Below are 112173 nucleotides of genomic sequence, written 5' to 3' on the forward strand. Positions count from 1 at the left end.
TTTCCCTTTCCGGCGGTTCCGACTCTACCAGATCCTTTCGGGCCTGATTCCCAGTCAGCGGGGCTTGTCTTCCCGGCTGTTGGGCCGTTCCGACGAGTGAGACTTTAGCGGAATCCTGGCTCCCGACCTAATCGGGGGCGCCCTTTCGAACGCGGATTCCTCATTTCGCAAAAGCGCATGAAAACGAGCAGACGACGGGACATCGAAGATGGCACGGCATCGATCGTTTGAATGGTTCTGCGGAATGGTGCCCGGGGACCGACCAGGGGTCGGCGCTCACGCCGGACAACTCGGAGAACACTACGTACGCGGTCAGGGCGTGTCAACCCTGGTCCACGGTGGCCCGCGAGGGCTAACGTAAGAGGCGTGACTACGCATGCGCACACCCAGCTGTGGTGGGCCGCCTGACGGCGGCCGTACATACGCATGTACTCAACGGCTGCCGACTTGGCGGCCGTTTCTTGTTTCTCCCCCTGGAGGACCCGGAGCCCGGTCGTCGGGCCGGCGGTCCTGACCAAGAGGCGGAGAGATGACGAGGATCTTCAGCGGGATCAAGCCGACGGGGCACCTGACCCTGGGGAACTACCTGGGCGCCGTGCGCCAGTGGGCAGAGGTTGATCAGCACCGCGCCGAGTCGCTGTTCAGCGTCGTGGACCTGCACGCCCTGACCGTGGATCACGATCCCGGGCGGGTGCGCAGGCTCAGTCGGCAGGCGGCGACGCTGTTGCTCGCGTCGGGGATCGATCCCGAGCGGGCCACCGTGTTCGTACAGAGTCATGTGGACGAGCACGCCAGGCTCTCGTATCTGCTCGAGTGCGTCGCGACGGACGGCGAGATGCGGCGGATGATCCAGTACAAGGAGAAATCCGCGCTGGAGCGGGCACGCGGCGGGAGTGTGCGGCTGTCGCTTCTCACCTATCCCGTGCTGATGGCGGCGGACATCCTGGCGTACGGGGCGGACGAGGTGCCGGTCGGGGACGACCAGGTGCAGCATGTCGAGCTCACCCGGGATCTGGCGGTGCGGTTCAACCAGCGGTACGGACACACGTTCGTGGTGCCGCGGGCGACGTATCCCAAGGTGGCGGCCAGGGTCATGGATCTGCAGGACCCGAGTTCGAAGATGGGGAAGTCCGGCGATGCCGGGGCCGGGATCATCTATCTGCTGGACGAGCCGGACGTCGTGCGGAAGAAGATCATGCGCGCTGTCACGGACAGCGGGAGCGAGGTCGAGTACGACCGCGAGGCCAGGCCCGGGATCTCGAACCTGCTGGAGATCCTGGCGTCCTGTGAGGGTGGGAACCCCGAGGGCTTGAGCGGTGTATATGAGACGTACGGGGCTTTGAAGAAGGACACCGCCGAGGCCGTGGTGGAGGTGCTGAGGCCCGTGCAGGAGAAGCACAAGGAGCTGGTTGCTGATCCCGCGTATGTGGAGGAGGTGTTGCGGCGGGGGGCTGAGCGGGCGAGGGAGATGTCCAGGCCGACGGTGGACACCGCCTATCGCGCGATCGGCTTGCTGCCGCCGGTGAACGAGGCTCGGTAGGCGCGAGGGCTGGTGGTGAGGCGCGATGCGAAGTGCTGGCGCATCGTGACCTCGCTTCCGAAGCCCGCGCGGCGTGCCACTTCGGGCATGGGCAGGTCGGTGCGTTCGAGGAGCTTCTGCGCGGCCGCGAGGCGCTGGTCCAGGAGCCAGCGCAATGGAGTGGTGCCGGTGGCCGCGGTGAAGTGACGGGCGAAGGTGCGCGCCGACATGCCTGCCCGGGTGGCGAGGTCGGTGACGGTGAGCGGTTCGTGGAGGTGACGGAGGGCGTATTCGCGTACGGAGGCGAGGGCATCGGCGTCGCGGTCGGCGCGCGGGGTGGGGTGCTCGATGAACTGGGCCTGGGTGCCGGTTCTGAAGGGGGCGGTGACCATCGAGCGGGCGGTGGTGGCGGCCGCTTCGGGTTCGACCTTGAGGGGCCGTTCGGCTGGCGGCGCGGTGCGGAGGAGCTGGCGCGGGCCTCGGCGGTTTCGCTGCATGGCGGGCGTTTCGCGGAGGTGGTGACCACGGAGGCGGTCGTCGCCGCTGCGGGGCGGTGACTCCTGCGGGGTGAGAGGGCGCGGGTGCGGTGTGCGGGCCGGGCCCCCTCGCGGTCGGTCAGGTGTTGTTGCCGGAGGCCAGTTCGCGGCTGCGGTCGCGGGCGGCTTCGAGGGCGGCGATGAGGGCTGCTCGTACGCCGTGGTTCTCGAGTTCGCGGATGGCGTTGATGGTGGTGCCGGCCGGGGAGGTGACGTTCTCTCGGAGCTTGACCGGGTGTTCGCCGCTGTCGCGGAGCATCACTGCGGCGCCGATCGCGGCCTGGACGATGAGGTCGTGGGCCTTGTCGCGGGGCAGGCCGAGGAGGATGCCGGCGTCGGTCATGGCCTCGACCAGGTAGTAGAAGTACGCCGGTCCTGAGCCGGAGAGGGCCGTGCAGGCGTCCTGCTGGGTCTCGGGGACGCGGAGGGTCTTGCCGACGGCGCCGAAGATGGCCTCGGCGTGGGCGAGGTGGGCGGCGGTGGCGTGGCTGCCCGCGGAGATGACGGACATGCCTTCGTCCACGAGGACGGGGGTGTTGGGCATGACGCGGACGACTGGGGTGCTGTCGGCGAGGCGCTCCTCGATGAAGGAGGTGGTGATGCCGGCGGCGGCGCTGATGACCAGGCGGTCGGGGGCGACGTGGGGGGCGAGTTCGTCGAGGAGGCGGCCCATGTCCTGCGGCTTGACGGCGAGGATGAGGGTGTCGGCCTGCTTGGCGGCCTCGGCGTTGCTGACGGGGTCGACTCCGTAGCGGGTGCGGAGTTCCGCGGCGCGTTCGGAGCGGCGGGTGGTGACCAGGAGGTCGGCGGGGGCCCAGCCGGCCCGGATCATTCCGCTGAGGAGGGCTTCGCCGATCTTGCCGGTGCCGAGGACTGCGACGGGCTGGGGCATGTGTGGGTCACCCTCCAGGTGCGGGTCAGCGGTTCAGCGTGGTGAGGTCATCCTCGCATTGGTGGGTCAGGCCGTGCGGCGGCGGAGGGTGGCGGCGCCCAGGGCGAGGACGAGTACGGCGCAGCCCGCGACGACGACGGCGTCGCGTACGAAGTCGCCGGTGACGGAGGGGTGGCGGAGGACTTCGTTCATGCCGTCCACGGCGTACGACATGGGGAGGACGTTGGAGATCGCTTCGAGGGCCGGCTGCATCTTGTCGCGCGGGGTGAACAGGCCGCAGAGGAGGAGCTGGGGGAAGATCACGGCCGGCATGAACTGGACGGCCTGGAACTCGGATGCCGCGAAGGCGGAGACGAAGAGCCCCAGTGCCGTGCCGAGCAGGGCGTCTAGGAGCGCGACCAGGAGCAGCAGCCAGGCGGAGCCGGTGACGTCGAGGCCGAGGGCCCACAGGGCGAGGCCGGTGGCGAGGAGGGACTGGATGACGGCGAGGAAGCCGAAGGCGAGGGCGTAGCCCGCGATGAGGTCGCCCTTGGCCAGGGGCATCGCGAGGAGGCGTTCGAGGGTGCCGGATGTGCGTTCGCGGAGGGTGGCGATGGAGGTCACCAGGAACATCGTGATGAGGGGGAAGATGCCGAGGAGTGAGGCGCCGATGGAGTCGAAGGTCTGCGGGCTGCCGTCGAACACGTAGCGCAGGAGCAGGAGCATCACGCAGGGGACGAACAGCATCAGCGCGATGGAGCGGGGGTCGTGGTGGAGCTGGCGCAGGACACGGGCCGCGGTGGCGAGGGTGCGGTGGGTGTTCATCGGGGGCTCCTGGTGGGGGTGCGGGCGGCGTTGGCTTCGTCGACCAGGTGGAGGAAGGCCGCTTCGACGGTTTCGGTGGCGGTGCGGGTGCGGAGGGCTTCCGGGGTGTCGTCGGCGAGGAGTTCGCCTTCGCGCATGAGGAGGAGGCGGTGGCAGCGTTCGGCCTCGTCCATGACGTGCGAGGAGACGAGGATCGTGGTGCCTCGGTCGGCGGCGATGGCGTGGAAGAGGTTCCACAGGTCGCGGCGGAGTACGGGGTCGAGGCCGACGGTGGGTTCGTCGAGCACGAGGAGTTCCGGGGTGCCGAGGAGGGCGACCGCGAGGGAGACGCGGCTGCGCTGGCCTCCGGAGAGGTTGCCCGCGAGGGCGTCGGCGTGGGTCGTCAGGTCGACGTCGTCGATGGCGCGGGTGACGTGTTCGTGGCGGCGGTGGGTGGCGGGGCCGCGGCCGGGGTCAAGGACGGCGGCGAAGTAGTCCAGGTTCTGGCGGACGGTGAGGTCGTCGTAGACGGAGGGGTCCTGGGTGACGTAGCCGATGCGGGAGCGGAGGGCGGGGGCGCCGGCCGGCTGGTCGAGGACCTTCAGGGTGCCGGTGACTTTGGCCTGGGTGCCGACTGTGGCGCGCATGAGGGTGGATTTGCCGCAGCCGGAGGGGCCCAGGAGGCCGGTGATCTGGCCCTTTGGGACGGCGAAGTTCAGGCTGCGGAGGACTGTGCGGGGGCCTCGGACGACGGTCAGGTCCCTCGCCTCGATGGCGGGTGGTTCCTCGATATTCATCATGTGATGATTATGGCGCCTCCGAGACCCGAGGCGTCAAGGTCGAGGGCCGACCGCGCTTCCCCGGCCGGGGCCGCCGCTACCGAGAGGGCTGAGATTGCGTACGACCGTGAGGTCCACGGCGTACGCCTCCTCGACCGTTCCGTCCGGGAAGAGGCGGAGCAGATGCGCGCGCTCGGCCGCGAGGATCGGCGCGGTCTCGTCCGGGCCGAGCACCGCGAAGTAGGAACGGCTGCCGAGGTGCGCGAGATGTACGTCGAGGGGGACGCGGCGGGTCCAGTGCAGGCGGCGTTGGACCGGGCGGAGGTCCGGGAACAGGCCGACGGTGATCTCGGCGGCGCGGACGCTGATGCCGGGACGGTGGTAGCCGGGGAGGCGGGACTTGAGGCGTTCCTCCTGGGCGGTGGTCCAGGCGGTGTCCGGGTCGGGCATGTTCCACCAGAGGGCGAGCGCGCCGCCGGGGCGCAGGACGCGCAGTGCCTCCGGCAGGGAGTCGGCCGGGTCGGTCCAGTGCCAGGACTGGGCGTAGGTGATGAGGTCGGCCGCGTCGTCCGCGAGGGGGAGGGCGTCGCCGACGGCACGCAGGAGGGGGACGCCCGGCAGAGCCACGCGGAGTTGGGCCCTCATGGCCGGGCCTGGTTCCACGGCCACGACCCGCGCGCCTCGGTCGAGGAGGAGGCGGGTTGCTGTGCCGGTGCCGGCGCCCACGTCGACGGCGCGGGCTCCGCGCAGGGGCTGTTCGGCGAGTTCCTCGACGGTGGTGAAGAGGTGGGGTGGGTAGCCGGGGCGGGAGGCCGCCGGGGAGGGGAGGCCGCGGGGCGGGAGTGGGCGGGGCCTGCGCGAAGCCGCGCGTACGCGGTCGGGGTTAGGGATCCGGGCGTACGCGGCCGGGCCTCAGGGTCGTCTTCTCCGCGGCCGGGCCTCAGGGATCCGCGCGTGGCGGTTCGGGGCTCCCAGAGGTCCGCGTCATGTGCGGCCGGGGTCCAGGGGATCCTCGGCTGTGTGGGGCGGGGGTTAGGGGTTTTTCTTTTTTTGGGAGGGGTTGCCCGTGCGGCGGGTTGTGCGCTTTGTGTACTGGGCGCGGGCCGTCTCGTACTCCTTGCGGTGGAGTTGTTCGCCGGGGGCCTCGGTGAGGCTGCGGAAGAAGTAGGCCAGGAGGACGCCTACGAAGCCGATCGTCAGGAGGCCGCGCATCGATGACTGGGACGCCGGGTCGTGGCGGCGGGTGAAGCCCTCCCAGGTGCGGCGGAAGGCGACCGCGCTGCAGATCGAGAACGTGATGAGGACCAGGAAGTTCACGAACGTCCCCACGTCCGCGACCGCCATGCCCTCGTAAGCGAAACGCAGCACGAAGCAGCCGGCCGCGGCCGCGAGCAGCGATCCCGCCGCGACGCCCGCGCGGCGCGCTCCGTAGCCGTTGTCGTGGCCGACCCACGTCGTGCCGAAGAAGCGGATGGGCTCCGGCTGTGGGCCGGGGGCCGTCGCGGCTGTCGTGGCCGCGCGGTCGGAGGGGCTGGAATTTGCGCTCACCCCTTGAGTATCGCCCGGCGTGGCCGCCTCGCCGTGGCGCAGGGCAGGCGCGCCCTATTCGTCCCCCGCCTTGCCCTCCCGTACCACTCGGCGGCTAGTTTGTGGGGCAGTACGACAGATGAACGATGAACGGGCTCATGCGTACACCGGTGCACGCGGGACGGGAGGTCAAAGAGTGTCGCTCCGCGGAGGTGACCCAGCCGAGATCGGCGGCTACCCGCTCGAGGCACGGCTCGGCTCGGGCGGCATGGGCACGGTCTATCTGGCGCGTACGGCCTCGGGGCGACCCGTGGCGATCAAGCTGATCCACCAGCAGTTCGCGGGCGACGAGGAATTCCGCATCCGCTTCCGCCAGGAGGTGGCGGCGGCGCGGCGGGTGAGCGGCGCGTTCACCGCCGCCGTGGTCGACGCCGACCCGGAGGCCGAGTACCCGTGGATGGCGACGGCCTATATAGAGGGGCACACACTCGCCCAGCAGATCGCCAAGAAGGGCCCGCTGACCGGCGCGGACCTGCGCACGCTCGCCATCGGTCTGACGGAGGCGCTGCGTGACATCCACCGCGTGGGCGTCGTGCACCGCGACCTGAAGCCCTCGAACGTCGTGCTCTCGCCCGAAGGGCCGCGCGTCATCGACTTCGGCATCTCGCGCGCCGCGGACCAGCAGACGCTGACGATGACGGGGCGTGTCATCGGTACGCCGCCCTTCATGTCGCCGGAGCAGTTGCAGGCGCCGCGCGGGGTCGGGCCTCGGTCCGATGTCTTCTCGCTGGGCACCTTGCTGGTGTATGCGGCAACGGGGCAGGGGCCGTTCGATGCGGACAGCCCGTACATGACCGCGTATCAAGTGGTCCATGAAGCACCGGAGTTGGCTGCCGTGCCGGCCGCCCTGCGTGCGGTGGTCGAGCCGTGCCTCGACAAGGACCCGGACGCGCGCCCTTCGGCGGACCAGCTTCTTGAGCGGTTGCGGGACCTGCCGGTCGAGATGGGGGACGCGGCGGGGGCGGCGCGGGGCAGTCGTACGCGGGACACGGACACTCAGCATCATCGGTCCTCCTTGGGCGACGGGGCCCAGAGTGCCCCCAACAGCCCTCGTCCCCGCCGCCGTTGGCGCGCCGTGATCGCCGCCGCCGTCGCCGTGGCCGCGCTCGGCGGTGGGATCGCGGCGCTCCAGCTCGGCTCCTCCGAAGCTCCCGCCGCGGACGGCGACGACCCCAAGGACCGCACGGTCGCCGCCGCCGAGGCGGCGCCCCTGCCCGACGGCTTCCGGCCGTGGCGCACGACCGTGCCCAACGACAAGGGCATCCCGGACGAGGTGCGCTGCGTACCGCGCGGGGACGCGTTGTTCTGCGGGGGCGGCGGAGTCGTCGCGACCCGGCTGCGGATCTCCGACGGCAAGGAGATCTGGAAGGTGAAGAGCCCCGGCGTGCCCATGCAGGGCATGCACATCGTGGGCGCCACGAACGACACCGTCCTCGGCTACCGCATGCCTGATGACGCGGCGTCGTCCGGAAAGCCCGTCCAGTTGGTGGCGTTGGACGCCCGGACCAGCAAGGAACTGTGGTCACGCCCGATCAGCGGCCAGTCCCAGATCTACACCGGGCGCTCGCAGGACGCGGTCCTCTCCGGTTCTACGGTCCTGTCGGTCGAGCCGGGCCGTCAGCGGGTCGAGGCCAGGGACGCGCACAGCGGGCGCCTGCTCTGGTCGACGCCGGTTCCCGCGGGCTCGGAGTGCACGCCGGTACCGGCAGGGCAGCGGATGTACGCGATGTGCGCGCCGTCCGCCCAGGTCGCAAACGTCGAGGTGCGCAATCCCGTCATCCACACCCTCGATCTCAGGTCGGGGACGTTCGGCAAGGGCGTCGCGGTCGAGGGGCCCGTGCACCCGGTGGGTGGCGACAAGGGCGGGCTCGTACTCCTTCACCAGCGGTTGAAGGGGCCCGAGTTCCTCGGGTACGACAAGGTGCTGCGGGTCGATCCGGGCAGCGGTCGCGTCTCGACCCGGCCGCTGAAGAAGACGTACGGCGCTACGACCGGCGTCGCTGACGGCACGGTCTACTTCGCCGAGCCGACCGGGCGGATCAGTGCGGTGGATCCCGTGACCGGGCGGCAGAAGTGGTCCCGGCAGACGGGTGTGGAGGGGGCTTCCGGGCCCGGGCCTACGGCGAGCGGCGGTGTCCTGTACTTCAGCTCGCCCAGCGGGCGCGTGGTCGCTGTCTCACCGCGGGGCAAGGTCCTGTGGAGCACCGGTCCTCGGGCCGAGGGGCTTGGCGGTGAGGTGAACGCGAGTCCGCGGGTTGCGGTTTCGGGGCGGGTTGTTTTTGTGGCGGCTGCGAAGAACACCGTGTTCTCGTTCGATGTTACGAAGCCGCCGGCGTCTGGGTGACGTTCGGCGGCTTCTGTTGCCTCTGGCGTGCGGTGGATCAGCAGCGTGGGGCCACGTAGCCGTCGCTGCCTGTGCGTACGTACGTGTCGGAGACGTAGCGGCCGCTGCCGATGCGGTCCCAGAGCTTTGATGTGCCGGTCGGGCCCGTGACCTTCTCGCCCGGCTTCTGGCAGTGGATCGTCACTCGGGTTCCTGCCGCGAGGCGGCCGACCTTGCCGTACGACGTGCCTGGGCCTGAGCGGACGTTGACGTCTGCCGCGATGGGGTACGTCTTTGCCGCCGCGGCTTCGATTGCCTCTGCGGATTCCGGTGCTATTACGTTCTCGCTCATGCTTCTCTCCCCCGTTTGGCGGCGGCTTGGGCTGCCTGCCCGCGTTTGCTTACAGGGGTGGACGCGTGGGGGTGGCGGGGCGGTTGCGGGGTGTGGGGGTTGAGGATTTTTCCTTCCCCAACCCCGCCCCTTCCCGAAAACCCGCTCGGCGCGGGGGCCTTGCGTGCCGTCATCACCGGCTCCGCCGAGTTCGTCCTCAAACGCCGGACGGGCTGAGATGTCCCGCCACCCAAGCCCGCTAGCCCAGCTTCGACACGTCTCGTACCGCGCCGCGGTCCGCGCTTGTGGCCATCGCCGCGTATGCACGCAGGGCCGCCGAGACCTTGCGGTCCCTCGCCTTGGGGGCGTAGACGCCGCCGAGTGCCTCGCGGCGGGCGGTCAGCTCCGCCTCCGGGACCAGGAGTTCGATGCCGCGGTTCGGGATGTCGATGCGGATGCGGTCGCCGTCCTCGACCAGGGCGATCGTGCCGCCGGACGCCGCCTCGGGCGACGCGTGGCCGATCGAGAGGCCCGACGTGCCGCCGGAGAAGCGGCCGTCCGTGACCAGGGCGCAGGCCTTGCCGAGGCCGCGGCCCTTCAGGAAGGAGGTGGGGTAGAGCATCTCCTGCATGCCGGGGCCGCCCTTGGGACCCTCGTAGCGGATGACGACCACGTCGCCTTCCTTCACCTGCTTCTTGAGGATCTTGTCGACCGCCTCGTCCTGCGACTCGCAGACCACGGCCGGGCCCTCGAACGTCCAGATCGACTCGTCGACGCCCGCCGTCTTCACGACGCAGCCGTCCACGGCGAGGTTGCCCTTGAGGACCGCGAGGCCGCCGTCCTTCGAGTACGCGTGGGCCGCGTCCCTGATGCAGCCGCCCGCGGCGTCCGTGTCCAGGGTGTCCCAGCGCTTCGACTGGGAGAAGGCCGTGGCCGAGCGCTCGCAGCCCGGGGCCGCGTACCAGAGGTCGACCGCCTCGTCCGACGGCGAACCGCCGCGCACGTCCCACGTCTCGAGCCATTCCTTGATGGACGCGGAGTGGACCGAGTGCACGTCCTCGTTCAGGAGGCCCGCGCGGTACAGCTCGCCGAGGATCGCGGGGATGCCGCCGGCGCGGTGCACGTCCTCCATGTAGTACGTGCCGCCGGGCGCCACGTTCGGGGCGACCTTGGCCAGGCAGGGGACGCGGCGCGAGACCTCGTCCATGTCGGCGAGGTCGTAGTCGAGCTCGGCCTCCTGCGCGGCGGCGAGCAGGTGCAGGATCGTGTTCGTGGAGCCGCCCATGGCGATGTCGAGCGCCATGGCGTTGCCGAACGCGGCGCGCGTGGCGATGTTGCGCGGCAGGACCGACTCGTCGTCGCCGTCGTAGTACCGCTTGGCGATCTCGACGACCGTCGCGCCCGCCTTCTCGTACAGCGCCTTGCGGCCGGTGTGCGTGGCGAGCATCGAGCCGTTGCCCGGCAGGGAGAGGCCGATGGCCTCGGTCAGGCAGTTCATGGAGTTGGCGGTGAACATGCCGGAACAGCTGCCGCAGGTCGGGCAGGCGTTCTCCTCGATGCGGAGGATGTCCTCGTCCGAGACCTTCTCGTTGACCGCGTCGCTCATCGCGTCGACCAGGTCGAGTTTTCGGACCGTGCCGTCGACCAGCGTGGCCTTGCCGGCCTCCATCGGGCCGCCGGAGACGAAGACCGTCGGGATGTTGAGGCGCAGGGCCGCGTTCAGCATGCCGGGGGTGATCTTGTCGCAGTTGGAGATGCAGATCAGGGCGTCGGCGCAGTGCGCCTCCACCATGTACTCCACCGAGTCCGCGATCAGGTCGCGGGAGGGCAGGGAGTACAGCATTCCGCCGTGGCCCATCGCGATGCCGTCGTCGACCGCAATGGTGTTGAACTCGCGCGGGATGGCGCCCGCGGCGACGATCGCCTCGGAGACGATCCGGCCGACCGGCTGGAGGTGGGTGTGGCCCGGCACGAACTCGGTGAAGGAGTTGGCGACGGCGATGATCGGCTTCCGCCCGATGTCCGCGCCGGGTACACCGGAGGCACGCATAAGGGCGCGTGCGCCCGCCATGTTGCGGCCGTGGGTGACTGTGCGGGACCTGAGCTCGGGCATCGTCGCTCGCTCCTTCAGGGAATCGGATTCAGGGAATCAGCGGATTCAGAGACATAAGACTCGACTGTTTCGAGCGTACGCCGACGCTCCACGATCTGGACAGGCTGTCCGGATGGCGGGACGGCCGTCTCGGTGAGCGGTTTACCGGAGGGCCCTCACGACCCGGTCAGATGACCCTGCACCACCGGCGCGATCCGCGCGATGATCGCCTCCGGGTCCGCCGACGCCAGCGGCTCCACCTGGATCACGTACCGCAGCATCGCCGTGCCCACCAGCTGCGCGGCCGCCAGTTCCGCCCGCAGCTCCGCGTCCGGCTGGTCGAGCTGCCGTGCCACTCTGCCGAGCAGCTGCGTCGCGATGAGGCGGCGGAAGACGGCAGCCGCCGTGTCGTTGTTCACCGCGGAGCGCACGATCGCGAGGAGCGGTACGCGGGTCGCGGGGTTCTCCCAGACGCCGAAGACGAAGCGGGTCAGGCGCTCTCCGACGCCGTCGAGCGGGCCGTCCTCGATCGCCGCGGGCGCTTCGAGCGCGGGTGCGAAGGCCTCCTCGATCGCCGAGGCGAAGACCTGCTCCTTCGTACCGAAGTAGTGGTGCACGAGCGCCGAGTCCACCCCGGCGGCCTTGGCGATCCCGCGTACGGACGTCTTCTCGTACCCGCGTGCGGAGAACTCGGTGCGGGCCGCCTCCAGGATGCGGTCACGCATCGCCGGGCCCTCGGCGGACTGCGTACGAGAAGGACGTCCCCTGCGGCGCGGAGCCGCTCCGCCCGCTGCCGGAGCCGTCACGAGCGGGGCACCTTCACCGCGGACGCCAGATGCAGCCGGGTGTAGGCGAGGGCCTCGGCGAGGTCGGCCTCGCGTTCGGCGCTGGACATCGCGCGGCGCGTGTTGACCTCGATGACGACGTGCCCGTCGAAGCCGCTCGTCGCGAGGCGCTCCAGGAGTTCGGCGCACGGCTGCGTGCCGCGGCCGGGCACCAGGTGCTCGTCCTTGGCCGAGCCCCTGCCGTCGGCGAGGTGGACGTGTCCGAGGCGGTCGCCCATGCGGTCGATCATCTGCATCGCGTCCGTGCGGGCGGTCGCGGTGTGGCTGAGGTCGACCGTGAAGTGGCGGTAGTCGTCCTTGGTGACGTCCCAGTCGGGGGCGTAGGCGAGCATCTCGCGGTCGCGGTAGCGCCACGGGTACATGTTCTCGACGGCGAACCGGACGTCCGTCTCGTTCGCCATCCGCCAGATTCCGTCGACGAAGGCGTTCGCGTACCCGCGCTGCCAGCGGAAGGGCGGGTGCACGACGACCGTCGACGCGCCCAGCTTCTCGGCGGCGGCCTGCGCGCGCTGGAGCTTCACCCAGGGGTCCGTGGACCACACGCGCTGCGTGATCAGGAGACATGGCGCGTGCACGGCGAGGATCGGGATCTGGTGGTAGTCGCTGAGTCTGCGCAGGGCTTCGATGTCCTGGCTGACGGGATCCGTCCAGACCATGACCTCGACGCCGTCGTAGCCGAGGCGCGCGGCGATCTCGAAGGCCGTCGCCGTCGACTCCGGATAGACCGAGGCCGTCGACAGGGCGACCTTCGCATCCGGGATGCGCACCACTGGTTCTGCCACGAGGGACAGCGTACGGGCCGCGCCTGGGCGCGGGGGAGGTGGTCCGGGTGGTCTCCCGCACACCCGGGTCGTGTGTGACGTACGTCTACGCACTGTCGTCGGTGGCGGTGACCTGGGTCGCCGGAAGGTGGTCGAGCCGGCGCAGGATCACGCCCTCGCGCAGCGCCCACGGGCAGATCTCCAGCGTCTCGACCCCGAAGAGGTCCATCGCGCCCTCGGCGACGAGCGCCCCCGCGAGCAGCTGTCCGGCCCGCCCCTCGGAGACTCCGGGCAGCTCGGAGCGCTCGGCCGTCGTCATCGCGGCCAGCTGCGGGACCCAGTCCTCCAGGGACTTCCGCTTCAGCTCACGCTGGACGTAGAGGCCCTCGGCGGAGCGTGCGGCGCCCGCGAGCCTGGCCAGCTGCTTGAACGTCTTCGACGTCGCCACGACGTGATCGGGGGCGCCGAAGCGGGCGAACTCCCCCACCGTGCGCGCGATCTGGGCACGCGCGTGCCGCCGCAGCGCCTTCACGTCGGCGGGGTCCGGCGGGTCCTGGCGGAACCACGCGGACGTCAGGCGGCCGGCGCCGAGCGGCAGGCTGACCGCGGCGTCCGGTTCCTCGTCGATTCCGTACGCGATCTCAAGGGAGCCCCCGCCGATGTCGATGACCAGGAGCTTTCCCGCCGACCAGCCGAACCAGCGGCGGGCCGCGAGGAAGGTGAGGCGGGCCTCCTCGGCACCGGTGAGGACCTGGAGGTCGACGCCGGTCTCCTCCCTGACGCGGGCGAGGACCTGATCGGCGTTGCTGGCCTCGCGTACGGCGGAGGTCGCGAACGGCAGCAGATCCTCCACGCCCTTGTCCTCGGCGGCCTCCATCGCGTCACGGACGGTACCGACCAGGCGGTCGACGCCTTCGGGGCCGATCGCCCCGGCCTCGTCGAGGAGTTGGGCGAGGCGCAGGTCCGCCTTGTGCGAATACGCGGGCAGCGGGCGCGCGCCGGGGTGGGCGTCCACCACCAGCAGATGCACCGTGTTCGAACCTACGTCGAGGACACCGAGTCTCATATACGGAACGCTACTGCGCGTCCGGCGGTCGCTGGTCCTCGGACCGGGTACCGCGCGCATACCCTGGAGACGTGCCAAAGACGAAAAAGGCGAAGACCGACAAAACGAAGTCGAAGAAGAAGTCGGGGAAGCCGGAGAAGGTGCTGAAGTCACGGCCGGAGAAGGAGCAGCCGGACGAGAAGGGGCTCGACTTCGCCCGCGCCTGGGTGGAGTTCCCTGATCCCGCGGACGACGAGCAGGTCTTCCGCTGCGATCTGACATGGCTGACCTCTCGGTGGAGCTGCATCTTCGGCAGTGGCTGCCAGGGCATCCAGGCGGGCCGGGCGGACGACGGCTGCTGCACGCTGGGCGCGCACTTCTCGGACGAGGACGACGAGAAGCGGGTCGCCGAGTCCGTGGCGCGGCTCACTCCGGACATCTGGCAGCACCACGACATCGGCACGGAGAGCGGCTGGGTGTCGACGGACGACGACGGCGAGCGCCAGACCCGCCCGTACAACGGCTCGTGCATCTTCCAGAACCGTCCCGGTTTCGCCGGGGGCGCGGGGTGCTCGCTGCACATCCTGGCGCTGAAGGAGGGGCGTGAGCCGCTGGAGACGAAGCCGGACGTGTGCTGGCAGCTGCCGGTCCGGCGGACGTACGAGTGGATCGACCGGCCCGACGACACGCGGATCCTCCAGGTGTCCATCGGGGAGTACGACCGGCGGGGCTGGGGCCCCGGTGGCCACGACCTGCACTGGTGGTGCACGTCGGCGACGTCGGCGCACGGTGCGGGTGACCCGGTGTACGTCTCCTACCGCCCTGAGCTGACGGAGCTGATGGGCAAGGAGGGGTACGACCGGCTCGCGGAGCTGTGCGAGGAGCGCCTGGCGTCGCAGCTGCCCTTGCTTGCGCCGCATCCGGCGGATCCTTCGCGGTAGACAGGAAGATTCAGCCCGTCCGGCGTTTGAGGACGAGCTCGGCGCAGCCGGCGATAACGGCACGCAAGGCCCCCGCGCCGAGCGGGTTTTCGGGAAGGGGCGGGGTTGGGGAAATCTCTAGCCCTCACTCGGACTCGGCCCGCCGCTGTCGCTCGGGGGTGGTGTCGAGTTGCCCGGGTCGGACGGGGTGGGCGTCGGGTCCGGGGTGCTCGGGGTCGGGTCCGGGTCCGATGGTGTTGGGGTCGGGTCCGGGGTCGACGGTGTCGGCTTGGGTTTCGGTGGGATCGGTGTCGGCCGGGGCCCAGGATGCGTCGGGCGGCCCGAGCCGTTGCCGTACCCGCCGATCGAGATGATCGCCCCCGCGGGTGCGATGGAGACCCGTGCGCTCCAGTGGCCCGCCGGCTCCCGCTCATGGTCGACGTACACCCGGATCGTGGACGTCTCCCCCGGCGCGAGCGTCCCGGACGACCGGCTCAGGTAGAGCCAGGAGGCCCCCGTGCTCGCCGACCAGTGGACCGGCTCGCCCCCGGAGGCGGAGAGCGTGATCAGGGTCGTCCCGCCGCTCGGCTGAGCCGAGACGGTGAGGCGGCCCGCGCCGGTCGCCGAGCGGGACGGCGGCGATCCGGCGCTGATGACCTCCACGGAGACGTCCGGTGAGCGGCTGCCCGCGGTGAAGCGGGGATCGGGCGGGGTGTGGGCGTTGCCCGCGTTCTCGTAGTCCTCGCGTCTGCGGTCGCCGTTCACCCCGTCGTCCCCGGCCTCGCTCGCGCTGACCGAGCGGCCGTCCTGGCCCTCTCCGGTGAGCGGCGCCCCGCGATACGCCGCCCAGAGCGCGAGCACCGGCGCGGCCACCACGGTGGCGACGACCGTCGTCGTCACGGCACGCGCGCGCATCCGGTCGCGGCGGGCGGCGTGGTCCTTGGGGTCCATCGGGAATCCCTGCCGGTCGAAGCGCGGACCGCCACCCCGCGCGCGCGGGACGTGCGCCATCGCCACGTGCACGGCGGCCCGGGGGGCCTCGATGACCGGCAGCGCGGCCGGGGAGGCCGCCGTGCCGGGCCAGGCTCCGGATCCGGCGCGCTCGGCGGTGCGGCGGCAGCGGGGGCAGTCGTCAACGTGCCGGACGAGCTCGCGGCGCAGGGCCGTGCCGAGGAGGAGTTCGTTGTCGCCGGTGAGGCGGGCGACGATCGGGCAGGTGCCGGTCTCCACGACGGCGAGCGCGGCCCGGGTGCGCTCCACCTCGCAGGCGGCGGATGCGAGGAGGTCGCGGGTCTTCACGAGGTCCATGCCGATGACCGCCGCGACTTCCTTGGGGGCGAGCTGGTGGCGTACGGCGAGCTCCAGGGCCTCACGCTGTTCGGGCGTCGTCCCGGCGGCCTCCGGCCAGGCCAGCTGGGCGAGTTCGCGGCGGCGTTGGCGCTCCGTCTCGTCGGGCTGTGTGTCGGAGTCGGCCGCCTTCGGGGCGTTCGGGTCTTTCGGGCCTTTCGGGGCGTGGGGGGCCGCTCCGGAGGCGTGGGCGCCGCCGCCCTGCCGCTTGCGCTTGGCGTCGGCGAGGGCGCGCAGGCAGACCCAGCGGGCGAGTGCGTACAGCCAGGACTTCAGTTCGGCCTCGGTGTCGGGGCCGCGTGAGCCGCGGCGCTCGGCGATGGCGAGGACGTCGCCCAGGGCCGCGGTCGCGGCGTCGTGATCGCAGAGCACGGACAGGCAGTACGTGAACAGGCCGTCCAGACAGGGCTCATAGCGTGCGGGGGGCGCCTGCGGCACCGAGCGGGGCACAACGCGCTGGCGCGCGTCACGATGCGCCCGGTGTGCGCCGGTTGCTTGGGTGGGGGTTTCCGCCCTGCTGCTCATCACCCGTGCGAAGTTAGGCGGATGATGCCGGGGTACTCCTCCCCCTTGAGCACATTTAATCCTTACGGGTGAACAGATCCCTCAAAAGGGGACAGGAACCCATGATTCCGTGACCCGCGCCCGCGCCCCCGCCGCCGCCCGAAACGGTTCGCCTCACGCGCCGTCGGTCGTTGTCAGTGCCGCCCGCTACGGTTCGGTTCATGGCCACCCGTACGAAGTCCGGCAAAGACCGGCCGTCCTATCGCTGCACCGAGTGCGGCTGGCAGACGGCCAAGTGGCTCGGCCGCTGCCCCGAGTGCCAGGCCTGGGGGACGGTCGAGGAGTACGGCGCGCCCGCCGTCCGCACCACCGCCCCCGGCCGCGTCACCTCATCCGCCCTGCCCATCGGCGAGGTCGACGGCCGCCAGGCCACCGCACGCTCCACCGGAGTCGCCGAGTTCGACCGCGTCCTGGGCGGCGGCCTCGTCCCCGGCGCCGTGGCGCTCCTCGCGGGCGAGCCGGGCGTCGGCAAGTCGACGCTGCTCCTGGACGTCGCGGCGAAGTCGGCGAGCGACGAGCACCGCACGCTCTATGTCACCGGCGAGGAGTCGGCGAGCCAGGTCCGCCTGCGCGCCGACCGCATCAAGGCGATCCACGACCACCTCTATCTGGCGGCGGAGACCGATCTCGCCGCCGTTCTGGGCCACTTGGACGCGGTGAAGCCGTCCCTCCTGATCCTCGACTCGGTCCAGACGATCGCGTCGCCGGAGATCGACGGGGCGCCGGGCGGCGTGGCCCAGGTCCGCGAGGTCGCGGGCGCGCTGATCCGCGCGTCCAAGGAGCGCGGCATGGCCACGCTCCTGGTCGGCCATGTCACCAAGGACGGCGCGATCGCGGGCCCCCGGCTCCTTGAGCACCTTGTGGACGTCGTCCTGTCCTTCGAGGGCGACCGCCACGCGCGCCTGCGCCTCGTCCGCGGCGTCAAGAACCGGTACGGGACGACGGACGAGGTCGGCTGCTTCGAACTGCACGACGAGGGCATCACCGGCCTCACCGACCCCAGCGGCCTCTTCCTCACCCGTCGCGCGGAGCCCGTCCCCGGCACCTGTCTGACGGTCACGCTCGAAGGCCGCCGCCCCCTGGTGGCCGAGGTCCAGGCGCTCACCGTCGACTCCCAGATCCCCTCCCCCCGGCGCACCACCTCCGGCCTTGAGACCTCCCGCGTCTCGATGATGCTGGCCGTCCTGGAGCAGCGGGGCCGCATCACCGCGCTCGGCAAGCGCGACATCTACAGCGCGACGGTCGGCGGCGTGAAGCTCTCCGAGCCGGCCGCGGACCTCGCGATCGCCCTCGCCCTGGCCAGCGCGGCGAGCGACACCCCGCTGCCGAAAAATCTCGTCGCGATCGGCGAGGTGGGCCTCGCGGGCGAGGTCAGACGGGTCACGGGAGTCCAGCGCAGGCTGGCCGAAGCGCACCGTCTCGGCTTCACGCACGCCCTCGTCCCGGCCGACCCGGGCAAGGTCCCGCCCGGTATGAAGGTCACCGAAGTCGCCGACATGGGGGACGCGCTGCGTGTCCTTCCGAGGTCGCGTCGCAGAGAGGCCCCACGGGAGGACGAAGAGCGCCGGTAGACTTTGCCCTGGTCTCGCCCATCCGTACGAAGCAGTCGTACGGACCGGGGCTTGGACAACCCGCGACCCGAGGAGTGCAGTGGCAGCCAACGACCGGGCGTCAGCTCCCGGCAAGCCCGGCGGAAGCTCCGGTGCCGAAGGGCTGATGCGCGCCTCCCTGAGCGCGGTCGCGCCCGGCACGGGCCTGCGCGACGGACTCGAGCGCATCCTCCGCGGTAACACCGGAGGGCTCATCGTCCTCGGCTGGGACAAGACCGTCGAATCGATGTGTACGGGCGGATTCATCCTGGATGTCGAGTTCACGGCGACGCGGCTGCGCGAGCTGTGCAAGCTCGACGGCGGCATCGTCGTCGACAAGGACATCACCAAGATCCTGCGGGCGGGTGTGCAGCTCGTCCCCGACCCGACGATCCCCACCGAGGAGACGGGCACCCGGCACCGCACCGCGGACCGCGTGTCCAAGCAGGTGGCCTTCCCCATCGTCTCCGTCTCCCAGTCCATGCGCCTCATCGCGCTCTACGTGGACGGACAGCGCAAGGTCCTTGAGGACTCGGCGGCGATCCTGTCCCGTGCGAACCAGGCGCTGGCGACCCTGGAGCGCTACAAGCTCCGCCTCGACGAGGTCGCGGGCACGCTGTCAGCCCTGGAGATCGAGGACTTGGTGACGGTCCGCGACGTCACGGCGGTCGCGCAGCGCCTCGAGATGGTGCGCCGCATCGCCACGGAGATCGCCGAGTACGTGGTGGAGCTGGGCACCGACGGTCGTCTTCTCGCCCTCCAGCTGGACGAGTTGATCGCCGGCGTCGAGCCCGAGCGCGAACTGGTCGTCCGGGACTACGTTCCCGAGCCGACGGCCAAGCGCTCGCGCACGGTCGAGGAGGCGCTCTTCGAGCTGGACGCGCTGAGCCATGCGGAGCTGCTCGAACTGCCCACCGTGGCACGGGCGTTGGGTTACACGGGCTCTCCGGAGGCGCTGGACTCCGCGGTGTCGCCGCGGGGCTTCCGGCTCCTGGCGAAGGTGCCGCGGCTTCCTGGGGCGATCATCGACCGGCTTGTTGAGCACTTCGGGGGGCTGCAGAAGTTGCTCGCCGCGAGCGTTGATGATTTGCAGACGGTGGACGGGGTCGGGGAGGCGCGGGCCCGCAGTGTCCGCGAGGGGCTCTCGCGGCTTGCTGAGTCGTCGATTCTGGAGCGGTACGTCTGAGCGGTGCGACTCGCGGGTGCGGGTGAGTGGGTGGTTGGTTTCCCGCCCACCCGCCCATTACTCGGCGGTCAGCTGTCCTCAAGTACGAACGAGGTCTTGACCGACCCCAGCCCTGGCGACTTGGCCTCGACGAGATACGTGCCCGGCGCCGCAACTCCCGCCGAAGGCGAAGCACACTGCGGCTCGCTCCCCCGGCGGTCCCACTCCACGGTGTGCGTGACGCGCCCCTCACCCGGCACCCGCAGCAACAGGCTCCCGCCACCGGCAGGGCAGTCCGCCGAGGACCAGATCTCCTTGTCGCTCTCGGCCTGAGTGATCGTCAGCACCGTCTTCTTGCCGCCGAGATCCACCTTGCAGGCCTTGCCCGCGCTGTTCTGGGCGACGAGTTCGAACTTCGGCTTCTCACCGACCTCGTACCGGTTGTGGACGCTCCGCAGCTTCAACTTCACGTCGCCGCTCACACAGTTGGGCAGGCTCGACCCCGCGGGCAGCTGTCCGCCCGAACCGCCGCCGCCCTTGGCGCCGTCGTCCGAGCCGCTGCCGTCACCGCCGCCGGAGTCGCCCGAGCCGTCGGACCCCTCGGAATCACCGGAGCCACCACCTGAGCCACCGGAGCCGGAGTCTCCGTCGCCCTCGTCGCCCGACTCGTCGCGCCCGCCCGGGTGTTGACTGATGGCGGGCCCGGAGCTGGAAGGTCCGGGAGTGATGGATGTGGCGGGGCCGGAGCCCGAAGGACCGTCGGCGCCGTCGTTCTTGCCCCCACCGCCCATGGTGAGCACCCACACGATCAGGAGCGCCATCAGCCCGATCAAGGACAGCAGAACGGCCCTCCGACGCCAGTAGATGGTGGAGGGAAGCGGCCCGACCGGATTGCGCAGAGATCCCACGGCCCAAACCTTACGAGACATCCGCGCGTTGTCCTGCCCCACCCGCCGCCCAGAGTCACAAAGTTTGCGGATCATCATCACGGAACGACCGGCTCCGTTTTCCGTACGCGCCCGTACCCCTGTTTCCGCCCGCGCCCGTACCCGTGTTTCCGTACACGCCCGTACCCCTGTCTTTCGTCAGGGGGTGTGACGGGTCGATCGCCGGGTGTGACGATTCGGACCCACTCCGTACCGTCCGTAATCATGGACACCATGGACGACGATCTCTATCGCGATGTCACCGACTTCGCCCACGACACCCCTACCTGGTTCCAGCACCTCGCCGAGGTGTGGACGGAGCTCGGCCTGCTGCTCTTCGGCGTGCTCTTCATCGTCGCCTGGTGGCGTGCACGGCGCGGCGACCCGCGCGCCCTCGCGATAGCTGTGCTCGCGCCCCTCGTCACGGCGGTGGCGTACGTCTGCAGCGAGTTGCTCAAGTCGGCTGTCGACGAGGAGCGTCCGTGCCGCGCCGTCGCCGGGGCGGCCACCTCGATCGTCGAGTGCCCGGCCTACGGCGACTGGTCCTTCCCCAGCAACCACTCGACGATCGCGGGCGCCGCTGCCGTCGGCCTCGCGCTCGCCTGGCCGCGGATCGCCGCGCTGACGCTGCCGATGGCCGTACTCATGGCGTTCTCGCGGGTGTTCGTGGGCGTGCACTATCCGCATGACGTGGCGGTGGGCCTGCTCCTCGGGGCCGCGCTCGCCTTCGTCCTCGTACGTCTGGCAACGCGCCCCGTGGGGCGCGTCGTCGAGGCGATGCGTGGCTCCTCGACGGGTGTGGTCCGGTGGTTCGCGGGACCGGGCAGCCCGGCACCTTCCTACGCGACACCACACCGGCGGCCCGCGTCTCACCGCCGCTGAGCCTCATGAGGCGGTGTCAGAGCCGCACAAGTCCCGCCTCGTAGGCGACGATCGCCGCCTGGACGCGGTTCTTGACCCCGAGCCGGTCGAGAACCGCGCTCACGTACGCCTTGACCGTGCCTTCGACCAGATGGAGCCGGGCGGCGATCTCCGGGTTGGACAGCCCCTCCCCGACGAGCCCGAGCACTTCGCGCTCGCGCGGGGTGAGGGCCGCGGTCCTTGCGCGGGCGTCGGCGCCGCGGACCGTGCGCTGTGCGCCGTAGCCGTCGATGACGTGGCGGGCCACCTTGGGCGAGAGGAAGGCGGCGCCGCCGGCCACCGCGCGTACGCCCGCGATGAGTTCGTGGGGGTCGCCGGACTTCAGGAGGAAGCCGGTGGCTCCGCCGCTCAGCGCTCGCGCGACGTACGCGTCTTCGGAGAAGGTCGTCAGCATCGCGACCGCGGTGCCGGGCACCGTCCGTACGATCTCCTCGCCCGCGGTCAGGCCATCGAGCCCCGGCATGCGGATGTCGAGCAGCGCGACGTCGGGCCGGTGGGCCTGGGCGAGCGCGATCGCGTCCCGCCCGTCGCCCGCCTCCGCGACGACCTCGATGTCGTCGCCCGCGCCGAGGATCGCGCGGACGCCCGCGCGGATCATCGCCTCGTCGTCGGCCAGCAGTACGCGGATCACCGCACCCACTCCTTCTCATGCTCGGCCGCTGCGTTGGCGCCCGCTTTGGGGATCACGCTCTTCTCCGCGAGGGCCCCGTCCCTGAAACAGACCCTGAAGTGCCGCACGGTGACGAAGAGTTCGCCGCTGGCGCGGTAGTAGCGGCAGTCGGCGCCTTGGGGCGGCGGGGTCGGGGCGCGCTCCTCGGGCGGGTCGGAGGCGGTCAGGTCGGGGAGCAGGCGTTCGGCGTCGGCCTGGGCCTGACCCACCGACAGCCGTGCGAAGTCGGCGGGTTCGAGGACGGCGTGCGAGCGTGAGTACGCGTACCAGGCGAAGGCGCCGCCGACGAGCAGGGCCCCGGTGGCCAGGGCGGCGCCGAAGGCCAGCAGGGTGCGTCGGCGCGCGTACGCGAGGGCGGGGGCGGGGGTGGGGGTGGGGGCCGTCGGGCGCGGCTTCGGGGCTCCGTCGCTCCTCTTCCCCGGGAGGTGCGCGAGGACCCGGAAGCCGTCGCCGTGCGGGCCTGCTTCGAGGGTGCCGCCGAGGTCTTCGACCCTGGCCCGCAGGCCTACGAGGCCGGAGCCGGCGCCGGGCCCCGAACCCGGGTGCTGGGCGGCTCCGTTGGTGACGGCGACGGCCCCTTCCCGCACTTCCACCGTGATGGGTGCGCCGGGGGCGTGCTTGGCCGCGTTGGTGAGGGCTTCCTGGACGATCCGGTGGACGGTCCGCTCGGTCTCTCCCTCCGGGGCGGTCAATTCCGTACGTCGTTCGGCCTCGCTCCCCGCGATGTACCGGACCGGCAGCCCTGAATCCGCGGACCGCTCCACGAGGGCCCGCACGCTTTCGCCCGCCGGGGCGAGGGGCGCGGCCTCGTCCCCCTCTTCCCTGAGCAGCCCGATGATCTCGTGCAGCCGGTCCGTGGCGTCCGATGCGGCCACGCGCAGGTCGGTTACGGCGCCGCGGTGCCGTTCCGGCAGATCGGCGGCCACTTGGAGGGCGCCGGCCCGCACCGCGATGAGGCTCAGCTCGTGGCCGAGGGAGTCGTGCATGTCCTGGGCGATGCGGGCGCGCTCCCGCAGCCGGGCCCGGTCGGCGACGATGCGCTGCTCGCGCTCCAGTTGGGCGGCGCGGGTCCAGCCTGCGGCGGCGAGTTCTCTTCCTTGACGGAGGTAGCGGCCGGCGAGCCAGGGGAAGACGGCGCCGAAGAGGAGGGTGCCCGTCAGGACGAGCCACTCCACGACGGGGTCGACGTCGCGTACGAGGATTTTGGCGGTGCCGATGAGGGTGGTGGCCCCGAAGGCGAGGAGGGCGGGGCTTGCGCGGTCGGCTCTGCGTCCCATGAGCAGGGCGAAGGTGGCCAGGGCGGGGCCGTACGAGAGGGTGAACAGGGAGGGTGCCGCGGCGAGGCCCAGGGCTGCGGCGACCGCGAAGGCGCCCTGCGGCCACCGACGCCAGGTGGCTGCGGCCAGCCCCAGAGCGGCGATCCCGGCAGCCTGTTGCCACGCTGCCCGGGGCTCGCTCATCCCCAGGCGGTCCACGCTCAACGCGGGTATGAGCAACGCCCCCCAGAGGAGGGCATCCCGCCCCCGTGCACTCTCCACCCCCCGGACGCTACTGCCCACCCCCGGCAAACACCCCTGCCGATAGTCATGCCTTGCCCCCCAACTCCCCGCCCCGCACAAGCTCCCCCACCCACCCACCCGATCACCCCGCACCCACCCCCCACGAACAAGCTCTCCCACCCACCCACCCGATTACCCCGGGTCTCAGGGGGGTGGGCCGGGGTGGGTGGGCAATCCACAGGCAGCACGGGGTGGGTGGGCCATCCGCTGACGTAGGGCGGGTGGGCAAGCCGCAGGCATGGGGAGGGTGGGCAATCCGCTGGGGCGGGACGGGCAAGCCGCAAGCACGGGGCGGGTTGGCAAGCCGCAAGCGTGGGGAGGGTGGGCAATCCGCTGGGGCGGGGCGGGTTGGCAAGCCGCTGGGGCGGGGCGGGCCATCCGCAGGCGCAGGGTGGGCGGGCCATCCGTACGCATCCCGCAGTCGGCAGCGCTCGGGAGGGGACGTGCCGGTATGTCTGCCCAGAGCACAGCTCCCGAAGGCTCCGGGGCCACACGGACATACCGGCACGGCCCCGCGCCCACACACGCACCAGCCCCGCACCCCGCACGCACCCGCAGCCCGCAGCAAGTCACGAGGCAACCTGCTGCCGCCCCATCACCAGGCAACACCGCCACACGCCCCCACCCCCAAAAGCGAAACGGCGTCGAGAAGGCCCCGCCTGGCTCGCCCCCCGCCGCCCCCGTGGCAGGATCGTCATGCCATGACTGCGCCCACGAAGCCCATGCCGCCCATGCCGATGTCAGACGCCCCCGAGACCCCCGAGCCCGCCGGCGAGGCCCTGCACAGCCCCGTCATCGCCTGGTTCGACGCCAACGCGCGCGATCTGCCGTGGCGTCGGGCCGACGCCGGGCCCTGGGGCGTGATGGTCAGCGAGTTCATGCTGCAGCAGACGCCGGTCAGCCGCGTCCTGCCCGTGTACGAGCAGTGGATCGCCCGCTGGCCCCGCCCCGCCGACCTCGCCAAGGAAGCCCCGGGCGAAGCCGTCCGTGCCTGGGGACGCCTCGGCTACCCCCGCCGCGCGCTCCGGCTGCACGGTGCCGCCGTCGCCATAACGGAACGGCACGGCGGCGACGTACCGGCCAAGCACGCGCAGCTGCTCGCGCTGCCGGGCATCGGTGAGTACACCGCGGCTGCCGTCGCCTCCTTCGCGTACGGGCAGCGTCATGCCGTGCTGGACACGAACGTGCGCCGCGTCTTCGCGCGGGCCGTGACCGGCGTCCAGTACCCCCCGAACGCCACCACCGCCGCCGAGCGCAAGCTCGCCCGCGCCCTCCTCCCCGAGGACGAGCGCACGGCCTCCCGCTGGGCCGCCGCCTCCATGGAGCTCGGCGCCCTCATCTGCACCGCCAAGAACGAGAACTGCGCCCGATGCCCCATCGCCGCGCAGTGCGCGTGGCAGACGGCCGGGAAGCCGCCGCATCAGGGGCCGGCCCGCCGGGGTCAGACGTACGCGGGGACGGACCGCCAGGTCCGCGGCAAGCTGCTCGCGGTGCTCCGCGAGGCCGTCGCTCCTGTGCCGCAGGCGGCCCTCGACCGCGTGTGGGACGAGCCCGTGCAACGGGCCCGCGCACTGGACGGCCTCGTCTCCGACGGCCTCGTCGAGCCGCTCCCCGACAACCTCTACCGCCTGCCTCTCACCTGAGGACCTCAGGAGCGGCAGGCAAATCACCGCGAAACGCACCCGCTTTACGTCCGGCCTACATCTGTTACACAACCGACGGAAGGCCGTGCGCCCCCCGCTGGCTGCTCCGCACAGCCTCGTGACAACGCCTCCGTAGCTTCATAGCCGTACCGCACAAGCAGCGGTGGTCGGTGAACGGAGGCGGTTAGGTATGGCGCACGGCGAGGTGCTCGAGTTCGAAGAGTACGTCCGCACTCGGCAGGACGCCCTGCTGCGCAGTGCCCGGCGCCTGGTCCCCGACCCCGTCGACGCCCAGGACCTGCTGCAGACCGCGCTCGTGCGGACGTACGGCCGCTGGGACGGCATAGCCGACAAGCGGCTCGCGGACGCCTACCTGCGCCGCGTCATGATCAACACGCGTACGGAGTGGTGGCGGGCCCGCAAGCTCGAAGAGGTCCCCACCGAGCAGATGCCCGACGCCCGCGTGGAAGACTCCACCGAACAGCACGCGGACCGCGCCCTCCTGATGGACATCATGAAGGTGCTCGCCCCCAAGCAGCGCAGCGTCGTCGTGCTGCGACACTGGGAGCAGATGTCCACAGAGGAGACGGCCGCGGCACTCGGCATGTCCGCGGGAACGGTCAAGAGCACCCTGCACCGGGCGCTCGCACGGCTCCGCCAGGAGCTGGAGAGCCGGGACCGCGAGAGCCAGGAACGCGAGAGCCGGGACCGCGAGGAGCCCGCCACCGGCGCGCTCGAACGTGAGGAGCGGGAGCGTTGCGCGGCCTAAGCACCCGGGCTGGCAGGACCCTGAAGGCGGGGAGTGCGGCAGCGGTCGCGCTCGCCGCCATCGGCCTTTTCCTCACTGCCTGCTCGACGGGCGGCTCAGGTGCCCGCGACGAGGGCCCCGGCAACCGCGGCGAGACGGTGATGACCCCCTCGCCGTCCCCGACGCCGTCGACGACGTCCGCGCCCCCGCCGCCCTCCACCGGCGAGGCGGTGAAGCTCGTCAAGGCCGACCCGAAGGTGAGCCGGGCGGTCAAGCGCGACCTGAAGCCCTGCGTCGGTGACAACTACCCCGTGGACGTCTCGTACGGCAGCCTGACCGGAGGAGCCACCTCCGACGTCGTCGTAAACATCATGACCTGCAGCGATGCCGTCGGCACCAGCAGTTACGTGTATCGCGCCGAAGGCAAGAAGTACGAGAATGTCTTCCAGGACGAGGAGCCGCCCGTCTACGCGGAGATCGACCGGGGCGACCTGGTGGTCACCAAGCAGGTGTACGAGAAGGGTGACCCGGTGTCGTATCCCTCCGGCGAGGAAGTCATCACGTACCGCTGGACCTCGAACCACTTCACCGAGACGGACCGCACCCGCAGTCACTACAGCAGCGCGGCGGGCGGCGACGCACCCGCTCCGACGGAGAACTGAGAGCACCCGATGGCAGAGCACACGCATGTCCTGTTCGTCGAGGACGACGACGTCATCCGCGAGGCGACGCAGCTCGCGCTCGAACGGGACGGCTTCGTCGTCACCGCGATGCCCGACGGTCTGAAGGGCCTTGAGGCGTTCCGCGCCGACCGCCCGGACATCGCGCTGCTCGACGTGATGGTGCCCGGCCTGGACGGCGTCTCGCTGTGCCGCCGCATCCGCGACGAGTCGACGGTCCCGGTGATCATGCTCTCGGCACGTGCCGACTCCATCGACGTCGTACTCGGCCTTGAGGCGGGCGCCGACGACTACGTGACCAAGCCCTTCGACGGCGCCGTCCTGGTGGCCAGGATCCGCGCCGTCCTTCGCCGCTTCGGGCACGCGAGCGGCCCCGACTCGGGGGCGCCCGCCTCCGGCGACGGCGGTTCGCCGGACGGCGGTGTGCTGCACTTCGGCGATCTGGAGATCGACACGGAGGGTATGGAGGTCCGCAAAGGCGGCGCTCCGGTGGCGCTGACGCCGACCGAGATGCGCCTGCTCCTCGAATTCTCGTCCGCGCCCGGCACGGTCCTCTCCCGCGACAAGCTCCTGGAGCGCGTGTGGGACTACGGCTGGGGCGGTGACACCCGCGTCGTCGACGTCCATGTGCAGCGGCTGCGTACGAAGGTGGGCCAGGACCGCATCGAGACGGTCCGCGGCTTCGGCTACAAGCTCAAGGCGTGAGCCGTCGGCATGGCTGAGGCTGAAGGACTGAACGGCGCGGCACGGTTCGACGCCACGGCGGCGCGTCTCGGGGGACACATATGAGCAGGGGGACGGTGGCCGCGCTGCGCGCGAAGTTGGGCTCCGGCCTGCGCACCGGCGTGCGCTGGAAGATCAGCGCGGCGATCGCGCTGGTCGGCGCCCTGGTGGCGGTGGCGCTGAGCCTGGTCGTGCACAACGCGGCGCGCGTCTCGATGCTCGACAACGCGCGTGACGTGCAGGACGAGCGGATCCTGTACGCCCAGCGGATCTACGAGACGTCCGGGCGCACGGGCCAGTTCGGCATGAAGATCGACGACCCGGAGATGCCCAAGGACCTCCTGGCGAAGGTGCTCACCGGGCGCCGCGCGACCTACGTGGAGGACCACGACAGCGGTGTGCCGGACATCTGGGCGGCGGTCCCGCTGAGCGACGGCCACATCCTGTCGCTGCACACCCGCTTCACCGACCGCAGCGCCACCGTCATGAAGGACCTCGACCAGGCCCTGGTCATCGGCTCCATCTCCGTCGTCTTCGGCGGCTGCGCGCTCGGCGTACTCATCGGCGGCCAGCTCTCGCGGCGCCTGCGCAAGGCGGCGACGGCGGCGCAGGAGGTGGCGCAGGGGCAGACGGACGTGAGCGTACGAGATGCCATCGGCGGCGTCGTACGCGATGAGACCGATGACCTCGCGCGGTCGGTGGACGCGATGGCGGACGCGCTCAAGCAGCGCCTCGAAGCGGAGCGCCGGGTGACGGCTGACATCGCGCACGAGCTGCGTACGCCGGTGACCGGCCTGCTCACGGCGGCCGAACTGCTTCCGCCCGGCCGCCCGACCGAGCTGGTCAGGGACCGGGCGCAGGCGATGCGCACGCTCGTCGAGGACGTGCTCGAAGTGGCCCGTCTGGACAGCGCTGCCGAGCGGGCCGAGTTGCAGGATCTGATGCTGGGCGAGTTCGTGACGCGGCGGATCGCGGTCCTCAACTCGGACGTGAGCGTGACGGTGGTGCACGAGTCGGAGGTCACCACCGACCCGCGCCGCCTCGAGCGCATCCTGGGCAACCTCCTCGCCAACGCGGCCAAGCACGGCAAGCCGCCGGTCGAGGTCAGCGTCGAGGGCCGCGTGGTGCGGGTCCGCGACCACGGCCCCGGGTTCCCCGCGGGTCTTCTGGAGGAGGGGCCGAGCCGTTTCCGCACCGGTAGCACGGACCGCGCGGGCGTCGGCCACGGCCTGGGCCTGACGATCGCCGCGGGCCAGGCGCGGGTGCTCGGCGCGAGGCTCACCTTCCGCAACGTGACCCCGGCCGGCGCGGGCCCGGACGACCCGGCGGAGGGCGCGGTGGCAGTCCTCTGGCTCCCGGAACACGCCCCGACGAACACGGGCAGCTTCCCGATCCTGCAGCTGCCGGACAAGTACAAGTAGCTGAGCCCAGGGGCGGCACGCACAGCAACGGGCCCCCGGCACCAGAAGGTGCCGGGGGCCCGTTCAGCCGAGGGGTGGGACCGCAGGTCAGACGACCTCTGCAACCGCGTCCCGCGGACCAGGCGCGGCGTCCCCAGCCGCACCCCCCTCGGCCGGCTTGTCCGCCCCCGCGGAGCCGGAGCCCTCAGGCTCGGAATCCTTCGGCCCAGCCCCCCGCAGGGGAACCTCCCTCACGAACAGCGCAGCGACAAGCGCCGCCACCCCGATGACCGCCCCCAGCAAGAACGCCGAGTGCGTACCGGCAGAAACAGCATGCTGATACGCATCCCGCACCGCCTCCGGCAGCTTCGCCAAGCTGTCCGCGTCCAGCTGCGCCGACTGCTCGGTGACCTTGCCCCCCAGCGCCCCGCCACGCTCGGACATCGTGTCCTCGACCCGGCTGTTGAACAGCGCGCCCATGATCGCGACGCCGAACGACGAACCGAGCGTACGGAAGAGCGTGGCCGAGGACGACGCGACGCCCATGTCCTTCATCTCGACGCTGTTCTGCGCGACCAGCATGGTGATCTGCATCAGGCAGCCCATGCCCGCGCCGAGCACCGCCATGTAGAGGCCCGACGTGAACCGCGTGGTGTCGGTGTCCATCTGCGACAGCAGGAAGAGCCCGATGACCATCAGTACGGTGCCGGCGATCGGGAAGATCTTGTACTTGCCGGTGGAGGTGGTGAACCGGCCCGAGAAGAACGAGACGACCATCATCGCGAGCAGCATCGGCAGGAGCAGCAGACCGGAGTTGGTGGCCGAAGCGCCCTGCACCGACTGCTGGTAGAGCGGCAGGAACAGCATCGCGCCGAACATCACGAACCCGGTGATGAAGCCGACCACCGACATCAGCGTGAAGTTGAGGCTGCGGAAGATGTGCAGCGGCAGTATCGGCTCGGCGGCCTTCTTCTGCACGATGACGAAGCTGATGAGCGAGACGACGCCGATCGCGATGAGCTCCATGATCACGGTCGAGGTCCAGGCGTACTCCGTGCCGCCCCATGTGGTGACGAGCACGAGCGAGCTGATGCCCACGGTCAGCAGCGCCGCGCCGAGGTAGTCGATGCGCCCCTTCGCCTTCTTCTTCGGCAGGTGAAGGACCGCGGTCACCATGGCGAGCGCGACGGCTCCGAGCGGCAGGTTGATGTAGAAGGCCCAGCGCCAGCCGAGGTGGTCGGTGATGGTGCCGCCGACGAGCGGTCCGCCGATCATGGCGACCGCCATGACGCCGGTCATCATGCCCATGTACTTGCCGCGCTCCCGCGGCGAGACGAGCTCACCGATGATCGCCATGACGCCGACCATCAGACCGCCCGCGCCGAGCCCCTGGACGGCACGGAAGCCGATCAGCTGGCCCATGTCCTGCGCCATGCCGCTGAGCACGGAGCCGAGCAGGAAGATCACTATGGAGGTGAGGAAGACGCCCTTGCGCCCGTACATGTCCCCGAGCTTGCCCCAGATGGGGGTCGAGGCCGCGGTCGCGAGCATGTACGCGGTGACGACCCACGACAGGTGTTCCATGCCGCCGAGGTCACCGACGATCGTCGGCATCGCGGGGCTCACGATCATGTTGTCGAGCATCGCGAGGAGGATGGTGACCATCAGCGCCATCATCACGACGCGCACACTGCGCGGCTGAGGCGCGTCCTTCTCCGACCCCGCTGGTATCGCCGGCTCCCCCGGCTTTTCCTTGATCTCGGCCATGTTCCCCACTCCCCGGTTACCCACTTCGTGCTCCTACTTACTTGCCGCCCGGCAAGCTGACTACACTGAGGGAAACTAGACCCCCAACTAGCCGGGCGTCAAGTAAGTAAAATCGGATCCAAGGATTCGAGTCGAGGGAGCCGAGGAGCAAACAGATGGTCACGGGCAAGCAGCAGCGCCGCGGGGACACCCGCCAGCGCATCCAGGACGTGGCCCTCGAACTCTTCGCCGAGCAGGGCTACGAGAAGACGTCACTGCGCGAGATCGCGGAGCGTCTGGACGTCACGAAGGCGGCGCTCTACTACCACTTCAAGACCAAGGAAGACATCCTCACCAGCATCTTCGAGGACCTGACCAGGCCCATCGACGAGCTGGTGGAGTGGGGCAAGGAGCAGCCGCACACGCTGGACGTCAAGCGGACGATCCTGACCCGCTACAGCGAGATCCTCACGGACGCGTCCCAGCTCTTCCGCTTCATGCAGGAGAACCAGGCGACGATGCGGGACCTGAAGACGGGTGAGACCTTCAAGGACCGCGTGTTCAGCCTGCTCGACATCCTCCGGGAGCCGGGCTCGCCGATGACGACCCAGGTGCGCTGCTTCAGTGCGCTGTTCACGATGCACGGCGGGATGTTCGTGCTCAAGGACGCCGAAGGCGACCCCGAGGAGAAGCGCAAGGCCATCCTCGAGGTCGCCATCGATCTGGTGACACAGGCGCACGAGGGCGCCTGAAGTAACCGCTGATCAGACGGTTACTGGGTGACTGGGTGACTGATCAGACGGAGACACCGTTGGAGCGCAGGAACGCGACCGGGTCGACCGCCGAGCCGTAGTTCGGCGTCGTACGGATCTCGAAGTGCAGGTGCGGGCCGCTGGAGTTACCGGTGTTGCCGGACGCGGCGATGTGCTGGCCGGTGCCGACGGTCTGGCCGACGCGCACGTCGATCTTCGACAGGTGCGCGTACTGCGAGAACGTGCCGTTGTCGTGCTTGATCACGATGGCGTTGCCGTACGCGGGACCGTCACCGGCGCCGTTGCCGCCGGCCTTGACGACGGTGCCGTTGTGCACGGCCTCTACGGAGGTACCGATCGACACGGCGAAGTCCTGGCCGGAGTGCTTGCTGGACCACATGTTGCCGCCGAGCCCGAAGGACGCGGAGAGCGTGTACTTGTCGACCGGGTCCTGCCAGCCGGCGGCCTTCTTGGCGGCGGCCTGCTTCGCCTGCTTGGCCTGCTCGGCCTTCTTGGCGGCGGCCTGCTTGGCCTTGGCGGCGGCCTTGGCCTGAGCGTCGGCCTGCGCCGAGATCGAGTTCGCGGAGACGCCGGGCAGCGCGCCGCTCTTGGCGTCCGCGGCGGCTGCGATCCCGGAACCGAGAACGGCGGACGCCCCGAGCCCGAGGCCCGCGACGGTGATGACGGCCGTCCGCGTACGGAGCAGGGACAGGCCGGACTGGTGGGACGTGGCGCGCTTCGACATGGCGGATTACCTCCGGGATGGGGAGCGTGTACGTGACACCGCCGCATGTCGCTGCGAGACACGTGAGACACAAAGGGACCCGGCCACACGCTTCGCTGCGTTCCGCCGGGGCCTCACCTTGGTAACCCGCACCCCGCCCCCTGCTCAAACACCCCATCTACTACCTAAAGCCGTAGCCAGACGCCCACCTTTCGCCCCCTTGACACTGACAAATCCCGACAATTACCCCTTCAGCCAGTTGCCGGAATCAGCGGCCGCGGCAAGGTTTAACCACACATCGACAGGGCATCTCGCGCCAGCACTGGCACGACCCGGGGGTGCACGCCCCCGACGAGCCCAAGGTCCCGCGGGTTGCCTGCCGAAGGTCCCGAGGCCCCCTCCACCCAGGGCCACTATTCCACCTAGTACCGGACATAACGCCTGTGCGTCATGTCACCGGCCCCCGAGATCCACAACCCCCGGAATGTGACCGGCGCTACGCTGCGGCGCATGGATCCCGCGGTCATAGGCGCCCGGCTCGCCTCGGGCGTCGTAGCCCCTCTGGTCAAGAAACTGTTCGTACGGGAGGGGGCGGGGGCAGGCCTGACGGACAAGCCGGTACGGCTGTCCGGCCTGGTGTCCTTCAGGGGCGAGAAGCGGACCCTGACAGAACGGGACGTGCGGCGCCTCGCGAGCGAGCTGGTGGCGGGCTCCCTCTCCTCGCCCGGCGAACGTCCCTTCCCGCCGGACGAGGCGGAAGCGGTGACGGACGCCTTGGCCCGCGCGCTCCTGACCCTCGGCGACCTCGACATGGACGACGTCCAGGCGGTCCGCCTTGGCCACCGGAGGCTGGCCCGCTCGCTCATCCACAACGCGTCGGCCTCCGGCCTTTCCGCGGACGCCGCGTTCTTCCTCGACTCGATCACCGAGTGGGCCTGCCTGCACATCCTGCAGTTCTTCACGCAGCGCTCCACCTTCGTCGCGGCGACACTCGTGGCCCAGAGCCGAAGCCAGGACGAACTCATCGCGAAGGTCGACGAACTACTCGCCCGCAATCCGACTCCCGGAGCGCAGGACGTGGCCTTTGAGCGGCGGTATCTCGCGTACGTGGCGAGGAAGCAGGGGAAGCTGACGATCTTCGGGATCGATCTGGCGAACTCACCGGGGCGGTGGCCGCTGGATGCGGCGTACATGTCCTTGGAGGCGACGGAGCGTGGAGGAAAGTTCCAGCTCTCGCAGCGGGAAGTGGCAAACGCCCTGGCAGAAACGGGCCCCGCGTACGCGCAGTGGGCGGACCAGGTCGCGGAGTCGGCCTCAACGCCATGCCCCGCCGACCAGGCACTGGCCGACCACGACCGCGTACTCCTCCGGGGCGAGGCGGGCTCAGGCAAGACGACCCTGATCCAGTGGCTGGCGGTGAGTGCCGCGGGCCACACCGTGGACGACGCCCGCATGACCTACCTCCACGACCGCATCCCCTACGTACTCCCCCTTCGCAGCCTCACCCGCCACGGCGAGCGCCTCCCGGCGCCGGCGGACTTCCTCTCGGCGGTCGGCTCCCCACTGGCGGGTACGCAGCCCAAGGGCTGGGAGTCCCGCGTGCTGACCGCGGGGCGTGCGCTGATTCTGGTGGACGGGATCGACGAGATCCCGGAGTCGGAGCGCACGCGCACGCGGGGCTGGCTGAGCGATCTGATCGACGCGTACCCCGGCAATCGGTGGCTGGTGACGTCGCGCCCTTCGGCGGTACGGGAGGACTGGCTCGCGGAGCAGAACTTCACTGAGCTGACGCTGTCGCCGATGAGCCGGTCGGAGGTGACCGCGTTCATCCACCGCTGGCACGAGGCGGCGCGAACGGGTGCACCGGAGGAGGACGCTGCTCTCGCCGCGTACGAGACCCAGCTCCTGGACGCGGTAGGAGCGAGGCCGGACTTGGGCCGCCTGGCGACCAACCCGCTGATGTGCGGCCTGATTTGTGCTCTGCACAGGGATCGGCGGGGTTTCCTCCCTCTGGGCCGCAAGGATCTGTACTCGGCGGCCCTTTCGATGCTGCTGATCCGCCGGGACCGTGAGCGCGACATGCACGTACCGGAACTGCGGGAGGAGCCGCAGCTCCAGCTGCTGCAACGGCTCGCCTACTGGCTCATCCGCAACGGCCGTACGGTGATGGACCGTTCACGAGCCGAGTCGATCATCGCGGACGCGTTGCCGGCCGTCCCGGAGCTGGCCGCACTGGGCGGCGCGAAGGAGGTGTACGCCCACTTCCTCCACCGCAGCGGACTCCTGCGCGAGCCGGGCCCGGGCACGGTCGACTTCATCCACCGCACGTTCCAGGACTTCCTCGGGGCGCGAGCAGCGGTGGACGAGGGAGACTTCGGGCTCCTGGCACAGCACGCGACAGGCGACCAGTGGGAGGACGTCATCCGGATGGCGGTGGCTCAGGCACGGCCACGTGAACGGGCGGAGATCTTAAGGGAGTTACTCAGGCACGGGGACGCGCGCGGGGATGACGTACCAGGGCGGAACCGTAGCCACCTGCTGGCGGCAGCCTGTCTGGAGCATGCGGCGGAGCTGGCCCCCGAGGTGCGGCAGGAAGTGGAGCGGCGGATGTATGCGCTGGTACCGCCGGCCAGCACGGAGAGGGCTCTCGAACTGGCGGCGGTCGGGCCCATGATTCTGGACCTTCTGCCGGGCCCGGACGTTCTGAGTGACACCGTCGCCGATTTCGTGGCGGTCACAGCGACGAATGTTCCGTCGGACGCAGCGATCCCGTTTCTCGCGCGACTTGCCCGGCACCCGTCGCCGGGCGTGCGAAGGCAGCTCATGTGGGGCTGGGGCCGCTACGCCTGCCGTCCGTACGCGGAGCGCGTCATTTCCCAACTCGACGATGGGGTAACGCACTTCACGCTGCGCAGCACCGATCAGATCGTGGAACTCGAACGTCTGGGCATCCGCCCAAAGCTGCTGGACATCCGGGACACGGTTTCGCCCACGGCCGCCGGCCGCCTGCTCGCGGCATGCGACCCCGAAGTCCTCGTTCTCAGGATGCCCCCCACCCGGCTCTCCCCCGAGGCACTCAGCGGGCTGCGCAACCTGAACCGGCTTCGCCTCATCGACATCAGCGAACCCTGGAGCCTCAGCCTGTTCCCTACTGAAGCCCCGATACGGACGCTGGAGATGTACAACTCGGGCTACACCCTGCGTGATCTGGATTCGGTGGACAGATGGCCGGAGTTGGAGCAAGTCGCGCTCAGCTATGCGGACGGCCCGCATGCTCCCGAGGAATGGGAGGCGCTCGGACGTCTGCCTCGCCTGACCCAGCTGGACCTCTCGTCCGGCAGCCTCGCCTCAGCGCCCCCCGGCCTGACGCTGCCCACGGTGACCCGCCTGTCGCTGCGCCATTCGACCGGCCGGACGAACGCGGCACGCCAGATCGCCAGGCTGTTTCCAGGCGTCGCGCACCTGTCCTTGTTTGCGGCTGGGAGGCGGCTCGAGATTGATGCCGCCCCCTTGGCCCTGCTCCCCGCACTGAGGCAGCTGTGGGTACCCGAGCACCGGGTCTCCGGTCTCAAGCAGCTCCCCTCGCGCATCGAGGTATGTCACTACACGTACCTGCCTCAGGGACTGAGCTGAAACCACGCCCCCTCGCCCCCCGATACGCACTCTCATGACTACGAGGCGCCGCCCTGGCCCGCGCTGCCGAGCGGGAGGACCTTGACCGAGGAGCCGGAGCCGTCGGTGACGGGCAGGGTCGCGGCGCCGGGCCAGTCCATCGTGTACGACTTCGTCTCACCGGGCGGGGTCACCACGAGGCCCGTGACGCCGACACCGGAGCCGCCCGAGTCGTTCATCGGGTAGCTGATGGAGAAGAACACCGACTTCCCGTCCTTGAGAACCATCCGCGCGGCCGGCTGACCACTGCGCTCCGCGGAGAGCGACCCCTCGCTGGTCTTCAGGTCCACACCGGCGAACCCGGACATCACGCAGTCCTTGCCGCCGACGTTCGTCATCTGCACCGCGACGGAGCCCTCGTCGTCGCCGTCGATGGTGCTGTCCGACGCCGAGATGTCCAGGGCGTCGGTACGGCACTTGGCGACCTGACCGCTCTCGCTCGAACCGGTCCCGCCGCCGGCCGCGGCCCCGGCGTCCGCGCCCTGCCCGCCGGAACTCTGCCCGGCCGTGTCCTTTCCGCCGCCCTGCTCGGAGCCGCCCGAGTCCGAACCGCTCTGCTCCGAACCGCCGCCCGACGAGGACGAACTCGACGCGGCCGACGGGTCGCCCTGTCCCGTCACGTCATCGCCGTTGCAGGCGGTGAGCGAGAGGCTCGCGGCGACGGTCAGAGCCGCGGCGGCGAAGCGCAGGTTGCGGCGACGAGTGGCAGTGGCGGTGGTGTTGGAACGCATGGCGGGTCCCCATCGGGTTGTCGGTGTCGCTCCGTCCTCGGAACAACACCGACTCTGATCGAGGGCGCTAACGCCGAGCTCCCACCCGACTAACATCCGCCTAACGCACGCGGGGCAGCCGAAGGGGCCTGCCCGGCGGACTGCCGGACAGGCCCCTGACCAGGGAAAATGGGCCCTGGTCGACGGCTCAGCGCTTGAGCGTGAAGGTGAAGTCGCCAGAAAGCTTGCCGCTCAGCCGGACCGCCGAGACGAGCTTCCCCTCCACGATCAGCCTCTCGACCTCGGCCCGCGAAAGACCACAGCCCTCGGCGATCAGTCGCGCCGGCCGGACGGGAATCCGCGCCGCGAAGCGGACCGAGATGTCGATCACCTCGCGGTCCAGGTGATCCGACCCGCCGGTGTCGAGACGCCACGCACCGCCCCAGTCAAGGGCGATGCGATTACGACGCCGCAGAACGGGATCCTGAAGCAACTCACCAGCCAGGACAGGGTCGTTGCCGTGCATCCGGTCCAGCAGGCCAGCAGGTATGGAGCGCACGTTCGCCCGCTCCAGAACCGTGAGCTTCGCGGTTTCCCCGCAAGCGGTACAGAGCACGAGGAGCCAGGCGTCGAGGAGCTTGTGGTTCGCGTTGACGCGAAACTTGCCGTTCGCCCGGAAGCGCTGGGACGCGCAGGCGTGGCAACGGCGGAGAACGGTAGGCAGGCAGGTGGGCATGACCACCCAGCGATTGAGCACAGAAGTACACCGGTTTCAGTGAGAAGTCCGCAGCAAAAAGCAGCGCGGCGCGCAGAGCGCGACGCGCGACGAATCAGCGCTCGGGAAAACTCACAGGGTGTACAACGGCACGTCCTTGCCCAGACGACTCGGTTCGGCAGCACGGTAGCGGCACCCAGCCCCGCCCCTCCACCGCTTTTCGAACGTCTCCCCGCCGGAATACCCCGTACGCGCCCAGGAGTTGGCCCCCACATGACGACAGAATCAAGCTTCGACCCCCACGCCCTTCTCGCCCGGAGCACCCTCGGCGTGCTGGCCACGATCAAGTCCGACGGACGCCCCCAGCTCTCGCCCGTCATGCCGTCGTACGACCGCTCCGCGGGCGTCATCCGCGTATCGACGACCGCGAGGACAGCGAAGATCGCGAACCTGCGTCGCGACCCCCGCGCCGCGCTGGAGGTGACAAGCCCCGACGGCCGCGCCTGGGCCACCGCCGAGGGCACGGCCACGCTCATCGGCCCCGGGACCGACCCGCAGGGCCCCGAGGTCCAGGCCCTGGTGGACTACTACCGCGCCGCCGCAGGCGAGCACCCGAACTGGGACGAGTACCGCGAGGTCATGGTGTCCGACCGCCGGGTGCTGATCACGATGAAGGTCGACAACGTCTACGGCACCAAGCTCTCGTAACGACGTCCCAGCCGGCCGGGACCCCATCTGATCGCAGAAAAGTCCCACCCCCACCCACCCCGTGAACGCCCCCAAGTGGGACTTTCCTGCAATCCCCCCAACCCCCGCCACCCCCCGCCCCCTTCACCTACCCTCAACACATGGTCGAAGCCAGCACGCTAGGCGCCCGTATCGCGTCCGGTGTCGTCGTGCCGCTCGTCAAGAAGCTCTTCGTGGCCGACCAACCAGGCGCGGCCCTGGTCGAGAAACCGGTGAAGATCTCCTCGCTCGTCTCGTTCCGCGGGGAGAAACGCAGCGTCACGCCCAAGGACGTCGAGAAGGTCGCCGCCGAGCTCGTGCGCAGGGCTCTCAAAGCCGCCGGCCCCCATGAACAGCCCATCGACCCGGCGGAAGCCCTCGCCGTCAAGAACGCCCTCGCCCACTCCCTCGCCGCCCTCGGCACCATCACCATCGAGGACTACGAAGCCGTCGCCCTGGGGCCGGAAGGCTTCGCGCGGCTCCTGCGGTCCAACTCGGGCACCGTCGTCATCTCCTTCGGCCTCAGCGGAAGCGCGGAGCTGTTCTACGACCAGCTCCTGCACACCGCATCGCTCCACATCCTCAACTTCTTCTCCCAGCGATCCACCTTCATCGCCCGTCAACAGGTCGCCCAGACCCAGCAGTTGGCCCGCCTCGCCCAGACCATCGACATCCTTCTCGACCGGCTCCCCTCCCAGACCGCCGAGGACGCCGCCTTCGAAGCCCGTTACGCCAACCACATCGCCGAGCGCCACGGCACCCTCACCATCTACGGCCTCGACGCCGGTACCAGCGAGTGGCCCCTCGACACCGCCTACCTCAGCCTCGAAGCGACCCGCGAGCGCTTCGGGCCCGGCCTCGGCGGCAGCGGGCTGCACGTGCCCGCCGAGCAGGTCCTCGCGCAGCACGACCAGGTCCTGCTGCGCGGCGTCGCCGGATCCGGCAAGACCACCCTGGTCCAGTGGCTCGCCGTGACGGCGGCGAACCGGACGTACGAGCACGGCCTCACGCATCTCATCGGGCGCGTGCCGTTCGTCCTGCCGATGCGGCGGATCCTGCGGCCGGGAGCCGAGCTGCCCATTCCGGGGAACTTCCTGGCGGCCGTCGCCTGCCCGGTCGCGGGCGAGCAGCCGCCCGGCTGGGTCGAACGCGTCCTGCGCGCCCGGCGCGGCGTACTCCTCGTCGACGGGATAGATGAAATCGCCGGTGATCGGAGGGAGTCCGCCCGGCGGTGGCTGCGTGAGCTCGCGCGGACCTTTCCCGGCAACCTATGGCTCGTCACCTCGCGTCCCTCCGCCGTCCCCGAGCAGTGGCTGACCGCCGTCGGCTTCAACGAACTCACGCTCTCCCCGATGTCCCGCCACGACGTCGCCACGTTCGTACGCCGCTGGCACAGCGCCGCCGGGGCCGACGAGTCCACCGGGGTTTCCCTGCTCCAGGCCGTACGGACCACGACCGAGCTGAACCGCCTCGCCACCAACCCCCTGATGTGCGGGATGCTCTGCGCCCTGCACCGCGACCGGAACGGCTTCCTGCCCCAGGACAGGAAGTCGCTCTACGAGGCCGCGCTCTCGATGATGCTCGAACGGCGCGACAGGGAACGGGGGTTGGACGATCCGGGCGGGATCCGGATTCCGTACGCCACCCAGATCCAGCTCCTTCAGCGGCTCGCGTGGTGGCTGATCCGCAACAGCCGTTCGGAGATGGACCGTTCGGACGCGCTGCACATCATCACGCAGGCGCTCCCCTCCCTGAATCTGAGCAGCGACGCGGAGGAGATCTACACCTCGCTCCTGCTGCGGTCCGGTCTGCTGCGTGAACCCGCTGACGGGCGCGTCGACTTCCTCCACCGGACGTTCCAGGACTATCTCGGCTCCCGCCTCGCCGTTCAGGAGCTGGACTTCGATCTGCTCCTGAACAACGCGGACAAGGACCAGTGGGAGGACGTCGTCCTCCTCGCCATCGCCCACGCGCGCCCGAAGGAGGCCGAACAGATGCTGCGGCGGCTCGTCGAGCGGGGCACTCCGCGCGGCAAGCTTCTGGCGGCGGCCGGGCTGCCGTACGCGGCGGAGGTGGCGCCCGCGGTCCGTTCGTTCGTGGAGGTCGGGGTGCAGCTGCTCGTGCCGCCGGGATCCAGCGCGGACGCCGAGGAACTGGCGCAGTCCGGCGGCGAGTTGGTGCTTTCGCTACTGCCCCCGGCCGACGGGCTCGACGACCGCACGGCCCGCCATGTGGTGCGTACGGCATGCGAGTTGGGCAGCGATACTGCACTGCACTTCCTGACCCAGTTCCGCGCGCACCCGAGCATGGACGTCCAGCGGACCCTCGCCGCCTCCTGGCCGCGTTTCGACCGCGAGCTCTACGCCCGCGAGATTCTCGCGCACCTGCCCCGCCAGGCCCGCGTCACCGTGCGCGACACCGAGGACCTCCGCGCCCTGCGCTCCATCGGCGGCTGGGCGGACATCCAGGTCGTCGGCGCCTACCGCGTCGAGGACCTGACCGACCTGATCGTGCGCGAGCGGCTCACCCGGCTCAGCCTGGAGGCGTCCCATCCCGTCGAAGGGCTGGCCTGGCTCTCGGCCTTCCCGAACCTCAGAAGGGTCGATGTGACCTCTGAGGTCACCGAGGCGGTGGCCCTACAGGTCCCGGGCCGGATCGAGCTCATCACCCCTCCACCGTGGAGGAGTTGACCTACCCTTGACCTTCCACGACACGCGAAATCCAGCCCGCGACACACGAAATCCCACCCGCAGGGACGCCCTATGTCCATGGAGCCCGTTGTCCGCATCCCCTCGACCCTCGCCGCACCCCTGGTACAACGGCTCATCCGGCAGCCTCCCGCGCAGCCGCCCAACACACCCGATCTGATCGCCGCCCTCACCACCTGGCGCGGCGCCGACGCCCCGGCCACACCGGACGACGTGCACCGCGCCGCCGCGGATTTCGTCCACGTCGCCGCCGAGGCGCACTCCGCCCCGACGACCGAACTCGCCTCTGTCGTCGACGTGTTGACCCGCACCCTCCTCGCCATCGGCGAACTGGACCTCACGGACGTGGACGCCGTGCGCCTGGGCCCGCAGGACTACGCACGGCGCCTTCGCGGCGCCGTGCAGGGCGCGGACCGCGCCCTGTCCCCCGGCGCGGCGTGGTTCCACGACGAGCTACTGGTCGCCGTGTGTCTGCACGTCCTGTACCACTTCGTACGGCGCTCCCCGCACATCCAGCGGCACATGGCCGAGCGCGCGAGCCGCATCCGCCAGCTCATCGACCTGAACGACGCGGAGGCCGCGGCCCGCCAGCCCGAACGCTCCGAGGAGGACCGGGACTTCGAGGCCGCGTACGCCGAAGAGGTCGTACGGCAGCACGGCTGGCTCACCATCGTCGGCGTGGACCTGGCCAACGCGCCGGACCGCTGGGCCCTGGAGGACACCTACCTCAGCCTGGAGGCCGAGGAGAGCAGCGGCAGCGGCGTACCGGGCGAGCCGCGCACCGTGCTGCTCGCCGACCGGGCCCTGGAGGGGCACGAGCGGGTGCTGCTGCGTGGCGTCGCCGGCTCGGGCAAGACGACCCTCGTCCAGTGGCTCGCCGTGGCCGCGGCGCGCGAGGGCGCCCGCGTGCCCTTCGTCCTGCCGGTACGCCGCTTCGCCCGCGAGGGCTTCCCCGCACCGGACGACTTCCTGCACGCCATCCGCCACCCGCTGGCCGACCAGGCGCCCGAGGGCTGGGTCGTGCGCACCCTGCTCGCGGGCCGCGCCATGCTCCTGGTCGACGGGATCGACGAGGCCCCGGAAGCGACCCGCGTCGATCTGCGCAACCAGCTGCGCCGCCTCCTTCGCATCTTCTCCGGCAACGGCTGTCTGGTGACCTCGCGCCCCTCCGCCGTCGAGGACGGCTGGCTCGCCCAGGAGCGCCTCGCCGAAGAGGGCTTCAAGGAACTCTCCCTCGCGCCGATGTCACGCGATCAGGTCACCCGCTTCATTCACGACTGGCACGCGGCCGCGATGAGCGACGACCAGTGCAAGGAGCAGGCGGACCGCGACAAGCTGCGGGAGTACGAACAGCGCCTCCTGCACTCCGTGCGCATCTACCGCGAGCTGCGCCAGCTCGCCACCAACCCCCTGATGTGCGGCCTGATCTGCGCCCTGAACCGCGACCGCTCCGGCTCGCTCCCCAAAGGCCGCAAGGAGCTGTACGACGCCGCCCTCGAAATGCTCCTCCAGCGCCGCGACCCCGAGCGCGACGTCTTGTACGCCGATGACGTACGGCTCCAGCAAGGACCCCGGGAGCTGCTCCTGCGCAAACTGGCCCACGCGATGGTGGAGGAGGGGGTCTCGGAGCTGCCGCGCGAGCGCGTGGTCGCCATCCTGGACGGCGCGCTGCCCGCCATCCCCTCCGCACGCGCCGAGGGCGACGGCGAGAAGATCTTCCGTCATCTGCTGCACCGCACGGGCCTGCTGCGCGAACAGGCAGGCCACTCGGTTGACTTCATCCACCGCACCTTCCAGGACTATCTCGCCGCCAAGGAAATAGTGGCCCGCGGCCAGTTCCGAACCCTCGTCGAGCACGCGCACCGCGCCGAGTGGGAGGAGGTCATCCGCATGGCCGCCGCCCACGCACGGCCGGAGGAGTGCGCCGACTTCCTCGAGCGGCTCCTGGCCGCCGCCCCGAACCTGCGCCGCCCTCACGTGAACCACCGGCGCCTGATGGCCGCGGCCTGCCTGGAACACGTCACCGAACTCGACCCGGCGGTGCAGCAGCTCGTCCACGACCGTACGAAGAACCTCGTGCGCCCCACGACGGAACTGGCCGCCCGCAGCCTCGGCTGGGTCGGCCCCATCGTCCTGGAGCAGCTGCCGGACCCCGAGCAGGTGCCGAGCGACCAGCAGGCGCTCCTCCTGGCGATCACGGCGACCCGCGTCCAGGACGACGCCGCCATCGACTACCTCGCCCGCCTGCGCCACCGCTCGGCCCTGGCCATCCGGATGGAACTGGCCCGCCCGTGGCGGCACTTCGACACCGAGCGGTACGCACGCGAGATCATCGCCCACCTCGACCCGGTCGGCCTGTACTTCCCCGTGTCCGAGACCGCCGAGCTCGTGGCGCTGCGGCACCTCGGCGGGCGGCCGTGGATCCAGGTGGTGGGCGTCATGCGCACCGAGGAGCTCCTGGACGGCCTGGAGCACGAGCAGCTCACCCACCTGTGGGTCACCGCGGAACTGGCCGACACGGACATGTCCTGGCTCACCCGCTTCCCGAACCTGAGCGTGCTCAGGGTCAACCCCAGGCTGCCCCGCGTACGGAACGTACCGGAGGGAATCACGATCACTTCGTGACCCCACAGCAAAGGGGCTGCCCCGGACCGTGAGAAACGGTCCGGGGCAGCCCCTGCACTGCTGTACTGCGGGCCCGAGAGCCGGAGGCTTACGCCTCCTTGCTCAGGTTGGGCCCGGCGCCACCAGCGGCCTGCTCGATCGGCGGGACATCCGGAAGCGCCGCCTTCTCCTCGCCGCGGAAGGTGAACTTGGCTTCCTCGCCCTCACCCTCCGTGCCGACGACCACGATGTGGCCGGGGCGGAGCTCGCCGAAGAGGATCTTCTCCGACAGGATGTCCTCGACCTCGCGCTGGATCGTCCGGCGCAGCGGCCGGGCGCCCATGACGGGGTCGTAACCCTTCTTGGCCAGGAGCTTCTTCGCGTCACCGCTGAGCTCGATGCCCATGTCGCGGTCCTTCAGACGCTCGTCCACCTTGGCGATCATGAGGTCGACGATCTGGATGATGTCTTCCTCGGTGAGCTGGTGGAAGACCACCGTGTCGTCGACACGGTTCAGGAACTCCGGGCGGAAGTGCTGCTTCAGCTCGTCGTTGACCTTGGTCTTCATGCGCTCGTAGTTCGTCTTGACGTCACCCGACGCGGCGAATCCGAGGTTGAAGCCCTTGGAGATGTCACGCGTGCCGAGGTTGGTCGTCATGATGATGACCGTGTTCTTGAAGTCCACGACCCGGCCCTGGGAGTCGGTCAGACGACCGTCCTCCAGGATCTGCAACAGAGAGTTGAAGATATCCGGGTGGGCCTTCTCGACCTCGTCGAAGAGGACGACCGAGAACGGCTTGCGGCGGACCTTCTCCGTCAGCTGACCGCCCTCTTCGTAACCGACATATCCGGGCGGCGAACCGAAGAGACGCGAGACCGTGTGCTTCTCGCTGAACTCCGACATGTCGAGGGAGATCAGGGCGTCCTCGTCACCGAAGAGGAATTCGGCGAGCGTCTTGGAAAGCTCCGTCTTACCGACACCGGACGGGCCGGCGAAGATGAACGAGCCACCGGGACGCTTCGGGTCCTTCAGACCGGCGCGCGTACGACGAATCGCCTGCGAAAGCGCCTTGATGGCGTCCTTCTGGCCGATGACGCGCTTGTGGAGCTCGTCCTCCATGCGCAGCAGACGCGAGGACTCCTCCTCGGTCAGCTTGAAGACCGGAATGCCGGTGGCCGTCGCGAGGACCTCGGCGATGAGCTCGCCGTCGACCTCGGCGACGACGTCCATGTCGCCGGCCTTCCACTCCTTCTCGCGCTTGGCCTTCGCCGCGAGGAGCTGCTTCTCCTTGTCGCGCAGAGAGGCGGCCTTCTCGAAGTCCTGCGAGTCGATCGCGGACTCCTTGTCGCGGCGGACACCCGCGATCTTCTCGTCGAACTCGCGGAGGTCCGGCGGCGCGGTCATCCGGCGGATGCGCATCCGGGAACCGGCCTCGTCGATCAGGTCGATCGCCTTGTCCGGCAGGAAGCGGTCCGAGATGTACCGGTCGGCCAGGGTGGCGGCCTGGACCAGCGCCTCGTCCGTGATGGAGACCCTGTGGTGGGCCTCGTAACGGTCGCGCAGACCCTTGAGGATCTCGATGGTGTGCGGCAGGGACGGCTCCGCGACCTGGATGGGCTGGAAGCGGCGCTCGAGGGCCGCGTCCTTCTCCAGGTGCTTGCGGTACTCGTCCAGCGTCGTGGCACCGATGGTCTGCAGCTCACCACGGGCGAGCATCGGCTTCAGGATCGAAGCCGCGTCGATCGCGCCCTCGGCGGCGCCCGCACCCACCAGGGTGTGGAGCTCGTCGATGAACAGGATGATGTCGCCGCGGGTGCGGATCTCCTTGAGGACCTTCTTCAGGCGCTCCTCGAAGTCACCGCGGTAGCGCGAACCGGCGACCAGCGCGCCGAGGTCAAGCGTGTAGAGGTGCTTGTCCTTCAGCGTCTCGGGCACCTCGCCCTTGACGATGGCCTGCGCCAGGCCCTCGACGACGGCGGTCTTGCCGACGCCGGGCTCGCCGATGAGCACGGGGTTGTTCTTCGTACGGCGGGACAGCACCTGCATGACCCGCTCGATCTCCTTCTCGCGCCCGATGACCGGGTCGAGCTTGGACTCACGAGCGGCCTGGGTGAGATTCCGGCCGAACTGGTCGAGCACCAGGGACGTGGAAGGCGTGCCCTCCGCAGGACCGCCTGCGGTGGCGGTCTCCTTGCCCTGGTAACCGGAGAGCAGCTGGATGACCTGCTGCCGCACCCGGTTGAGATCGGCGCCCAGCTTCACGAGGACCTGGGCTGCGACGCCCTCGCCCTCGCGGATCAGGCCGAGCAGGATGTGCTCCGTGCCGATGTAGTTGTGGCCCAGCTGAAGGGCCTCGCGGAGCGAAAGCTCCAGGACCTTCTTGGCACGGGGGGTGAAGGGGATGTGCCCGGACGGGGCCTGCTGGCCCTGACCGATGATCTCCTCCACCTGCTGGCGGACCGCCTCGAGCGAAATCCCGAGGCTCTCCAGGGCCTTAGCGGCGACACCCTCGCCCTCGTGGATCAAGCCCAGGAGGATGTGCTCGGTGCCGATGTAGTTGTGGTTGAGCATCCGGGCTTCTTCCTGAGCCAGGACGACAACCCGCCGCGCGCGGTCGGTGAACCTCTCGAACATCGTTAATCGCTCCTCAGAGCGGTCAGGCAGTAAGGGGGCTGTCCCCTCCCTGTCCTTCCGCAGCTTAGTCCCGCAAGCGGGGACCGCTCATTCCAACTGCCGACACCCGGCCGAGAACAAGAGGTGCCTCCTGACCCCGAACGCCGACAACTGCTCCAACCCGATGGTGCGAGACGATGTTCCCGCAGGCCAAGCACTTACCCTCACCACCACTACGCCGATGGCGAACGTGAGACGGCCTCGCGCGTGTGTCGCCCCTCCCCACTAGGGATGTCTTACCCGTAAGGACTGACACTCCATGCGGCGCGCGCCGGTTCCCTCCGCTACGGGCGAACACCCTTGCGCGGCCGAACACGCCCTTACGCCCTCTTTCCGGACACTGAGAGCAATCGCAACACCACTCTGCGTAACCCGCGACCCTTCCGGCCGGTTGCTCCATGCATGGCCTTCACCGTTCCCCAGCCCCGTGTACCGGTCGAACAGAGCGACCCGGTGCGGCAGTGGTACGAGAACGAACTCGGCTGGGCCACGGACGGCCGCGGCCCCGGACTGCCGGTGCGGCTCCTGACGGGGCTCCGCTTCGACGTACTGCAGCTGCCCGCCGAGGCCGGTTTCGCCGCGCTGCGCCATCTCGGGCCGAAGGCTCCGGTGGCCCTGCGGGGAGAATCGATGCGGCTCTTCGTGGCCGCGGGGAGCGCCGAGGAGCTGCCGGGGCTCCTGGAGTGGCTGGAGTGGGGTGGCATCCCCCTGGACCTCACGGCCATCGGTGCGGGCGGACGGATCGACGCGCCCACGCCTCCGGGGTGGTCCGGCTCGCAGGGGGCCGCCGTATGGCTGCGACCCCCAGAGCCCGGGTGCGAGGTGGAGCCGACGCTGCCGGCACTGCCGTCCCTGTCGTGCGTGGGGGGTGGCACCGTGCCCCACAGCGACCCCGCCGTGGGCTCCGGTCTCGTACGACTTGTGGACACGGCGGCAACGCAGTGCCACCGGGTCCGGTTGCGACGGACCCGTCGTCAGCCGTTGGCCTTCTCGTAGGCCTCGCGGATGGACGCGGGGACGCGGCCGCGGTCGTTGACCTCGAAACCGTTGTCCTTCGCCCAGGCGCGGATCGCCGCGGTGTCCTGACCGCCGCTCGCGGCAGAGGCACGGGCTTTGGCGCGCCCGGCCGAACCACGGCCACCGGTACGACGACCACCCTTGAGGTAAGGCTCAAGGAGACCGCGGAGCTTGTCCGCGTTCGACGTGGTGAGGTCGATCTCGTACGACTTGCCGTCCAGCGCAAACGTCACGGTCTCGTCTGCCTCGCCGCCGTCGAGGTCATCGACAAGAAGGACCTGAACCTTCTGTGCCACCGGATTTCCTTTCATCGATAACTTAGGGCCGGATCGCACGGCGCGAGCCGCAGAATCGCCGCCCCCTGTTATATGCAGTACTGCAGTACGTCGGAAAGCAAACCGCTTTTGCTGGAAAAACACAAACCCCCGGGAGAGACCGGGGACCCCGAGAACCCAGGAAACATGCGCGTTTCGGACATAGGGAACCGGGGCAGCAGGCAGCTCGGAATACCGGCGACGATCACAGATGCAGAAGCATCCGGCTGTTGCCCAAGGTGTTCGGTTTCACTCGTTCGAGGCCGAGGAACTCCGCGACACCCTCGTCTTTGGAACGCAGCAGCTCGCTGTAGACATCTCCGTCGACAGGCGTCTCACCGATCTCCACGAAGCCGTGCTTCGCGAAGAAGTCGACTTCGAAGGTGAGACAGAAAACCCGCCGGACACCGAGCCAGCGAGCGGTCTGCAGCAACTTCCCCAACACCTGATGACCTACTCCGGCGCCCTTGACGTCGGGGTTCACCGCGAGAGTGCGTACTTCCGCGAGGTCTTCCCACATCACGTGCAGGGCCCCGCAGCCGACGACCTCGGCGTTGTCGTCGCGTTCCGCCACCCAGAACTCCTGGATGGACTCGTAAAGGGCGACCGTCGCTTTGTCGAGCAGGATCCCCTGACGGGCGTAGGAGTCGAGGAGGTTGCGTACGACCGGCACATCGGCGGTGCGCGCCCGGCGTACGGAGACTGCTTTAGCGCTGAGTTCAGGGGGTTCCGCTGGCATGACCGGACGCTATCGCTCTGCTTCGGGCTCCGCCTCGCCGGGGTTCTCCGAGGCTTGAGTGGCGAGGGCTTGAGTGGCGAGGGCTTGAGAGTCCGGGCCCACGATCCGCATCGCGTCACTCAGTGCTTCGCGCTGTTCCGCCGACATCATCCCGAAGAACGCGACGAGAGCGGCGGCGGGGTTGTCGCTCTGCGACCATGCTTCGTTCATCAGTGCGGCGGCGTAGGCGGCCCGAGTGGAGACCGCCTCATATCGATAGGCACGGCCTTCCGCTTCACGGCGCACCCAGCCCTTCTGATGAAGATTGTCCAAAACGGTCATGACGGTGGTGTACGCGATGGACCGTTCCTGCTGAAGGTCTTCCAGGACTTCTCGAACGGTCACGGGGCGGTTCCACTTCCACACCCGTGTCATGACTGAGTCTTCGAGTTCTCCCAAGGGGCGAGGCACACCAGAACAATAGTGGGAGATGTCACTAATGACGTGACGGACGTGGCGGAGGCGCCATTTCCCCAACAAAAAGGGCGTACGACTCGGAATGTGAGCGAGTCGTACGCCGGTCGGTCCTGGGTGGGGTGTCAGGCCGGGCGTCTGTCAGGCCGGGTGTCAGGCCTTGGGGGTCTGCCGGGCGCCTTCGGCGCGGGAGATCACGGCGTCGACGGCCGCGTCCTCCTTGGCCTTGTTGGCGCCGCCCTGGGTCTTCACGATCGTCACGATGAGACCGCCGAAGAACACGGCCATCACTACGGGGGGCAGGAGCGCGGAGACGTATTCCATGCCCCCAGAGTAGCTAGCCCGCGGCGAGCTGGTGCGGCGGGTCCGTCGGGCGGCGCTTGGGAGGGAAGACCTCGGCCGGGGTCGGCACGGGGCGTGGCGGCTCCGGAGTGGCCGGTTTCGCCGGAGGGGAGTTCGGCGTCTTGGGTTTCGGCGCCGCCCGGTCGCCCGCGCCGCTCCGGCCGCCGGGGAGGGCGAGCAGGCGTGTGCGGGACGCGGGGACGAGGGGGCGGGGCGCCGGGACGGCCGCACGGTCCGTATGGGAGCGGCCCGCGAGGCGAGCGCGTACGGCCTGTTCGGCGACGGTCCGGCAGCGGTCGAGGAGGGCGGCGGCGACCGGGTTGCCGCGCAGGGCGCGCAGCGCGGCGAGATCGTCGGCGCCCGGCTGATAGCCGGAGCCGAGGACGTCCTCCAGGAGCGCGAGGTAGCCGGCTGCGGTGCCGGGCAGGGCCGCCCGGTAGCGGGCGAGGTCGGCCAGCAGGAAGGCGCGGAGCCTGGCGCCCTCGCTCACCGCCTCGTCGACGGCGCCGGCTAGGCGAAGGCAGTCCTGGACGTCCTCGTCGGAGACGGGGCTGGGATGCAGGGCGAGGGCCAGAGCGCGGCGGAGCACACGCAGTTCCTCCGCACCGAAGGCCATGCCGCCGCGAGATCCGTATGGCGTGGGCATGGACTGACGATACGTGCAAACTGGACAAAATCCGCTTAACGCCAATATGTGGCGTGGCTTCACTCCGAGCGGCGTCGGATCATCGCGAAGACGACCGCGCCGACTCCGAGGGCACCGGCCGCCGCGGCGGCGATCCAGGGGAGCACGCCCGCGCCGGTGTCGGCCAGGGAGTCGTCGGGGTCGCGCTCTTCCCTGTCCGGTGAGATGGGGGACGTGGTCGAGGTGGGGGACGTGGTCGAGGTGGTGTACGGGGAGGCCGTCGCGGCCGGGAGGCTCACCGCGTGCACGGCATGGCCGCCGCCGGGTCCCGTGGCCGCGCTCGCCGTCGCGGCAGGACCGGCGAGGCCGGCCAATACCCCGGCCGCCACTGCCGCGGCCAGTCTTCTCCTACGCCCCATTTGCTCCACGCCCGCTCGAACTTCTCAAGTCCCGTCCCTGCGCAGACTCTTGTATGGGGCGCAGGGTTGTGTGCGCAAGCCCCGCTTATGAGCCGCCAGTTATGAGCCGACGGCCTGGGCGGTCGGGGCGGCCGTGGCGGTCGGGGCGCTCAACTCCGGGAGACATTCCGCTCGTAGACCAGGCGCAGGCCGATGAGGGTCAGCCACGGCTCGTGCTCGTCGATGACCGTGGCCTCGCCGAGCACCATGGGCGCGAGGCCGCCGGTCGCGATGACCGTCACGTCGTCGGGGTCGCCGCCCTGGCCCGCGAGCTCGCGGGCCATGCGCTGTACGACGCCGTCGACCTGGCCCGCGAAGCCGTACAGGATGCCGGACTGCATGGCCTCCACGGTGTTCTTGCCGATGACGCTGCGCGGCCGGGCCAGCTCGATCTTGCGGAGCTGGGCGCCCCGTACGCCGAGGGCCTCCACGGAGATCTCGATGCCGGGGGCGATGACGCCTCCGGTGTACTCGCCGCGCGCGGAGACCGCGTCGAACGTCGTCGCCGTACCGAAGTCGACGACGATGGCGGGGCCTCCGTAGAGCTCGACCGCCGCGACCGCGTTGATGATGCGGTCGGCGCCGACCTCCTTGGGGTTGTCCATGAGGATCGGCACGCCGGTCTTGATGCCGGGCTCCACAAGGACGGCGGGCACGTCTCCGTAGTACCGCCTGGTGACCTCGCGCAGCTCGTGCAGGACGGAGGGGACCGTCGAGCAGATGGCGATTCCGTCGATGCCGTCGCCCAGCTCGTCGCCCAGCAGGGGGTGCATGCCCATCAAGCCGTTGAGGAGCACGGCGAGTTCGTCGGCGGTACGGCGGGCCTCGGTGGAGATGCGCCAGTGCTCGACGATCTCCTCGCCGTCGAAGAGGCCGAGGACGGTGTGGGTGTTTCCGACGTCGATGGTCAGCAGCATGTCGTCGTCACTCCGCCGCGCGCAGGTCGAGGCCGATGTCCAGGATCGGCGAGGAGTGGGTGAGGGAGCCCACCGCGAGGAAGTCCACGCCCGTCTGCGCGTACGCACGGGCGTTCTCCAGGGTGAGGCGTCCTGAGGACTCCAGGATCGCGCGGCCGTGCACGATGGCCACGGCTTCCTCGGTCTCGCCCGGCGTGAAGTTGTCCAGGAGGATCAGGTCGGCGCCCGCGTCCACGACCTCGCGCAGCTGGTGGAGGGTGTCGACCTCGACCTCGACGGCAAGGTCGGGGAAGGCCTCGCGCACGGCCTTGAAGGCCTGCTCCACGCCTCCGGCGGCCACCACGTGGTTGTCCTTCACCAGGGCCGCGTCGGAGAGCGACATGCGGTGGTTCACGCCGCCGCCCATGCGCACCGCGTACTTCTCCAGGGCGCGGAGCCCGGCCGTCGTCTTGCGGGTGTCGCGGACCTTGGCGTTCGTGCCCTCCAGTGCGTCCGCCCACGCGCGCGTGGCCGTCGCCACGCCGGAGAGGCGGCACAGGAGGTTCAGCGCGCTGCGCTCGGCGGTGAGCAGGTCGCGGGTGCGGGTGGTGACGCTGAGCAGCCTGTCGCCCGCCTCCACCTGCTCGCCGTCCTCGACGTGCCGCTCGACCTCGAAGGTGTCCGTGCAGACGAGAGAGATGACGGCTTCGGCGATGCGCAGGCCCGCGACGGTGCCGGCCTCGCGTGCGGTGAAGTCGCCGGTGGCCACGGCCTCTTCGGGGATCGTGGCGACCGAGGTGACGTCCACGCCGCCGTCCAGGTCCTCCTCGATCGCCATGTGCGCGATGTCCTCGACCTGCACGGGGTCGAGCCCCGCCTCGGTCAGGAGCTGCGCGAGGGCGGGGTCGAGACCGCACTCCAGGGGGTCGTACGCGTCGTCTGCGCCGCAGCCGCAGGCATCGCCGCAGCCGCCGCCCGTGGGGGCGAGAGGGAGGTCGTCGGGGGTGGTCACGGTCACTTCTCCTGAAGGCTCGTCGTCGGAGGGAAGTCTGCGGTGTCGGTCGTGTGCACGGCCAGGGTCCGGTCCGCGTTGAGGCGTACGACGATGTGGCGCCGCCAGGTCTCGTCGTCACGGTCGGGGCGGTCCTCGCGCCAGTGGCAGCCGCGGGTCTCCTCGCGGCGCTGGGCGGCGGCCACCAGGACGCGGGCGACGCACAGGAGGTTGGTGGTCTCCCAGGTGTCGACGCCCGGCTCGGCGGTCTTGCCGTCCTCGGCGAGGGCGCCCGCGGCCTCGGCGTGGATGCGGGCGAGCCGGGCCGCGGCCTCGGAGAGGGAGTCGGCCGACCTGAGCACTCCGGCGCCGTCGGTCATCACGCGCTGGATGGCGAAGCGGGCCTCGGGGGGCAGGAGGGGGTGCGCGGGGGTGTCGGGGTGGGAGACGGGTGCGGGCACGCGCGCGTGGAGTGTCTTGCCCGTATGCGGCGAGGCGATGTCCGCGGCGATGCGCTCGGCGTAGACCAGGCCCTCCAGAAGGGAGTTGGAGGCGAGGCGGTTCGCTCCGTGCACGCCGGTGCAGGCGACCTCGCCGCACGCGTACAGGCCCGGGACCGTGGTGCGGCCGTGCGCGTCGGTGCGGACGCCGCCCGAGGCGTAGTGCGCGGCCGGGGCGACGGGGATGGGCTCGGTCACCGGGTCGATGCCGTGGGCGCGGCAGGCGGCGAGGATCGTCGGGAAGCGGTTCTCCCACATCTCGGCGCCGAAGTGCCGGGCGTCCAAGTACATGTGCTCGGCGCCCTTTTCCTGCATGCGCCGCATGATGCCCTTGGCGACGATGTCGCGGGGCGCGAGCTCGGCGAGCTCGTGCTGCCCGGCCATGAAGCGCACGCCGTCCGCGTCCACGAGGTGGGCTCCCTCGCCGCGCACCGCCTCGGAGACCAGCGGCTGCTGGCCCTCCGCGTCGGCGCCCAGGAAGAGCACGGTGGGGTGGAACTGCACGAACTCCAGGTCGCTCACCTCGGCGCCCGCGCGCAGGGCGAGCGCGACGCCGTCGCCGGTCGACACGGACGGGTTCGTGGTCGCCGAGAAGACCTGGCCCATGCCGCCGGTGGCGAGGACGACCGCGGGGGCGTGCACCGCGCCCACGCCGTCGTGCTGACCCTCGCCCATGACGTGCAGGGAGACACCGGCGGTGCGGCCGTCGGCGTCGGTGAGGAGGTCCAGTACGAGGGCGTTCTCCACGGTCGGGATGGACTGCGCGCGCACCGCCTCGACCAGGGCGCGGGAGATCTCGGCGCCGGTCGCGTCGCCGCCCGCGTGGGCGATGCGGCGGCGGTGGTGGCCGCCCTCGCGGGTCAGCTCGATGGCGCCTTCGGGGCCCGTGTCGAAGTGGGCGCCGGTCTCGATGAGGCGGCGTACGGCATCGGGGCCCTCGGTGACCAGGGTGCGCACGGCTTCCTCGTCGCACAGGCCCGCGCCCGCTACGAGGGTGTCGTCCAAGTGCTGCTCGGGGGTGTCGCCCTCGCCGAGTGCCGCGGCGATGCCGCCCTGGGCCCAGCGCGTGGAGCCGTCGTCCAGGCGGGCCTTGGTGACCACGACGGTCTTCAAGCCCGCCGCCGAGCAGCGCAGCGCCGTGGTCAGTCCGGCCACTCCGGAGCCGACGACGACGATGTCGGCTTCCAGGGACCAGCCGGGCGCGGGGGCGTGCAGCCGTATTCCGGTGGCACTCATGCGGTGGCTCCGAACGTGAGCGGGATGTTGTCGATCAGCCGGGTCGCGCCGACCTTGGCCGCCACGGCGAGGACCGCCTCACCGGTGTGGCCGGGCTGTACGTCCGTGAAGTCGGCCGGGTCGACCAGCGCCAGGTAGTCCAGCTTCAGCGGGGGTTGGAGGCGTGCCGCCTCGTCCAGGACCTGCCGGGCGGCGGCGCGGACGGCCGCGGGGCCGCCGGGCACGGTCGGCGTGACGGACTGGGCGACCGCGTGGGTGTCGGCGGCGGCGCGGGACTCCCCCAGGGCGTTCAGGGCGTCGGCGCGCGCGTGCGTGACGGGGGCGAGCGCCGCCCGCGCGTGGAGGGCCTCCTGTGCGGCGTGCCGGTCGCGGCCCGCGAAGAGGGCCTGGGAGAGCGCGAGTGCGGTGCGCCGCTCGGCCGGGGAGAGAAAGCGGTTGCGGCTGGAGAGGGCGAGGCCGTCCTCCTCGCGCACGGTCGGTACGCCGACGATCTCGACGCCGAAGTTCAGGTCCCGCACCATGCGGCGGATGAGGGCGAGCTGCTGGGCGTCCTTCTGGCCGTACAGCGCCACGTCGGGCCGGGTGAGGTGCAGCAGCTTGGCGACGACCGTGAGCATGCCGTCGAAGTGACCGGGGCGCGTGGCCCCTTCGAGGAGCGTGCCCATGGGGCCCGCGCTGATCCGGACCTGCGGTTCGCCGCCCGGATAGACCTCGTCGACGGACGGGGCGAACACGAAGTCCGCGCCCTCCTGTTCGGCGATCTTGACGTCGGCGTCCAGGGTGCGGGGATAGCGGTCGAGGTCCTCGCCCGCGCCGAACTGGAGGGGGTTCACGAAGACCGTGACCACGACTTCGCCCTCGTCGCCCGCGATACGGCGTGCGGTGCGGATCAGGGTGGCGTGCCCCTCGTGCAGGGCGCCCATGGTCATGACGACGACCCGGCGTCCGCCACGCGCGCGCGTGCGCAGGGGTTCGGCGGTGTGCACGAGGCTGGTCATCGGGCTCCTCCCTCGGCGTCGCCGGCCGCGCTCCCGCCATTGGCCAGGACCCCCAGGAGGTCCTCGGCGAGCTCGGGCTTGAGCAGTCCGTGGGCGAGCGCGCGGTCGGCGGTCGCGCGGGCCATCGCCAGATATCCGGCGACGGTCTGCGGGGCGTGCTTGCGCAGCTCGGCCACGTGTGCGGCGACGGTGCCCGCGTCCCCGCGCGCGACGGGTCCGGTGAGGGCGGCGTCGCCGGAGCGCAGGGCGTTGTCCAGGGCGGCGCCGAGCAGCGGGCCGAGCATCCGGTCGGGGGCGGCCACGCCCGCGTCCCGGAGCAGCTCCATGGACTCGGCGACCAGTGTGACCAGGTGGTTCGCGCCGAGCGCGAGCGCCGCGTGGTAGAGCGGGCGTGACTCCTCGGCGATCCACTCGGGCTCGCCGCCCATCTCGATGACCAGCGCTTCCGCGGCGAGGCGCAGCTCTTCGGGAGCGGTCACGCCGAAGGAGCAGCCGGCGAGGCGCTGCACGTCGACGGGGGTGCCGGTGAACGTCATGGCGGGGTGCAGGGCGAGCGGCAGGGCTCCGGCGCGCAGAGCGGGCTCCAGCACCTTGGTGCCGTACCGCCCGGAGGTGTGCACCAGGAGCTGGCCGGGGCGGACCGCCTCGGTCTCGACGAGGCCCTCGACGAGGCCCGGCAGGGCGTCGTCCGGCACGGTCAGGAGGACCAGGTCGGCGCGCTCAAGGACCTGGGCCGGCGGGACGAGGGGGACGTCGGGCAGCAGGACCGCCGCGCGCCGTACGGACGCGTCGGAGACCCCCGACGCGGCGACGGGGCGGTGCCCGGCGAGCTGGAGTGCCGCGGCGAGCGCGGGGCCGACACGGCCCGCTCCCACGACGCCCACCGTGAGCCTCGCGGGGCGGTCCCGCGGGTCTGGCTGATGAGGTGCGTTCACGCGATGACGCCTTCCCGTTCCAGTCCGCTCGGGGTACCGGACGATTTCTCGTCATGCTAACGCGATTGGTCCGCGCCGCGTCCTGGGCTGTCCACAGGCTGTGGGTATTCGTATGACCGGCGGCCGACCGCACGCCATGCTCGGGGGATGACTTCACACGACGGAGCAGACGGAGCACAGGTGGGCGAAGAAGCGAGCGAGCAGGTGGGCGAGCAGGACCTGCTCGCCGTCCGCCGCCGGACCGCCGCCCTCGGCGCAGGCCGCATCCTGCACCGCTGGTCCGGGCATCTCCCGATCACCGCACGGCTCTCGGCACTCGCGGACGCGGCCTCGGAGGTCGTGGACCCGGACGAGCCCGCCGACATCTACGGCAACGGAGCCGTCGCCCGCCTGGAGGACGAGGTCGCGCGGCTGCTCGGCAAGGAGACGGCCGCCTTCTTCCCGACCGGCACGATGGCCCAGCAGGTGGCCCTGCGCTGCTGGGCGGGCCGCACGGGCAACGCGACCGTGGCCCTGCATCCGGACGCCCACCCCGAGGTCCACGAAGGGGGCGCGCTCTCCGCGGTGAGCGGGCTGCGCACGGTGCACCCGACGAGGGAGCCCCGGCTGCCCACGGCCGAAGAGGTACGGGACTTCGAAGAGCCCTTCGGGACGCTGATGCTCGAACTGCCGCTCCGGGACGCCGGTTTCGTGCTGCCGTCCTGGGAGGAGCTCGAAGAGGTCGTGGAGGCGGCCCGCGAACGGGACGCGGTCGTGCACTTCGACGGCGCGCGCCTGTGGGAGTGCACACCGCACTTCGGCCGTCCCCTCGCGGAGATCGCCGGCCTCGCGGACACGGTGTACGTGTCGTTCTACAAGTCCCTGGACGGCCTGAGCGGCGCGGTGCTCGCGGGCCCGCGCACCCTCGTCGACGAGGCGAGGACGTGGCGGCACCGCTACGGCGGCCAGGTCTTCCAGCAGTTCCCGGCCGCCGTAGCCGCCCTTCTCGGCCTGAAGAACACGCTCCCGCGGCTGCCGGATTACGTCGCCCACGCGCGCGTGGTCGCCGACGCGCTGCGCGAAGGGTTCGCGGCCGCCGGGGTGCCGTGGTCGCGTGTGCACCCGGAGCGGCCGCACACCCACCAGTTCCAGGTCTGGCTGCCGTACGACGCCGAAGTCCTGACCGAGGCGGCGCTGGAGCAGGCCGAGGAGACCAAGACCCAGCTGTTCGGCCGCTGGTTCCCGGACGGGCCGCCCGGCCTCTCGGTCACGGAGGTCACCGTGACCGAGGCGGGCCTGGAGTGGACGCCCGACGACGTCAATGATGCGGTCGCGGAGTTCGTACGGCGGATCCCCGGATGAGCCGGGCGACGGCGGCACGGACACGTCCGTGGGCGGGGCGTTCCTCGACGACGGCACGGAAGCGGCCGTAGTCGCGCACCTCGCGGATGACCTGCCAGTCGTGCTGACCAGGGGCGGGCGGGGTGCGCTCGTCGTGCTGGGCGGCGCGGTAGCTGTCGAGGAGGTACTGCTGGGTGATGCTCATGACGGGTTCGCCTCTCTAGACAAAGAGTACTTTTCGGGCGCCTCTGGGTCGACGGGAGCCAGGGTCGGCGCAGGAGTGGTCGTGGTGGGTCCCGGCCCGGCGGCGACGCTGCCGCGGGGTCCGGCCGGCACGGGCCGAGTGCGGCCCGGTCATCACAGACTGCCCGCGCCGTCACGTCTCCGTCGCGTCGATTGACGCCGGTCGTCAATCGGCCGCCCGGTTGTCGGTGGCGCGGTGCACGATGGGGCCATGAGCGTGCACATCGACATCGCGGGCCTGCCGCAGGAGCGGATCCTCTTCGAGCCTTCGCCCCTGGCGGAGCTGGGCGTCGCCCTGCACGCCCTGGCCGAGACCGGACACCATCCGGGACTGCACGGCTGGGCCACCGCCACCACCGCCTGCCTCAAGCCGGACCTCGCCGACCGGCTGCACGAGGCCGACTTCCTGTGGCGGAACACGTTCTCGGACGTCTTCATGCCGTTCGCCGGACTCCTCGGCGCGGACGGCAGACCGGGGGTGACGCTCGCCGACGAGCTGGACCTCATGGACCGCCTGGACGACGAGCGATTCGTCGCGGCCGCCCTGGAGTTCACCTGCGGCACGACATACAACGAAGGCGGCCCGTCCCCGCTCACGGACACCGCCCGGCGCACCCGCTCCCTGGAGCTCGCGGCCACGCGCGGCACCAAGCAACTGGACTTCGCCGAGCGCCTCCTGACCGACCCGCACACCGTCCGGGCCTGGCTGCGGCGCCTCCTGGAGGACTGCGACGAGGCCTTCTTCGCCGACACCTGGCGGCGGGTGCGCGTCCAACTGGCCGCCGACGCCCGGCACAAGACCGAACTCCTGCGCCACAAGGGCCTGTCCGAGGTGCTGTCCTCGGTGTCGACGGCCCTCTCACTGGACGAGGACGGCCACCGCATCACCGTCGACAAGCTGCCGCTGGGCACCACGACAGCTCTCGACCACACGGTCGGCGCGGGACTCACGTTCGTGCCGTCGCACTTCGCCTGGCCGCACCTGATGGTCCTGCACGCGCCCGGCTGGCGCCCGGTGATCCACTACCCTGTGGCGTCCCCGGAGCTGACGAGCCCCACCTCCGTGGAGACCCTGGAGCTCCGGCTCACCGCCCTGGCCCACCCCGTACGCCTGCGCCTGTGCCGCGACATAGCCCGCGCGCCGTTCACCACGGGCGAGCTGGCCCACGCGAACGGCCTGACCGCGCCGGAGGTCTCCCGTCACCTCACGGTGCTGAAGAAGGCGGGCCTGGTCACCACGAGGCGCCGCGGCCGGTACGTGATGCACCAGCTGGACGTCACCGTGGTGGCCCGCCTGGGCAGCGACTTCCTGGAGGGCGTCCTGCGCTGACCTCCTGGCCCGGGGCAGCCGTCAGGCGGCCCCGCCGCCGCCCGCCCGCACCAGGCCCGTCTCGTACGCGAGGACCACCACCTGCACGCGGTCCCGAAGCCCGAGCTTGGTCAGGATGCGGCCCACGTGGGTCTTCACCGTGGCCTCCGACAGGACGAGCCGCGCCGCGATCTCCCCGTTCGAGAGCCCCTGGGCGACCAGGATCATGACCTCGCGCTCGCGCTCGGTGAGCCGTTCGAGCTCCTTGTGCTGCGGCTGCCCGCCCGCGTTCGGCAGCATCGGCGCGAAGCGGTCGAGGAGGCGCCGCGTCGTGGACGGCGCGACCACCGCGTCACCGCTGTGCACGGAGCGGATCGCGGCCAGCAGCTCGCCCGGGGGCACGTCCTTCAGCATGAAGCCCGAGGCACCCGCCTTCAGCCCCGAGAAGGCGTACTCGTCGAGGTCGAAGGTCGTCAGGATCAGCACCTTCGGCGGGTTCTCGTCCTGGCAGATGCGCCGGGTCGTCTCCACGCCGTCCAGTTTCGGCATGCGTACGTCCATGAGCACCACGTCGACCTCGGTCGTCCGCAGCGCCTGAAGCGCCTCGACCCCGTCGCCCGCCTCCGCGACGACCTCCATGTCCGGCTGTGCGGCGAGCACCATCCGGAACCCCGTGCGCAACAGCGCCTGGTCGTCGACGAGCATGACGCGGATCGACATCAAAGGCCCCTTCGTGGATGTGCTCGCAAGCGATCTACGAGCGAACAGATGTGTTCATGAGCGTATGGCGTGGACGAGTCGGTGACAGGTGTCAATTTGCGGGCTTGAGCGGGAGAAGCGCACTGATGCGGAATCCGCCGCCCGGCCGCGGTCCCGCGTCCAGCGTGCCGCCGACCATGCCGACGCGCTCGCGCATGCCGATCAGGCCGTGCCCGCTGCCGTCGGCGCCGCCGTCCTCGTAGAGCTCGTGCGGCGCGCCCTTGCCGTCGTCCTCGACGAGCAGCCCCAAGCCGTCGTCGAAGTAGACGAGGCGCACGCTCGCGCCGGTGTTCTCGCCGCCGTGCTTGCGGGTGTTGGTGAGCGCCTCCTGCACGATGCGGTACGCCGTGAGCTCGACGCCGCTTGGCAGCGGGCGCGGGGTTCCCTCGACCTTGAAGTCGACCGGGAGGCCGGCCGTGCGCACCTGCTCGATGAGCTCGTCGAGCTGCTCGACGTCGGGCTGCGGGACGTACTCACCGCTCTCCTGGTGCTCGCCCGTGCGCAGCACGCCGAGCAGCCTGCGCATCTCGGCGAGCGCCTGCCGCCCGGTGCCGGAGATGGTCTCCAGGGCCTGCTTGGCCTGCTCGGGGGCCGTGTCGAGGACGTACGCGGCGCCGTCGGCCTGGACGACCATCACCGAGACGTTGTGCGCGACGACGTCGTGCAGCTCGCGCGCGATCCTGGCCCGCTCGGCCGCCACCGCGACCTTGGACTGCGCCGCCCGCTCCTTCTCCAGGCGGTCGGCGCGCTCCTCCAGCTGCGCGAAGTAGGCGCGGCGGGTGCGGATGGAGTCGCCGAGCACCCAGGCGAGGGCGAAGGGCACCATCTGGAAGATCGTGAAGAAGACGCTGCCGAAGACGCCTATGTTCTCCTCCGGCCAGCGCAACGACGACAGCGGAGCCGCGCACAGCCCGCCTATGAGGGCGAACCGCGAGGCCCACTTCGTGCCGTCGGCCGACGCGGTGTAGATGATCACCAGCATCGCGAAGTCGGCCGGCATCGTCCTGACGTCGAAGATCAACTGGATGACGCCGAGCACCGCGGCGAGGATCAGCATCTTCTCGGTGTACTTGCGGCGCAGCGCCACCACGACGGACATGCCGAGGACGACGACGGCGGCCGCGACCTTCGGGTCACGGCCTTCCCCATCGGCCATGGAGACCAGACCGATGCCGGACATCGCGAGCAGGGCGAGGGCCCAGAAGCCATCGACCCCGGTCGGGTGTCTGCGGAGGAAGTCATAGACGCGCTGCACGTAACCCAGCGTAGGCAGCGTGACGGCCCTGCGGGGTCAACCGGAGGTCCGATCCGTACCGCTCGCATGTACTCCCCAAGGTGGAGGCCCGCATAGCCTTCTCGCGTGACGAACGAGGTCCGAGGTGAGCGGCAGGACGTGCGGCGCGGCTGGCGGGAGGCCATGGAGGCCGCTCTGTACGGGCCTGACGGCTTCTATCTGCGCCCCGAAGGACCCGCGGGACACTTCCGTACGTCGGTGCACGCGTCGCCCCTCTTCGCGGGCGCGGTGGCCCGGCTGCTGTGCCGCGTGGACGAGGCTCTCGACCACCCGGACGAGTTGGCCTTCGTCGATCTCGGCGCAGGGCGAGGCGAGTTGACCGCGGGCGTCCTCGCCGCGCTGCCCGCCGACGTGGCGGCACGCGCGCGTGCCTACGCGGTCGAGCGGGCCGAGCGCCCTGCGGGGCTCGACCCGCGCGTCGAGTGGCGCGACCTGCCGCCCGCCGGTGTCACCGGCCTGCTCTTCGCCAACGAGTGGCTGGACAACGTCCCCCTGGACGTCGTCGAGGTAGACCCCGACGGCCTGGTGCGGCATGTCCTCGTACGCGACGACGGCACCGAATCCCTCGGCGACACCGTGGAGGGCGCGGACGCCTCCTGGCTCGCGCACTGGTGGCCGCTCGCCCCGGAGCCCGGCCTGCGCGCGGAGATCGGGCGCCCCAGGGACGAGGCGTGGGCGGCGGCCACGGCTTCGCTGACGCGCGGCCTCGCGGTCGCGGTGGACTACGCGCACGACCGCGCCGGACGGCCCCCCTTCGGCACACTGACCGGCTTCCGGGAGGGCCGCGAGACGGCGCCCGTGCCGGACGGCACGTGTGACATCACGGCCCACGTGGCACTCGACGCGTGCGCGCTGCCCGGAGCCTCCCTGCTCACCCAGCGCGCGGCCCTGCACGCCCTGGGCGTGAGCGGTGGCCGCCCGCCGCTCTCCCTGGCCTCCAGCGATCCGGCGGCGTACGTACGGGCCCTCACGCGCGCGGGAGAGGCGGCCGAACTGACCGCTGATGGCGGGCTCGGCGACTTCGGGTGGCTGACCCAGCCGGTCGAAATTCCGGACCTGTTGCGGGTTGGAGTTCCGGACCCGCTGCGGGGCTGAACCGGCCCGCTACTTGTCGATGTCGCCGACCACGAAGAACAGCGACCCCAGGATCGCCACCATGTCGGCGACCAGCTGCCCCGGCAGCAGTTCGGTGAGGGCCTGGATGTTGTTGAACGACGCCGAGCGGAGCTTCAGGCGGTAGGGGGTCTTCTCGCCCTTGGAGACCAGGTAGTAGCCGTTGATGCCCAGGGGGTTCTCGGTCCACGCGTACGTGTGGCCCTCGGGGGCCTTGAGCACCTTCGGGAGGCGCTGGTTGACCGGCCCCTGCGGCAGCTCGGCGAGCCGCTCCAGGCAGGCGTCGGCGAGGTCGAGCGCGTTGTGGGTCTGCTCCAGGAGGCACTCGAAGCGGGCCAGGCAGTCGCCTTCCTGACGCGTGACGACCTTCAGGGTGTCCTGGAGCTCCCCGTACGCGAGGTACGGCTCGTCGCGGCGCAGGTCGAAGTCGACTCCGGAGGCGCGGGCGATGGGACCGCTCACTCCGTAGGCGTGCACCGCCTCCGGGGAGAGCACGCCGACGCCGCGCGTACGCCCCCGGAAGATCTCGTTGCCGAGCACCAGCTTGTCGTACACGTCCATGCGGGAGCGGACCGACGAGACAGCGGCACGCGCGCGTGAAGCCCATCCGGCGGGCAGGTCCTCCTTGAGGCCGCCGACGCGGTTGAACATGTAGTGCATGCGGCCGCCGGAGATCTCCTCCATCACGTTCTGGAGCTCCTCGCGCTCCCGGAACGCGTGGAACACCGGGGTGATTCCGCCTAGTTCGAGGGGGTACGAGCCGAGGAACATCAGGTGGTTGAGGACGCGGTTCAGCTCGGCGAGGAGCGTGCGCATCCAGACGGCGCGCTCGGGCACCTCCATGCCGAGCATCCGCTCCACGGCAAGGACGACCCCGAGCTCGTTCGAGAACGCGGACAGCCAGTCGTGCCGGTTGGCGAGCACCACGATCTGCCGGTAGTCACGCGCCTCGAAGAGCTTCTCCGCGCCACGGTGCATATAGCCGATGACCGGCTCCGCCTGCTGGATCCGCTCGCCGTCGAGGACGAGGCGCAGCCGCAGCACGCCGTGCGTGGACGGGTGCTGGGGGCCGATGTTGAGCACCATGTCGGTGCTCTCCGCGGCGCCGCCGATGCCGAGCGTGGTCTCCGTCGTGGGGCTCATGCGCGCATTCTCTCGTACGCGCGCTCATACGCGACTGTCACGTCGGCTACGTACGCTTGACGCATGGAAACGGGGACGGCGGGACCGGCACGGCCGGCGCGGCCGGGAGAGTCAGGCGCGGAGCCGGTGTGGACCGGGCTGCCACGGGGGCTGCTGCGGATGCGGCGACTGCTGCTCGTGGTCTGGCTCGTGCCGCTCGCGGCGGCGGTCGGGGTGCTCCTGTGGATCTTCGCAGGGCCCGCGTGGGCGGCTTTCGCGGCCGTCCCGCTCGCCTTCGTGGCGTGGGGCTGGCCGATGCTGGGGCGCAACTGGCGCTCCTGGCGGTACGCGGAGCGGGCCGACGACCTGCTGATCAGCCGGGGCGTGCTCTGGCGCGAGGAGACCATCGTCCCGTACGGCCGGATGCAGCTCGTCGAGGTGACGTCGGGGCCCGTGGAGCGGCACTTCGGCCTGGCGAGCGTGCAGCTGCACACGGCGGCGGCCGCCACGGACGCCCGGATCCCCGGCCTCATCCCCGAGGAGGCCGAGCGCCTGCGCGACCGGCTCACCGAGCTGGGCGAGGCCCGCTCGGCGGGGCTGTGAGCGGCGTACGGGAGGTGGCGGGGGAAGAACCCGCCCCGGTCACCGAGAGCGTACGAGAGCGGCGTCTGCACCCCGTCACGCCCCTGCGCAGGGCCTGGGCGCCGGTCGCGGTCCTCGTGGGCTTCGCGGTGCATGACCCGAACGGCACGCAGCGGCGGGTCTCCCAGCTGCCCGTGACCGTGCTGCTCGCCGCGATCGCCGCCATTCTCCTGGGCGGCGCCCTCTACGGCTTCATGAGCTGGTGGTTCACGCACTTCGCCGTCACCGACACCGAACTGCGCATCCGCACAGGACTGGTCTTCCGGCGCACCGCGCACATCCGGCTCGACCGGCTCCAGGCGGTGGACGTGACGCAGCCGCTCGCGGCCCGGATCGTCGGCGTCGCCAAGCTCAAGCTGGACGTCGTCGGGACGGAGAAGAAGGACGAACTGGCCTATCTGGGCCAGGAGGAGGCCTCAGTCCTGCGGGCCGAACTCCTCGCGCGTGCGGCCGGTTTCGCACCCGAGACAGCCGGCGAGGTCGGCGAGGCGCCGGTCAACAACCTGGTGCACGTACAGCCGCGCATGCTCGCGATCTCCCTGCTGCTGACCGGCACGACGTGGGCCATGCTCGTCGCCACGCTCATCGTGCCGCCCTTCCTGTGGTTCGCCACCCACAACCTGTGGACAGTGCTCGCGACCGGACTTCCCATGCTGGGCGCCGCGTTCGCCAGCAGTGTGGGGCGGTTCATCGGGGAGTACGACTGGCGGGTGGGCGAGTCCCCCGACGGCCTGCGCATCGACCACGGGCTGCTCGACAAGGCGCACGAGACGGTGCCTCCGGGGCGGGTGCAGACGGTGCGCGTCGTGGAGCCGTGGCTGTGGCGGCGGTACGGCTGGGTGCGGGTGGAGCTGGACGTGGCGGGCTCGTCCAACGGCGTCCTGGTCCCGGTCGCGCCGCGGGAGGTCGCGGAGGCCGTGATCGCGCGGATCCTGCCGGGCGTCCGGGTGCCGGCCGCGGCCGAGCTCGTCCGGCCTCCCGCGCGGGCGGCGTGGTGCCTTCCGGTGTGGTGGAAGGGGTACGGCCTGACGGTGACGGACACGGTGTTCGCGGCGCGACACGGGCTGTTGCGCCGCCGCCTGTCCCTCGTCCCGCACGCGAAGGTGCAGAGCGTGCGGATGACGCAGGGGCCCTGGGAGCGGTTCAAGGGGGTGGCGGACGTGCAGGTCGACACGGGGGCGAACAAGACGGTGACGGCGCGGCTCCGTCCCGCCGACGAGGCGGTCACGCTGCTGTCCGCGCAGGCGGAGAGGTCCCGTACGGGGCGGAGGACTGCGCGGCCTGACCGGTGGATGGTGTGACGGGCTGGTACAGCCCGTCCGGCGTTTGAGGACGAACTCGGCGGAGCCGGTGATGACGGCAACGAAGGCCCAGGGGCCCGCCTACGCCCGAAGCGCCGTCCGCAGTTCCCCCACGTCGATCTGCTCGGTCTCGTCGTGCTCCGTGAGGTCGATGACCTGACCGGCGGCATGGTCCGAACCCTCGGGGGCCTGCTTGAACTCCGCCTCGGACTCCGCCTTGTGCACGGCGAGTGCCTCCTCGCCCACCACGTCCGCGAGGTCCACGTTCTGTACGGATTCCAGCGCCCCCGCGGTCGCCTCGCTCTTCGTACCGAAGAAGTCGAAGCCTCCCTGGGCGGCCTGGCGTCGCCTCTGAGCGGGCGGCGCGACGGCGACCGCGCGCTCATGCCCGCCGTACCCCTCGGCCGCCCCGGACTTCCCCCGCGCTTCGTCCCCGTCCGCGCGCTGCCGGGCAGCGCCGCCCTCGGGGGAAGGCTTCGGGGTCAGCCGGTCGAGCGCCATGTTCGCCCTGTCGTACAGCGACGGAGGCGCGATCGACCCCGGGCGCACGACGGGAGCCGGTGCCTCGGCACGGGCCGCCTGCTCGGCGGGCACGGGGGCCGGCGGCAGCGCTCGCGCCGGAGTGGACGCCTCGATGGCGAGCAGCCGCCGTCCCTCAAGCGCGCTCGCCCGCTCGGTCTCCGCCGTCGCGTACCGCCGCAGCAGCGCCGCGTGTTCGTTCCGCAAGGCTGCAAGCTCGGCCCGCTTGGACCGCAGCTTGGTTTCCAGGCGGCCCCGGATCTCCCGGGACTCGTCGAGGTCGGACTCGCACTCGGCTATGCGTTCCTCGTAACGCCACTCGTCGCTCTTGCGGGCGCGGCCCAGCTCAGCGACCTGTTTACCGGCCGCCAGGTCCCAGCGGCGCATGACGACCGAGCCCACGACGGCTGCCGCGGCCGCGGCAGCGGCCAGGCCGCGGAGCACGACGGGTTCCGCGAACAGCCAGGCGCCGCCGGCGCAGACAAGGGAGAGACCTGCGACCGTCGAGGGGGGCAGCAGCCTGTGCAGGGGTGGGGAATGGCGGTGACGTCCACGTGGCATGGCCAGAAACTTACCGCGCGTAGGCGAACTATGGTGCCCCGCCCGCCAAAATGACAGTGCCACAGCGCTAACTCCCCACCCTTCACGGTCCTCTTCGGTCACTCAACTCCACTTTCGGCCGAGCCACTTCGAGGATGTCTCCTCCTTCTACCGCGCTACTTCTTGATCAATCCCTTCGACTCCAGATACTCCCTGGCGACATCGGCTTCCTTCTGCCGCTCCACATCGACCTTCCGGTCGAGTTCCGCGAGGTCTTCCGTCGTCAGGGTCTTGGTCAGCTTCCCGAGGGCGTCGGCTATCTCCTTGTCGCCCGCTTCCTTCGCGTTCACAACCGGAAGGATGTTGTCCGCGTTCTGCAGCTTCTTGTCGTCCTCAAGGGCCACGAGACCGAAGCTGTCGAGCGTCGCGTCGGTGGTCGTGGTCAGCACCACCTGGTCCGTGCCGTTCTTCACGGCCTGCTTGGACTGCGTGGTGCCGACGCCCTTGGGGTCGATTCCCGCGACATCGATGCCGTACGTCTTCTTGAGTCCCGGAGCGCAGAACGGCCGCGACTCGCATTCGTCACTCGCGGCGATCTTGACCTTCTCGCCGGACTTACCGAGATCCGAAAGCGTCTTGAGCTTGTGCTCCTTCGCGTATTCCTTGCTCACCGCGAACGCGTTCTGGTCGACCGCCTCACCGACGGGAAGCACCTTCAGGCCGCGCGGTTCGGCGAGCTTCTTCAGCGCGGTCACCGTGTCGTCCACGTCATTCGAGGCGACCGGCTTCGCCTTCGGGCCGTTCTTGCCGAGGTTGAGGAACTCCGCGAGCGTCGCCGCGTATTCGGGAGCGACATCGATCGAGCCCTTCTTCAGCTCAGGTTCGTACACCTCGCGGTTCTGGACGGTCTTCACCTCGGCGTCGTATCCGGCGTCCTCGAGCACGCCCACATAGAGCTCGGCGAGCACCTTCTGCTCGGTGAAACGGGCCGAGCCGACGACGAGCTTGCCCTTGCCGCCCGCCTTGTCCCCTCCGCCCTTGCCGTCCTCCTCCAGGCTGTCCCCGCCGCACGCGGTGAGCCCCGCGGTCAGCGCCACGACGGCCACGGCCGCCCCTGCCATCCGTCGCGCGCGACGCGTTGTGCTGTTCATCGGTGAACCACCATTTCGAAAGACCCGGGAAACACCGGGGAACACTGGAAACTGCCGCCCGGAGATCACTGCGCGACCCCCGACCGCCCTCGCATGGGACTGAACACCTTCCCCACCACGACGAGCACCACCTCCACGAAGAGCGCGAGCAGCGCCACGAGGAGCGCGCCCGCCACCACCTGAGGCGTGTTCTGCAGGTTGAACCCGGCGGTGATGATCCGGCCGAGGCCCCCCTCGCCCGCCATCGCGGCCAGCGTCGCCGTGGCGACGACCTGCACGCCCGCGGACCGCACACCGGTCATGATCAGCGGGTACGCGAGGGGCAGCTCGACCCGCGCGAACAGCTGGCGCCCGCTCATGCCCATCCCCCGGGCGGCCTCCACCACCGCCCGGTCGACCTCGCGCATCCCGATGTACGCGTTGGTAAGCAGCGGCGGCACCGCGAAAAGCACGAGCGCGATCAGCGTCGGTACGTCCCCGTGCTCGCCGAGCGGGGTGAGCGTGAGCAGCACGAGCACCGCGAGCGTCGGCACCGCACGCCCGATGTTCGAGATGTTCACCGCGAGGGCGCCCCCCTTGCCGATGTGGCCGAGGTACAGGGCGATGGGCAGCGCGATCAGGCACGCGACGGCGAGGCACACACCGCTGAAGTAGAGGTGCTCGGCGAGGCGGTGCCACACCCCCTTCTCGCCCTGCCAGTTGGCACCCGTGGTCAGCCAGTCGTACGCGCCGGTTATCGCGTTCATGCAGGTTCAGCCACCTTGGCCGTGCGCTCCGCGGGGGCGGCACGCTTCGTACGTATTCGGTGGACGCGTGTCCACGGCGTCAGCCACCGCTGTAGCGCGAGGAGGAGCAGGTCGGCGACCACGGCGAGCACCACGCAGAGCGCGGAAGCGGTGAGCACCTGTGCTTTGAAGGTCGTGTCGAGGCCGTCGAGGATCAGCGATCCGAGGCCTCCGTAGTCGACGATCGCCCCTACCGTCGTCAGGGCCACCGTCGAGACCGTGGTGATGCGGACGCCCGCGAGCAACGCGGGAAGCGCGAGCGGCAGTTCGACCTCCCACAGCAGCCGCAGCGGCCCGTACCCCATCCCCTTGGCCGCGTCCCGTGCCTCCTCCGGCACGGCCTGGAGCCCCGCCAGGATGTTCCGCACCAGGATCGTCAGGGAGTACAGCACGAGGCCCGTGACGACCAGCGAGGCCGAGAGCCCGAAGAAGGGCAGCAAGAGCGAGAACATCGCGAGCGACGGCACGGTGTAGAGCACGGTCGTCACGCCGAGGATCGGCCCCGCGAGGAAGCGCCAGCGCCGGGCGAGCAGCGCGAGCGGCAGCGAGACGGCGACGCCGATGGCGACCGAGGCCGCGGTGATGCCGATGTGCTGCACGGTGGCGTCGATCAACTCCTGGCTGCGGGAGCGGACGTACTCCCCGCAGATCCAGTCGTTCGTCACCAGACAGTTCTGTTCGCTCATCCCGCCCCACTCCCCCCGTATCCCGTTTCCTGAGGCCGTCTGGCGACCCTAACGCGCAGCACCGACAATCGCCGAGACTCGTCGTACTGGCGCAACATGGGCTTTACACAACGCCCGCAACAATGGGGAATCATGATCCGGTTCGAGCACGTCACCAAGCGGTACGAGGACGGCACCACGGCCGTCGACGACCTGTCCTTCGAGGTCGCCGAGGGTGAACTGGTCACGCTCGTCGGCCCGTCGGGCTGCGGCAAGACGACGACGATGAAGATGGTCAACCGCCTCATCGAGCCGACCGAGGGCCGGATATACGTCGAAGGTGATGACATATCCGCCATCGACCCGGTCCAACTCCGGCGCCGTATCGGCTATGTCATCCAGCAGGTCGGCCTGTTCCCGCACAAGACGGTCCTCGAGAACACCGCGACCGTCCCGCATCTGCTCGGCGTGAAGCGCGGCAAGGCCCGTGAGCGTGCCGCCGAACTCCTCGACCTGGTCGGCCTCGACCCCGCCACCTTCGGCGACCGCTACCCCGAGCAGCTCTCCGGGGGCCAGCGCCAGCGGGTGGGCGTGGCCCGCGCGCTCGCGGCCGATCCGCCCGTGCTCCTGATGGACGAGCCGTTCGGCGCCGTCGACCCCGTGGTGCGCGAGCACCTGCAGAACGAGTTCCTCCGCCTCCAGCAGGCCGTCCGCAAGACCGTCCTCTTCGTCACGCACGACATCGAGGAGGCGGTCCGCCTCGGCGACCGGATGGCCGTCTACGGAGAGGGCCGCATCGAGCAGTTCGACACCCCGTCGACGATCCTCGGCGCACCGGCCAATGACTACGTCGCGGACTTCGTCGGCGCGGACCGCGGCCTCAAGCGCCTCTCCGTGACGCCCATCGAGGAGGGCGACCTGGAGCAGCCGCCCGTCCTGCACCTGGACGACCCGCTGCCCGCGAAGCTCGACGCCCGCTGGGCCGTGGTCCTGGACGGCGAGAACAACCTGCACGGCTGGATCTCCGCCGAGCACGCGCACGGCGGCAAGGGGACGGTCCGGGACCACGCGCGCCGCATGGAGGCGTGGCTGCCGGTGGGCGCCACCCTGAAGCAGGCGTTCGCGACGATGCTCCAGCACGACGCGGGCTGGATCGCGGTCATCGACAAGGACAGCGAGGGCCGCTTCCTCGGCGTCCTCACCCCGGCCCGGCTGCACGAGGCGCTGCGCAGGTCGACGGCGGCGGACGCGCGCGACATCGCGCGCGGGGAGGTCGAGTTGGAGACCATCACGGCCATCGGCGGAAGCTGAAGGGCCTACCCGCGCGGGGCGGCTACTTGCCGTTCAGACGCCCGCTGATCCACTCCAGGGCCGCGGGGATCTCCCTGCGCCACGTGTTGAAGTTGTGCCCGCCGCTGTCGAGCGTGATCGACGAGACCCTGGTGGGCGACTTCACCTTGCCGATGAACTTCTCGGTGTCCGCGTAGTTGTCCTCTCCTTGTTTGCTGGTGGTGACAAGGAGGGACGTCTTGGGCGCCGGCATGTGGTCGAGGTACCACATGAGGTCGGCACGCTCCTCCAACTCCTTGTCGCCGTGGAAGAGATCGCCCGTCGTCACGTCGATGGGCGCCTTGTAGTACGCGGAGAGGCCCGCCCCCGCGGCGTACACATCGGGGTGGTGCATGGCGAGCTTCAGGGCGCAGTAGCCGCCCGTGGAGTCGCCGATGACGCCCCAGCTGCCCGCCGTACGGCCCGTCCTGTAGTGCGCGGAGATGGCACCGGGCAGGTCCTTGGCGAAGAACGTCTCGGCCTGCGGGCCCCCGGGGATGTCCACGCACTCGGTGTCCCGCGGCGGCGCCACGGTGGGCCGCATCATGACCAGGATCATCGGCTGCATCTTGTCCCGCCTGGCAAGGCCGTGGGCGGTCTGCGGGTAGTGCAGGCCCTTGATCAGCGCCTCGGCCGTGCCGGGGTAGCCGGTGAGCACCACGGACACGGGGAACGTGCGCTTCTTGTACCGCGGCTGGAAGTACTCGGGCGGCAGGTAGACGTACGCGGGACTCGCTAGGTCCGCTTCCTTCCCGCTGACGACGACCTTCTGGATCTGGCCGCCGGTCGAGGGCCTGTCACCGCCGGGCACGTTCACGGGCCGGGTGCCGCGCACGTCGACCGGTGTCCCGCCCTTGGCGGGGTCGTGGTCGACGACGACACCGGGGCTCGTCTCCTGGCCGAAGAGGTCCGCCCACGTGGCGTAGAAGCCGAACGCCTGGTTGGCCGCGAGGCCGACCGAGGAGAAGATCGCCAACTGGGTGGCGATGAGGAGCCCGATGCGGCCGGTGACGGTCCGCCAGGACTGGCGCGCCAGACGCGGCCAGAACCACACCGTGCCGATGAACAGCACGACGGCGAGGAGAACCGCCAACGCGAGGACCTTGTTGCTCGTCAGACCCATGGGACGTTCTGCCTGCGCTTTCTGCCTGTTCCGTCGTTCTTTTCCAGCGGTTTTCCGTTCGGGAGTGAACCCGACTCCCAGAAGGACCGTCCTAGAGGGCGCAATGTCGCCGGATGCCGTTTTGGTGCCGGAATCAAGGTCTCTCGCAGAACCACGGGATGCGATGTCTGTCAGGATAGATGCGGAAATGTCGAGTGCGGTTCCGGACGGTGAGGGCAGCCGCCCCGAGGGACGGCGCCGTACCGACGGGCTCCGTGCCGGCATCCACGGCAGACTCGGTCGGCTGCTCCGCGGCCCACGCCCCGAAGCCGTACCGACCCTCGTCGCCCGCGCCTGCGCCCTCGTGGGCCTGCTGAACGTAGCGGCCGGCGTCTTCCCGCGCTTCAGGCACAGCCGGATGCACGCGATCGCCGAGGTCCTGCCCGGCGCGCTCGGCCCCTTCGCCGCCGCGCTCGCGCTCAGCTCCGGTGTCCTCCTGCTGCTGCTCGCGCACGGCCTGCGCCGCCACAAGCGGCGTGCCTGGCGGGCCGCCGTGGTGCTGCTCCCGGCCGGTGCCGTGGCGCAGTTCGCCTACCGGCACTCGGTCATCGGCGTACTGATCTCGCTCGCCCTCCTGACGCTGCTGCTGCGCCATCGGGGTGAGTTCGCCGCGCTGCCCGACCCGCGCAGCCGCTGGCGGGCGCTCGCCAACTTCGTGCTCCTCGGGGCCGGTTCCATCATCCTCGGCCTGGTGATCGTCAGTGCCCACCCGGGCAAGGTCATCGGGGACCCGAGCATCACGGAACGCCTCGCCCACGTCCTGTACGGCCTGTTCGGCTTCGAGGGCCCGGTCGACTACTACGGGACCACCTCCTGGACGGTGGCCTACTCGCTCGGCGCCCTCGGCATGCTCACCGCCCTCACCACCATCTACCTGGCCTTCCGCCCCGAGCACCCCGCCGCGCGCCTCACCGAGGACGACGAGGCCAAGCTGCGCGCCCTGCTCGACAAGCACGGCGCCCGCGACTCGCTGGGCCACTTCGCGCTCCGCCGCGACAAGGGCGCCGTCTTCTCCCCCAGCGGGAAGGCCGCCGTCACCTACCGCGTCGTCTCCGGGGTGATGCTCGCGAGCGGCGACCCGATCGGTGACGTGGAGGCCTGGCCCGGCGCCATCGAACGCTTCATGGACGAGGCGAAGGCCCACTCCTGGACGCCCGCCGTCATGGGCTGCTCCGAGACCGGCGGCGAGGTCTGGACCCGCGAGACCGGCCTCGACGCCCTCGAACTGGGCGACGAGGCGGTGGTGGACGTCGTGGATTTCTCCCTGTCCGGGCGTGCGATGCGCAACGTACGCCAGATGGTCAAGCGGATCGAGCGCAATGGATACGAGACGCGCGTACGGCGCGTGCGTGACCTCGGGGAGCGCGAACTGGAGCGGATACAGCGCGCCGCCGACGACTGGCGCGGCACCGACACCGAACGCGGCTTCTCGATGGCGCTCGGCCGCATCGGCGACCCGGACGACGGCGACTGTCTGATCGCCACCGCCCACAAGGCCGACGACGAACCGGGCCCCTACGGAGACCTCAAAGCCGTCCTCCACTTCGTCCCCTGGGGCAAGGACGGCGCCTCCCTGGACCTCATGCGCCGCGACCGCTCGGCCGACCCCGGCATGAACGAGCTGCTCATCGTGGCCGCCCTCCAGGCCGCCCCGAAGCTCGGCATCGCGCGCGTGTCCCTCAACTTCGCCATGTTCCGCGCGGCCCTCGCACGCGGCGAGAAGATCGGCGCGGGGCCCGTCCTGCGTGCCTGGAGGGGCCTGCTCGTCTTCCTCTCCCGCTGGTTCCAGATCGAGTCCCTGTACAAGTTCAACGCGAAGTTCCGCCCCCGCTGGGAGCCCCGCTTCGTCGTCTACCGCTCCTCCAAGGACCTCCCCCGCATCGGCTTCGCGGCCATGCAGGCCGAGGGCTTCGTGACCCTCGCGATGCCCCGCTTCCTGCGCCGGGGGAGCGCACAGCGCCGCCCCTGCCCGCACCACACGGCGGAGCGCGAGGTCCGGGCGGCATAGAGCCCGCCCGCTCGGGCCTAGGCTGGAGGCATGAGTACGTTGCGCGGGCGGGGATCGGTCGAGGGGCTGCCGGAGTGGGGCCGCTGTGCGGTCATGGGGGTCGTGAACGTCACCCCCGACTCCTTCTCCGACGGAGGCCGCTGGTTCGACACCACGGCCGCCGTCAAGCACGGCATCGACCTGGTCGCCCAGGGCGCCGACCTGGTCGACGTGGGCGGCGAGTCGACCCGTCCCGGCGCCACGCGCGTGGACGAGGACGAGGAGCTGCGGCGCGTGGTCCCCGTCGTGCGGGGCCTCGCGGCCGAGGGCGTGACGGTCTCCGTGGACACCATGCGCGCCACCGTCGCCGAGCAGGCGCTCGCCGCGGGCGCCGTGCTGGTGAACGACGTCAGCGGCGGCCTCGCCGACGCGCGCATGGTCCCCGCGGTCGCCGCCGCCGGGGCGCCCTTCGTGGTGATGCACTGGCGCGGCTTCCTCGCCGACATCCACGCCACTCCCGTCTACGAGGACGTGGTCTCCGAAGTCGTCGACGAGCTCCACGCGCGCGTGCAGGCCGCCATCGAGGGCGGCATCGCCCCCGAGCGCATCGTCATCGACCCGGGCCTCGGCTTCTCCAAGAACGCCGAGCACGATCTGGCACTCCTGGCCCGCATCGACCGCCTTCGTGAGCTCGGCCACCCCATCCTGGTCGCCGCATCCCGCAAGCGCTTCCTCGGCCGCGTCCTCGCGGGCCCCGAGGGCGCTCCGCCGCCCGCCCGCGAGCGTGACGCCGCCACCGCCGCGGTCTCCGCCATCGCCGCCCACCAGGGCGCGTGGGCGGTCCGCGTGCACGAGGTGCGGGCCACCGCCGACGCCGTCCGTGTCGCACACGCCGTGACCAGCGCGGCGGGCGGTCCTCAGTGACCGGGGCCAGGACCGACGTCGAACAGGTCGAGCAGGCCAACACGGCCTTCTACGAAGCACTGGAGCGCGGCGACTTCGACGAGCTCTCCGACCTCTGGCTGGACGCTGACGCGGCCCCGGAAGCGGAGCCGCCCGACCCCGACGCCCGGGACGACGAGGACGCCGCGGAAGACGGCGACGAAGCCGCGATCTCCTGCGTCCACCCCGGCTGGCCGGTCCTCACCGGCCGCGGCGAGGTCCTCAGGTCGTACGCGCTGATCATGGCGAACACCGAGTACATCCAGTTCTTCCTGACCGATGTGCACGTCGGGGTGGCCGGCGACACCGCCCTGGTGACCTGCACGGAGAACATCCTCAGCGGCGGCCCGCCCCCCGAGGGCGGCGGCGAGCTCGGCCCGCTCGTCGGACAGCTCGTCGTCGCCACCAATGTGTTCCGCCGCACAGTGGACGGATGGAAGCTCTGGTCGCACCACGCCTCACCCGTACTCGCCGAAACCGACGACGAAGAGGGCGAGGACTCACCCTCCTGAGTGGGTAGGGGCGGTTCCGGGAGCCCCCGCGGGCGAGAGCTGTCAGTGCGCGCAGGTAGATTCGATCGAGGCTGGTGTGCCGACCGCACTCGGCGCAGGCCTGCCGATAACGACGATTGCAGGAGTGATTCGCGTGGATCGTGTCGCGCTGCGCGGCCTCAAGGCCCGCGGGCACCACGGTGTCTTTCCGCGGGAACGCGAAGAGGGCCAGACCTTCATCGTGGACCTGGTCCTTGGCCTGGACACCCGTGCGGCCGCCGCCGACGACGACCTGGCGAAGACCGTGCACTACGGCGTCGTGGCCGAGGAGGTCGTGGCCGCCGTCGAAGGCGATCCGGTGGACCTCATCGAGACCCTCGCCGAGCGCATCGCCCAGACGTGTCTGAAGCACGAGGGAGTCCTGGAGGTCGAGGTGTGCGTCCACAAACCGGACGCGCCGATCACCGTCCCCTTCGACGATGTGACCGTCACCATCACCCGGAGCCGAGTATGACCGCGTTTTCCACGCAAGGGCAGAGCGACCCGACCGTCCAGCCGGTGCCCACCGCCGTGGTCGAGCAGGTCGACGCCGCCGACACCACCCTCTCCAACCCCAAACGCGCCGTGATCTCCCTCGGCAGCAATCTCGGCAACCGCCTGGAGACGCTGCAGGGCGCGATCGACGCCCTGGAGGACACCCCCGGCCTGCGCGTCAAGGCCGTCTCTCCCGTGTACGAGACGGAGCCCTGGGGCGTCGAGCCCGGCAGCCAGCCGTCGTACTTCAACGCGGTCGTCGTGGTGAAGACGACGCTGCCGCCCTCCTCGCTCCTCGAGCGGGCCCACGCGATCGAGGAAGCCTTCCACCGCGTTCGGGACGAGCGCTGGGCCGCGCGCACGATCGACGTCGACATCGTGGCGTACGCGGACGTCGTCTCGGACGACCCCGTCCTCACGCTCCCCCACCCGCGCGCGCACGAACGTGCCTTCGTCCTCGCCCCTTGGTACGACGTGGAGCCCGAGGCACAGCTCGCGGGCCGCGGCCCGGTCGCCGACCTGCTCGCCAAGGTCACCCGCGAAGGCGTCACACCCCGTGTCGACCTGGAACTCCGCCTGCCCGAGTAATCGTTAGGGTCTATCGGACCCGCACGATCGAGAAGCGGATCCGTACGACGATGAAGCGATGAAGGGTCATCCGTGAAGCAGCTGCGCATCAGGACACTGGCCGGCCTCTTCCTGGTGGCCGGCGTGCTGTCCTGGGCCGGCGCCCGGCTGTGGGACTCCGTGGGCACACTCCCGCGGGTCCCGCTGGCCGCGCCCATCGTGCTCGCGGTGATCGCCGCGGTGCTGCTGGCCACGGCGCTCTCACTGCGCGCCCGGCTGCGCGCACAGCGCGAGCGCCGCCCCGGAGCCAAGGGTGTCGAGCCGATGATGGCCGCGCGCGCGGTCGTCTTCGGCCAGGCGAGCGCCCTGGTCGCCGCCCTGGTCGCCGGAATGTACGGCGGCACGGGCGCCTTCCTCCTGGAGTACCTGGACGTCCCGTCCCGCCGCGACCAGGCGATCTACGCAGGCCTCTCCCTCGTGGCGGGCATCGCGGTGATAGCGGCCGCCTTCTTCCTGGAGCGGGTCTGCCGCCTCCCGGAGGACGACGACGAGAACGGCGGAACGGCCGCCCCGGCCGCATAGGGCTCGGACCCGGCTGCGCAGCCCCGTAAGGGGCGCGGGGAACTGCGCGACAAGCCCCCACCGGCCCGCAGATCTGTACACCGCGATTCCAGCGAAGCGCCTAGCGCGCCATGATCAGGCTCATCGCCTCGTTGCGCGTCGCGGGGTCACGGAGCTGTCCGCGCACCGCCGACGTGATCGTCTTGGCGCCCGGCTTGCGCACCCCACGCATGGTCATGCACATGTGCTCGCACTCGACGACCACGATGACGCCGCGCGGCTCAAGGATCTCCATCAGCGAGTCGGCGATCTGCGTGGTCAGCCGCTCCTGCACCTGCGGACGGCGCGCGTACACGTCCACGAGACGGGCGAGCTTGGACAGGCCGGTGATCTTGCCGTCGGACGACGGGATGTAGCCGACGTGTGCGACGCCGTGGAACGGCACCAGATGGTGCTCACATGAGCTCTGCACCTCGATGTCCTTCACCAGGACCATCTCGTCGTGGCCGAGATCGAACGTCGTCGTCAGGACATCCTCGGCCTTGAGCCACAGACCGCCGAATATCTCCTTGTACGCCCGTGCCACGCGCCCGGGAGTCTCCCGCAGGCCCTCGCGGTCCGGGTCCTCCCCGACCGCGATCAGCAGCTCGCGCACGGCGTTCTCGGCGCGCTTCTCGTCGAAAACGCCGATCGTGCCCTCGCCGTCCAGCGTCACGGGGTCGGTCATCTGTGCCTCGTTCCTAGCGTTCCACGCACCAATGCGTCAGTGCGTACGAAAAAACTGCGCCCCCCAGGCTAGAACCAGGGGGGCGCAGCTTCCATTCCGGGCCTGCTGAGGCGCTCGGGGTCAGCTCTCGGGGCGGTCCTCCGGGGCCACCTCGATGCCGGTCGCGGGCGGGGCCTCCGTCGCGCCCGCGGTGACCGCGGGCGTGGCGCCGTTCGCACCGTTCGTCAGTGACAGCTCCCGGGGGGAGAGCACCGGCGGGCGGGTCGAGGGCGTGCGACGCGAGGAACCGGTCCACGCCGGGCGAGCCGGGCGCTTCACGATGCCGGCGAAGACCTCGGCGATCTGCTCCTTGTTCAGCGTCTCCTTCTCGAGGAGCTGCAGAACGAGGTTGTCGAGAACGTCGCGGTTCTCGACGAGGATCTCCCAGGCTTCGTTGTGCGCGGTCTCGATGAGCTTCTTGACCTCTTCGTCGACCAGCGCGGCGACCTCTTCGGAGTAGTCACGCGGGTGACCCATCTCGCGGCCGAGGAACGGCTCGGTGTTGTCGCCACCGAACTTGATCGCGCCGAGCCGCTCGGTCATGCCGTACTGCGTGACCATGGCCCGTGCGGTCGCGGTGGCCTTCTCGATGTCGTTCGCCGCGCCCGTCGTCGGGTCGTGGAAGACGAGCTCCTCGGCCGCGCGCCCGCCCAGCATGTACGCGAGCTGGTCAAGCATTTCGTTGCGCGTGGTCGAGTACTTGTCCTCGTCCGGCAGGACCATCGTGTAACCGAGGGCCCGGCCGCGCGACAGGATCGTGATCTTGTGGACCGGGTCCGAGTTCGGAGACGCCGCCGCGACCAGGGCGTGACCGCCCTCGTGATACGCGGTGATCTTCTTTTCCTTGTCGGACATGATCCGCGTCCGCTTCTGCGGACCGGCCACGACGCGGTCGATCGCCTCGTCGAGCGAGTGGTTGTCGATCAGCTTCTTGTCGCCGCGCGCCGTCAGGAGCGCCGCTTCGTTCAGCACGTTCGACAGGTCGGCACCGGTGAAGCCCGGCGTACGCCGCGCCACCGCGCCCAGGTCGACGTCCGGGGCGACCGGCTTGCCCTTCTGGTGAACCTTGAGGATCTCCAGACGGCCCAGCATGTCCGGACGGTCGACCGCGATCTGACGGTCGAAACGGCCGGGACGCAGGAGCGCCGGGTCGAGGATGTCGGGGCGGTTCGTGGCGGCGATCAGGATGACGCCGCCCTTCACGTCGAAGCCGTCCATCTCGACGAGCAGCTGGTTCAGCGTCTGCTCGCGCTCGTCGTGACCGCCGCCCATACCGGCACCGCGGTGCCGGCCGACGGCGTCGATCTCGTCGACGAAGACGATCGCCGGGGCGTTCGCCTTGGCCTGCTCGAAGAGGTCACGCACACGCGAGGCACCGACACCGACGAACATCTCGACGAAGTCGGAACCGGAGATCGAGTAGAAGGGGACGCCGGCCTCACCCGCGACAGCGCGCGCGAGGAGCGTCTTACCCGTGCCGGGCGGCCCGTACAGGAGCACGCCCTTGGGGATCTTGGCTCCGACGGCCTGGAACTTCGCAGGCTCCTGGAGGAACTCCTTGATCTCGTGGAGCTCCTCGACTGCCTCGTCCGACCCGGCCACATCGGAGAACGTCGTCTTCGGGGTGTCCTTGGTGATCAGCTTGGCCTTGGACTTCCCGAACTGCATGACCCGGGAGCCGCCGCCCTGCATCTGATTCATCAGGAACAGGAAGACAACGACGATGAGTACGAAGGGGAGCAGGGAAAGCAGGATGCCGACGAACGGGTTCTGCTTCGACGGCGAGACGGTGTAACCGTCCGGGATCTGCTTGTCCTGGTACTTGTCCTGCAAGGTCTTGGCGAGGGCGACACCTTGGTCGCCGATGTAGCTCGCCTGGATCTTGCTGCTGTCCTTGACCTTCTGGCCATCCTTGAGCTCGACCTTGATGGTCTGCTCGTCACCGGTGGTGATCTTGGCGGACTCGACCTTGTTGTCGTTGATCGCCTGCACAACCTGGCCGGTGTCCACCGTCTTGTAGCCGCCGGACGAACCGACGACCTGCATCAACACGACCACGGCAAGGACGGCCAGCACGATCCACATGACTGGCCCACGGAAGTATCGCTTCACGTCCATCCATACGGAGCGATGACGCCCCGTCCCTCCTGCCATAGTGAGTTTGATAAAGACTGTTCTTCGGACGGTACCCCAGCATTGTCACCCGAAGCCGCACGGGACGGCTGACAAACCCGTCTTCGCATGCTTCAACGCCGGGAAACGGGTGAGGGTTCCCGGCCGCCTCCGCCGAGTTGGCCGTGAGGGGCCGGGCCGGCCGGTGATCAGCCGCCGTACACGTGCGGGGCGAGGGTGCCGACGAACGGCAGGTTGCGGTACTTCTCCGCGTAGTCCAGGCCGTACCCGATGACGAACTCGTTCGGGATGTCGAAGCCGACCCACTCCACGTCGATCGCGACCTTGGCCGCCTCGGGCTTGCGAAGGAGCGTGCACACCTTCAGCGACGCGGGCTCGCGCGAGCCGAGGTTGGAGAGCAGCCAGGACAGCGTCAGACCGGAGTCGATGATGTCCTCGACGATCAGGACGTGCTTGCCCTTGATGTCGGTGTCCAGGTCCTTGAGGATCCGCACCACGCCGGAGGACTGGGTGCCCGCGCCGTACGACGACACGGCCATCCAGTCCATGGTGAGCGGGGTGGACAGCGCACGCGCCAGGTCCGCCATGACCATCACCGCGCCCTTGAGCACACCGACGATCAGCAGGTCCTTGCCCGCGTACTCCGCGTCGATCTTCGCGGCCAGCTCAGCCAGCTTCGCGTCGATCTCTTCCTTGGTGATGAGCACCGACTGAAGGTCGGTGCCCATGTCTTTCGCGTCCACCCGCATCACTTTCGGTCGTCCGTCACACCGGCTGCGTGAGGCCCAAAAGCCCCTCGGTCAACAGCCTTGCCGGATCACCAGTCTGCCACCCTGGCGCTGGGCGACGACTTTGCCCGGGAGATTGATGGCTCCCTGGCCGCGCCAGCCCGTGATCAGCCGGTCGACCTCTTCGAGATGCCGGGCGAACAGCGCACCGGCCGGGGCGCCCGCCTCGATGGCGGCGCGGCGCACGATGCGGCGGCGCACGGCGGGCGGCAGGGCGTAGAGCTTGGCGCACTCCAGGAGTCCCGCCGCGTCGCGTACGGAAGCTTCCGCCTGTGCGGCCCAGTGGTCCAGGGCGTCGGCGTCGTCCCGGGACAACTGGGCCGTACGGGCGAGTGCTTCCACGACGCCCTTGCCGAGCGCCTTCTCCAGGGCGGGCAGGCCTTCGTGCCGCAGGCGGGAGCGGGTGTAGGCGGGGTCGGTGTTGTGCGGGTCGTCCCAGACGGGCAGCGACTGGACCATGCAAGCCTTGCGGGCGGTCTGCCGGTCGATGTGCAGGAAGGGACGGCGGTAGCGGCGGTCGGCCCCCGGGCCGCCGGACACGGCCGCCATCCCGGACAGGGAGCGGATGCCGGAGCCGCGGGCGAGACCGAGCAGGACGGTCTCCGCCTGGTCGTCGCGGGTGTGGCCGAGCAGGATCGCGGCGGCGCCGTGGCGGTCCGCGACGGCGTCGAGCGCGCCGTACCTCGCGTCGCGGGCCGCGGCCTCGGGGCCGCCGTCCCGGCCGACGTCGACGGCGACGGACTCGATCGGGTCGAGGCCGAGTGCGGTGAGCCGCGAGACGACCTCGGCCGCGCGCAGAGCGGACCCGTCCTGCAGTCCGTGGTCGACGGTGACGCCGCCGGCGCGGATGCCGAGCTTGGGGGCCTCGAAGGCGAGAGCGGAGGCGAGCGCCATGGAGTCGGCGCCGCCGGAGCAGGCGACAAGCACGAGCGGCGACGTGGCCTGCTCGTGTGGAGGGTGGGGGTGAGCGGAACGTGCGGGGACGTGCTCGGGGCTGCGCTGTGCGTCGGGGCGCTGTAGGGCGGCGCGCGGGGCGTCGTCGGTGCGCTGTACGTCGGTCAGTACGTCGTGGAGTACGCGGCGGACCGCCAGGCGTATCGCCGCGACCGCAGGATGGGGACCCATGTCCGGTTCCCTTCATGAAGTTCGGGGGTGAGCCTCGGACCTGTCACTCAGGACCACACTCGGGAGATCGGGCCTCAGACAGATCCCACGAGGTTAGTCACTCAGAGTGTGTCGATGGTGACAGAGCCGAGCCGTTCCCCGAGCATTGCACGCCTACCCATGGCTCACGGTCCCTCGGACGGGTGATTGCGGGGGCGTTCGCCTGCCATCGGCCGCAACTCGCTCCCTTACTGCCCTCACTCTCCCTTACGGTGCACCCGCGCGACCCAGTCCGCCGGTTTGGCGATCTCCGACTTGGTGGGCAGCGTGTTCGGCGAAGTCCACACCCGGTTGAAGCCGTCCATTCCGACCTCGCCGACGACCGCGCGCACGAAACGCTCGCCGTCCCGGTATTGGCGCAATTTCGCGTCGAGGCCGAGCAGCTTGCGCAGGGCCTGGTCAAGGCGGCTCGCCCCGCGCGCCCTGCGCTGCTGGAACTTCTCCCGGATCTCGCCGACGGAGGGCACCACGTCGGGCCCGACTCCGTCCATCACGAAGTCCGCGTGGCCCTCCAGGAGCGACATGACCGCCGTGAGCCGGGCGAGGATCTCGCGCTGGGCGGGGGTCTGGACCAGCTCCACGATGGAGCGGCCCCCGTCGTCCTCCTCGCCCTCGGGGCGGCCGCCGGCGAGGGACTGGGCGGCTTCCCTGATGCGCTCGAGGACCGTCATCGGGTCGACTTCGGTCTCGGAGAGGAATGACTGGATCTCCCCCTCCAGGTGGTCCCGCAGCCAGGGCACGGCCGAGAACTGGGTGCGGTGCGTCTCCTCGTGCAGGCACACCCAGAGCCTGAAGTCATGGGGGTCCACGTCGAGTTCGCGCTCGACGTGCACGATGTTCGGAGCCACCAGGAGGAGCCTGCCGCCGCCGTGCTCGCCCGCGGGGAGGTCGCGGGTGGCGGGGGCGAAGGTCTCGTACTGCCCGAGGACGCGCGAGGCGAGGAAGGAGAGCAGCATCCCCAGCTCCACGCCGGTGACCTTGCCGCCGACCGCGCCGAGGACGGCACCGCCGGGGCCGCCGGAGCGCCGGTCCTGCATCTTGTCCAGGAGGGGCTTGAGGATCTCCCGGAACCCGGCGACGTTCGCCCGGATCCATCCGGCCCGGTCGACGACGAGCACCGGAGTGTCGTGAATGTCCTCCGTGCCCATCCGGGTGAAGGAACGGACGTGCTCCTCCGAGGACTTCGCATGCTTACGGAGCTCGGCGACGATGGCCCGCGCCTCGTCCCGGCTCACTTCTGGACCCGGCCGCACGAGCCGGGTCGCGGTCGCCACCGCGAGATTCCAGTCGACCATCTCCGCACCACCGATGCTCGTCATGCGTCAACGGTACGTGCTCGGCCCCTCCTGCGGAGGTGGTTGACCCCCGAGATTGCCCCACTCCGAGCCCGTAGGGGTCAACGAGGCGAAGTGAGACTCAGCGGCACCCGCACTTCGCCACCGCCGACGCCATCTCGTCCAGTGCCGACTGTGCCGCCTTGGGGTCCGTCGTGCCTGTGGTCATGAAAGCGAAGACCAGGAGGCGGCCCTCCGCGTCCACGACCGTGCCCGCGAGGGTGTTCACGCCCGTCAGGGTGCCGGTCTTGGCGCGTACGACTCCGGTGCCCGGGGAGTCCTTGGGGTAGCGGTCGACCAGCGTGCCCGTGAAGCCCGCCACCGGGAGGCCCGTCACCACGGAGCGCAGTTCCGGGTGGGCGGGGTCGGCGGCGCGGGCCAGGAGCGCGGCGAGCAGCTCGGCCGAGCTGCGGTCCGCGCGGTCCAGGCCGCTGCCGTCCGCGAACTTCGCCCCGGACAAGGGGAGTTGGGACTTCTTCAGCTGGGCTTCGATGGCCCTGCCCGCGCCGTCGAAGCTCACCGGTTCCTTGGCGGCGAGCGCCGTCTGGCGGGCCAGCGCCTCGGCGATGTCGTTGTCGCTGTGCGTCAGCATCCGCTCGACGAGCGCCGACAGCGGCGGGGACTCGACCTTGGCGAGGGACTCGGCGCGGTCGGAGGCCTTGGAGGGGCCCGGGTCCTTCTTCTCCTTGGCGCCCGTTCCGGTGTCGATGCCCTCCTTCTCCAGGAGGCCCGCGAACTTCTTCGCCGCGTCACCGGCCGGGTCGCCCGAGCGCGGGGCGGGACCGCTGGAGGAGTCGTCGAGCCGGCCCTCGTCGGCCATCAGGGCGCTGACCAGGGTGAGGTTCTCGTTCGGCCCGATGGGGTGCTGAGGCTCGCCCGAGTAGAGCGAGGTGTCGTACGTCAGGGTCACCTTGTCGGTGCCGCGGTCCTTCAGGGCGCGCGCCGTGTCCTCCGCCAGTTCGCGCAGGCTCGCGGCGCTCCCCGAGTACGGACCGTCCTTGCGGGCCGTGAGCGTGGGGTCGCCGCCTCCGACGAGGATGACCTCCTTCGAGTCCGGCTCGATGACCGTCTTCGTGGTGATGCGGTGATCCGCTCCCGCCGAGGTCAGCGCGGCGACCGCCGTGGCGATCTTCGTGGTGGACGCGGGCGTGAGTGCGTCGCCGCCGCCCTTGCCGTACACCCGCCGCCCGGTGCCCGCGTCGATGACGACCGCCGAGCGCTCGGGGCCGAGCGCCTTGGCCTTCAGGAGCGGATCGAGGACGCCCGCGAGCGCCTTGCCGTCCGGGGCGGGCGCGGAGCCGCCGTGCGCGGATCCCGCGGGCACTCCGAGCCCCCTGAGCACGGAGGGGGCGCTCGGGGCGGCCGCGGGCGCCCGTCCGGACGTACGACCGCCGTGATCTGTACCACCCCCGGCCTCCTGGGAAGCCGCCCAGTCCCGCTCGGCCGTACGCTGACCGGAGGAGTCCCAGGGTCCTGCCACGGCCACCGCGCCGGCCGCGATCGCGAGTCCGAGGGTGGCGGCACCCGCCGTGAGCTGCAAGGTCTTGAGTTTCGCAGGAGCCTTGAGAGCGGCAGGGATCTTGGGAGCCGGAGGCTTGGGAAGCTGCCGCAGCAGCTTCCCGACTTGCTGCCGGGTCTGCTGCCAAGGCTTGAGCTCGGGCACGACGACCAGCCCCTTTCGCGATCACACATCTGCGTGAGGGACACTTAACCACCCGAAGTATGTGCTGATCATGGAGGAGCCACCCGTGGAGTTCGACGTCACCATCGAGATTCCGAAGGGTTCGCGGAACAAGTACGAGGTGGACCACGAGACCGGCCGGATCCGCTTGGACCGTCGCCTCTTCACGTCGACCAGCTACCCCGCGGACTACGGCTTCGTCGAGAACACCCTCGGCGAGGACGGTGACCCGCTGGACGCTCTCGTCATCCTGGACGAGCCGACCTTCCCGGGCTGCCTCATCAAGTGCCGCGCGATCGGCATGTTCCGGATGACCGACGAGGCGGGCGGCGACGACAAGCTGCTCTGCGTCCCGGCGTCGGACCCGCGCGTCGAGCACCTGCGCGACATTCACCACGTCTCCGAGTTCGACCGCCTGGAGATCCAGCACTTCTTCGAGGTCTACAAGGACCTGGAGCCCGGCAAGTCCGTCGAGGGCGCCGACTGGGTCGGCCGCGCGGACGCCGAGGCCGAGATCGAGAAGTCGTACAAGCGTGCGGAGGCCCAGGGTCACTGAGTGCCCCTGCCCCGACCCTGACGGGCCGCGTGATCTTCACGGAGACCACGCGGCCCGTTCGCGTATCTGTGCGCATACTGTTCGTACTGGAGGTGCACAAGGTACGTATGTGGGAGCGAGGCAGTGAAAGTGGCTGACCAGGAGGCCGAAGACCGCAAACCACAGTCGGATGAGGCCCGGAGTGCGTTCGTTCAGCCCACCGGCGTGATGGCGCAGCCACCGGCACCCGAGGACGAATCGCAGACGACTTCCGAGTTCGCGATCCCGAACGGCCTGGCGAATCCCTCGTCGACCACGCAGGAGACCGAGAAGTCGGCGTTCACCACGCCGCACACCTACAGCTCCCGCAACGCGCCGCCCGCGTTCACTCCCCCGCACGGCATACCCCTGGTGAAGCTCACCAAGGAGACGCCCTGGCAGGACCAGATGCGCACCATGCTGCGCATGCCGGTCGCCGAACGGCCCACTCCGGAAGCCACCCAGAGGCACGAGGACGAGACCGGCCCCGCCGTGCCGCGCGTGCTCGACCTGACGCTGCGTATCGGCGAGCTGCTGCTCGCGGGCGGCGAGGGCGCCGAGGACGTGGAGGCGGCGATGTTCGCCGTCTGCCGCAGTTACGGCCTGGACCGCTGTGAGCCGACCGTCACGTTCACGCTGCTCTCCATCTCGCACCAGCCGTCCTTGGTGGAAGACCCCGTCACGGCCTCCAGGACGGTGCGCCGCCGGGGCACCGACTACACCCGTCTGGCGGCCGTCTTCCAGCTGGTGGACGACATCAGCGACACGGACACCGACATCACCCTGGAGGAGGCCTACCGCCGTCTGGCGGCGATCCGCCGTAACCGCCACCCCTACCCCGGCTGGGCGCTCACGGCGGCCAGCGGGCTGCTCGCGGGCTCGGCGTCCGTGCTCGTCGGCGGTGGCGCCCTGGTCTTCCTGGTCGCGGCGTTCGGCGCGATGCTCGGCGACCGACTCGCCTGGCTGTGCGCGGGCCGCGGCCTTCCGGAGTTCTACCAGTTCGTGGGGGCCGCGATGCCGCCCGCCGCGATGGGCGTCACGCTCAGCCTCGTGCACTCCCAGGAGGTCAACGCCTCCGCGGTGATCACCGGTGGTCTCTTCGCGCTGATCCCCGGAAGAGCCCTGGTGGCGGGCGTCCAGGACGGTCTGACCGGCTACTACATCACGGCGGCGGCGCGCCTCCTGGAGGTCTGCTATCTCGTCGTGGGCATCGTCTGCGGCGTGCTGCTCGTGCTGTCGCTCGGCGTGATGCTCGACGCGACGAGCCTGCAGCCGGAGACGGCGTTCGCGGCGACGACCGACGCACGTCCGGTGATCCAGATCCTGGCGTCGATGGCGCTGAGCCTCGCCTTCGCGATACTGCTCCAGCAGGAACGTCACACCGTTCTCATCGTGACCCTGAACGGCGGTATCGCCTGGGTCATGTACGGGGCACTCGCCCAGACGTCGATCGCGCTCTCGCCGGTCGCGGCGACGGCGGTCGCGGCCGGGCTCGTGGGCCTGTTCGGCCAGCTCTTCTCGCGCTACCGCTTCGCTTCTTCACTGCCGTACGTCACCGCGGCGATCGGCCCGCTGCTGCCCGGTAGCGCCACGTACTTCGGTCTGCTCGCCCTGGCCCAGAACGACATGAACACGGGCATCAACTCGCTCACCAAGGCGGCGGCGACGGCCCTTGCCATCGCGATCGGCGTGAACCTGGGAAGCGAGGTCTCGCGGATGATCCTCAAGATCCCGGGCGCTACGACGGCGGCGAACCGCCGCGCGGCCAAGCGGACCCGAGGCTTCTGACCCCGGGCCCCACCGGCATCCGTCCTACCGCTTCGCGTGCCGCCCGCGTGCCGCCGGGGCCGCCCCGGGGGCGTCGCCCTCGGCCGCGGCCGCCTTCTTGGACTTGCTGCGCGCCCGCAGGAACTCGACCGCGATCGGCACCACCGAGATCAGGACGATCAGGATGAGGATCGCCTCGATGTTCTTGTGCACGAAGTCGACGTTGCCGAGCCACGCGCCGAGCATCGTCACGCCGGCGCCCCAGAGGATGCCGCCGATGATGTTGAACGTGATGAACGAGCGGTACCGCATGCCGCTGACGCCCGCGATGATCGGCGTGAACGTCCGCACGATGGGCACGAAGCGGGCCAGGACCAGGGACTTCGGGCCGTACTTCTCGAAGAACTCGTGCGCCTTGACCACGTTCTCCTGCTTGAACAGCTTGGAGTCCGGGCGGTTGAAGAGCGCGGGGCCGACCTTCTTGCCGAAGAGGTAGCCCGCCTGGTCGCCGAGGATCGCGGCGATGCAGATGAGGACGACACAGAGCCAGAGCGGGAAGTCGAGCTGCTTCGTCGTGATCAGCAGGCCCGTCGTGAACAGCAGCGAGTCACCCGGCAGGAAGAAGCCGATGAGCAGGCCCGACTCGGCGAAGACGATCGCGAGCAGACCCCAGACCCCGAACGTGTTCAGGAGGTAATTCGGATCCAGCCAGCTTGGTCCGAGCGCAAGCGTCGTCACGGTTCGGGGCTCCTGTGGGTGAGAGGGCGATGCGGCGGGGGGATGGCCGCCCAAAGCTACCAACGCGGGGTGTCGTGCCCAGGTTCCACTGTTCTCCCCAGGGTGCACTGTGCGTGTTCTGGGGCAAAGCTGTGTGCCATGGGTATCGAAGACTTCGGCGGTGGCACCGACCCGCACTCCGACGTACTGGTCGTGACGACGAACGACGTACCGGGCTACCGCGTACAACAGGTTATCGGTGAGGTCTTCGGCCTCACCGTTCGCTCCCGGCACTTGGGCAGCCAGATCGGCGCGGGCCTCAAGTCCATGATCGGCGGCGAGCTGAAGGGCCTCACGAAAACGCTGGTGGAGACCCGTAACCAAGCGATGGAGCGCCTCATCGAGCAGGCACGCGCGCGTGGCGGCAACGCGGTCCTGATGATGCGCTTCGACGTCACCGAGGCCGCGGACGTGGGCACTGAGGTGTGCGCGTACGGCACGGCGGTCGTGATCGTCCAGGAGCAGTGACGTAAGGGGCACCCGCCACGGGCGGGTGCCCCTTACCGTTCCCCACCGGGCCCCGAGCCGAGCCCCGGCCCCTGCTCAGCCGTTCCGCGCCGCGTTCGCCACGATCGCGTCCCGCATATAGACCGCGAGCCCCGGCCGGATCGCCTCGTAGGTGGCCGTGAACCGCTCGTCCGCCACGTACATCTCGCCGAGGCAGGTGTGGAGCTCGTGCGGGCAGGTGTAGTGGAAGCGCGTGATGGAACGGCGGTGTTCCTCCGCGACGTCCATCGCCTCCGCCGAGTCCGCGGGCAGGCCCTGGGCAAGCAGGTCGCCCATGCGTGCGTGCACCGCGGCGAACTCGTCGTTGATCCGCTGCCAGTCCTCCTTGGTGTACGAGGCGGCCTTGCGCTGCGATTCCTTGTAGGCGTCGGTTTCGCCCCAGCGGCGCTCGACCTCGTCCGCGTACTGGTCGGGGTCGTGGTCCCCGAAGACCTCGAACTTCTCCTCGGGCGTGAGGTTGATGCCCATCTTCTTCGCCTCCATGGCAGTCTCGACGGCGGCGGCCATCTCCTGGAGCTTGGTGATCCGGGCGGTCAGCAGTTCGTGCTGACGGCGCAGGTGCACCCGTAGGTCTGTCTCCGGGTCGTCCAAGAGGGCCGCCACCTCGTCGAGGGGGAAGCCGAGCTCCCGGTAGAACAGGATCTGCTGCAGCCGGTCCAGGTCGGCGTCGCTGTAGCGCCGGTGGCCCGCGTGGCTGCGCTCGCTGGGCACGAGCAGGCCGATCTCGTCGTAGTGGTGCAGCGTGCGCACCGTCACCCCGGCGAAACCGGCGACCTGTCCCACGGAGTAGCTCATGGCTTCCGCCTCTCTCTCGGTACGCACCTCAGCCTGGGTCCTCACGTCACGTGAGGTGCAAGTGCAGTCCCCGGCAGCCGCCCATATCCTCACCAGCAGAGGGCATGAAAGCCCCGTACAGGGACAAAAGGAGACCGCCCATGCCGCTCCACCGCAGCGAGGACCCGAACGGCGGCTCCAAGGAGCGACGCACCCTCGCGGTGAACCCCTTCTACGGAGAGGCCAACCCGGTCAGCGGCATGACCGAGGCCCCGCCCAAGCACCGCCTTCCCGACGGGCCGCTGCCGCCCACGACGGCGTACCAGCTGGTGCACGACGAGCTGATGCTGGACGGCAACTCACGGCTCAACCTCGCCACCTTCGTCACGACGTGGATGGAGCCGCAGGCCGGCGTCCTCATGACGGAGTGCCGGGACAAGAACATGATCGACAAGGACGAGTACCCGCACACCGCCGAGCTGGAGCGGCGCTGCGTGGCCATGCTCGCCGACCTGTGGCACGCGCCGGACCCGTCGGGCGCGGTCGGCTGCTCGACGACGGGGTCGAGCGAGGCGTGCATGCTCGCCGGGATGGCACTCAAGCGCCGCTGGGCCAAGGACGAGCGGAACCGCGACCGCTATCCGTCGCCCACCGCACGCCCGAACCTCGTCATGGGCGTCAATGTCCAGGTCTGCTGGGACAAGTTCTGCAACTTCTGGGAGGTCGAGGCGCGGCAAGTCCCCATGGAGGGCGACCGGTTCCACCTCGACCCGGTGGCCGCCGCCGAGCTCTGCGACGAGAACACGATCGGTGTCGTGGCGGTGCTCGGCTCCACCTTCGACGGGTCGTACGAGCCGGTGGCCGAGCTCTGCGCGGCCCTCGACGACCTCCAGGAGCGCACGGGGCTCGACATCCCCGTGCACGTCGACGGCGCGTCCGGCGCGATGGTGGCGCCCTTCGTCGACGAGGACCTGGAGTGGGACTTCCGGCTGCCGAGGGTCGCCTCGATCAACACGTCGGGCCACAAGTACGGCCTGGTCTATCCGGGTGTCGGCTGGGCGCTGTGGCGGAACGCGGACGCGCTGCCGGAGGAACTGGTCTTCCGGGTGAACTACCTCGGCGGTGACATGCCGACGTTCGCGCTGAACTTCTCCCGTCCCGGCGCGCAGGTCGCCGCGCAGTACTACACGTTCCTGCGCCTTGGCCGCGAAGGCTTCCGTGCGGTCCAGCAGGCGGCCAGGGACGTCGCCCGCGGCCTCGCGGACCGCATCGAGGCGCTGGGCGACTTCCGGCTGATCACCCGCGGGGACCAGCTGCCGGTGTTCGCCTTCACGACGCGGGACGACGTGAAGGCGTACGACGTCTTCGACGTGTCCCGGCGCCTTCGCGAGCGCGGCTGGCTGGTCCCCGCGTACACCTTCCCGGCCCACCGCGAGGATCTGGCGGTCCTCCGCGTGGTCTGCCGCAACGGCTTCACGGCCGACCTCGCGGAGCTCTTCCTGGCGGATCTGAGCAGCCTGGTGCCCGAACTGCGGCGCCAGCCGCACCCCTTCACCCGGGACAGGGACGCGGCCACGGGGTTCCACCACTGAGAGGCCTACGGGGAGCTACTTGCTGAGCCCCCCGAACCTCCGCACCGCCAGCGGCATGAACACCCCCACGAGCACCACGGGCCACACCACGGCAAGCAGCCCCGCGTGCTCGGCGGCCCATGAAGTGCCCACCACCCCGGGGTCGTTGCCGAACAGGTCACGCACCGCCGTCGCCGTCGCCGACATCGGGTTCCACTCGACCGTCGCGCCGAGCCAGCCCGGCATGTTCTGCGGGACCGTGAAGGCGTTGGAGAGGAAGCCGACCGGCCAGACGAGGATCTGCACGGCCATGACCAGCTCCGGCTTGCCCGCGACCATCGCCAGGTGGATGCCGATCCACAGCATCGCGAACCGCAGCAGGAGCAGCAGGCCCACCGCGCCGAGCGCCGCACCGAACGAGCCGTGCCAGCGCCAGCCGATCGCGAGACCGACGCCGATCATGACGAGCAGCGAGGCGAGCGACTGGAGCATGTCCGCGACCGAACGACCCACAAGGACCGCGCCGTTGGTCATCGGCATGGACCGGAAGCGGTCGATCACGCCCTTGTTGAGGTCCTGGGTGACGGCGACCATCGTGGCGTCCAGGCCGAAGGCCATGGTCAGCGCGAACATGCCGGGGACCAGGAACTCGGCGTAGTCGCCCGCGATGCCCTTTCCGCCGCCGATCAGGTAGTTGAACATCAGCAGAAGCATCACCGGGAAGACCAGGCCGACGAGGACCTGCACGGGCTGCCGTGCCCAGTGGGCCAGTTCGCGCCGCGTCATGGTCCAGGAGTCGATCGCGGCCCACTTGGCAGGCGTGCCACCCGCCGCCGGTGTACGGCTGATCGTCATCGTGCTCACACGGCCTCCTTCGCATGTTCCTGCGTACGTTCCTGGTCCTCCGCGGGGCCCGTCAGGCGCAGGAACACCTCGTCCAGGGTCGGCCTGCGCACCGCGATGTCCTCGGCCTCGACACCGGCGTCGCGCAGGGCCTGTACGACCCCGGTGAGCGCCTCCATGCGGTCGGCCACGGGCGCGCTGGCGAGGCGGCGGTCCGCGTCCAGGGTGGCGTCGCCGGGCAGAAGCCTTCCCGCGAGCTCCAGTTGGGCCGCGTCCCGCACCACCACGTCGATCCGGTCACCGCCCGTCTTCGACTTCAGCTCGTCCGCCGTGCCGTCCGCGATGACCCGGCCCCGGTCGATCACCGAGATGCGGTGGGCGAGCTGGTCGGCCTCTTCGAGGTACTGCGTGGTGAGCAGGACCGTGGTGCCTCCGTCGACCAGCGAGCGCACCGACTCCCAGACCTCCGTACGGCCCCGGGGGTCGAGCCCGGTCGTCGGCTCGTCCAGGAACAGCACCTCGGGCTCCGTGATGAGCGAGGCCGCGAGGTCCAGGCGGCGCCGCATGCCGCCGCTGTACTGCTTGACCGCCTTGCGTCCCGTATCCCCGAGCCCGAACCGCTCCAGGAGCTCATCGGCCCGCACGCGCGCGTGCCGTGCGCCCAGGTGATGGAGCCTCCCGAACATGTCCAGGTTCTGCCGGCCGCTCAACTCCTCGTCGAGCGCCGCGTGCTGACCGAGCAGACCGATGCGCCTGCGCACCTCGTCCGGCTGCCGTCGCACGTCGTACCCGGCCACTTCCACGCGGCCCTCGTCCGCCCGCAGCAGCGTGGCGAGCACCCGCACCGCCGTGGTCTTGCCCGCGCCGTTCGGGCCGAGCACACCGTGCACCGTGCCGCGCCCGACCGTCAGGTCAAGGCCGTCGAGCGCCCGCTTCTCCCCGTACCGCTTCCGTGCGCCCTCGACGACGATCGCGTCCGTCATCCGTCTCCCTCCGAGCTCCCGCATCCTCGTAGTCAAACTTGACTACGAGCCCAACGCGAAGGAAGGTATCCCCGAACCGAGGATTAGTCAAACTTGATCAGAGCTGCTCCAGTCAAACTTGATCAGAGCTCGTCCCCCGCGTGCGGCTCCCCGGTCCCGAACGGGTTCTCCTCACCCTCGGCGAGGACGCCGACGAACGGCTCGCCCTCCCCCGCGAACGTGTACGCACCGCCCTCGATCCGCTGGATCAGGCCGCGCGTCCACTCCACACCCCCGTCGGCCGTGTGGACCCAGAGGTTCATGATCTCGCCGATGTGCCCGAGCTGCTCCGGGCCGTCCTCGGGGATGTAGTACTCGGTGACGGATCTGCGCCACTCCTCGATGCCCCGCACCCGCTGCTTCAGCAGATCGACCGCCTCGCCGCGGGGCAGGTCGACGATGAAGCCGAGGGCCGCCGAGAGCATGTCGGTCCGCTGGTCGTACGAGACCAGGTTGGCCCGCAGCAGGTTCAGGTACTCCTCGGTGCCCGCCTCCGTCACCTCGTACTCCGTGCGCGGCGGGCCGCCCGCGGTGGACGGGGCGACCTCGTGCGCGAGCAGCAGGCCCTGCTTGGCCATCTGCTTCAGCGCGTGGTAGATCGAGCCGGGCTTGGCGTTGGACCACTCGTGGGCGCCCCAGTACTCCAGGTCGTTGCGCACCTGATAGCCGTGGGCCCGCCCGTGCTGCCGGACGGCGCCGAGGACAAGAAGTCGGATCGCCGACATCAAAGACACCTCCTTCTAATCAATTTTGATTAGAGTAGCGGGTATGGCCGAGACAATGATCCCCCTGCTCCCCTGCCATCAGCTCGACGAGACGCTCGACTTCTACCAGGCCATCGGTTTCGAGGTGACCTTCCGCCAGAAGGCGCCCAATCCGTTCGCCGTGGTCCGGCGCGGCGACATGGAGCTGCAGTTCTTCCAACTGAAGGGCTACGACCCGCAGGCCTCCTACAGCACCTGCTACGTCCTGACCGACCGCGTCGACGCCCTCCACGAGGCCTTCCGTACCGGGCTCAAGCAGGCCCTCGGACGGATACCGACCCGCGGCCTGCCCCGGATCGGGTCCGTGAAGGACATGAGCTACGGCGTACGGCAGTTCCTGATGACGGACCCGGCGGGCAACTGCGTCCGCATCGGGCAGCCCATCGCCGACTCCTTCGAGCACGCCCCGGTGCCGAAGGAGAGGTACGCGCGCGCCCTGCACCAGGCAACGCTCCTGGGCGCGTCCAAGGAGGACCACGCGGCGGCGGTCCGCATCATCGACCACGCGCTCGCCGCCGACGGCACCCCCACCCCGCAGCAGCTCCAGGAGCTCCACGCGCTGCGGGCGGAGATGGCCGCGCACCTCGGCGAGGGGCCCGAGCCCGGCTAGCTCCAGCTCTCGCCGCGCTCCAGGGCCACCAGCTCGAACGCCGTCCTGCCGTCGAGGGTCTCGCGGATGATGTCGGCGTGGCCCGCGTGCCGGGACATCTCGGTGATCAGGCGGAGCAGCACCCACCGCATCGACACGTCCTCCTTCGGGAACCACGGCTGATCGGGGAGCGCGAAGGTCTCGTCGAGTGTGGGCAGGGAGCGGATGAACTCCTCGGTGCGGTCGGCGACTTGGCGCCAGTACGCGAGCGCCGACTCGACCGTCTCGCCCTCGATCAGGCGGAAGCACTCGTCCCAGTTCGCCTCGGTGCGTTCGACCGCGGGGGCGACGCCCTTCGCCCGCGAGATCCAGCCCTCCTCGACCTCCGCGACGTGCTTGAGCAGCCCGGAGAGCGAGAGCTCGCTGGCGCTCGGCTTCGTCGCGGCCTGCTCGTCGGTCAGGCCGATCAGGGCCCTCCGGATGCCGCCGCGCTCGGCGTCGAGGAAGGCGAGCAGCGCGCCGCGCTCGTCGCCGGGGGCCTCTGCGTTGACGTGGGTGACCATGGGGTCCGCCTCTCGGAGCCTGTGGAGCTGTGGAGCCTGCCGGGCTTTCCGACACCACTGACGTTACGGACCCTTGCGGTCAGGTTCTGTCCGCAAGGGTCCGCAGAGGTCCGGGAGTGTCCGGGAGTTCACGACGTGACGTACGCGAGAGGACCCCAAAGGGCGCTCAGAAGGGGAACTGGGAGCGTCCGTGCTGCACCGAGATCCACTTCTGCGTCGTGAACGCGTCCACCGTCGACTCGCCGTTCAGACGACCGAGACCCGAGTGCTTCTCGCCGCCGAAGGGCACGATCGGCTCGTCGTGCACGGTGCCGTCGTTCACGTGGAACATGCCGCTGTTGATCCGCCGCGCGAACCGCACGCCGCGCTCGACGTCGGCCGTGTGGACGGCGCCGCTGAGCCCGTAAGGGGTGTCGTTGGCGATGCGTACGGCCTCTTCCTCGCCGTCGAAGGGCACGAGCAGCGCCACCGGTCCGAAGATCTCCTGCTGGAGGGCCGGGGAGTCGGCCGGCAGGTCCGTCAGGACGGAGGGGGCCACCAGATTGCCGTCGGCGCGGCCGTGCAGGAGGACCTTCGCGCCCGCTGCCACCGTCTGGTCGACGGTCTTGGTCACCGCGTCCGCCTGCGAGGAGTTGATCAGCGGGCCGATGTGGGTCGCCGGGTCCGCCGGGTCGCCGACGTTCAGGGACGCGACCTTGGCGACGAACTTGTCGGTGAACTCCGTTTGCAGCGACCGGTCCACGAGGATGCGGTTGGCCGCCATGCAGACCTGGCCCTGGTGCACGAAGCGGCTGAAGACCGCCGCGTCCACGGCGTAGTCGATGTCCGCGTCGTCCAGGACGACCAGGGCGCTGTTGCCGCCGAGCTCCAGGATCGACCGCTTGAAGTTCGCGGCGCAGACCGTGCCGACGTGGCGGCCCACGCGGTCCGAACCGGTGAAGGAGATGACACTCGGCACCGGGTGCTCGATGAACGCGTCACCGATCTCGGCTATGTCGGTGATGACCACGTTCAGGACGCCGGCCGGCAGGCCCGCGTCCTCGAACAGCCTCGCGAGGAAGCTGCCGCCCATCACCGGAGTGTTCTGATGCGGCTTGAGCACCACCGCGTTGCCGAGGGCGAGCGCCGGGGCGACCGTCTTCAGGGACAGCAGCAGCGGGAAGTTGAAGGGGCTGATGACCCCGACCACGCCGACCGGCTCACGGTAGACGCGGTTCTCCTTGCCCTCGCCGGGCGACGGCAGGATGCGGCCCTCGGGCTGAAGCGCGACGTGCACGGCCTCGCGCAGGAACTCCTTGGTGAGGTGGATCTCGAAGGCGGCCTTGAGCCGGGTTCCGCCCAGCTCGGCGACGATCGCCTCGGATATCTCTTCCTCACGGTCCTCGATGATGCGCAGAGCACGCTCGAAGACCCCGCGCCGGACGTAGGGGCTGGTCGTGCCCCAGTCCCGCTGCGCGCGTTCGGCCGCTCGGTAGGCCTGGTCCACCTCGTCGGCCGTCGCCACGGTGATCGACGCCAGCTTCTCCCCGTTGTACGGATTGAAGTCGATGATGTCCCAGGAGCCGGAGCCGGCCTTCCACTCACCGTCGATGTACTGGTGAGCCAGGTCAGTGAAGAAGGACATGAGACCCCTTGCCGCAAGGTGTGCAGACAGCTGATTTCACGTCATCGTACTGACCGGTCACGTCAGTTGGAGCAGACCTCGCAGAAGATCGCGACTATCGGCCGGATTCGGGCTGTCGCTCTGCAACTCGCCCACCACCCGCTCGTACTGGCCGACTTCCTCGGGCTTGTCGAGGTACAGGGCCCCCGTCAGCTGTTCCACGTACACGACGTCCGAGAGGTCCGATTCCGGGAAGCGCAGCATGGTGAACGCTCCGCTCTCGCCCGAGTGCCCACCGAAACTGAACGGCATGACCTGAAGAGTGACATTCGGCCGTTCGGAGATGTCGATCAGATGCTGGAGCTGACCCCTCATCACTTCCCGGTCCCCGTACGGGCGTCGGAGCGCCGCCTCGTCGAGTACGCAGTGGAAGAGTGGCGCGCGCTCGGAGATGAGCAGCTTCTGGCGTTCGAGGCGCAGGGCGACGCGGCGCTCGATGTCGGCCTTGCTCGCGCCCTTCATGCCGCGCGCGACGACCGCGTGGGCGTATGCCTCGGTCTGCAACAGGCCGTTGACGAACTGGACTTCGTAGACGCGGATGAGCGAGGCGGCGCCTTCGAGACCGACGTACGTCTGGAACCAGCCCGGCAGGACGTCCGAGTAACTGTGCCACCAGCCTGCGAGGTTGGCTTCCTTGGCGAGTGAGAGCAGCGCGACGCGCTCGGCCTCGTCGGTGACGCCGTACAGCGTCAACAGGTCCTCGACGTCCCTGGACTTGAAGCTCACCCGTCCCAACTCCATGCGGCTGATCTTCGATTCGGAGGCTCGGATCGAGTAGCCGGCCGCTTCACGGGTGATGCCGCGCGATTCCCTCAGGCGCCTGAGTTGCGAGCCAAGGAGCATGCGCCGTACGACCGAGCCGCTCGACTCCCCTGCGGTCACTTCGCTCAATCCTCCCCATCACTTGGAAGCCAGCAGTCTGCCATTAAACGCTTCAGGCCGTACTCATCCGGTTACAGAAACGGAAAGCCTTCGGAAGTCCTCCACAAGAAGTCGTAGGAAGAAATGGGCAAGAAGTGGCACGGGAACGACCAAGTCCGGCGCGTGCACGTGCATCTGCCCTTGCATCTGCTGTACGCATTCGGAACCATGGTCCGCGCGCCACCGCTGTATCGACGTCGCACCGAGCTGTACGGAGCTGTGCCGAGCCGTATGGCCGAGCTCTACGGATGCGTCGCGTCGCCGCTGTACCGACCGCACCACCGCTCCATCGCTATGTACCGCGAAACCGGGGAGTGCCTCGCATGGGGACGAATGGATCGACCATGCTCGAGCCGTTACGGCAGGGGCTTCCCCCACTCGACCCCTCAGCCGTCTCCAGCGCCGCGTCCTGCTCCCTGCCCGCCCGCTATGAAGCGGTGGGCAGCGCACGGCAGTTCACCCGCAAGACGCTGTGTCAGTGGGAACTGGAAGAGCGCTTCGACGACATCGCCCTCGTCGTCTCCGAACTGGTCACCAACGCCCTCAGACACGCCCTGCCGTCGGACACCCCGCGCGACCACGGCCCGCCGGTGCGGCTGCACTTGATGCGCTGGACCTCGCGTCTGGTGTGCGCGGTGCGCGACCCCAGTGACGACAGCCCGGTCGCGCGCGAGACCGACGACGACTTCTCGGCCGAGTCGGGCCGCGGCCTGTTCCTGGTGGACTCGTTCAGCGACAGCTGGGGCTGGCACCCGCTCGCGGGCGCGCTGCGGGGCAAGGTCGTGTGGGCGTTGTTCCAGCTGGCGTAGCGGGACGTGTAGCGGGACTGTTCATCCCTTGGCTCATCCCTTGGCGTGCCTCTGTAACGGGGCCGGCCACCTGTCAGATCAGGTGGTCGAACTCGCCGTCCTTCATCCCGAGCAGCATGGCCTCTATCTCGGCGCGCGTGTAGACGAGCGCCGGGCCGTCGGGGAACCGCGAGTTCCGTACGGCGACGTCGCCGCCCGGCAGTTTCGCGAACTCCACGCAGGCGCCCTGCGAGTTGCTGTGCCTGCTCTTCTGCCAGACCACCCCGTGAAGCTCCGTGGCAGCCATGCCGTTAAACACGTGATGCACAGTCGCTCCCCGGTGGTGGTGCAGTGCCTGGTGTGGCTCTAGATCGCTCTGGACAGCTCTAGATGCAGTGGTCAACTGTCCCGGATCATAGCTGTGTTCACATGCCGATGCATGGGCAGATGCACGTGCACGCGGGGTGCTCTCTTGGTTACAGCTCTGTCAGCACCTGCCCCAGACTCCGCATGGCATGCGAACGCCATCCCCCGTCCATGATCTTCCTTGCCATCATCTGCGCCGGGTCGTCCGGGTCGAAGCCTTCATGTACTAGGAAGAGACGCGTACCGCGCCCTTCCTGTTCCAACGTCCACGTAATGGTCCAGCCCGAAGGGTTCGCGGGATCGGCGTCGGCCCACCGGACCGAGTTCCGGCTCGGTCAGCGCGCGCCAGACCTTGGCGGGAGGGTGCGGAAAGAACTGATCCAGATGAAGGGTCGTGAGGTCATCGGCGCTCATGACTGATCATCGTCGGGCATGCGGTCGAGCACATCGCCGAGCCCCTTCAGCCTGTCGCGCCAGAACCGCTCGTACGGGCTGAGCCACTCCTGCACCTCGGCCAGCGGCACCGCCTCAAGACGGTAGATGCGCTGCCGCCCCGACCGCTCCTCCGAGACGAGACCGGCGTCACGCAGCACCTTCAGATGCTCGGAGAGGCTGGGGCGGCGCATGTCGAAGTGGTCGGCGAGCGCCTGGACGGGCTGCGGCCCCTCGTCACGCAGGAGGCGGAGGACTTCGCGCCGGGTGCCGTTGGCGAGCGTGGCGAAGAGCTGGTCCTCGTACTGGACCTCGTGCTGGTGGTCCTGGCCCGGGGCCGCTTGTGAACCCTGGCGCTCGCCGGTGGTGACCATGGCCGTCAGAAGCCTTCCTTCTCCGTCAGCAGCATCCAACCGTTGCCGTCGGAGCCGGGCACGAAACCAACCGCCCATCCCCGACAATAGGTAGGCGTTTCCCTACGAGTCAAGCGTAGGGAAACGCCTACCTATTGCGATCCATGCCTCAGCGGGACGAGCCCGAGCCGTACGGCAGCAGCGCCATCTCCCGGGCGTTCTTGATCGCCCTGGCCAGCAGCCGCTGCTGCTGGGCAGACACACGGGTGACCCGGCGGCTGCGGATCTTGCCGCGGTCCGAGATGAACTTCCGGAGCAGCTCCGTGTCCTTGTAGTCGATGTACGTGATCTTCGCCTGGTCCAGGGGGTTGGGACGTGGCTTCTGTTCGCGGCCGGACGGCTTACGGGGGGACATTCAGACCTCCAGGAGGGTGTCGAAGGCAGGGGGCAGGTGCTTCCAGGCGTCGCGTCCCGCGGCGTACTCCTCGTCGGTCAACAGGCAGGACTCCAGGACCTCTTCGAGCCCCTCGCGGTCCAGGCCGGGCGACGTGAACACCAGGTGCTGGCAGCAGTCGCCGTGCTCGGGATGCCAGTCGAGCGCGGCCGCGGCGCGGCGCACCGGCGGCACCATCTCCCAGGCGGCGTCCGGCAGCGAGGCCAGCCAGGGCCCCGCGCTCTCCACGCACAGCGCACCGCCCGCCGCGTCCCAGCCGAGCAGCGTGTCCGGATGGTCGGCCAGCCAGAACCTCCCGCGGCTGCGGGCCGCCGCACAGGTCAGGTCCTCCAGGGCCTGATAGAGCCGCTCCGGGTGGAAGGGCCGGTCCCGGTGCCATACGAGGGTGGCGACCCCCGCCTCGTCGGCGTCGGTCGGCAGCAGCGCACAGGACGGATGCTGGGCCGCGGCCGCCGCCTCGACGTCGAATCCGGCGAGCGCGGCAGCCGCCAGGTCCCCATGACCGCTGATCGGGACCTGGCGGGCGGTCGGGTGGAGCTGGGCGAGGAGGGCGCGGTCCTCGTCGTCGGCGTCCGGGGAATCCGCGACGGCGAGGACGGGGGCGTACTCGAGCTGGCGGGCCCAGGTGTCGGCGACCGTGCGCTGATCCGTGGTGGCCGCGGCGAGCCCGGCCTCCATGAGGTCGTCGCCGTTGCCGAGGTAGGGCAGGAGGAGTGCCGGGTCGACGGCCGTGATCACGCCGCTGAGCCGCAGCCCCTCGTGCCCGTGCGCCGTGATGACCTCCGCCATCGCCTTGGGCTCGACGGAGTCCCACAGCTCGACGACCGCGAGCCGCGTGAGGCCGGAGTCCGCGAGCCGTTCGAGCTCGGGCACCAGGTCCTCGCGCAGGGCGCAGCACGCGCAGTCGTTGACCAGCGGCGCCTCGCCGGTGGAGAGCACTCCGGTGGCGTCGCGCACCGTACGCACGACGGTGCCGCGCACGGCCGTGGCCAGGTCGTGGTGGAGCGCCACGCTCCCCGGCACGGCGGCCAGGAGCCGCTCGACGGTTTCCTTGCGGGCGTCGGAGTGGAGACCGCCGACGATCGCGATGTCCATCGCTCTCGTCTCCCCCATCCCGCCCGTCTCGCTCATCTCACTCATCGCGCGCCGTATCGGCGTTCGAAGCGCTCCACGCGGCCCGCGGTGTCCAGGACCTTGGCCGTGCCCGTGTAGAAGGGGTGGCTCGCGGAGGAGACCTCGACGTCGATGACGGGGTAGGTGCGCCCGTCCTCCCACTCGACCGTCTTCTCGCTGGTCGCGGTGGACCGGGTGAGGAAGGCGAAGCCGGCGGACTTGTCACGGAAGACGACGGGGCCGTACGGCGGGTGGATGTCCTTGCGCATGACGGTCAGCGCTCCTCTCGGAAATCGACGTGGCGCCCGACGACCGGGTCGTACTTGCGCAGCGTCATGCGGTCGGGGTCGTTACGGCGGTTCTTGCGGGTCACGTACGTGTAGCCGGTGCCGGCTGTGGACCGGAGCTTGATGACGGGGCGGAGTTCGTTGCGAGCCATGCCGCTAGTGTATGAAAATGAATCCCGTTTTCAAAACGGTTCCGCAGGGGAGCCCCTCCCCATGACCGAGAGGTGCGTCACCATGTCCGCCCACTGCCAGCTGACCGGCGCCACGCCGGGCTTCGGCAACCAGATCTCCCACTCGCACCGGCGTACGTCACGCCGGTTCGACGTCAACGTCCAGCGCAAGCGGTACTGGCTGCCCAGCGAGGGCCGCTTCGTACGGCTGCGGCTCAGCGCCAAGGGCATCAAGACCGTCGACTCCATCGGCGTCGAGGCCGCCGTCGCCAGGATCCGTGCGCGCGGGGTGAGGATCTGATGGCCAAGAAGAGCAAGATCGCGAAGAACGAGAAGCGGCGCGAGGTCGTCGCGCGGTACGCCGTGCGGCGGGCCGAGCTGAAGGAGATTCTCCGGAGCCCCTCGACCGGCGAGGCCGAACGGCATGCCGCCCAGGCCGAGTTGGCGCGGCAGCCGCGGGACGCGAGCGCGACGCGCGTACGCAACCGGGACAGCGTCGACGGTCGCCCGCGCGGATACGTGGGGAAGTTCGGCCTCTCCAGGGTGAAGCTGCGTGACCAAGCGCACGCCGGATTCCTCCCCGGGGTGCGCAAGTCGTCCTGGTAGCTTGGCGCGCGATTTCACTGACCTGATCCGAGCGTCATACAGCTTCATGTAGGGGGACTTCAGTGCGCACGCACGTCCGGAACGTACGTATCGGTGCCGCGGCGGCGGGTCTTGTCGCCGCCCTTGTCCTGACCGGTTGCAGCAGTGACGGCGGCGACGGGAACGGGGACGAGGGCAAGGACAAGGGGTCGAGCTCGGCGGGTTCCTCCGCCGGGGCCGACGGGTCCGAGACGCCGGACGAGGGTGGTGCGGACTCCGGTGCGGACTCCGGTGCCGGGGACGGCAGCTCCGAGGGCAGCTGGGTCGCCACCGCCGACGGGAATCCGCTGGCCCTGGTCATCGCCGGGAAGCAGGCGACGCTGCTCGGGGAGAACGTCCTGTGCAGTGGGACCGCTGGTGGCGATGCGATCAAGCTGAAGTGCGCCAAGGGTGACTCGGACCGCACCGAGGGCACGGTCGAGTCGGTCAACGGCACGTCGATGACGGTCTCTTGGCAGGGCGCGGGCGAGGATCAGTTCACGAGGACCAAGGGCGGAAAGCTGCCGGAGGGGCTGCCTACGGCGGGGCTTCCGCAGTCCTGAGGAGCTGGCGCGGCTTTCTCTGGGCGTGATGCGGTCAGCGGGCCGTGGGACCTTGATCGGGGTCCTGCGGCCCGTTGCTGTCTTTTTCCTTCAGTACGGCCGTGTCCGTTTGTGTGGCTGTTTCTGAGCCGTCCACCAGCATGGGCGGTGGTGCCGTGTCCAGGGCGTCCGACAGCTCTTCGAGGGTCGCGAGGAGGAGGCCCGCTCCCCTGCGTACGACCCGGTCGGGGACGCCCTCGCCGTCCCACTCGTCGAGAGCCTTGCGCACGGCTTCCCACTTCGGGACGCGGCGCTCACGTACGGCCTTCGCGCCGTCCTCGGTCGACTTGCGCAGGGCCTCCGCGAGGCGGGCGGCCGCGGGGACGGGGGTGGCGTCGCGGTCCGGGAGGTGGGCCTCCATCAGCATGGCCACGCGGCCGAGTTGGGCGAGGGCGTCCTCGGCGTCGGCGGCAGCGGCGCGGGAGAGGCCGCGGTGACGTACCGGCTCGTTCTTGGCGCGGGCCGAGGCTTCCTGCCAGGCGATGCGGGCGTCGCGGGCGGCGAGGAGCGCCTCGCGGACGTCCGGGCAGGAGCTGCCCGCGGGGTCGGCGTAGCGGCTGACGACGGCAGCGGCGTAACGGCCGTCCGCGACCAGCCAGTCGGCGAGGCGGTTGCGCAGGCGCGGGGTCTCCCAGGCCGGGTACACGGCGTACGCGATCATCGCGAGGACGCCGCCGAGGAGGGTGAGGACGACGCGTTCCGGCACCGTCTGCGTCCACTGCTCGCCGCCCATGCCGAGCAGGAACACGACGTACGCGGCGACGCAGGCCTGGGCGGCGACCTGGCCCGTGCGCATCAGCAGGTACATCATCCCGGCGCAGAGCACGGCGAGTGCCGCGGAGAGTTCGGTACCGGGGTCCGCCAGCTGGACGAGTCCCGTGGCGAGGGCCACCCCGACGAGGGTGCCGCCGAAGCGGGCCACCGCGCGGGAGTACGTCTGCGAGAAGTCCGGGCGCATCACCATCACGGAGGCCATGGGGGCCCAGTAGCCGTGGCCGAGAGGAAGCCAGGTGCCCAGGAGGTACCCGGCGGCGGCCACCGCGGTGACGCGGATCGCGTGGCGGGTGACGGGGGATTCGTGGCGGCGGCGGAGCTCGCTTCTTATGGCGCGGAGGGCGGCGGGGAGGAGGGCGGGGAGGGTGGGGCGGAGGAGGGGGGTTGGAGTTGGAGTTGGAATTGGGGGCGCGGGTGAGGGCTGGGGGGCTTCTGTGGGGGGTCTGCCCGCTGTTTCGACCACGTCGCGCAGCAGTGCCGCCAGGCGTTTCGCCGCTCTTTGCGCCGGGCCGGTGAGGATGGCCCCGGTGTCCGGGGTCCGGAGGGTCGCCATGGCCGCGGGTGGGATCTTGACGGGTTCGCCGTGCCGGATGGCCCTCGCCGCCGCGTCCAGGATCGCGCCCGCCGCGGCCAGGATCTCGCGTACGCGGTCGCGTTCGGGGCCTTCTTCCGGTACGCCCACCGCGGGGTCGGCCAGGGAGGCGAGTACCGGGCGGATGCGTTCCGCCACGCCGCGGGCGCCGTGGAGTTCGGCGGGGCGGGTGCGGGCCTGACGCGGGGTGATGGTCGCCGCGTCGCGGGCGGCCATCAGGGGTTCGGGGTCGAAGTCGGCGTGGGGGTCGTGGCGGAGGCGGCGGGCGTAATCGGCCTCGGCCGCGAGGGCGTCGGCGAGGGCGTCGCGTTGGGCGCCCCATCTGCGTACGGGGAACAGGACCACGAGGGCGGCCTGGACGGCGCCGCCCACCACCATCATCGCGGCGTGGCCGGCCGCGGCGGCGAGGGAGCCGGGGAGGGTCACCGTGACCAGCATGATCGCGACGTTGGAGGAGGCGATGATGCCGATGGTCGGGCCCGCGGCCCAGCTCAGGCCCGAGAGGAAGGTCCAGAGGGCGAGGAGGGCGAGGAAGAGGAGGGTGTGGGAGCCGGTGAGGTAGCCGAGGAAGGTGGAGATGGCGAGGCTCGTGCCGGAGGCCAGGGCCAGTTCCGGGCGGGGGCGCCAGCTGCGTTGGAAGGTGGCGATGGCGGCCTGGTAGGCACCGAAGGCCGAGCTGGCGGCTACGGCTGGTCCGAAGAGGGTGAGGCTGACGCCGATGACGACGGCGAGGCCGGCTGCGCCGCGGAGGGCGATGAGGGGTTCAAGCCGCTTCCGCTCGACGGTCAGCCCCGAGCGGCTGGTCTCCTTCAGCGCTCGAAGCCAGGTCACTCTGTGATGATACGGGGCATATCGGGCTGGGTTGGCTTGGGTGGGGGGCTTCGGGGGGCGGGGGCGGTGCTGGCCGTGGGTGGGTGCGGGGGCGGTGCGTGTGTGGGTGCGGGGCCGGGTCGGCTGCGGGCGCGTGGTGCGCTGTGGAGCCGGCCGTGTGTGGGTGCGGGGCCGACTACGGGCGAGGCCTGTTCGGCGGGGGCGCGCTGCCGGTGGCGTTGGGGAGGGGCGTGACGGCTCAGGCGAGGCGTCGGCGCCTCGGAGCCACCTGCGCCTCGTCCGCCGCCGCCGTCCCGGACGTCCACCCCTCCCGGTCCGACACACCCCGCACCCGCGCCGTACTCGTCTCGGGGAACATCCGCTCGGCGTGGGACGTGACGGCCACATCCCGGGCAGCCAGGACGGGCAACAGCTCCCCCGCCTCCGGGGACTCCACGGCGACGTCCTCCGCCGCCGCGGCGAGCCGCGCACCGAGGCGGTTCGCGTAAGCCAGCAGGAAAGCCTGACGGAACGTCTTCGTACGCTTCCGGCCGCCCGCCCGCTGCCCCGCCTCCGCCTTCGTCATCGCCGCCGTCCCCTGTACGAGGAGGGAGGTGTGGAGGAGTTCGACCACTTCCAGGTCGGGCTCGAAACCGACGACGGTCGAGAATCCGTACGCCTCGTTCCACACCGCGCGGCAGCGGTTCGCGGTGGCCACCGCGTCCAAGAGGATCGCCTTCGCCGTCTCGTACGGGGCGTCCACGCCGATGCGGCAGGCGCCAGGAGTGTCCTTGGCGTGGGTACGGGACGCGAGCAGGGCCTCGTCGATGGTGTGCCTGGCCATCAGCTCCTGCGCCTTGGCGGTCAGCGCCTCCGCCTCCTCGGGGAACCCCGTGGCCTCGGCCTTCGCCAGGAGCGCCCGGATACGGGTGAGGATGCGGGGCTCTTCGTGGCCGGGCGGCGGGGGCGCGTGCAGCGGGGCGCCGGGGGCGGGCCCCACCGGCTCGATCGCGGGGAGGCGCAGGAGGAGGCGGTAGAGAGCGAGGGTGGCGGTGGCCTGGGAGAAACGGTCGAGCCTCGGTCCCGCCTGAGCGGCGCGGTTCGACCTCGGGCCGTCCTGAGCGGCGCGGTTCGACCTCGGGCCGTCCTGCGAGGCACGGTCCGACTTCGGGCCGTCCTGCGGGGCGAGCTCGGCCAGCTGCGCGTTCCAGCGGGGCGGAAGCGTGTCGCCGTACCGCCTGGTCTCGGTCGTGATCAGCTCGGCGGCCAGCTGCGTCTGGTGGGCACGGTCCGTGCCGTGGGCGACGTCGTCCTGGGCGCGTCCGACCATCCGTATGACATCCGCCGGCTGCCAGCCCCGCTCCCACGCCCGGCGCACCAGCTCCTCGCCCCTGCGCCACAGCTCCGCGTCGGCATCGGGGGCGGCCGCGAGGAGGGACGCGCCGGTGTCGAGGCCCTCGTCGCCGTCCGCGTACAGCGCTGCCGCGAACGCCTTGTCGATCACCTCTGTCACATCGGTCACCGGATCATCCATACGTCAAGGGTATGGCTGGCCCTACCCCCAGGACGCCCCCCAGTGGTCGTGCCCGGCGGGGCGGCGGGCGGTTGGCTTGCGGCATGACCTCAACTGCCGTACGGCTCACCGCCGTCCGCCGCCTCTACCGTGACGTGACCGCCCTCGACGGCGTCGACCTCGCGATACGTGCCGGTACCTTCACCGCGATCATGGGGCCGTCCGGCTCCGGCAAGTCGACGCTGCTGCAGTGCGCCGCCGGGCTCGACCGGCCGACGTCCGGGACGGTCGAGGTGGGCGGCACGGAGCTGACGGAGCTGAGCGAGCGGCGGCTGACGCTGCTGCGGAGGGGCCGTATCGGCTTCGTGTTCCAGTCCTTCAACCTCCTCCCGTCACTGACCGCCGCCCAGAACGTCGCCCTGCCCCTGCGGCTCGCTGGGCGAAGGCCTTCGCGTACGGAGGTGGCGGACGCGCTCGGCAGGGTGGGCCTCGGCGACCGCGCCCGGCATCGGCCTGGGGAGCTTTCGGGCGGCCAGCAACAACGGGTGGCGCTGGCACGGGCGCTCGTCACGCGCCCCGCGGTGCTGTTCGGCGACGAACCGACCGGCGCGCTGGACACGACGACGAGCCATGAAGTGCTGTCGCTGCTGCGTGAGTTGGTGGATACGGAAGGCCAGACGACCGTGATGGTGACGCACGATCCCGTGGCGGCGTCGCATGCGGACCGGGTGGTGTTCCTGGTGGACGGCCGGGTGGCGGACGAGGTGCTCGCGCCGGATGCGGAGGAGGTGGCTCGACGAATGGCGGGACTTGAGTCGGGTCGCCGGGGGCGTGGTGGGCTTGAAGCGGGTAGCCCAGAGCCTGGCGGCTTTACGTCGGGCAGCCATAAGCCAAGTGGCTTTACAGCGGGAAGCTTTGCCTCGGGTGGCCTAGGGCCAGGCGGTGGCCTTGAGCAGGACGGCCTGGGGCCAGGTGGCCTTGAGCAGGATGGCATTGCGTCGGGCAGTCCAGAGCCCGGCCACCTTGACCCGGGCGACCTCGCGTCGGGCAGGCCTGGCTCGGTTCGCCCGGGCTTGGGCGGTGGCCCTGGCTCGGGCGGCGGCACCGGCTTGGGTGGCGGCACCGGCTCGGAGGGCGGCACCGGCTTTGGTGACGGCAGCGGCTCGGAGGGCGGCACCGGCTTGGGCGGCGGCGCCGACTTGGGTGACGGCAGCGGCTCCGGCGGCGGTAGTGGTTCCTGTTGGGGCGAGGTGGTGGGGCGGTGATGGTTTTCGCTTCCCTTCGTACCCGCTGGGCCGGCCTTCTCGGCGCGTTCGTCGCTGTCGCGCTCGGCGTGGCCCTCACCGCCGCGATGGGGCTCGGGCTCGCCTCGACGTTCAGCGCGCCGGAGCGGGAGCCCGTGCGGTTCGCCGCGTCACCCGTGGTCGTCATGGGGCAGAACACTCTGACCGTCCCGGTGAAACGCGGCCCCGACACCGCACACGTATCGAAGCCGCTCGCTCATCCACACCCTGTGGATATCGAACTTCTGCGCGAGCTTCGACGCCTCGGCCCCGTCCGCCTTGACGGGGCGAAGAGGGACGCGGTGGGCGTGGACGCTCCGGTCGGGGCGGTGCGGGAAGTCGTCGGGGAACGGGCCCGCGTGCTGACCGGGGGCGACCGGCGGCTCGCCGATCCGGAGCCGGGGCGGGACGCGGAGGCGCTGGTTGCGGTGAACTCGTTCCTGGGGACGGCGGGCGGGGTGTCCGCGTTCGTGTCCGTGTTCGTCACCGCGTCCACCTTCGCCTTCGTCGTGGCGCTGCGGCGGCGGGAGTTCGGGCTGCTGCGGATGGCCGGAGCGACTCCGGGGCAGGTACGCAGGACGCTGCTCGCCGAGGCGCTCGCGGTGGGGGTCACGGCCTCCGGTGCGGGCTGCGCGCTGGGGGCCTGGGGCGCGCCGCTGCTCGCCGAAGCCCTGGTGGACGCGGAGATCGCTCCGGAGTGGTTCGGGATCGGCGGGGCGGTCTGGCCGTACCATCTCGCGTTCTGGGTCGGGGTGTCGGTGGCCTTCTCGGGGGCGTGGATCGCCTCGCGGCGGGCGGGGCGCGTGGGTCCCGTCGAGGCGCTGCGGGACGCGTCCGTCGACACCGGGGTCATGCCGTGGAGCCGGCGGATCGTGGGGGGCGTGCTGCTGGCGGCGGGGGTCGGGCTGCTGGCCTGGACGCTGTGGAGCGATCCGTCCGCGCTGCTGAAGCGGAAGACGTACACGACCCAGCCGATGATCCTGATCACCGCACTCGCCGCGCTCACTCCGCTACTCGTACGTCCCGTCCTGCGCGCCGTCCGTCTTCCCGGCGCGATCGGGCTCCTGGTCCGCGAGAACTCCGCCGCGTCCGTGCGGCGCACCGCCGCCGTCGCGGCGCCGGTCCTGGTGACGGTCGCTCTCGCGGGCTCGCTGCTGGGCTCGGCGGAGACGGTGGGCGAGGCGAGGGCGGAGGAGGCGCGGGAGCGGACTGGTGCCGAACTGGTCCTGACCGGCGAGGACTTGACCCCAGCGGAGGTGGGGGTGGGGGCCGGGAAGGTGGACGGGGTGGCGGTGGCCGCGTCGTCCGCCTCCACCGCGGTGTTCGTACGGGAGGAGGGAGGCACGGCGCTGATCCGCTCGGACGCGCGGGCCGTGAGCGATCCGGCGGCGTACGCCTCGGTCTCGCGGCTTCCGGTGGTGGCGGGGGACGTACGCGATCTCGACGACCGGTCGATCGTCGTCAACGAGGAGTGGGAGCGGCGGCGGGTGGGCGAGCGGGTCGATGTCTGGCTCGGGGACGGCAGGCCTGCGCGGCTGCGGATCGTCGCGGTGCTGGCGCGGGGGACCGGGGACAACGGGGCGTACGTCACGTCGGCGAATGCGGGGGCTGCGGGGGCCGCGGCGGCGGTGGACCGCATCGACGTGGGGCTGCGGGACGGGGCGGACCGGGACGAGGTGGCGGGGGCGCTGCGGGAAAGGTTCGCCGGCGGGGGCGAGGGCCTCCGGGTGCGGACGGCGGAGGAGTGGCTCGCGGCCACGCACCCGGCGACGAAGCCGCAGACGCGTCTTGGGCTGCTGGTACTGCTGGGTATCGCGCTGATCTACACGGCGATCTCCCTGGCGGGAACGCTGCTGATGGCGACTTCGGTACGGGGCCCTGAACTGCGCTCGCTGCGGATGGCCGGGGCTACGGAGGGCCAGGTGCGGCTGGTGATAGCCGGGGAGTCACTGCTGGCGGTGGGGGTGGGCGCGGCACTGGGCCTGGCGGTGACGCTGCTCAACCTGGGCACGCTGAGCGCGGGCCTGTCACGGCTTTCGGCACCGGCGGGGGTGTTGGTGGTGCCGTGGGGGGTGGTGGGGGTGGCTGTGGGGGTGTGTGCGGTGGTGGGGGTGGGGGTGATGGGGACACGGCGAAGGTGAGGCCCCACCCCGGGCAATCGGGCGGGTGGGCGGGAAAGCTCGTTCGTCCAGGGGAAAGACCGCGGGGCAATCGGGCGGGTGGGCGGGAAAGGCCCGTTCGTGGAGGTAAGGCCACGGGGTGAGAAGGGAAAGGCAGGGCGGCGGCAAGCAGGGACCGCACAAGACACCGCCCGGCCGGCCGCAAGGCCCCCTCAGCTGTCACCCCCCTCATCGATCAAGCGCCGTACCTCCCGGTCGATCAACCCCAGCCGCGCCTCAGCGACAAGCGGCACCGCCCGCCGATGCCGCCGCGCCTCGTGGACGTCGATGTCCACCGTCACAAGGCCCGGCTCCCACTTCGGCGCCTGCGCCACCACCGTCCCCCGCGGGTCCACCACCCTCGAACCGCCCCAGAACGACGCCCCGTTCTCGTTCCCGACCCGGTTCACGAACACCACCCAGCACTGGAGCATGCGGGCCGTGTAGGACAGCAGCGTGTCCCAGTACAGGCCCGTGTCCATCGCCTCGGGATCCAGGCTCGCCGCGCTGTTCGTGGGGACGATGATGACCTCGGCACCGTCCTGCACGGCCAGCCACGGAAGCACCGGCTGCCACGCGTCGTTGCAGACGAGCGTCGCGGCGCGACCGTGCCCGCCCGGCAGGTCGTACGCACGCAGGTGCTGGCCGGGGCTGACGTGCTTGCGTTCCTCCCAGGCCAGGTAGTTCGGCAGGTACAACTTCCGGTGGGCGTGCAGGAGTTGGCCGCCCGAGTAGTACGCGGACGTGTTGTACGCGCGCAGGCTCGTGTGCTCGTGCAGGCCGACGATGACGTCGGGCCCCGCGGTGGAAAGTTCCAGGAGGCGGCGGTCCCTCGCTTCCAGCGACGTGTCACGTTCCAGGCCGCCCAAGTGGTACCCGTGCAGACTCAGCTCGGGGAAGACGACGAGGTCGGCACCCTGCGCCGCCGCCTGGCCGACCTGCTCCCGGGCGTCCGCGAGGTTCTCGTCGACCTCTCCGAGGACACAGTCGGTCTGCGCAAGGGCCACTCTCATGGCCTCGAGCCTCGCAGCGCCGGGCGCCCCTCGCATGTCGGAGCGCCCGGACGTGGGGCGCGCGGCAGGGGAGACCCGCAGGCCCCACCACCGCCGACCCACCGGCAAGGGCGCCCCGAGCCACGCAACCCCGCAGCCCCACCCCAGCCCGCCCCCACCCAAAAGCCCTCACCCCCATTGTCAGTGCCTGCTGCCACACTCGACCGCATGACCGAAAGGTGGGCCCTCGCCGCCACCGAGGCCGGAGGCGCCACCCTCGCCCCCCTCGGGGAAGACGGCCTGCCCTCGGGCCCCGTCCTGCACGAGCCGGACCTCGCCAGGGCCGTGCGCGAGAGACCCGACGCGAGCCGCTGGGTCTGGCGGTCCACCGCCGAGATCTATCCCCCGCTGCTCGCGGCGGGCGTCCGGGTGAACCGGTGTTACGACATCGAGGACGCCGAGCTCCTCCTCCTCGGTCACGAGGGCCGCCTCGGCGAGCCCCGCTCCGCCGCGGCCGCCTGGGCGCGGCTGCACAACGCCCCCGTACCGAACGATCCGCCTCCCAGAGCGGCAGCTCCCGGCGCCCAGGACTCCCTCTTCGAGCCCTCCCCCGTGACGTCCCTCCCCTTCGACGCCCTCCTGGAGGTGTATGCCGCGCAGCAGCGAAGACACGAGGCCGCCGAGCACCCCGGCAGGATGCGGCTGCTCACGGCGGCCGAGTCGGCGGGCATGCTGGTGGCCGCCGAGATGAACGTCGCGGGCCTGCCCTGGCGCGCCGACGTCCACCACGCCCTGCTCACGGAGCTCCTCGGCGAGCGGTACGCGGGCGGCGGCAGGAACGCGGGCGCGGCCGAACCACGCCGCTTGGCCGTCCTCGCCGACGAGATCTCCGCCGCCTTCGGCCGCCGCGTCCGCCCCGACCTGCCGAACGACGTGATCAAGGCCTTCGCCCAGGCCGGTATCAGGATCAAGTCCACCCGGCGCTGGGAGCTTGAGGAGCTCGACCACCCGGCCGTGCGGCCCCTCGTCGAGTACAAGAAGCTGTATCGGATCTGGACGGCGCACGGCTGGAGCTGGCTGCAGGACTGGGTGCGCGACGGCCGCTTCCGGCCCGAGTACACGCCGGGCGGCACCGTCAGCGGGCGCTGGACGACCAACGGGGGCGGTGCGCTGCAGATCCCCAAGATCATCCGGCGCGCGGTCGTCGCCGACCCCGGCTGGCGGCTCGTCGTCGCCGACGCGGACCAGATGGAGCCGCGGGTCCTCGCCGCGATCTCCCGAGACCGGGGCCTGATGGAGGTGGCAGGCAGCCACGAGGATCTCTACACGCGCCTCTCGGACCGCGCGTTCTCCGGCGACCGCGACCACGCCAAGATCGCGCTGCTCGGCGCCGTGTACGGGCAGACGTCGGGCGACGGCCTGAAGAACCTGGCGGCACTGCGCCGCAGATTCCCCGCCGCGGTCGCGTACGTCGACGATGCGGCGAAGGCGGGCGAGGAGGGCAGACTCGTACGGACCTGGCTGGGGCGGACGAGTCCGCCGGCGGCCGGAGCGGGGGACTTCGACGAGGCGGGCATCCCGCAGGAGGACCCGGTCGCCGAACTGCCGTCCCAGGACGGTGAGTTCACTCCTGGGTACGCGTCGAGCAACACCCGCGCCCGTGGCCGCTTCACCCGTAACTTCGTCGTCCAGGGCAGCGCGGCCGACTGGGCCCTGCTGATGCTGGCCGCGCTGCGTCAGTCCATCGCCGCGGCGGGACTCCGCGCCGAGCTGGTCTTCTTCCAGCACGACGAGGTCATCGTGCACTGCCCGCAGGAGGAGGCCGAGACGGTCACGGCGGCGATCCGCGCGGCCGGGGACCTGGCGGGGCGCATCGCGTTCGGCGAGACACCGGTGCGATTCCCGTTCACCGTGGCTGTGGTGGAGTGCTACGCGGACGCGAAGTAGCCCTCGGGGCGGGCTGTTTCAAGCGCCCGGCAAGCAGCCGGATCAGCCCGCCTCCGCGCCCGCGCCCGCGCTCGTCGCCGCGCCCGCTCCCGCGAGCAGGCACTTCAGCTCCCCGACCACCTCGCTGCTGTCCGTGCCGTCCAGCGACGCGAGCGCCGACTTCCACTGCGCGTACGCCTCTTCGGCGCGCCCCTCCCCGTACAGCAGAAGCCCACGCTGATGGCGGGCCAGACCCGCCATGTGGGCGTCGGCCCGCTGCTCCGCACGCTCCAGGAGGTCGTCGCACTCGCGCCCCGCGTCCCGCGTGCGGGACGTCTCGCGCAGGGCGCGGACCATGCCGAGGCGCACCTTGGACTCGTTGTGCCAGTCCTCGGCCTCGCCGTGGATGCGCAGGCTCTCCTCGAAGTGCCGTAGCGCCACGTCCGGTTCGTCGAGGGCGAGGTATGCCTTGCCCATGTCGCAGAGGACCTCCTGGCGCAGGCCGGCGTGCCCGAGGGTCTCGCCGATCGCCAGGCTCCGCTCGTAGTAGGAGATCGCGGTGCGCGCGTCGGTGTGCTCGTAGACGTTGCCCAGCGTGCTGAGGGCGAACGCCTCGCTCAGCGGGTCGTCCATGGCCTTGGCGAGATCCAGGCTCTGGCCGAGCGCCTCGGCCGACTCCTCGTAGCGGCCGAGCGCTTCGAGGAGGAGACCGCGGTTCATGACGCCGCGGTGGACGCACGACCTGCGGTCGAGTTTCCGCCACAGGTCGAGGGCCTCGTCGATCAGGTCGAGCGCCGTGCCGCTGCGGCCCGACACGTAGTTGAGACCCGCGAGGTCGGTGAGGGCCTGGGCCTCGGCCGCGGTGTCGTTCCAGCGGCGGGCCGCGGTCACCGCGAGGCGGTTCAGGAGGTCCGCCTCGGCGAGGCGGCCACGGCGTTTGAGGTACGAGAAGAAGCAGCGGACCAGTACGGGCAGGAGGGCGGAGTCGCGGCCGTGCCGGTCGGCGAGGGCGATGACGTTGGCGAGCTCGGTGTCGCCCCAGGCGAAGGCGTCGTCGGTGGACATGGGCGGCACGGCAGGAACCGGACAGCCATGGGTGACGCCCGGACCGCCGTCGGCGGTGTGCCGGGGCAGCGGGTGGTCGGGGAGGGGGTCAGGTAGGTGGTCGGGGAGGTCCCCGAGGCGGTCGTCGCGGTCGAGCCCCTCCGGCATGATCGCCAGCAGGCTCTGCCGCGCCGACTCCGCGTACCACCGCAGCGCCGATTCCACGACGTCCGCCGCCCCCGCGCCGTCCTGATGGGCCGCCTCCCGCGCGAAGTCGCGTACGAGGTCGTGCGGGGCATAGCGGCCGTAGGCCGTCTCATCGAGGAGCGCGACGTCGACGAGCCGGTCGAGTGCGGCTCCCGCGCGCCACTCCTCCACGCCCAACAGGCGGGCGACGAGCGGGACTCCGTACGCCGGGAGGTCAAGGGCACCGATCGCGGCGAGGGCGGCGGCCGCGTCCCGGTCGGACTC

General features: G+C 70.5%; 103 protein-coding genes and 4 pseudogenes (1 of these 107 only partly in view). 42 read left to right on the forward strand and 65 right to left on the reverse strand.

Annotated elements, in window-relative coordinates; genetic code table 11:
- Positions 1-529: 529 nt before the first annotated feature.
- A complete protein-coding gene (gene trpS / locus ACWGI2_RS24880; RefSeq protein WP_453697747.1) occupies positions 530-1540 on the forward strand; it encodes a tryptophan--tRNA ligase in 1011 nt (336 codons plus the stop codon).
- Here the strand turns inward: trpS and ACWGI2_RS24885 are convergent.
- A pseudogene (locus tag ACWGI2_RS24885) lies at positions 1495-1938 on the reverse strand (GlxA family transcriptional regulator); the annotation flags it as partial. The gene trpS and the pseudogene ACWGI2_RS24885 sit on opposite strands and share 46 nt — an antisense overlap.
- On the opposite strand from ACWGI2_RS24885, the pseudogene ACWGI2_RS24890 reads away from it, so the two are divergent.
- Positions 1936-2076 (forward strand): annotated as a pseudogene (locus tag ACWGI2_RS24890) (cysteine hydrolase family protein); the annotation flags it as partial. The pseudogenes ACWGI2_RS24885 and ACWGI2_RS24890 overlap by 3 nt on opposite strands.
- Positions 2077-2134: 58 nt before the next feature.
- On the opposite strand, the gene proC reads toward ACWGI2_RS24890, so the two are convergent.
- The 5 genes from proC to ACWGI2_RS24915 all read right to left on the reverse strand — a co-directional run bounded on the left by proC (position 2135) and on the right by ACWGI2_RS24915 (position 6057).
- Positions 2135-2947, reverse strand: a complete 813-nt coding sequence (proC, locus tag ACWGI2_RS24895; protein WP_453697748.1) for a pyrroline-5-carboxylate reductase — start codon at positions 2945-2947, stop codon at positions 2135-2137.
- A 66-nt stretch (positions 2948-3013) separates the two neighbouring features.
- A complete protein-coding gene (locus ACWGI2_RS24900; RefSeq protein ID WP_453397119.1) occupies positions 3014-3751 on the reverse strand; it encodes an ABC transporter permease in 738 nt (245 codons plus the stop codon).
- Positions 3748-4530: an ABC transporter ATP-binding protein gene (locus ACWGI2_RS24905; RefSeq protein WP_453697749.1), complete on the reverse strand. Its 783-nt coding sequence runs from the start codon at positions 4528-4530 to the stop codon at positions 3748-3750. The genes ACWGI2_RS24900 and ACWGI2_RS24905 overlap by 4 nt, the downstream gene beginning before the upstream one ends.
- A 33-nt stretch (positions 4531-4563) precedes the next feature.
- Positions 4564-5400, reverse strand: a complete 837-nt coding sequence (locus tag ACWGI2_RS24910) for a class I SAM-dependent methyltransferase (protein WP_453698281.1) — start codon at positions 5398-5400, stop codon at positions 4564-4566.
- A 141-nt stretch (positions 5401-5541) separates the two neighbouring features.
- Positions 5542-6057 carry an EamA/RhaT family transporter gene (locus ACWGI2_RS24915; protein WP_453697750.1) on the reverse strand — a complete coding sequence of 172 codons (516 nt, stop codon included), beginning with the start codon at positions 6055-6057 and terminating at the stop codon, positions 5542-5544.
- Between the two features lie 175 nt (positions 6058-6232).
- Between ACWGI2_RS24915 and ACWGI2_RS24920 the strand changes: the two genes are divergently transcribed.
- The gene (locus ACWGI2_RS24920; protein WP_453697752.1) at positions 6233-8440 is read left to right on the forward strand and encodes a protein kinase domain-containing protein; all 2208 of its coding nucleotides are present in this window, start codon (positions 6233-6235) and stop codon (positions 8438-8440) included.
- Between the two features lie 37 nt (positions 8441-8477).
- Here the strand turns inward: ACWGI2_RS24920 and ACWGI2_RS24925 are convergent, their stop codons facing one another.
- The 5 genes from ACWGI2_RS24925 to ACWGI2_RS24945 form a co-directional block, all read right to left on the reverse strand.
- A complete protein-coding gene (locus tag ACWGI2_RS24925; protein WP_160506444.1) occupies positions 8478-8771 on the reverse strand; it encodes an SH3 domain-containing protein in 294 nt (97 codons plus the stop codon).
- A 238-nt stretch (positions 8772-9009) separates the two neighbouring features.
- Complete coding sequence (gene ilvD / locus ACWGI2_RS24930; protein ID WP_453397114.1) at positions 9010-10863, reverse strand: dihydroxy-acid dehydratase; 1854 nt, start codon at positions 10861-10863, stop codon at positions 9010-9012.
- Between the two features lie 155 nt (positions 10864-11018).
- Positions 11019-11648, reverse strand: coding sequence for a TetR/AcrR family transcriptional regulator (locus ACWGI2_RS24935; RefSeq protein ID WP_453697753.1), 630 nt, complete (start codon positions 11646-11648; stop codon positions 11019-11021).
- The gene (locus ACWGI2_RS24940) at positions 11645-12469 is read right to left on the reverse strand and encodes a sugar phosphate isomerase/epimerase family protein (protein ID WP_453397112.1); all 825 of its coding nucleotides are present in this window, start codon (positions 12467-12469) and stop codon (positions 11645-11647) included. Before ACWGI2_RS24940 ends, ACWGI2_RS24935 begins: the two co-directional genes overlap by 4 nt.
- Positions 12470-12554: 85 nt before the next feature.
- Positions 12555-13514, reverse strand: a complete 960-nt coding sequence (locus ACWGI2_RS24945) for a Ppx/GppA phosphatase family protein (protein ID WP_453697754.1) — start codon at positions 13512-13514, stop codon at positions 12555-12557.
- Positions 13515-13585: 71 nt separating this feature from the next.
- Here ACWGI2_RS24945 and ACWGI2_RS24950 point away from each other — a divergent pair, with 71 nt between their 5' ends.
- Positions 13586-14434, forward strand: a complete 849-nt coding sequence (locus tag ACWGI2_RS24950; protein WP_160506440.1) for a hypothetical protein — start codon at positions 13586-13588, stop codon at positions 14432-14434.
- Between the two features lie 117 nt (positions 14435-14551).
- Here the strand turns inward: ACWGI2_RS24950 and ACWGI2_RS24955 are convergent, their stop codons facing one another.
- Positions 14552-16285 (reverse strand): BACON domain-containing protein, encoded by a 1734-nt coding sequence (locus tag ACWGI2_RS24955; RefSeq protein ID WP_453397110.1) that lies wholly within the window; start codon positions 16283-16285, stop codon positions 14552-14554.
- Between the two features lie 200 nt (positions 16286-16485).
- Here ACWGI2_RS24955 and radA point away from each other — a divergent pair, with 200 nt between their 5' ends.
- Complete coding sequence (radA, locus tag ACWGI2_RS24960) at positions 16486-17895, forward strand: DNA repair protein RadA (RefSeq protein ID WP_453397109.1); 1410 nt, start codon at positions 16486-16488, stop codon at positions 17893-17895.
- Between the two features lie 79 nt (positions 17896-17974).
- Complete coding sequence (gene disA, locus ACWGI2_RS24965; RefSeq protein WP_453397108.1) at positions 17975-19099, forward strand: DNA integrity scanning diadenylate cyclase DisA; 1125 nt, start codon at positions 17975-17977, stop codon at positions 19097-19099.
- Between the two features lie 68 nt (positions 19100-19167).
- Here the strand turns inward: disA and ACWGI2_RS24970 are convergent, their stop codons facing one another.
- Positions 19168-19986 (reverse strand): hypothetical protein, encoded by an 819-nt coding sequence (locus ACWGI2_RS24970; RefSeq protein ID WP_453697756.1) that lies wholly within the window; start codon positions 19984-19986, stop codon positions 19168-19170.
- A 243-nt stretch (positions 19987-20229) separates the two neighbouring features.
- Between ACWGI2_RS24970 and ACWGI2_RS24975 the strand changes: the two genes are divergently transcribed.
- A complete protein-coding gene (locus ACWGI2_RS24975; protein ID WP_453697758.1) occupies positions 20230-20886 on the forward strand; it encodes a phosphatase PAP2 family protein in 657 nt (218 codons plus the stop codon).
- A 16-nt stretch (positions 20887-20902) separates the two neighbouring features.
- On the opposite strand, the gene ACWGI2_RS24980 is transcribed toward ACWGI2_RS24975, so the two are convergent.
- Positions 20903-21556, reverse strand: coding sequence for a response regulator transcription factor (locus ACWGI2_RS24980; RefSeq protein WP_453397105.1), 654 nt, complete (start codon positions 21554-21556; stop codon positions 20903-20905).
- The gene (locus ACWGI2_RS24985; RefSeq protein ID WP_453697759.1) at positions 21553-23055 is read right to left on the reverse strand and encodes a sensor histidine kinase; all 1503 of its coding nucleotides are present in this window, start codon (positions 23053-23055) and stop codon (positions 21553-21555) included. The genes ACWGI2_RS24980 and ACWGI2_RS24985 overlap by 4 nt, the downstream gene beginning before the upstream one ends.
- Before the next feature lie 800 nt (positions 23056-23855).
- On the opposite strand from ACWGI2_RS24985, the gene ACWGI2_RS24990 reads away from it, so the two are divergent.
- From ACWGI2_RS24990 to cseC, 5 genes are all read left to right on the forward strand, one after another.
- On the forward strand, positions 23856-24797 hold the full coding sequence (locus ACWGI2_RS24990) for an A/G-specific adenine glycosylase (RefSeq protein WP_453697760.1): 942 nt from the start codon (positions 23856-23858) through the stop codon (positions 24795-24797).
- A 190-nt stretch (positions 24798-24987) separates the two neighbouring features.
- A complete protein-coding gene (locus ACWGI2_RS24995) occupies positions 24988-25566 on the forward strand; it encodes a SigE family RNA polymerase sigma factor (protein ID WP_453397102.1) in 579 nt (192 codons plus the stop codon).
- Positions 25554-26207 carry a hypothetical protein gene (locus tag ACWGI2_RS25000; protein WP_453697761.1) on the forward strand — a complete coding sequence of 218 codons (654 nt, stop codon included), beginning with the start codon at positions 25554-25556 and terminating at the stop codon, positions 26205-26207. The genes ACWGI2_RS24995 and ACWGI2_RS25000 overlap by 13 nt, the downstream gene beginning before the upstream one ends.
- Positions 26208-26216: 9 nt before the next feature.
- The gene (cseB, locus tag ACWGI2_RS25005) at positions 26217-26930 is read left to right on the forward strand and encodes a two-component system response regulator CseB (RefSeq protein ID WP_453697762.1); all 714 of its coding nucleotides are present in this window, start codon (positions 26217-26219) and stop codon (positions 26928-26930) included.
- Between the two features lie 80 nt (positions 26931-27010).
- Positions 27011-28369: a two-component system sensor histidine kinase CseC gene (gene cseC, locus ACWGI2_RS25010; RefSeq protein WP_453697763.1), complete on the forward strand. Its 1359-nt coding sequence runs from the start codon at positions 27011-27013 to the stop codon at positions 28367-28369.
- Positions 28370-28456: 87 nt separating this feature from the next.
- Here cseC and ACWGI2_RS25015 read toward each other — a convergent pair whose 3' ends face one another.
- Positions 28457-30115: an MDR family MFS transporter gene (locus ACWGI2_RS25015; RefSeq protein ID WP_453697764.1), complete on the reverse strand. Its 1659-nt coding sequence runs from the start codon at positions 30113-30115 to the stop codon at positions 28457-28459.
- A 155-nt stretch (positions 30116-30270) separates the two neighbouring features.
- Between ACWGI2_RS25015 and ACWGI2_RS25020 the strand changes: the two genes are divergently transcribed.
- Positions 30271-30846: a TetR/AcrR family transcriptional regulator gene (locus ACWGI2_RS25020; protein ID WP_453697765.1), complete on the forward strand. Its 576-nt coding sequence runs from the start codon at positions 30271-30273 to the stop codon at positions 30844-30846.
- A 43-nt stretch (positions 30847-30889) separates the two neighbouring features.
- On the opposite strand, the gene ACWGI2_RS25025 is transcribed toward ACWGI2_RS25020, so the two are convergent.
- Positions 30890-31591, reverse strand: coding sequence for a M23 family metallopeptidase (locus tag ACWGI2_RS25025; protein WP_453697766.1), 702 nt, complete (start codon positions 31589-31591; stop codon positions 30890-30892).
- A 489-nt stretch (positions 31592-32080) separates the two neighbouring features.
- Here ACWGI2_RS25025 and ACWGI2_RS25030 point away from each other — a divergent pair, with 489 nt between their 5' ends.
- Positions 32081-35203 carry an NACHT domain-containing protein gene (locus tag ACWGI2_RS25030; RefSeq protein ID WP_453697767.1) on the forward strand — a complete coding sequence of 1041 codons (3123 nt, stop codon included), beginning with the start codon at positions 32081-32083 and terminating at the stop codon, positions 35201-35203.
- A 38-nt stretch (positions 35204-35241) separates the two neighbouring features.
- On the opposite strand, the gene ACWGI2_RS25035 is transcribed toward ACWGI2_RS25030, so the two are convergent.
- Positions 35242-35973 carry a DUF4232 domain-containing protein gene (locus ACWGI2_RS25035; protein WP_453697768.1) on the reverse strand — a complete coding sequence of 244 codons (732 nt, stop codon included), beginning with the start codon at positions 35971-35973 and terminating at the stop codon, positions 35242-35244.
- A gap of 187 nt (positions 35974-36160) precedes the next feature.
- Positions 36161-36688, reverse strand: coding sequence for a DUF1062 domain-containing protein (locus tag ACWGI2_RS25040; protein WP_453698283.1), 528 nt, complete (start codon positions 36686-36688; stop codon positions 36161-36163).
- A gap of 252 nt (positions 36689-36940) precedes the next feature.
- Between ACWGI2_RS25040 and ACWGI2_RS25045 the strand changes: the two genes are divergently transcribed.
- From ACWGI2_RS25045 to ACWGI2_RS25055, 3 genes are all read left to right on the forward strand, one after another.
- On the forward strand, positions 36941-37375 hold the full coding sequence (locus tag ACWGI2_RS25045) for a PPOX class F420-dependent oxidoreductase (RefSeq protein WP_453697769.1): 435 nt from the start codon (positions 36941-36943) through the stop codon (positions 37373-37375).
- Positions 37376-37515: 140 nt separating this feature from the next.
- Positions 37516-40083, forward strand: coding sequence for an NACHT domain-containing protein (locus ACWGI2_RS25050; RefSeq protein WP_453697770.1), 2568 nt, complete (start codon positions 37516-37518; stop codon positions 40081-40083).
- 78 nt (positions 40084-40161) lie between these two features.
- Positions 40162-42726, forward strand: a complete 2565-nt coding sequence (locus ACWGI2_RS25055; RefSeq protein ID WP_453697772.1) for an NACHT domain-containing protein — start codon at positions 40162-40164, stop codon at positions 42724-42726.
- Between the two features lie 88 nt (positions 42727-42814).
- Here ACWGI2_RS25055 and ACWGI2_RS25060 read toward each other — a convergent pair whose 3' ends face one another.
- Positions 42815-45340: an ATP-dependent Clp protease ATP-binding subunit gene (locus ACWGI2_RS25060; RefSeq protein ID WP_344524723.1), complete on the reverse strand. Its 2526-nt coding sequence runs from the start codon at positions 45338-45340 to the stop codon at positions 42815-42817.
- Positions 45341-45781: 441 nt separating this feature from the next.
- On the opposite strand from ACWGI2_RS25060, the gene ACWGI2_RS25065 reads away from it, so the two are divergent.
- Positions 45782-46375: an SCO3374 family protein gene (locus ACWGI2_RS25065; protein ID WP_453697773.1), complete on the forward strand. Its 594-nt coding sequence runs from the start codon at positions 45782-45784 to the stop codon at positions 46373-46375.
- On the opposite strand, the gene ACWGI2_RS25070 is transcribed toward ACWGI2_RS25065, so the two are convergent.
- The 11 genes from ACWGI2_RS25070 to ACWGI2_RS25120 all read right to left on the reverse strand — a co-directional run bounded on the left by ACWGI2_RS25070 (position 46354) and on the right by ACWGI2_RS25120 (position 54883).
- On the reverse strand, positions 46354-46692 hold the full coding sequence (locus tag ACWGI2_RS25070) for a histone-like nucleoid-structuring protein Lsr2 (protein ID WP_361829427.1): 339 nt from the start codon (positions 46690-46692) through the stop codon (positions 46354-46356). The two genes, ACWGI2_RS25065 and ACWGI2_RS25070, sit on opposite strands and share 22 nt — an antisense overlap.
- Before the next feature lie 223 nt (positions 46693-46915).
- Positions 46916-47449 (reverse strand): amino-acid N-acetyltransferase, encoded by a 534-nt coding sequence (locus tag ACWGI2_RS25075; protein ID WP_160506416.1) that lies wholly within the window; start codon positions 47447-47449, stop codon positions 46916-46918.
- A 9-nt stretch (positions 47450-47458) separates the two neighbouring features.
- Entirely contained in the window at positions 47459-47899 is a 441-nt protein-coding gene (locus ACWGI2_RS25080; protein WP_453397087.1) for a BlaI/MecI/CopY family transcriptional regulator, read from the reverse strand.
- A 156-nt stretch (positions 47900-48055) separates the two neighbouring features.
- A complete protein-coding gene (locus ACWGI2_RS25085; RefSeq protein ID WP_202121271.1) occupies positions 48056-48226 on the reverse strand; it encodes a hypothetical protein in 171 nt (56 codons plus the stop codon).
- A 13-nt stretch (positions 48227-48239) separates the two neighbouring features.
- Positions 48240-48860 carry a hypothetical protein gene (locus ACWGI2_RS25090; protein ID WP_453397140.1) on the reverse strand — a complete coding sequence of 207 codons (621 nt, stop codon included), beginning with the start codon at positions 48858-48860 and terminating at the stop codon, positions 48240-48242.
- Positions 48861-48949: 89 nt separating this feature from the next.
- Positions 48950-49288, reverse strand: a complete 339-nt coding sequence (locus ACWGI2_RS25095) for a hypothetical protein (RefSeq protein WP_453697775.1) — start codon at positions 49286-49288, stop codon at positions 48950-48952.
- Positions 49289-49437: 149 nt separating this feature from the next.
- The gene (locus ACWGI2_RS25100) at positions 49438-50244 is read right to left on the reverse strand and encodes a type III pantothenate kinase (RefSeq protein ID WP_399397203.1); all 807 of its coding nucleotides are present in this window, start codon (positions 50242-50244) and stop codon (positions 49438-49440) included.
- 7 nt (positions 50245-50251) lie between these two features.
- A complete protein-coding gene (nadC, locus tag ACWGI2_RS25105; RefSeq protein WP_453397085.1) occupies positions 50252-51235 on the reverse strand; it encodes a carboxylating nicotinate-nucleotide diphosphorylase in 984 nt (327 codons plus the stop codon).
- A gap of 2 nt (positions 51236-51237) precedes the next feature.
- Positions 51238-52950 (reverse strand): L-aspartate oxidase, encoded by a 1713-nt coding sequence (locus tag ACWGI2_RS25110; protein ID WP_453697777.1) that lies wholly within the window; start codon positions 52948-52950, stop codon positions 51238-51240.
- Positions 52947-53948, reverse strand: coding sequence for a pantoate--beta-alanine ligase (gene panC, locus ACWGI2_RS25115; RefSeq protein WP_453697779.1), 1002 nt, complete (start codon positions 53946-53948; stop codon positions 52947-52949). Before panC ends, ACWGI2_RS25110 begins: the two co-directional genes overlap by 4 nt.
- Entirely contained in the window at positions 53945-54883 is a 939-nt protein-coding gene (locus ACWGI2_RS25120) for a Rossmann-like and DUF2520 domain-containing protein (protein WP_453697780.1), read from the reverse strand. The genes panC and ACWGI2_RS25120 overlap by 4 nt, the downstream gene beginning before the upstream one ends.
- A 147-nt stretch (positions 54884-55030) precedes the next feature.
- Between ACWGI2_RS25120 and ACWGI2_RS25125 the strand changes: the two genes are divergently transcribed.
- Positions 55031-56224 (forward strand): threonine aldolase family protein, encoded by a 1194-nt coding sequence (locus ACWGI2_RS25125; protein ID WP_453697782.1) that lies wholly within the window; start codon positions 55031-55033, stop codon positions 56222-56224.
- On the opposite strand, the gene ACWGI2_RS25130 is transcribed toward ACWGI2_RS25125, so the two are convergent.
- On the reverse strand, positions 56181-56408 hold the full coding sequence (locus ACWGI2_RS25130; RefSeq protein ID WP_453697784.1) for a hypothetical protein: 228 nt from the start codon (positions 56406-56408) through the stop codon (positions 56181-56183). The two genes, ACWGI2_RS25125 and ACWGI2_RS25130, sit on opposite strands and share 44 nt — an antisense overlap.
- Positions 56409-56663: 255 nt before the next feature.
- On the opposite strand from ACWGI2_RS25130, the gene ACWGI2_RS25135 reads away from it, so the two are divergent.
- On the forward strand, positions 56664-57776 hold the full coding sequence (locus ACWGI2_RS25135; protein WP_453698284.1) for a DUF5937 family protein: 1113 nt from the start codon (positions 56664-56666) through the stop codon (positions 57774-57776).
- Between the two features lie 21 nt (positions 57777-57797).
- On the opposite strand, the gene ACWGI2_RS25140 is transcribed toward ACWGI2_RS25135, so the two are convergent.
- Together ACWGI2_RS25140 and ACWGI2_RS25145 are read right to left on the reverse strand one after the other, a co-directional pair.
- Positions 57798-58475: a response regulator gene (locus ACWGI2_RS25140; protein WP_453397079.1), complete on the reverse strand. Its 678-nt coding sequence runs from the start codon at positions 58473-58475 to the stop codon at positions 57798-57800.
- Between the two features lie 91 nt (positions 58476-58566).
- Positions 58567-59769, reverse strand: a complete 1203-nt coding sequence (locus ACWGI2_RS25145; RefSeq protein WP_453697785.1) for a sensor histidine kinase — start codon at positions 59767-59769, stop codon at positions 58567-58569.
- Positions 59770-59931: 162 nt separating this feature from the next.
- Between ACWGI2_RS25145 and ACWGI2_RS25150 the strand changes: the two genes are divergently transcribed.
- The gene (locus ACWGI2_RS25150) at positions 59932-60903 is read left to right on the forward strand and encodes an SAM-dependent methyltransferase (protein ID WP_453698286.1); all 972 of its coding nucleotides are present in this window, start codon (positions 59932-59934) and stop codon (positions 60901-60903) included.
- 9 nt (positions 60904-60912) lie between these two features.
- Here the strand turns inward: ACWGI2_RS25150 and ACWGI2_RS25155 are convergent, their stop codons facing one another.
- Positions 60913-62064, reverse strand: a complete 1152-nt coding sequence (locus ACWGI2_RS25155) for an NADH-quinone oxidoreductase subunit D (protein ID WP_453697786.1) — start codon at positions 62062-62064, stop codon at positions 60913-60915.
- 63 nt (positions 62065-62127) lie between these two features.
- On the opposite strand from ACWGI2_RS25155, the gene ACWGI2_RS25160 reads away from it, so the two are divergent.
- Together ACWGI2_RS25160 and ACWGI2_RS25165 are read left to right on the forward strand one after the other, a co-directional pair.
- Positions 62128-62646 carry a PH domain-containing protein gene (locus tag ACWGI2_RS25160; RefSeq protein WP_453697788.1) on the forward strand — a complete coding sequence of 173 codons (519 nt, stop codon included), beginning with the start codon at positions 62128-62130 and terminating at the stop codon, positions 62644-62646.
- Positions 62643-63986: a PH domain-containing protein gene (locus tag ACWGI2_RS25165; protein WP_453697789.1), complete on the forward strand. Its 1344-nt coding sequence runs from the start codon at positions 62643-62645 to the stop codon at positions 63984-63986. The genes ACWGI2_RS25160 and ACWGI2_RS25165 overlap by 4 nt, the downstream gene beginning before the upstream one ends.
- A gap of 81 nt (positions 63987-64067) precedes the next feature.
- Here ACWGI2_RS25165 and ACWGI2_RS25170 read toward each other — a convergent pair whose 3' ends face one another.
- The 4 genes from ACWGI2_RS25170 to ACWGI2_RS25185 form a co-directional block, all read right to left on the reverse strand.
- Positions 64068-65066 carry a hypothetical protein gene (locus tag ACWGI2_RS25170; protein ID WP_453697790.1) on the reverse strand — a complete coding sequence of 333 codons (999 nt, stop codon included), beginning with the start codon at positions 65064-65066 and terminating at the stop codon, positions 64068-64070.
- 155 nt (positions 65067-65221) lie between these two features.
- Positions 65222-66196 carry an ABC transporter substrate-binding protein gene (locus tag ACWGI2_RS25175; RefSeq protein ID WP_453697792.1) on the reverse strand — a complete coding sequence of 325 codons (975 nt, stop codon included), beginning with the start codon at positions 66194-66196 and terminating at the stop codon, positions 65222-65224.
- A 65-nt stretch (positions 66197-66261) separates the two neighbouring features.
- A complete protein-coding gene (locus ACWGI2_RS25180; RefSeq protein WP_453397072.1) occupies positions 66262-66942 on the reverse strand; it encodes an ABC transporter permease in 681 nt (226 codons plus the stop codon).
- On the reverse strand, positions 66939-67667 hold the full coding sequence (locus ACWGI2_RS25185; RefSeq protein ID WP_453697794.1) for an ABC transporter permease: 729 nt from the start codon (positions 67665-67667) through the stop codon (positions 66939-66941). The genes ACWGI2_RS25180 and ACWGI2_RS25185 overlap by 4 nt, the downstream gene beginning before the upstream one ends.
- A 132-nt stretch (positions 67668-67799) precedes the next feature.
- On the opposite strand from ACWGI2_RS25185, the gene ACWGI2_RS25190 reads away from it, so the two are divergent.
- Complete coding sequence (locus ACWGI2_RS25190; protein WP_453397070.1) at positions 67800-68957, forward strand: ABC transporter ATP-binding protein; 1158 nt, start codon at positions 67800-67802, stop codon at positions 68955-68957.
- Positions 68958-68979: 22 nt separating this feature from the next.
- Here the strand turns inward: ACWGI2_RS25190 and ACWGI2_RS25195 are convergent, their stop codons facing one another.
- Entirely contained in the window at positions 68980-70098 is a 1119-nt protein-coding gene (locus ACWGI2_RS25195; protein WP_453697795.1) for an alpha/beta hydrolase, read from the reverse strand.
- Between the two features lie 187 nt (positions 70099-70285).
- On the opposite strand from ACWGI2_RS25195, the gene ACWGI2_RS25200 reads away from it, so the two are divergent.
- From ACWGI2_RS25200 to ACWGI2_RS25225, 6 genes are all read left to right on the forward strand, one after another.
- Positions 70286-72145 (forward strand): phosphatidylglycerol lysyltransferase domain-containing protein, encoded by a 1860-nt coding sequence (locus ACWGI2_RS25200; RefSeq protein ID WP_453697797.1) that lies wholly within the window; start codon positions 70286-70288, stop codon positions 72143-72145.
- Positions 72146-72175: 30 nt separating this feature from the next.
- Positions 72176-73048 carry a dihydropteroate synthase gene (gene folP, locus ACWGI2_RS25205; protein ID WP_453397067.1) on the forward strand — a complete coding sequence of 291 codons (873 nt, stop codon included), beginning with the start codon at positions 72176-72178 and terminating at the stop codon, positions 73046-73048.
- Entirely contained in the window at positions 73045-73578 is a 534-nt protein-coding gene (locus ACWGI2_RS25210; RefSeq protein WP_453397066.1) for a nuclear transport factor 2 family protein, read from the forward strand. Before folP ends, ACWGI2_RS25210 begins: the two co-directional genes overlap by 4 nt.
- A 133-nt stretch (positions 73579-73711) precedes the next feature.
- Positions 73712-74071: a dihydroneopterin aldolase gene (folB, locus tag ACWGI2_RS25215; RefSeq protein WP_160506392.1), complete on the forward strand. Its 360-nt coding sequence runs from the start codon at positions 73712-73714 to the stop codon at positions 74069-74071.
- Positions 74068-74679 (forward strand): 2-amino-4-hydroxy-6-hydroxymethyldihydropteridine diphosphokinase, encoded by a 612-nt coding sequence (gene folK / locus ACWGI2_RS25220; RefSeq protein WP_453697799.1) that lies wholly within the window; start codon positions 74068-74070, stop codon positions 74677-74679. The genes folB and folK overlap by 4 nt, the downstream gene beginning before the upstream one ends.
- 72 nt (positions 74680-74751) lie before the next feature.
- The gene (locus tag ACWGI2_RS25225) at positions 74752-75240 is read left to right on the forward strand and encodes a DUF3180 domain-containing protein (RefSeq protein WP_453697801.1); all 489 of its coding nucleotides are present in this window, start codon (positions 74752-74754) and stop codon (positions 75238-75240) included.
- A 100-nt stretch (positions 75241-75340) separates the two neighbouring features.
- On the opposite strand, the gene folE is transcribed toward ACWGI2_RS25225, so the two are convergent.
- The 6 genes from folE to dacB form a co-directional block, all read right to left on the reverse strand.
- Positions 75341-75946: a GTP cyclohydrolase I FolE gene (gene folE, locus ACWGI2_RS25230; protein WP_397716204.1), complete on the reverse strand. Its 606-nt coding sequence runs from the start codon at positions 75944-75946 to the stop codon at positions 75341-75343.
- 120 nt (positions 75947-76066) lie between these two features.
- Positions 76067-78103, reverse strand: a complete 2037-nt coding sequence (gene ftsH / locus ACWGI2_RS25235; RefSeq protein ID WP_453397063.1) for an ATP-dependent zinc metalloprotease FtsH — start codon at positions 78101-78103, stop codon at positions 76067-76069.
- A gap of 203 nt (positions 78104-78306) precedes the next feature.
- Entirely contained in the window at positions 78307-78867 is a 561-nt protein-coding gene (gene hpt, locus ACWGI2_RS25240; RefSeq protein WP_135330538.1) for a hypoxanthine phosphoribosyltransferase, read from the reverse strand.
- A 51-nt stretch (positions 78868-78918) separates the two neighbouring features.
- Positions 78919-80031 (reverse strand): tRNA lysidine(34) synthetase TilS, encoded by a 1113-nt coding sequence (gene tilS / locus ACWGI2_RS25245; RefSeq protein WP_453397062.1) that lies wholly within the window; start codon positions 80029-80031, stop codon positions 78919-78921.
- A 236-nt stretch (positions 80032-80267) separates the two neighbouring features.
- The gene (locus ACWGI2_RS25250) at positions 80268-81389 is read right to left on the reverse strand and encodes a zinc-dependent metalloprotease (RefSeq protein WP_160506386.1); all 1122 of its coding nucleotides are present in this window, start codon (positions 81387-81389) and stop codon (positions 80268-80270) included.
- A 97-nt stretch (positions 81390-81486) separates the two neighbouring features.
- A complete protein-coding gene (dacB, locus tag ACWGI2_RS25255) occupies positions 81487-83067 on the reverse strand; it encodes a D-alanyl-D-alanine carboxypeptidase/D-alanyl-D-alanine endopeptidase (protein WP_453697803.1) in 1581 nt (526 codons plus the stop codon).
- 85 nt (positions 83068-83152) lie between these two features.
- Here dacB and ACWGI2_RS25260 point away from each other — a divergent pair, with 85 nt between their 5' ends.
- Both ACWGI2_RS25260 and ACWGI2_RS25265 read left to right on the forward strand, forming a co-directional pair.
- The gene (locus ACWGI2_RS25260) at positions 83153-83641 is read left to right on the forward strand and encodes an inorganic diphosphatase (protein WP_135330561.1); all 489 of its coding nucleotides are present in this window, start codon (positions 83153-83155) and stop codon (positions 83639-83641) included.
- A gap of 129 nt (positions 83642-83770) precedes the next feature.
- Entirely contained in the window at positions 83771-85447 is a 1677-nt protein-coding gene (locus ACWGI2_RS25265) for a threonine/serine ThrE exporter family protein (protein ID WP_453397059.1), read from the forward strand.
- 24 nt (positions 85448-85471) lie between these two features.
- On the opposite strand, the gene ACWGI2_RS25270 is transcribed toward ACWGI2_RS25265, so the two are convergent.
- Entirely contained in the window at positions 85472-86164 is a 693-nt protein-coding gene (locus ACWGI2_RS25270) for a DedA family protein (protein ID WP_453697804.1), read from the reverse strand.
- A 138-nt stretch (positions 86165-86302) separates the two neighbouring features.
- Between ACWGI2_RS25270 and ACWGI2_RS25275 the strand changes: the two genes are divergently transcribed.
- Positions 86303-86671, forward strand: coding sequence for a YbjQ family protein (locus ACWGI2_RS25275; protein ID WP_453397058.1), 369 nt, complete (start codon positions 86303-86305; stop codon positions 86669-86671).
- Positions 86672-86746: 75 nt separating this feature from the next.
- Here the strand turns inward: ACWGI2_RS25275 and ACWGI2_RS25280 are convergent, their stop codons facing one another.
- Positions 86747-87505 carry a MerR family transcriptional regulator gene (locus ACWGI2_RS25280; protein ID WP_453697806.1) on the reverse strand — a complete coding sequence of 253 codons (759 nt, stop codon included), beginning with the start codon at positions 87503-87505 and terminating at the stop codon, positions 86747-86749.
- 140 nt (positions 87506-87645) lie between these two features.
- Between ACWGI2_RS25280 and ACWGI2_RS25285 the strand changes: the two genes are divergently transcribed.
- Positions 87646-89076 (forward strand): glutamate decarboxylase, encoded by a 1431-nt coding sequence (locus ACWGI2_RS25285; RefSeq protein WP_453397056.1) that lies wholly within the window; start codon positions 87646-87648, stop codon positions 89074-89076.
- Positions 89077-89091: 15 nt separating this feature from the next.
- Here ACWGI2_RS25285 and ACWGI2_RS25290 read toward each other — a convergent pair whose 3' ends face one another.
- From ACWGI2_RS25290 to ACWGI2_RS25300, 3 genes are all read right to left on the reverse strand, one after another.
- Positions 89092-89910 carry an ABC transporter permease gene (locus ACWGI2_RS25290; protein ID WP_453698287.1) on the reverse strand — a complete coding sequence of 273 codons (819 nt, stop codon included), beginning with the start codon at positions 89908-89910 and terminating at the stop codon, positions 89092-89094.
- Positions 89911-89915: 5 nt separating this feature from the next.
- Positions 89916-90881, reverse strand: coding sequence for an ATP-binding cassette domain-containing protein (locus tag ACWGI2_RS25295; RefSeq protein ID WP_453697808.1), 966 nt, complete (start codon positions 90879-90881; stop codon positions 89916-89918).
- A gap of 122 nt (positions 90882-91003) precedes the next feature.
- Positions 91004-91645 (reverse strand): PadR family transcriptional regulator, encoded by a 642-nt coding sequence (locus ACWGI2_RS25300; protein WP_453697810.1) that lies wholly within the window; start codon positions 91643-91645, stop codon positions 91004-91006.
- 43 nt (positions 91646-91688) lie between these two features.
- Here ACWGI2_RS25300 and ACWGI2_RS25305 point away from each other — a divergent pair, with 43 nt between their 5' ends.
- Complete coding sequence (locus ACWGI2_RS25305) at positions 91689-92294, forward strand: bleomycin resistance protein (protein WP_453697812.1); 606 nt, start codon at positions 91689-91691, stop codon at positions 92292-92294.
- Here ACWGI2_RS25305 and ACWGI2_RS25310 read toward each other — a convergent pair.
- The 3 genes from ACWGI2_RS25310 to ACWGI2_RS25320 all read right to left on the reverse strand — a co-directional run bounded on the left by ACWGI2_RS25310 (position 92291) and on the right by ACWGI2_RS25320 (position 95381).
- Positions 92291-92836, reverse strand: a complete 546-nt coding sequence (locus ACWGI2_RS25310; protein WP_453697813.1) for a DinB family protein — start codon at positions 92834-92836, stop codon at positions 92291-92293. The two genes, ACWGI2_RS25305 and ACWGI2_RS25310, sit on opposite strands and share 4 nt — an antisense overlap.
- Before the next feature lie 166 nt (positions 92837-93002).
- Complete coding sequence (locus tag ACWGI2_RS25315; protein ID WP_453397051.1) at positions 93003-94460, reverse strand: aldehyde dehydrogenase family protein; 1458 nt, start codon at positions 94458-94460, stop codon at positions 93003-93005.
- A gap of 57 nt (positions 94461-94517) precedes the next feature.
- Entirely contained in the window at positions 94518-95381 is an 864-nt protein-coding gene (locus ACWGI2_RS25320; protein ID WP_453397050.1) for a helix-turn-helix domain-containing protein, read from the reverse strand.
- 362 nt (positions 95382-95743) lie between these two features.
- On the opposite strand from ACWGI2_RS25320, the gene ACWGI2_RS25325 reads away from it, so the two are divergent.
- Positions 95744-96229: an ATP-binding protein gene (locus ACWGI2_RS25325; protein ID WP_160506374.1), complete on the forward strand. Its 486-nt coding sequence runs from the start codon at positions 95744-95746 to the stop codon at positions 96227-96229.
- A 73-nt stretch (positions 96230-96302) separates the two neighbouring features.
- Here ACWGI2_RS25325 and ACWGI2_RS25330 read toward each other — a convergent pair whose 3' ends face one another.
- The 7 genes and pseudogenes from ACWGI2_RS25330 to rpmG all read right to left on the reverse strand — a co-directional run bounded on the left by ACWGI2_RS25330 (position 96303) and on the right by rpmG (position 99365).
- Positions 96303-96536 carry a DUF397 domain-containing protein gene (locus ACWGI2_RS25330; RefSeq protein WP_336605851.1) on the reverse strand — a complete coding sequence of 78 codons (234 nt, stop codon included), beginning with the start codon at positions 96534-96536 and terminating at the stop codon, positions 96303-96305.
- 148 nt (positions 96537-96684) lie between these two features.
- Positions 96685-96988: pseudogene (locus tag ACWGI2_RS25335) on the reverse strand (SRPBCC family protein).
- A complete protein-coding gene (locus ACWGI2_RS25340; protein WP_453397049.1) occupies positions 96985-97380 on the reverse strand; it encodes an ArsR/SmtB family transcription factor in 396 nt (131 codons plus the stop codon). Before ACWGI2_RS25340 ends, ACWGI2_RS25335 begins: the two are co-directional and overlap by 4 nt.
- A gap of 148 nt (positions 97381-97528) precedes the next feature.
- Positions 97529-97774, reverse strand: a complete 246-nt coding sequence (gene rpsR, locus ACWGI2_RS25345) for a 30S ribosomal protein S18 (RefSeq protein WP_453397047.1) — start codon at positions 97772-97774, stop codon at positions 97529-97531.
- Complete coding sequence (locus tag ACWGI2_RS25350) at positions 97775-98953, reverse strand: CobW family GTP-binding protein (RefSeq protein ID WP_453697815.1); 1179 nt, start codon at positions 98951-98953, stop codon at positions 97775-97777.
- A complete protein-coding gene (locus ACWGI2_RS25355) occupies positions 98950-99195 on the reverse strand; it encodes a type B 50S ribosomal protein L31 (RefSeq protein WP_160506368.1) in 246 nt (81 codons plus the stop codon). Before ACWGI2_RS25355 ends, ACWGI2_RS25350 begins: the two co-directional genes overlap by 4 nt.
- A gap of 5 nt (positions 99196-99200) precedes the next feature.
- On the reverse strand, positions 99201-99365 hold the full coding sequence (gene rpmG / locus ACWGI2_RS25360; RefSeq protein ID WP_003999141.1) for a 50S ribosomal protein L33: 165 nt from the start codon (positions 99363-99365) through the stop codon (positions 99201-99203).
- An 82-nt stretch (positions 99366-99447) separates the two neighbouring features.
- Here rpmG and rpmB point away from each other — a divergent pair, with 82 nt between their 5' ends.
- The 3 genes from rpmB to ACWGI2_RS25375 all read left to right on the forward strand — a co-directional run bounded on the left by rpmB (position 99448) and on the right by ACWGI2_RS25375 (position 100570).
- On the forward strand, positions 99448-99684 hold the full coding sequence (rpmB, locus tag ACWGI2_RS25365; protein ID WP_160506367.1) for a 50S ribosomal protein L28: 237 nt from the start codon (positions 99448-99450) through the stop codon (positions 99682-99684).
- The gene (gene rpsN / locus ACWGI2_RS25370; protein ID WP_453397045.1) at positions 99684-99989 is read left to right on the forward strand and encodes a 30S ribosomal protein S14; all 306 of its coding nucleotides are present in this window, start codon (positions 99684-99686) and stop codon (positions 99987-99989) included. Before rpmB ends, rpsN begins: the two co-directional genes overlap by 1 nt.
- 62 nt (positions 99990-100051) lie before the next feature.
- The gene (locus ACWGI2_RS25375) at positions 100052-100570 is read left to right on the forward strand and encodes a hypothetical protein (RefSeq protein WP_453397044.1); all 519 of its coding nucleotides are present in this window, start codon (positions 100052-100054) and stop codon (positions 100568-100570) included.
- Positions 100571-100604: 34 nt separating this feature from the next.
- On the opposite strand, the gene ACWGI2_RS25380 is transcribed toward ACWGI2_RS25375, so the two are convergent.
- Entirely contained in the window at positions 100605-102806 is a 2202-nt protein-coding gene (locus tag ACWGI2_RS25380) for an FUSC family protein (protein WP_453697816.1), read from the reverse strand.
- 238 nt (positions 102807-103044) lie between these two features.
- A complete protein-coding gene (locus ACWGI2_RS25385; protein WP_453698289.1) occupies positions 103045-104298 on the reverse strand; it encodes a DUF2786 domain-containing protein in 1254 nt (417 codons plus the stop codon).
- Between the two features lie 104 nt (positions 104299-104402).
- Between ACWGI2_RS25385 and ACWGI2_RS25390 the strand changes: the two are divergent.
- Positions 104403-105131, forward strand: a pseudogene (locus tag ACWGI2_RS25390) (ABC transporter ATP-binding protein); the annotation flags it as partial.
- A gap of 431 nt (positions 105132-105562) precedes the next feature.
- A complete protein-coding gene (locus ACWGI2_RS25395) occupies positions 105563-107722 on the forward strand; it encodes an FtsX-like permease family protein (RefSeq protein WP_453697818.1) in 2160 nt (719 codons plus the stop codon).
- Between the two features lie 191 nt (positions 107723-107913).
- On the opposite strand, the gene ACWGI2_RS25400 is transcribed toward ACWGI2_RS25395, so the two are convergent.
- Positions 107914-108753 (reverse strand): nitrilase-related carbon-nitrogen hydrolase, encoded by an 840-nt coding sequence (locus ACWGI2_RS25400; protein ID WP_160506361.1) that lies wholly within the window; start codon positions 108751-108753, stop codon positions 107914-107916.
- 207 nt (positions 108754-108960) lie between these two features.
- Between ACWGI2_RS25400 and ACWGI2_RS25405 the strand changes: the two genes are divergently transcribed.
- Positions 108961-110679 (forward strand): bifunctional 3'-5' exonuclease/DNA polymerase, encoded by a 1719-nt coding sequence (locus ACWGI2_RS25405; RefSeq protein WP_453697820.1) that lies wholly within the window; start codon positions 108961-108963, stop codon positions 110677-110679.
- Between the two features lie 42 nt (positions 110680-110721).
- Here the strand turns inward: ACWGI2_RS25405 and ACWGI2_RS25410 are convergent, their stop codons facing one another.
- Positions 110722-112173: the 3' portion of a tetratricopeptide repeat protein gene (locus ACWGI2_RS25410; protein WP_453698291.1), read on the reverse strand. It continues 651 nt past the right edge of the window; 1452 of the gene's 2103 nt are visible here — the last part of the coding sequence; the start codon falls outside the window, past its right edge — the gene reads right to left on this strand; the stop codon is at positions 110722-110724.

This window comes from Streptomyces sp. NPDC054866 (assembly GCF_053610745.1).

What these genes read in the sequence shown, in the direction of transcription:
- ACWGI2_RS25295 (WP_453697808.1), bottom strand. Translation starts at nt 90,881, where the DNA reads ATGACGGACGCGATCGTCGTCGAGGGCGCACGGAAGCGGTACGGGGAG.
- rpsN (WP_453397045.1), top strand. Translation starts at nt 99,684, where the DNA reads ATGGCCAAGAAGAGCAAGATCGCGAAGAACGAGAAGCGGCGCGAGGTC.
- ACWGI2_RS25130 (WP_453697784.1), bottom strand. Translation starts at nt 56,408, where the DNA reads ATGAGCATCACCCAGCAGTACCTCCTCGACAGCTACCGCGCCGCCCAG.
- ACWGI2_RS25100 (WP_399397203.1), bottom strand. Translation starts at nt 50,244, where the DNA reads ATGCTGCTGACCATCGACGTCGGAAACACCCACACCGTCCTCGGCCTC.
- ACWGI2_RS25315 (WP_453397051.1), bottom strand. Translation starts at nt 94,460, where the DNA reads ATGTCCTTCTTCACTGACCTGGCTCACCAGTACATCGACGGTGAGTGG.
- ACWGI2_RS25170 (WP_453697790.1), bottom strand. Translation starts at nt 65,066, where the DNA reads ATGCCACGTGGACGTCACCGCCATTCCCCACCCCTGCACAGGCTGCTG.
- ACWGI2_RS24975 (WP_453697758.1), top strand. Translation starts at nt 20,230, where the DNA reads ATGGACACCATGGACGACGATCTCTATCGCGATGTCACCGACTTCGCC.
- folP (WP_453397067.1), top strand. Translation starts at nt 72,176, where the DNA reads ATGAGTACGTTGCGCGGGCGGGGATCGGTCGAGGGGCTGCCGGAGTGG.
- ACWGI2_RS25250 (WP_160506386.1), bottom strand. Translation starts at nt 81,389, where the DNA reads ATGACGAGCATCGGTGGTGCGGAGATGGTCGACTGGAATCTCGCGGTG.
- ACWGI2_RS24905 (WP_453697749.1), bottom strand. Translation starts at nt 4,530, where the DNA reads ATGATGAATATCGAGGAACCACCCGCCATCGAGGCGAGGGACCTGACC.
- folE (WP_397716204.1), bottom strand. Translation starts at nt 75,946, where the DNA reads ATGACCGACCCCGTGACGCTGGACGGCGAGGGCACGATCGGCGTTTTC.
- ACWGI2_RS25085 (WP_202121271.1), bottom strand. Translation starts at nt 48,226, where the DNA reads ATGGAATACGTCTCCGCGCTCCTGCCCCCCGTAGTGATGGCCGTGTTC.
- ACWGI2_RS25035 (WP_453697768.1), bottom strand. Translation starts at nt 35,973, where the DNA reads ATGCGTTCCAACACCACCGCCACTGCCACTCGTCGCCGCAACCTGCGC.
- ACWGI2_RS24955 (WP_453397110.1), bottom strand. Translation starts at nt 16,285, where the DNA reads ATGAGCAGCAGGGCGGAAACCCCCACCCAAGCAACCGGCGCACACCGG.
- ACWGI2_RS24945 (WP_453697754.1), bottom strand. Translation starts at nt 13,514, where the DNA reads ATGAGACTCGGTGTCCTCGACGTAGGTTCGAACACGGTGCATCTGCTG.
- ACWGI2_RS25045 (WP_453697769.1), top strand. Translation starts at nt 36,941, where the DNA reads ATGACGACAGAATCAAGCTTCGACCCCCACGCCCTTCTCGCCCGGAGC.
- rpmG (WP_003999141.1), bottom strand. Translation starts at nt 99,365, where the DNA reads ATGGCTCGCAACGAACTCCGCCCCGTCATCAAGCTCCGGTCCACAGCC.
- ACWGI2_RS25355 (WP_160506368.1), bottom strand. Translation starts at nt 99,195, where the DNA reads ATGCGCAAGGACATCCACCCGCCGTACGGCCCCGTCGTCTTCCGTGAC.
- ACWGI2_RS25300 (WP_453697810.1), bottom strand. Translation starts at nt 91,645, where the DNA reads ATGTCGGCGATCCGACTTCTTGTCCTCGGCGCCGTCCGGCAGCACGGG.
- ACWGI2_RS25150 (WP_453698286.1), top strand. Translation starts at nt 59,932, where the DNA reads ATGGAGGCCGCTCTGTACGGGCCTGACGGCTTCTATCTGCGCCCCGAA.
- ACWGI2_RS25280 (WP_453697806.1), bottom strand. Translation starts at nt 87,505, where the DNA reads ATGAGCTACTCCGTGGGACAGGTCGCCGGTTTCGCCGGGGTGACGGTG.
- ACWGI2_RS25310 (WP_453697813.1), bottom strand. Translation starts at nt 92,836, where the DNA reads ATGGTCACCCACGTCAACGCAGAGGCCCCCGGCGACGAGCGCGGCGCG.
- ACWGI2_RS25185 (WP_453697794.1), bottom strand. Translation starts at nt 67,667, where the DNA reads ATGAGCGAACAGAACTGTCTGGTGACGAACGACTGGATCTGCGGGGAG.
- ACWGI2_RS25190 (WP_453397070.1), top strand. Translation starts at nt 67,800, where the DNA reads ATGATCCGGTTCGAGCACGTCACCAAGCGGTACGAGGACGGCACCACG.
- ACWGI2_RS25325 (WP_160506374.1), top strand. Translation starts at nt 95,744, where the DNA reads ATGGGGACGAATGGATCGACCATGCTCGAGCCGTTACGGCAGGGGCTT.
- hpt (WP_135330538.1), bottom strand. Translation starts at nt 78,867, where the DNA reads ATGCGGGTGGACGCGAAAGACATGGGCACCGACCTTCAGTCGGTGCTC.
- ACWGI2_RS24925 (WP_160506444.1), bottom strand. Translation starts at nt 8,771, where the DNA reads ATGAGCGAGAACGTAATAGCACCGGAATCCGCAGAGGCAATCGAAGCC.
- ACWGI2_RS25160 (WP_453697788.1), top strand. Translation starts at nt 62,128, where the DNA reads ATGGAAACGGGGACGGCGGGACCGGCACGGCCGGCGCGGCCGGGAGAG.
- ACWGI2_RS25015 (WP_453697764.1), bottom strand. Translation starts at nt 30,115, where the DNA reads ATGGCCGAGATCAAGGAAAAGCCGGGGGAGCCGGCGATACCAGCGGGG.
- ACWGI2_RS24985 (WP_453697759.1), bottom strand. Translation starts at nt 23,055, where the DNA reads ATGAGCGAGCCCCGGGCAGCGTGGCAACAGGCTGCCGGGATCGCCGCT.
- ACWGI2_RS25140 (WP_453397079.1), bottom strand. Translation starts at nt 58,475, where the DNA reads ATGTCGATCCGCGTCATGCTCGTCGACGACCAGGCGCTGTTGCGCACG.
- ACWGI2_RS25285 (WP_453397056.1), top strand. Translation starts at nt 87,646, where the DNA reads ATGCCGCTCCACCGCAGCGAGGACCCGAACGGCGGCTCCAAGGAGCGA.
- ACWGI2_RS25395 (WP_453697818.1), top strand. Translation starts at nt 105,563, where the DNA reads ATGGTTTTCGCTTCCCTTCGTACCCGCTGGGCCGGCCTTCTCGGCGCG.
- ACWGI2_RS25180 (WP_453397072.1), bottom strand. Translation starts at nt 66,942, where the DNA reads ATGAACGCGATAACCGGCGCGTACGACTGGCTGACCACGGGTGCCAAC.
- ACWGI2_RS25025 (WP_453697766.1), bottom strand. Translation starts at nt 31,591, where the DNA reads ATGTCGAAGCGCGCCACGTCCCACCAGTCCGGCCTGTCCCTGCTCCGT.
- ACWGI2_RS25110 (WP_453697777.1), bottom strand. Translation starts at nt 52,950, where the DNA reads ATGAGTGCCACCGGAATACGGCTGCACGCCCCCGCGCCCGGCTGGTCC.
- ACWGI2_RS25020 (WP_453697765.1), top strand. Translation starts at nt 30,271, where the DNA reads ATGGTCACGGGCAAGCAGCAGCGCCGCGGGGACACCCGCCAGCGCATC.
- ACWGI2_RS25030 (WP_453697767.1), top strand. Translation starts at nt 32,081, where the DNA reads ATGGATCCCGCGGTCATAGGCGCCCGGCTCGCCTCGGGCGTCGTAGCC.
- ACWGI2_RS25350 (WP_453697815.1), bottom strand. Translation starts at nt 98,953, where the DNA reads ATGAGTGAGATGAGCGAGACGGGCGGGATGGGGGAGACGAGAGCGATG.
- ACWGI2_RS25155 (WP_453697786.1), bottom strand. Translation starts at nt 62,064, where the DNA reads ATGAGCCCCACGACGGAGACCACGCTCGGCATCGGCGGCGCCGCGGAG.
- ACWGI2_RS25290 (WP_453698287.1), bottom strand. Translation starts at nt 89,910, where the DNA reads ATGACGATCAGCCGTACACCGGCGGCGGGTGGCACGCCTGCCAAGTGG.
- ACWGI2_RS25095 (WP_453697775.1), bottom strand. Translation starts at nt 49,288, where the DNA reads ATGGGGCGTAGGAGAAGACTGGCCGCGGCAGTGGCGGCCGGGGTATTG.
- folK (WP_453697799.1), top strand. Translation starts at nt 74,068, where the DNA reads ATGACCGCGTTTTCCACGCAAGGGCAGAGCGACCCGACCGTCCAGCCG.
- ACWGI2_RS24990 (WP_453697760.1), top strand. Translation starts at nt 23,856, where the DNA reads ATGACTGCGCCCACGAAGCCCATGCCGCCCATGCCGATGTCAGACGCC.
- ACWGI2_RS25275 (WP_453397058.1), top strand. Translation starts at nt 86,303, where the DNA reads ATGGGTATCGAAGACTTCGGCGGTGGCACCGACCCGCACTCCGACGTA.
- ACWGI2_RS25125 (WP_453697782.1), top strand. Translation starts at nt 55,031, where the DNA reads ATGACTTCACACGACGGAGCAGACGGAGCACAGGTGGGCGAAGAAGCG.
- ftsH (WP_453397063.1), bottom strand. Translation starts at nt 78,103, where the DNA reads ATGGACGTGAAGCGATACTTCCGTGGGCCAGTCATGTGGATCGTGCTG.
- ACWGI2_RS25200 (WP_453697797.1), top strand. Translation starts at nt 70,286, where the DNA reads ATGTCGAGTGCGGTTCCGGACGGTGAGGGCAGCCGCCCCGAGGGACGG.
- tilS (WP_453397062.1), bottom strand. Translation starts at nt 80,031, where the DNA reads ATGGGTCCCCATCCTGCGGTCGCGGCGATACGCCTGGCGGTCCGCCGC.
- ACWGI2_RS25065 (WP_453697773.1), top strand. Translation starts at nt 45,782, where the DNA reads ATGGCCTTCACCGTTCCCCAGCCCCGTGTACCGGTCGAACAGAGCGAC.
- ACWGI2_RS25305 (WP_453697812.1), top strand. Translation starts at nt 91,689, where the DNA reads ATGGCCGAGACAATGATCCCCCTGCTCCCCTGCCATCAGCTCGACGAG.
- cseC (WP_453697763.1), top strand. Translation starts at nt 27,011, where the DNA reads ATGAGCAGGGGGACGGTGGCCGCGCTGCGCGCGAAGTTGGGCTCCGGC.
- ACWGI2_RS25195 (WP_453697795.1), bottom strand. Translation starts at nt 70,098, where the DNA reads ATGGGTCTGACGAGCAACAAGGTCCTCGCGTTGGCGGTTCTCCTCGCC.
- ACWGI2_RS25075 (WP_160506416.1), bottom strand. Translation starts at nt 47,449, where the DNA reads ATGCCAGCGGAACCCCCTGAACTCAGCGCTAAAGCAGTCTCCGTACGC.
- ACWGI2_RS25175 (WP_453697792.1), bottom strand. Translation starts at nt 66,196, where the DNA reads ATGAACAGCACAACGCGTCGCGCGCGACGGATGGCAGGGGCGGCCGTG.
- ACWGI2_RS25040 (WP_453698283.1), bottom strand. Translation starts at nt 36,688, where the DNA reads ATGCCCACCTGCCTGCCTACCGTTCTCCGCCGTTGCCACGCCTGCGCG.
- ACWGI2_RS24995 (WP_453397102.1), top strand. Translation starts at nt 24,988, where the DNA reads ATGGCGCACGGCGAGGTGCTCGAGTTCGAAGAGTACGTCCGCACTCGG.
- radA (WP_453397109.1), top strand. Translation starts at nt 16,486, where the DNA reads ATGGCCACCCGTACGAAGTCCGGCAAAGACCGGCCGTCCTATCGCTGC.
- ilvD (WP_453397114.1), bottom strand. Translation starts at nt 10,863, where the DNA reads ATGCCCGAGCTCAGGTCCCGCACAGTCACCCACGGCCGCAACATGGCG.
- ACWGI2_RS25405 (WP_453697820.1), top strand. Translation starts at nt 108,961, where the DNA reads ATGACCGAAAGGTGGGCCCTCGCCGCCACCGAGGCCGGAGGCGCCACC.
- rpsR (WP_453397047.1), bottom strand. Translation starts at nt 97,774, where the DNA reads ATGTCCCCCCGTAAGCCGTCCGGCCGCGAACAGAAGCCACGTCCCAAC.
- panC (WP_453697779.1), bottom strand. Translation starts at nt 53,948, where the DNA reads ATGACCAGCCTCGTGCACACCGCCGAACCCCTGCGCACGCGCGCGCGT.
- ACWGI2_RS25090 (WP_453397140.1), bottom strand. Translation starts at nt 48,860, where the DNA reads ATGGCCTTCGGTGCGGAGGAACTGCGTGTGCTCCGCCGCGCTCTGGCC.
- ACWGI2_RS25055 (WP_453697772.1), top strand. Translation starts at nt 40,162, where the DNA reads ATGGAGCCCGTTGTCCGCATCCCCTCGACCCTCGCCGCACCCCTGGTA.
- ACWGI2_RS25400 (WP_160506361.1), bottom strand. Translation starts at nt 108,753, where the DNA reads ATGAGAGTGGCCCTTGCGCAGACCGACTGTGTCCTCGGAGAGGTCGAC.
- rpmB (WP_160506367.1), top strand. Translation starts at nt 99,448, where the DNA reads ATGTCCGCCCACTGCCAGCTGACCGGCGCCACGCCGGGCTTCGGCAAC.
- ACWGI2_RS24900 (WP_453397119.1), bottom strand. Translation starts at nt 3,751, where the DNA reads ATGAACACCCACCGCACCCTCGCCACCGCGGCCCGTGTCCTGCGCCAG.
- trpS (WP_453697747.1), top strand. Translation starts at nt 530, where the DNA reads ATGACGAGGATCTTCAGCGGGATCAAGCCGACGGGGCACCTGACCCTG.
- proC (WP_453697748.1), bottom strand. Translation starts at nt 2,947, where the DNA reads ATGCCCCAGCCCGTCGCAGTCCTCGGCACCGGCAAGATCGGCGAAGCC.
- ACWGI2_RS25340 (WP_453397049.1), bottom strand. Translation starts at nt 97,380, where the DNA reads ATGGTCACCACCGGCGAGCGCCAGGGTTCACAAGCGGCCCCGGGCCAG.
- ACWGI2_RS25060 (WP_344524723.1), bottom strand. Translation starts at nt 45,340, where the DNA reads ATGTTCGAGAGGTTCACCGACCGCGCGCGGCGGGTTGTCGTCCTGGCT.
- cseB (WP_453697762.1), top strand. Translation starts at nt 26,217, where the DNA reads ATGGCAGAGCACACGCATGTCCTGTTCGTCGAGGACGACGACGTCATC.
- ACWGI2_RS25050 (WP_453697770.1), top strand. Translation starts at nt 37,516, where the DNA reads ATGGTCGAAGCCAGCACGCTAGGCGCCCGTATCGCGTCCGGTGTCGTC.